Origin of the sequence: Streptomyces sp. NPDC059009 (assembly GCF_042740175.1) — a bacterium.
Lineage (GTDB): Bacteria > Actinomycetota > Actinomycetes > Streptomycetales > Streptomycetaceae > Streptomyces.
The window spans coordinates 57,672-165,491 of sequence record NZ_JBHYJB010000021.1 but is presented as its reverse complement, the minus strand read 5'-3'; the positions used below and the strand labels follow the sequence as shown (position 1 = coordinate 165,491).

Sequence of the window (107,820 nt, the reverse complement as noted above, 5' to 3'; positions counted from 1 at the left end):
AGGCCGAGGCCGCGCCCGCCGCGCGCCCGCGCCGCCGTGCGACCCGCCGCGCCAGCGCGCCCGCCGGGGCGCCGAAGGGGGACGAGACCGCCGCGCCCGCCCAGGAGGAGCCGGCCAAGGCCGCCCCCGTCGAGGCCGAGGCCGAGCAGCCCGCCGCCGAGCCCGCACAGGAGGCCGCGCCCACCGGGCGCACGCGCCGTCGTGCGACCCGTCGTGCCTCCGCGCCCGCCGGGGCGCCGCAGTCCGCGGCGGCCACCGAGGCCACCGCCCCCGCCGAGACCGTGACCGAGCCCGCCGCTGAGGCCGCTCCTGCCGCTGAGGCCGAGCCCGCCGCCGAGCCTGTCGCGGACGCCGCCCCGCGCCGCTCGCGTCGCCGTGCCACCCGTAGCGCGTCCGCGCCCGCCGGGGAGCCCAAGGCCGCCGAGGCCGCGCAGGAGGCGGAGCCCCAGCAGGCCGCAGCCCCCGCCGAGACCAAGGCCGAGGAGCCCGCCGAGGCCGCGCCCGCGCGCACCCGCCGCCGTGCCACCCGTAAGGCCGCCGCCGGGTTCTCCGCGCCCGCCACGCAGAAGGCCCGCGCCGCCAGGGACGAGGACGCCGAGGACTCGGGGCGCGGCCCCAAGCGGCCCGCCGTCGCGGTGTTCCAGGCGCCGGTCTTCACCGAGCCGATGTTCCAGACGCCGGAGCGCGCCGCCGCGGCCGCCGCCGCCGAGGCCGCCGAGGCGCCCGCCGAAGAGGCCCCGGCCGCCGCGGAGGAGGAGCAGGCCCCGCGCCGCTCGCGTCGTCGTCGCCGCGCCGCCGACGAGGAGGCCGCCGCCCCGCAGGAGGCCCCCGCCAAGGCCGCCGACGAGGACACCGAGACCGAGGTCGAGGCCGAGGCCGAGACCGATGAGCAGCAGTCCGCCGAGGACGGCGACGCCGAGGAGACGGGCGAGCGCCAGGGCCGCCGCCGTCGCCGTGGCGGCCGCCGCCGCAGGCGCGGTGAGTCCGCCGAGACGGACGGCGAGGACAGGGACCAGCACGCCGACGGCGACGCCGCCGAGCAGGACGCGGAGGCGGGCGCCGACACCGCCGAGCGTGCCGACGAGGACGCGGAGGACGCCGAGGACGGCGACGCCGAGTCGGAGTCCTCGGGGTCCGGCTCCAGCAGCAGCCGCCGGCGCCGGCGCCGCCGCCGTCGCGCCGGTGACTCGGCCGACGGCGAGCCGGGCGCCGGTGACCCCGAGCGCACGGTCGTGAAGGTGCGTGAGCCGCGCGCCAAGAAGTCCTCGGACGACGCGCCGTCGGACGAGGTGCAGTCCATCAAGGGCTCCACTCGTCTCGAGGCCAAGAAGCAGCGTCGCCGCGAGGGGCGCGAGCAGGGCCGCCGCCGGGTGCCGATCATCACCGAGGCGGAGTTCCTGGCGCGCCGCGAGGCCGTCAACCGCGAGATGATCGTCCGCCAGAACGGCGACCGCACCCAGATCGGCGTCCTCGAGGACAACGTGCTCGTCGAGCACTACGTCAACAAGGAGCAGTCGACCTCGTACGTCGGGAACGTGTACCTCGGCAAGGTGCAGAACGTCCTGCCGTCGATGGAGGCCGCCTTCATCGACATCGGCAAGGGCCGCAACGCCGTCCTGTATGCGGGCGAGGTCAACTTCGAGTCGCTCGGCATGGCCAACGGGCCGCGCCGCATCGAGTCCGCCCTCAAGTCCGGCCAGTCGGTCCTCGTTCAGGTCACCAAGGACCCGATCGGCCACAAGGGCGCCCGCCTGACCAGCCAGGTCTCGCTGCCCGGCCGCTACCTGGTCTACGTCCCCGAGGGGTCGATGACCGGCATCAGCCGCAAGCTGCCCGACACCGAGCGCGCGCGTCTGAAGACCATCCTCAAGAAGATCGTCCCCGAGGACGCGGGCGTCATCGTGCGCACCGCCGCCGAGGGCGCGAGCGAGGACGAGCTGCGCCGTGACGTCGAGCGGCTGCAGCAGCAGTGGGAGGACATCCAGAAGAAGGCGAAGGCGACCTCCACCAGCTCGCCGAGCCTGCTGTACGGCGAGCCGGACATGACCGTCCGCGTCGTCCGCGACATCTTCAACGAGGACTTCTCCAAGGTCATCATCAGCGGCGACGAGGCGTGGCAGACCATCCACGGCTATGTCTCGCACGTCGCCCCCGACCTCGCGGACCGGCTCCAGAAGTGGACGTCCGAGGTCGACGTCTTCGCGACGTACCGGATCGACGAGCAGCTGATGAAGGCGCTCGACCGCAAGGTCTGGCTGCCCAGCGGCGGTTCGCTGGTGATCGACAAGACCGAAGCCATGATCGTGATCGACGTCAACACCGGCAAGTTCACCGGTCAGGGCGGCAATCTCGAAGAGACCGTCACGAGGAACAACCTCGAGGCGGCCGAGGAGATCGTGCGCCAGCTGCGGCTGCGCGACCTCGGTGGCATCGTCGTCATCGACTTCATCGACATGGTCCTGGAGTCCAACCGGGACCTGGTCCTGCGGCGGATGCTGGAGTGCCTGGGCCGGGACCGGACCAAGCACCAGGTCGCCGAGGTGACGTCGCTGGGTCTGGTGCAGATGACGCGCAAGCGCGTCGGCCAGGGTCTGCTCGAGTCCTTCTCCGAGACCTGCGTCCACTGCAACGGCCGCGGCGTGATCGTGCACATGGAGCAGCCCACCTCCCAGGGTGGCGGCGGCAAGCGCAAGAAGCGCGGCGGCCGGGGCGGCTCGGACCACGGTCACGAGCACACGCACGAGGCCGCTGCCACCGAGACGGCCGAGGCCGTCGAGACCGAGGCCGAGGTCGCGGCGGAGGCCGCCGCTCCGGTGGCGCTGCCCGAGCCCGACTTCGTACCGGACGAGGAGCTGTACAGCAGCGCCGCCGAGGCCGAGGCCGCCGCGTCCCGTGGTGGCCGCTCGCGCCGCCGTGCGACCCGCAGGGCGTCGGCTCCGGCCGGGGCCCCCAAGGCCGAGTCCGAGCAGCCGGAGACGGCTGAGAAGCCGGAGAAGGCCGCGAAGGCGGAGAAGAAGTCCGGGAAGAAGGCCGAGCAGAAGGCCGCTTCGAAGGCTGAGGCTCCGAAGGCGGAAGCCCCGAAGGCGGAGGCGCCCGTCGAGCCCGAGCAGCCGGTGGCCGCCGAGGCCCCGGCCGAGGCTCCCGCGGCCGACGACGCCGCGCCCAAGGGGCGTACGCGCCGGCGTGCGACCCGCAAGGCGTCGGCCCCGGCCGGTTCGCCGAAGTCGGCGGAGGCCGCGGAGGTCGTGACCCCCGCCGAGCCCGAGCCGGTCGCCAAGGAGGCCGAGCCCGTCGCCGAGCCGGTGGCGGAGCCCGTCGCCGAGGAGCCCGCCGAGGCCGCGGCCCCGGCCCGTCCGCGGCGTCGCGCGGTCCGCAAGACCGCGGCGCCGACCGCGTCCGAGGACACGGCCGTCGTGGTCGTGGCGTCGGCCGACAAGGACAAGGCCGAGGCCGAGCAGTCCGAGTCCGATGACAAGGCTGAGGTGAAGGCCGAGGCCGAGGAGGCGGCGCCCGCCAAGAAGACGGCGCGCAAGACCGCCAAGAAGGCGACGGCCAAGAAGGCAGCCACCAAGAAGACGGCTGCCAAGAAGACCGCCGCCAAGAAGACGACGACGGCAAAGAAGGCGGCGAAGACCACCAAGTCGGCGTCGAAGAAGACCGCGGCGGCGGAGCAGCCCACGCTCTCCGGCGTCTCGGCCTCGGCCGACGAGGGCTGAGCCGACCGGTAGGCAGTACGGCAGTACCACGGTGCCCCTGGCCGACGGAATGCGTCGGCCAGGGGCACCGGTGCGTGCAGGGCGCACCGGATGACGTGATGCGCCCTGCCCCGGCTGTGGCGAATGGTGTACAACACAGGCAGAACAACACACGGCGCGTACGCGGGGGTTGGGGAGATCACGCGGCCGCGCCAGGGGAGGGAACACCGATGACGCTGCCGCGTCTCAGAGGCACGGGCAGGCACCGTGCGACGAAGCCGACCGCGACCGGGCGCCGGGCCGTGGCCCTGGCCACCGTCCTGTCGGCCGCCGGGATCCAGGCCGTCGGCGCCGTGGGCACCGCCGAGGCCGACATCGCGCAGGACACCGCGCAGGCGTGGCCGGAGGGCCCGGTCTTCAACGACCCGAAGGGCGACGCCGACCACCAGTACGCGATACGCACCCGGCTGCTCCAGCTGACCGACGCCGCCAAGCCGGGCTCGACGATCAAGGTCGCGGTCTACCACGTATGGGAAGCCACGGTCGTCGACGCGCTGGTGAACGCCAAGAACCGTGGCGTGCACGTGCAGATCCTGCTCGACGAGTCCAGCAGGAGCGACCGGCCCACGAACACCTCGTACGCCACGCTCGCCGAGGCCCTCGGCACCGATCCGGCCAAGTCGTCCTTCGTGACGCTCTGCCCGCCGCACAAGTCCTGCCTGGGCGACCCCAAGTACGGCCAGTCGATCATGCACAACAAGTTCTGGCTGTTCTCGGAGGTCGAGGGCGCCAAGGACGTCGTCGTGCAGACCACGTCGAACTCGACGCCCTCGGCACACACGAAGTTCTTCAACGACGCGCTGCTGCTGCCGAACAACCCGACGATGTACGACGCGTACGCGGACTACTTCAGGGAGATGGTCGGCAAGCGCTGGCGGGACTGGGACTACCGCACGGTCAGCAGCGGCCTCTACAAGGCGTACTTCTTCCCGCGCGACGGTTCGGTGAACGAGACCGACACCATGTACTCGGTCCTGAACAACGTGAGCTGCACCTACAAGGACGCGCACGGCGTGAAGCAGCGCACCAAGGTCCGCGCCGCCATCTTCAAGGTCACGCGCAAGCAGATCGCCGACAAGCTGGTCTCCCTGAAGAAGGCCGGCTGCTCCGTGGACCTCGTCTACGCCGAGACCGACAGCAAGAAGAGCCAGGGCACCCCCGGCACCTGGGAGACCCTGCACAAGTCCGGCGGTCCCACGCTGCGCTGCTTCAACGACGACCGGGACCCGCTGCACCCCGGGCAGAAGCTCACGACGCCGTACATCATCCACACGAAGTACCTGCTCATCGACGGCGTGTACGACGGCAAGCGGAACAAGATCTCCTTCACCGGCTCGCAGAACTTCACGGCCCCGGCGCTGCGCGAGAACGACGAGGCGATCGTGAAGGTCGACGACGACGGCGTGCACGACACCTACCGCGCCCACTTCGACCGGGCGAAGGCGGTGGCCTGGCCGGGCAAGGCCGACACCACCGATCTGTGCAAGGGCGTGAAGCCGCTGCCGCCGGACGGCGAGAATCCCAAGACCTGAGCTGGTCAAGGGCCGGTTTGACCCTTCAGGGCGGGCCCCGTAACCTTGACCGTCGGCGTGTCCACATGGACTGCCGCACCCTCGTAAACCTATTTCCTCCCCTGGCTCAGGCCGGGGGAGAGGCCGTCCGCTTTCTCGCGGGCGGCTGGACTGCGGGGATCCGTTCCGAGCGAGAGAGAGTCCCGCGTGTACGCCATCGTGCGCAGCGGTGGTCGCCAGCACAAGGTTGCTGTCGGCGACATCGTTGAGGTTGACAAGATTTCCACCGCCAATGTGGGCGACACGGTCGAGCTCTCGACCCTGCTCGTCGTCGACGGCGACTCCGTGACCAGCGACCCGTGGGTGCTGGCCGGCATCAAGGTCCAGGCCGAGGTCGTGGACCACCACAAGGGCGCGAAGATCGACATCCTTCGCTACAAGAACAAGACCGGCTACCGCCGTCGCCAGGGTCACCGCCAGCAGTACACGGCGATCAAGGTCACCGGCATCCCCACGGCTGCGAAGTAAGGGACTGAGACAAGATGGCACACAAGAAGGGCGCATCGTCCACTCGGAACGGTCGCGATTCCAATGCTCAGCGGCTCGGCGTGAAGCGCTTCGGCGGTCAGGTCGTCAACGCCGGTGAGATCCTGGTCCGCCAGCGCGGCACCCACTTCCACCCGGGCTCGGGCGTCGGCCGCGGCAAGGACGACACCCTGTTCGCGCTGGACGCCGGTGCGGTGGAGTTCGGTACCCACCGTGGCCGCAAGGTCGTGAACATCGTTCCGGTCGCCTGACTCAGGCTTCCGTAGAACAGGTTCTTCGCGAGGGCGGACCTCACTTCCCGTACGGATTCCGTACGGGAAGAGGGTCCGCCCTTCGTGTGTTGTAGTTGAGACATTTCGTACGTACGTAACTTGCGTAACTGGAGGCACCAACCATGACCACCTTCGTGGACCGCGTCGAGCTGCACGCCGCCGCGGGTAACGGAGGCCACGGCTGTGCCTCCGTGCACCGGGAGAAGTTCAAGCCGCTCGGCGGGCCCGACGGCGGGAACGGCGGTCGGGGCGGTGACGTGATCCTCGTCGTCGACCAGGACGTCACCACGCTCCTCGACTACCACCACAGCCCCCACCGCAAGGCCACCAACGGCCAGCCGGGCGCGGGCGACAACCGCGAGGGCAAGAACGGCCAGGACCTGGTCCTGCCGGTCCCGGACGGCACCGTCGTCCTCGACAAGCAGGGCAACGTGCTGGCGGACCTGGTCGGCCAGGGCACCACCTTCGTCGCGGGCCAGGGCGGCCGCGGCGGCCTCGGCAACGCGGCCCTCGCCTCGGCCCGGCGCAAGGCCCCCGGCTTCGCGCTGCTCGGTGAGCCGGGCGAGACGCGGGACGTGGTCCTGGAGCTGAAGACCGTCGCGGACGTGGCGCTCGTCGGCTACCCGAGCGCGGGCAAGTCCTCGCTGATCTCGGTGCTCTCCGCCGCCAAGCCGAAGATCGCGGACTACCCGTTCACGACGCTCGTCCCCAACCTGGGCGTGGTGACGGCCGGTTCGACCGTCTACACCGTGGCCGACGTGCCGGGGCTCATCCCGGGCGCCAGCCAGGGCCGGGGCCTCGGCCTTGAGTTCCTGCGCCACGTCGAGCGGTGCAGCGTCCTCGTGCACGTCCTGGACACCGCCACCCTGGAGTCCGACCGCGACCCCGTCTCCGACCTCGACGTCATCGAGGAGGAGCTGCGGCAGTACGGCGCGGGCCTGGAGAACCGGCCGCGCCTCGTCGTCCTCAACAAGATCGACGTGCCGGACGGACAGGACCTCGCCGACCTGGTCAGGCCCGACCTGGAGGCGCGCGGCTACCGCGTTTTCGAGGTCTCCGCGGTGGCCCACAAGGGCCTCAAGGAGCTGTCGTTCGCGCTCGCCGAGCTGGTCGGCGCGGCCCGTGCGGCCAAGCCGAAGGAGGAGGCGACCCGCATCGTCATCCGCCCCAAGGCCGTCGACGACTCCGGCTTCACGGTCACCCGCGAGGAGATCGGCGGCGAGCCGCTCTTCCGCGTGCGCGGCGAGAAGCCCGAGCGCTGGGTGCGCCAGACCGACTTCAACAACGACGAGGCCGTCGGCTACCTCGCGGACCGGCTCAGCCGCCTCGGCGTCGAGGACGAGCTGATGAAGGCGGGCGCACGCTCCGGCGACGGCGTCGCCATCGGCCCCGAGGAGAACGCGGTCGTCTTCGACTGGGAGCCCACGATGCAGGCCGGCGCCGAGATGCTCGGCCGCCGCGGCGAGGACCACCGCCTGGAGGCCCCGCGCCCGGCCGCGCAGCGCCGCAAGGACCGCGAGGCCGAGCGGGACGAGGCCCAGCGCGAGTACGACGACTTTGAGCCGTTCTAGGAGGGCCGGGAGCCGACGGCTCCGGTAGACCTCCCCCAGGACCCTCCCGCGTACGGGAAAGGCCCCCAGAATCGCTCTGGGGGCCTTTCCCGTACCTACTGGGTGCTACCGCACGACGGGACCGCGCGGGACTACGCGGTGACCGAGTCCTCCGCGCCGTTGTCCGCGCCGCTGTCCATGGCGGCGTCCTGAGCGGCCTCCCGCGCCGCGTCCTCCGCCTCCTCGGCGGTGCGCTGGCCGGGGATGCCGGCGCCGAGGCGGGCCTCCATGCGCAGGCGGCGCTCGTCGGCCTGCTCGCACAGGGCCAGGGCCGCGGCGTTGAAGCGGGCCAGGGACGGCGGGTCCGAGGGGCCGAGGAGGTGCTCCTTGAGCTCGGCCCGGTCCTCCGCGTACGGGTCGGTGGCGGGGTTGCGCACCGACTCCAGGAGCGCCGGGACGCCCTCGGCCGACGGCGACAGGATCGCCGCCGCGCGCACCGTCGGGAAGCCCGCGCGGAACTCGGCCTCCGACATCCCGGAGGTGTTCGCCACCGCGTACGGCTTCTCGCTGCTCAGCCAGTCCGAGACGACCGAGGAGACATCGCTGATCAGCAGGTCGGCGGCGTTGAAGCAGGTGAAGATCGCCGGGCGGGGGCCGGTGACGATCTGGTGCTCCCACTCGGGGAACGAGGCCCAGTACGCGGCCTCCCAGGCGGCGGTCGCCTCGGCCACGGCCCGCTGGCGGTCGCCCTTCGGGCTGCCCTGCAGCAGCATCCGCTCCATCTCGTCGGAGCTCTTGCGGAACGCCGTCCGGGTCAGCTCGTCGAGCTCGGCGGCGCGGCGGGTCAGCTCGGCGGCGGCCTCGGGGCCGGGCCGGGCGCCGGAGCGCTTGGTGTTGGCCTCGGCGATCATCGCCTTGATGCGCTCGTTGGCGGCGCCCGCGCGCGGGTCCTGCGAGCCGGTCATCGGGTGCGGCTTGTACAGGAGGCGGACCTTGGGGTCGGCGAGCAGCGCGCGGACGATGTTCTCGCCCGCGAGGACGACCGAGGTGTTGCCCGGGTTGCCGTCCCAGCCCTCCCAGGTGGGGGCGTACAGGACGGTCGTGTACGGGCTCGTGGGCGCCCCCGTGTACGGGCGGATCGGGGAGAGCTGCGGGCGGCCCACCTCGACGACGTCCTTGTCCTCGACGCCGATGTCGGCGAGCTGGTAGCGGTCGCGCGCGGCGGGGCCCGCGACCCAGACCTGGTCGTACGCCTTCGCGTACGGGTTGCAGGAGGAGAGCTTGTCGCTCTCGCCGTGGTTGATGAAGGCGTGCTTGATCGAGGGGATGCGCAGGACCTGCGAGGTCTTCGCGGCGTTCGCCGGGTGCAGCATCATCTTCAGCGTCGACGTCTCCAGGGAGAACATCGTGGCGACCTTCGGGAAGCAGATGATCGGGACGTCCGTCGCGTCGATCTTCTGCACCATGAAGCGCTCACGCAGCACGATCAGCGGGTTGCCGTCGACCGCGGAGAGCGTGGAGAGCCACATGTTCGCCTGGTACGCGGAGGTCGTGCCGCCGGAGAAGTACATCGCGACGGTCGGCTTGTAGTCGGCGAGCCACTTGTCGAGCCACTGCATGACCTGCTCGGCGTTCTTCGCGCGCTTCTTCGGGAGCAGCCAGGTGGCGAGGTAGAAGGTGCCGCCGGCCAGCAGGGCGATGGAGATGCCGAGGCCGATGCCGCCCCAGTAGGCGTCGGTGGTCGCCGCCGTGATCAGCAGGCCGACGGTCGTGGGGATCGAGAACAGCAGCAGGCGGTGGCCCTGCCGGCGGGACAGGATCCGCGGCGGGGCGGCGCTCAGGCGCAGCGCGGACGCGTCGATGTTGCGCGTGACGATCGGCAGCGAGCGGGTGCGGCGCACCAGGACCGCGGCCGCGTGGCAGCAGAAGTGCAGCACGTAGAAGGCGAGCAGCGCGATCGTCAGCGGGGACTGCTCGGCCAGCGGCTCGATGCCGTCGATGCGCAGCAGGCCGACCAGGACGAGCATGTCGCGCAGGAGCTGCCGCACGGTCACGTCGAAGCGGATCTTGCTGAGGAGCGAGAGCAGTCCCGGCTGCTTGTACTGCAGGTAGACATCGAGTGCGAGGTTCGCTGCGGACGCGGCGATGAACACCGGGACGTACGGCAGCAGCGCGGTCACGAGCTGGGCCGTGAAGAGCGCGAACATCGCGAGCAGCGCGGACAGCTGCACGATGCGACGGGGGGCGAGTCCGGCTGAGGGCACGGGCTGGGCTCCTGGCGGGGGGATGGGCAGGATGGACAGGGGGGAAGTCGACCACTGACCGTATGACGCCCGGTGGCTCCGGAGCAATCTTCCGTGACCACTATCACCGGATACAGGGGCAAAGGTAATGAACCGAAGCGGCCATTTTTACCTCGGGAACGGTCGCCGTCCGCCCCTCGAAATGCGCGGGCGCCCCGTGCGCGCACTCGCGTAGATTGCAGGCCCTAAGCGCAAATGTGAGCAACTGGGGAAGCGTGTGACAGGGGCAAGGCAGTCAGTGGCAGAGGCCCACCGGGTCGTCGTCAAGGTCGGGTCCTCATCCCTGACCACCGCATCGGGGGGCCTGGACGCCGACCGCGTTGACGCCCTGGTCGACGTACTGGCCAAAAGCCGCAGCGGGGGAGAGCGCGAGGTCGTGCTCGTCTCCTCCGGCGCCATCGCCGCCGGGCTCGCCCCGCTCGGCCTGCGCAGGCGCCCCAAGGACCTCGCCCGCCAGCAGGCTGCCGCCAGCGTGGGCCAGGGCCTCCTGGTGGCCCGCTACACCGCCTCCTTCGCGCGCTACGGCGTACGCGTGGGGCAGGTGCTGCTCACCTCCGACGACATGGCGCGCCGGGCGCACCACCAGAACGCCTCGCGCACCCTCGACCAGCTCCTGGCCATGGGCGCGCTCCCGGTGGTGAACGAGAACGACACGGTGGCCACCGACGAGATCCGCTTCGGCGACAACGACCGGCTCGCCGCCCTCGTCGCCCACTTCGTCCGCGCCGACCTCCTCGTCCTCCTCTCCGACGTGGACGGGCTCTACGACGGGGACCCCGCCAAGCCCGGCACCTCCCGCATCGGCGAGGTGCGCGGCCCCGCCGACATAGCGCACGTGAAGATCGGCAGCGCGGGCAGGGCCGGGGTCGGCACCGGCGGCATGGTCACCAAGGTGGAGGCCGCCGGGATCGCCGCCGCCGCCGGGATCCCCGTCGTGCTGACCTCCGCGAGCCAGGCCGCCGACGCCCTCGCGGGCCGCGACACCGGCACGTACTTCCACAGCACGGGCCGCCGCTCCGCCGACCGCCTGCTGTGGCTGCGCTACGCCTCCGAGCCGCGCGGCGCCCTCACGCTCGACGACGGGGCGGTGCGCGCGGTCGTCGAGGGCCGCAAGTCGCTGCTGCCCGCGGGGATCGCCGCCGTGGAGGGCGAGTTCACCGCGGGCGACCCGGTCGAGCTGCGGGACACGTCGGGCCGCGCGGTCGCGCGCGGCCTGGTGAACTTCGACGCGAAGGAGCTCCCGCGGCTGCTCGGGCGCTCCACCCGCGAACTCGCCCGGGAGCTCGGACCGGCGTACGAGCGGGAGGTCGTGCACCGGGACGATCTGGCGCTGCTGCACCCCTGAAGGCGCCTGGCCCGTCCCTGAAGGCCCCTGACCCGTCCCTGAAGATCTCCGGCACTTCCCTGAGGGATCCCTGCGGCACCCCTGGGGCCCTTGGATCCCTCGGCTCCCGGCCGAAAATCGCTGCGAATGCAGGTGTGGGGCGGCCTCTGCGAGGTGAAACTCCCCAAAACTGCCCCGCGAGAGCTCTTGGCCTGCTCAACTTTGTTGCAAGCAGTTCGAGTTCCGCAGCACCGTTGCGTATCGGCACCACCATCGCGTAAAGGAGGCCGTCGTGAGACGAGTACGCCAAGGGGCGGCGTCCCGCGGGCCCGGCGAGCGGGCCGCGCTGACGAGCGTCGCCACGGGGGCGGCGTACGCCGGTGCGCGGGAGAGCTCAGGCAGCAGCACGGAGGAGAGCCAGGAGGGCGACACCGTGGAAGCGCCCCGCCTGTGGCACGTCACCCTGAGCGTCTCGGGCGCCGAGGCCCCGCTGAAGGAGGTCAGGCGCGGCCTCGAACAGCTCGCCCACGACCACCCCTTTCTCCTGACGAGCCGCTACGCCCAGGACCACGCCGAGATCCGCTACTGGGAAGAGGCCCGCGACCTGCACGACGCGGCCGCCGTCGCCCTGCGCCTGTGGGGCGAGCACCGGCAGAGCGCCCAGCTGCCGCCGTGGGAGATCGTCGGCCTCGAGGTCATCGACCGGGACACGTACCACCACCGCATCGCCGAGGGCTACGGTCCGCAGCCGGCCACCCCGGTCGGCGTGCACCCGTTCTGACCCGCTGGCCCCTGTCGGCCACCCCGTCTCGGGGACTGGAAACCCGCTCGGCGCCCGCCCGCGGGCCCATTACCCTGCCCCCATGACCTCGTACGACGACACTCTCTCGCCCGTAGCCCAGGCCGCCCACCGCGCGCGGGACGCCGCCGCGGTGATCGCGCCGCTGCCGCGCGCCGCGAAGGACGCCGCCCTTCTGGCGATCGCCGACGCCCTGGAAGCGCGCACCGCCGAGGTCGTCGAGGCCAACGCCGAGGACACCGCCCGCGCGCGTGCGGCCGGGACCAGCGAGACCGTCATCGACCGGCTCACGCTCACCCCGGAGCGCGTCGCCGCCATCGCCTCGGACGTACGGGACGTCGTCGCGCTGCCCGACCCGGTCGGCGAGGTCGTCCGCGGCTCGACCCTGCCGAACGGCATCGACCTGCGCCAGGTCCGCGTCCCGCTCGGCGTCGTCGGCATCATCTACGAGGCCCGGCCGAACGTGACGGTGGACGCCGCCGCGCTCTGCCTCAAGTCGGGCAACGCGGTGCTGCTGCGCGGCAGTTCGTCGGCGTACGAGTCGAACACCGCACTGGTGAAGGTCCTTCGGGGCGCCGTGGCGGAGGCCGGTCTGCCCGCCGACGCCGTGCAGCTCGTGCCGGGTGAATCCCGGGACTCCGTACGGGAGTTGATGCGCGCCCGCGGGCTCGTGGACGTGCTCATCCCGCGCGGCGGCGCCTCGCTGATCAAGACCGTCGTGGAGGAGTCCACCGTCCCGGTCATCGAGACCGGCACCGGCAACTGCCATGTCTACGTGGACGCGGACGCCGACCTCGACACGGCCGTCGACATCCTCGTGAACTCGAAGGCGCAGCGCCCCAGCGTCTGCAACGCCGCCGAGACCCTCCTGGTGCACCAGGACATCGCCGACGCCTTCGTGCCGCGCGCCCTGGACGCCCTGGCCGAGGCGGGCGTCACCGTCCACGCCGACGCGCGCGTCGGGGCGTACGCCCCCGGCTCGAAGGCCACCGTCGTGCCCGCGACCGAGGAGGACTGGGAGACCGAGTACCTCTCGTACGACATCGCGGCCGCCGTCGTGGACTCCCTGGAGGGCGCCGTGGAGCACATCCGGCGCTGGACCTCCGGGCACACCGAGGCGATCGTCACCACCTCGCAGCAGGCCGCCCGCCGCTTCACCCAGCTCGTGGACTCCACGACGGTCGCGGTGAACGCCTCGACGCGGTTCACGGACGGCGGCCAGTTCGGCTTCGGCGCCGAGATCGGCATCTCCACGCAGAAGCTGCACGCACGCGGCCCGATGGGGCTGCCCGAGCTCACGTCGACGAAGTACATCGTCACCGGCGACGGCCACACCCGCTGATCCTCCGCCGTTGCGTCCGGAACCTCGTAGCAACCCCTGAATTCCCTTACCGTCTGCCCAAATTGCCCCTTCCGGGTCTAGGCTGGAAGGGTGCCGGAGGACGTGGGGGGCACGCCGTCGTTCCCTGACGGCTGGGAGCCCGACGACGAGCGCGACCGCGGGGGTGCGGACGAAGAGTTCGCCTCCGTGGTCTTCGACGAGGACTTCGTGCGGGCCGCCGAGATCCATGAACCCACCGCGGTGGAGCGGCTGTTGGCCGCTGCCCAGGCGCGCGCCGAGGCGTCCGAGGCGGAGGCCCGCCGCGCCCACACACGATCCGGCCACGACCCGGGCGACGACGAGCTGTACGAGGACGGCTACGGCCCGGACGGCACCGGCGAGTTCGGCCGCGACTACGACAGTGCCGACGACTTCTACGAGCGCGACCTGGACCCCGAGGAGTACGCCCGCGCCAAGGGCTATGGCTCCCACATCCGTTGGCAGCGCCCCATAGCGTGGATGCTCGCCCTGCTCATGGGCATCGGCATGGTCGCCCTCGCCTTCACCGCGGTCTACCGGGGAGCCTCGTCCGGCCGCGAGGACCAGGTGCCGCCGCCCGCCTCCGAGCAGCAGGACCGCGTCTCGCCGACCGTCTCGGACAGCCCCTCGGCCTCCGCGGAGTACGGCCCGCCACCGGTCTCCGCGGTGCCCCGCACCCCCTGACCGGCCCGCGTGAAGAGTTGTCGGAACTTGTCGTGTACCAGGGCGTTTACCTGACGGCCCGGAGACCTACCCTGAAGGTATGGGCGGCCCAGGAGAACCACCTGCGGGGACCCCCGAAGGCGCACCCGGCGGTGGTGAGGACGAGTACGGATCCGTCGTCTTCGACGAGTCGTTCGTCCGCGCTGCCCGGCTCCAGGAGTTCTCCGCGCAGGAGCGCATGGGGGACCACGCGCGCGCGGTGCGCCGCCGCCCGGGCCTGCGCAAGAGCCTCTCCCGGCAGGCCGTCATCCTCGTCATCCTGATCGCCGTCGCCTTCGGCACCGCGATCTACATGGGCGTCCGCCACCCCTACCAGTCCCCGGCGGCCCGGCGACCCGAACCGCTGCGGATGACCGTCGTGCCGCTCGCCCCGCGCGGCGCCGTGCCCGGTGCCGCGCAGGCCGCCGAGCTGTACGCGCACAGCCCCGCCAAGGAGTTCCGGGTGGGCGCCAGCGGCATCAACCTCCCGGCGGCCCGGCGCACGGCGCACTTCTCGGACGGCCAGGTCGTGGCCGCCCTGACCACCGCCAAGGACTACCTCGTCGAGTCCTCCCTCGACCCGGACGTGCTCACCGGCGACTCGGTGCGCTCCGCGCGGATCCTGCTCGACCCCGAACTGCTCGACCAGTTCGACGAGAGCTTCCGGCACCCCGCGGCGGACGGGCGGCACGCCCCCACCGGCTGGCTGGTGCGCTTCGACCCGCGGCGGGTGGAGCTCGCCGACCCCGGCATCCGCGTCCAGGGCACCCTGCGCATCGCCGAGACCGACAAGAACACCCTCGAGGTCGTCTCGGACCACACCTTCGTCTACGCCCTGCGGCCCGCGGGCACGCGCACCGGGCCGGTCTCGCTGTTCACCCTCCGCCGCGAGCTGCACTTCCGCTTCGACCGCGACGACCTGCGGCTGCGCCAGACCGAGCTGTTCGGCTCGGCCGCGCAGGCGGGGCCGCTGTCCTGCTCGGCGGACTCGACGGCGCGGCTGCGGCCGCTGCTCGCCGGGGAACACGCGACGGCGGGCGGCCCGGCCGGTACGGACCCGTACGCGACGGGCGCCGCGACCGCGCTCTGCGGTGCGCTCGCGCCCGCCGCCCAGCCTTCGCTGTCGCGGTAGCTCCTTGCGCCCGTCGCGGCTACTTGCCCCCGTCCTCCGGGGAGTTGCCGGAGCCGGGGTCCGAACTGCCCGTGTCCGGACCGGAGTTGCCCGATCCACCGGAGCCACCGGAGTTGGCGGAGCCGCCGGCCGCGCCGCCCGTGAACTTCCCGCGCAGCTTGCCGCCCAGGTCGCCCGCGCCGCCCGCGATGTCGGTGACCAGCTTCATCAGCGGGTCCTTGCTGCTGCGCACGTCGCTCGCGTAACTCGCCGCGGACTGGCGGAAGGAGTCCGAGACCGAGGTGTCCTTGTCCTCGTCGCGGCGCGGGTAGTGGCCGTCCATGATCCGCTGGTAGTCGCGGGTCGCGGCCCACTTCTTCAGCTCGGCGGCGCGCACGGTGGTGAAGGGGTGCGAACGCGGCAGCACGTTCAGGATCTTCAGGACCGAGTCGCGCAGGTCGCCCCCCGCCTCGTACTCCTCGGCCTGCTCCAGGAACGCGTCCACGTTCATCTCGTGCAGGTGGTTGCCGCCCGCGATCTTCATCAGGCCGCGCATCGACGCCTGGAGGTCCTGCCCGACCAGCAGGCCCGCGCGGTCCGCCGACAGCTCGGACTTGCGGAACCACTCGCGCAGCGCCGTCACGATCGCCATGATCGCGACGTTGCCCAGCGGGATCCACGCCACCTTCAGGGCGAGGTTGGTGAGGAACAGCAGGATCGTGCGGTAGACGGAGTGGCCGGACAGGGCGTGGCCCACCTCGTGGCCGACGACCGCGCGCATCTCCTCCTCGTCGAGCAGCTCGACGAGGCCCGTGGTGACGATGATGATCGGCTCGTCCAGGCCGATGCACATCGCGTTCGGCACCGGGTCCTGGTTCACGTACATCGGCGGGACCTTCTCCAGGTCCAGGATGTAACAGGCGTCCCGCAGCATGGTGTTGAGGTGCGCGAACTGCGCGTCCGAGACCCGCACCGAGTCCGAGAGGAACAGCAGCCTGAGGCTCCGCTCGGGCAGCAGCCCGCTGAGCGCCTTGAAGACCGTGTCGAAGCCGCTGAGCTTGCGCAGGGCGACCAGGGCCGAGCGGTCCGCCGGATGCTCGTACGCCCGTGAGGAGATCCCCGGGAAGCGCCTGCGCTGCCTGCTGGGCACGCTCTCGTGGCCGCTGCCCGAGCCGCCGTGGTTGTCGTCGGTCATGCCGCATCCCCCATGTCTGGTCCTCCTCTGGCCCCCGAGGCTGGCCCCAGCCTAGGCGGAGATACCGTGACAGGGCAGCCACAGAAGGAGTCGTCCGTCATGGAGTACACCCCCGCAGCCGCCTGGGTCACCGAGGCCGCCAAGGCGACAGGGCATCAGGGGCCGGGCAACCTGCTCCGCGTCGTGCTGATCGTCATGGTCGTCGGCTGCGTCCTGGTCGGCTGGTTCCTGTTGCGGGGCTACCGCGACGGGGGCACGCAGGGGTCCGCGAACGGAGGCGCGCAGGGGTCCGCGAACGGGGGCGCGCAAGAGCCCGCGGCTTCTGCACAGGGGCCGGACGCCGCACCCGGCAACTCCCCGGGTGACCGCAACAGCTGAGTCGGCGTGAGCCGGAGCACGGCCCCCGCTTACGATGGGCCGCAAGTCTGTAATCCCGATCTCACCGATCCCACAGATCCCACATCCCATCACCCCGGATAGGTCCTGCTGACGATGAGCCTCCACAGCACCGCCGCCCAGCTGGCCACCCTCGCCTCCGAGGGCGGCGAGCACGGCGGCAACCACGAAAGCCTCAGCCCGTATCTCACCGGTGGCGGCGCCCTCGCCGTCCTGCTTCTGCTGCTGTGGATCACCACGCGCTTCAACCGGGACCGCTGAACCGGGTTCACCGTTCAACCGGGCAGAACGAGAGCCCGTCCGCCGGGCCGGTAGGGTCTGCACGCATGGGAGAGCAGGACATGCCTACCGGCCCCGGTGCCGGCCCGGCGAGCAAGGGCAAGCGCCGCCTCGGCGTCATGGGCGGAACGTTTGACCCCATCCACCACGGACACCTGGTGGCGGCCAGCGAGGTCGCCGCGCAGTTCCACCTCGACGAGGTGGTGTTCGTGCCGACCGGGCAGCCGTGGCAGAAGAGCGACAAAGAGGTCTCTCCTGCCGAGGACCGCTATCTGATGACGGTCATCGCGACCGCCGAGAACCCGCAGTTCTCGGTGAGCCGCATCGACATCGACCGCGGCGGCCCCACGTACACCACGGACACCCTGCGCGACCTGCGCACCCTCAACCCCGACACGGACCTCTTCTTCATCACGGGCGCCGACGCGCTCGGCCAGATCCTCACCTGGCGCTACACCGAAGAGCTGTTCTCACTGGCGCACTTCATCGGAGTCACCCGTCCCGGCCATACGCTGGCCGACCCGGGGCTGCCCGAGGGCGGAGTCTCGCTCGTGGAGGTGCCGGCCCTGGCGATCTCGTCCACGGACTGCCGTGCGCGGGTCTCCAAGGGGGATCCCGTCTGGTACCTGGTACCGGACGGTGTGGTGCGTTATATCGACAAGCGCGAGCTGTACCGCGGCGAGTGAGCCGAGAGGGGCACCGGTGAACGACCGACAGTACGACCCGTACGCGGGCGGCGACCCGTATGCGGGGGAGTACGCGGCTGATCAGTACCAGGTCGTCGGGTACGACGAGTACGGGCGGCCGGTGTACCAGCAGGTCCAGCAGCAGCCCCAGCAACACCAGCAGCCCCAGCAGCCGCCCGCGTACGACCCGTACGCCGGGCAGCAGCAGGCACAGCAGCCCCAGCCACAGCAGCAGCCCCAGGGGTACGGCTACGACCCGTACGCCACCGGCACGCAGCCGACGGCCGCCCCCTCGCCGTACGACACGGGCACCCAGCCCGCGTATGACACCGGTACCCAGCCCGCGTACGACACCGGCTCCTACCCGCCGTACGAGCAGCAGCAGACCGGCTGGATCCCGCAGCAGCAGCCGCACGAGCCGCACCAGCATTCGCACCAGCCCCACCAGTCGCCCCCGCAGCAGCCGCACCAGCAGCCGCAGGAGGCCCCTCGGCGCCACGAGCCCGAACCTGAACCCGGGCCCGCGGCCGGTCCGGAGCGCGACTACCGCACCGAGCAGTTCTCCTTCATCGAGGAGCCGGACGACGACTCCGAAGACGTCATCGACTGGCTGAAGTTCACCGAGAGCCGCAGCGAGCGGCGCGAGGAGGCCAAGCGGCGCGGCCGCTCCCGGCTGATCGCGCTGGTCGTGGTCCTCGCCCTGGTCGCGGTCGGCGGCGTCGGCTACCTCTGGTACGCGGGCAAGCTGCCCGGCCAGTCGGACAGCGACTCCGGCGGGGCCGCGGCGGCCGGTCCGCAGAACCGCGACGTCGTCGTGATCCACCTGCACAACACCAAGGGCGGCGGCACCTCCACCGCCCTGCTCGTGAACAACACCACCACCGGGCAGGGCACCACCGTCCTGCTCCCCAACGCGCTGTCCGTGACCGACGACGACGGCGCCGCCACGACGCTCGGCAAGTCCGTGGACGACGACGGCTCCAGCGGCACCCGCGAGTCGATCGACACCCTGCTCGGCACCAAGGTCGAGGGCACCTGGCGGCTGGACACCCCCTACCTCAACAACCTCGTCGACCTCGTCGGCAACATCGACATCAACACGAACGCGGACGTGCCGGACCCGAAGGCGAAGAAGAAGGGCGAGGCCCCCCTCGTCAAGAAGGGCGAGCAGCAGACGCTGAGCGGCCCGATGGCCGTCGCGTACGCCACCTACCGCGCGCCCGGAGAGTCCGAGAACGCGCAGCTGACCCGGTTCGGCCAGGTCCTGCAGGGCGTCCTGCGCAAGCTCTCCTCCGACCAGCAGGCCGCCACGACCACCGTGCAGTCGCTCGCGCAGGTCCTCGACCCCTCGCTGACGGACAAGGACCTCGGCGCCTTCCTCGCCAAGCTCGCCGACCGCGCGAAGGGCGGCGACTACACGACGGCTCTCCTTCCGGTACGCCAGGACGGCACCCTCACGGAGAAGGCCAGCGCGAGCGTGGTCAAGGATGTGCTCGGCGGCGCGGTGAAGAGCCCGGACAAGGGCGCGGCCGTGCGGGTCGGCGTCCAGAACGCGACCGGCGCCAAGGGCGCGGAGGAAGGCGCCCGGGTCTCCCTCGTCAACGGCGGCTACACCTTCGTCGACGCGGGCACGGGCTCCGCCGCCCAGGCCGCCTCGCGGGTGACCTACGCGGACGCGAAGCAGAAGGAGTCGGCCTCCGAGGTCGCCAAGACCCTCGGCCTCCCGGCGAGCGCGGTCCGCAAGGGCAGGACGGCGGCGAACGCGGATGTGTCGGTGGTCCTCGGCCAGGACTACAAGACGCGGTGAGCCCGGCGACGAACGGTGTGCGGGGGCGGTGGCGCGCCCCCGTGCGGGGCCGGTGACGTAATCGCCTGGGGCGCTGTCGGCGGTCCGTGAGACCCTTGGGGAGTATCGACCAGCCGAAGGAAAGCTCACCAGTGACCGTTACGGACCGCTCCACCGAGCTCATCACCGTCGCCGCGCAGGCGGCCGCCGACAAGCTCGCGCACGACATCATCGCGTACGACGTCAGCGACGTCCTCTCGATCACGGACGCCTTCCTGCTCGCCTCCGCGCCCAACGACCGCCAGGTCAAGTCGATCGTGGACGAGATCGAGGAGCAGCTGAACAAGCAGCTCGGCGCCAAGCCGGTCCGCCGCGAGGGCGACCGCGACGCCCGCTGGATCCTGCTGGACTACGTGGACATCGTCGTGCACGTCCAGCACAGCGAGGAGCGTGTGTTCTACGCGCTCGAGCGCCTGTGGAAGGACTGCCCCGAGATCGAGCTGCCCGCGGACGCCAAGGCGACCCGCGGCAAGGCCGCCGCCCACGCCGAGCAGCAGGCCGCGGAGGAGGCAGCCGACCTGGACGGGGAGCTGCGTTGAGCGGCGCCCGCGGCCCCCGCGTCATCCTGTGGCGGCACGGCCAGACGTCCTGGAACCTGGAGCGCCGCTTCCAGGGCTCGACGGACATCGAGCTGACCGAGACGGGCGTCGCCCAGGCCCGCCGGGCCGCCCGCCTCCTCGCCTCCCTGGAGCCGGACGCGATCATCGCCTCCGACCTCAAGCGCGCGGCCGCCACGGCGGGCGAGCTCGCGGCCATCACGGGCCTTGAGGTCACCCACGACGAGGCCCTGCGGGAGACCTACGCCGGCGAGTGGCAGGGCCTCACGCACGACGAGATCATCGCCCGCTTCGGCGAGCAGTACGCCGCGTGGAAGCGCGGTGAGGCGGTGCGCCGCGGCGGCGGCGAGCTGGAGACGGAGGTGGCCGACCGGGCCGCCCCCATCGTCCTGCGGCACGCCGAGAAGCTCCCGCAGGACGGGACGCTGGTCGTCGTCAGCCACGGCGGCACGATCCGCACGACGATCGGCCGCCTTCTCGGCCTGGACTCCCACCACTGGGAGAGCCTCGGCGGCCTCTCCAACTGCTGCTGGTCGGTCCTCGGCCAGGGCGCGCGCGGCTGGCGCCTCCTGGAGCACAACGCGGGCACGCTCCCCGAGCCGGTGCTCGGGGACGACGACTAGGGCCTGGTCAGGCCGGGTGCGGGCGGCCCGCTGAGGGCCCGGGACCCGGATTTCACTTTCTGGCTGGTCGCAGGCTAAAGTTCTTCTTGTTCGCCCCGCCAAGCGGGGGGAACGGAAGAACGCAAGGGGCTATAGCTCAGTTGGTAGAGCGCCTGCATGGCATGCAGGAGGTCAGGAGTTCAATTCTCCTTAGCTCCACGTCTTATGGAATCCCGTCCCCGGCAGGGGGCGGGATTTCTGCTTGTGGTCCCCGGGCGGGGCGCAGCTAGGCGGGCCACAGCGTCTCCCGGAGCGTCCGCAGCTTCGCCATCCGCTCGCGGCTCTCGAAGTCGTCCGGCGTGTACGTCACGATCCGGCACTCCTGCAGTCCGTCGATGGACAGCGAGACCGACGTCATGCGGAGCTCGCCGACGGCCTGATGCCGGAACGTCTTCACTCGGGCGCCCGGCGGTGTGACGTCGCCGCTCTCCCACAGCTCGGCGAAGTACGCGCTGGCCGTGGAGAGTTGCTCGATGAACCGCTCCCAGGCGGGCTCGCCCACATGCCGTCCGTACGCGCTGCGCAGCGTCGCCACCATCATCGGCAGCTCCGCGTCCCGGAAGACCAGGGGGCAGACCGGCTCGGGGACCGTGAACAGGGACCACAGCACATTCGGAACGCCCATCAGCTCGGCCGGCTGGACGGCGAAGAGGTCGCGGTAGGCGGGGTTGGTGGCCAGGACGTCGTAGCGCGTGTTGTACACCACCGCCGGGTGGGGGTCGAGGGCGTCGAGGACGCCCTGGATCTCCGGGCCCACCTTCTGTGTGGGGGCGCCCAGGAGCGGGGCGCAGGGGACCTCGGCCAGGTGGTACAGGTGCTCGCGCTCGGGCTGATCGAGGCGGAGGGTGCGGGCGACCGCGTCCAGGACCTGCGCCGAGGCGTTGATGGGGCGGCCCTGCTCCAGCCAGGTGTACCAGGTCACGCCGACGCCGGAGAGCTGGGCGACCTCCTCGCGGCGCAGCCCCGGGGTGCGGCGCCGCAGGCCCGGCGGCATGCCCACGTCGGCCGGTGTGACCCGCGCCCTGCGGGTGCGCAGAAAGGCGGCGAGCTCCGGCCTGCGTCGCTGTGTCGTGGCCAACGTCGTCACATCCCCCATCGGTCCATCGTCGGTGCCCGTCCCGCGCGCTGCCAGGTGCTGGCAGTACCAGCATCAGCGGGCTCTCGGTACCCGTGTCCGGTCGCCGCCAGGCTCGACGCCATGACAACGACCACCCCTCCGGCATCCGCCGGATCAACTCCCGCACCCAGTAAAGACCCTGGCACTGACAACGGCCCCGGGCGGCGGCCCGGGCGGCTGCTCGCGGTGGTGCTCGGCGCCCAGTTCATGGCGCTGCTCGACGTCTTCATCGTCAATGTCGCGGCGCCCACCATCGGCGCCGAACTGCACGCGTCCGGCGCCGAGTTGCAGCTCGTCATCGCCGGCTACACCATCGCGTACGCGGTGCTCCTGATCACCGGCGCGCGCCTCGGCGACCTCGTCGGGCACCGGCGCATGTACCTCGTCGGGCTCGCCCTGTTCACCGCGGCCTCGCTCGCCTGCGGGCTCAGCCGGGGCACCGGCGAGCTGATCGCGTTCCGCCTTGCGCAGGGCGCCGGTTCGGCGCTGCTGATCCCCCAGGTGCTCAGCCTGATCCAGCGCAACTTCACCGGAGAGGCCCGTGCGAAGGCCCTCGGCGCGTACTCGGCGGTGCTCGCGACCGGGGCCGCCGCCGGGCAGGTCGTCGGCGGAGTCCTCGTCAGCGCCGACCTGTTCGGGGCCGGGTGGCGGCCGGTGTTCCTGGTGAACGTGCCGGTCGGGGTGGCCCTGCTGTTCCTCGGGCGGCGGGTGCTGCCGCGCGACCGTGCGGAGGAGCGAGAGCGGGCGCGCGGGCTCGACCTGCCGGGGCTCGTGCTGCTCGGCGCCGCGGTCTCGCTGTTCACGGTGCCGCTGGTGCTCGGCCAGGAGGAGGGCTGGCCACTGTGGTCGTGGCTCTCGCTGGCCGGGTCCGGGGCCGTCTTCGCCCTGTTCTGCGCGTACGAGTCCCGCCTTGCCCGGCGCGGCGGGGCGCCGCTGGTCGCGCCGCGGGTGCTCCGGGTGCCGGGCATGGGGCTCGCGGTGTTCCGGATCGGCGCCGTGATGGCGGTCAACGGCGGCTTCCTGTTCGTGCTCACGCTGCACCTCCAGAGCGGCCTCGGCTACAGCGCGCTGCGCGCCGGGCTCACCTTCGCGCCGACGGCGGTGGTCTTCGGCGCCGTCGGGCTCACCTGGCGGCACTGGCCGGCCGCGGTCCAACGGGCCCTGATTCCTGGCGGGTTCGTGCTCACCACCGTGTCGGTCGCCGCGATGGGGCTGCTGCTGCGGGACGGCGGCGGCATCGGCCCGGCCGTGTACGCGACCTTCGCCGGTACGGGAGCGGGCCTCGCTCTCGCCTTCAGCCCGGCCCTCACGCGCGCGCTCTCGACGGTGCGCCCCGAAGACGCGGCCGACGCCAGCGGCCTGCTCGCCACGGTCACCCAGCTCGGCCAGCTCATCGGCGTCGCGGTCTTCGGTGCCCTCTTCTTGAACAGGCTTGAGGCGCACGGGGTTCAGGGGGCGTACGGCTCCGCAGATGCGCTCCTGGTGTGCGCGTACGCGCTGGCGGGGGCGGCGGTCCTGGGCGTCGTGTCCGGACTGGTACGACTGCGTCGCTGACCGGGTCGCTCGCGCCGTGGCAGAATCGGACGGCCGGAAGGGGACTGCGATTCACCGAGGGTGGCCCGTCGGGAGGGAGACGTGATGCCTGCGAGCATCCTCGGGGAGGTCGGCAACCTCCCCGGCAAGGCAGTGATACGTCGTGAAGGCACGTTTCTGAACTGCCCGTCCTGCGGCTCCTCCCACGTCGCCCAGGTCCTCGGCGACAACGGCGGTGTCTCCTACGTGTGCACGGCCTGCGGCCACAGCTGGAGCTGATCGATGGGTGCACACAGGCGAAAGTGCGACTGGTGCGGCAGTGGTACGCCGATCGTCCGCGACATGGAACCGGTCAATGCGGACTACCAGTACTGGTGCGAGGAGTGCGCGCGGGCGCTGATCATAAAGGGCGATCCGATCGAGACGTACCGCGAGCTCGAGGGCGAGCCGATCTACGGCCGTCTGCTCGACGAGCACTGCACGCTCAAACGCTTCTATTCGTTCGCCACGGCCTGAGCGCCGCGGCCCCGAGGAAGGTGACGGCGCTCAGCGCGTAGAGCGCGGAGAGCGCCATCTCGCCGTGTTCCTGGGCGAGTTCGAGGCGCCCCGCCCCGTGCGGCACCCACCACAGGGCGTACGAGCAGAAGACCAGGCCGACGGCCCCGGCGACCGTCCAGCGGACCCGCCCGCCCCACCGCAGCGCCTCCCGTCCGAGCAGCAGCGCCATCGGCACGCACCACACCCAGTGGTGTGACCACGACACCGGGCTGACCAGCAGCGCCGTCGCCGCGCACGAGACGGCCGCCCAGTCCCGCTCCCCGCGCAGCGCCGCCGCCACGGCGACCCCGAGCCCCGCGGCTCCGGCGACGGCGGCGCCCGCCGCCCACCACAGGCCGGGCTCGGGCGTGTGCAGGAGCCGCGCGAGCACCCCGCGCAGCGACTGGTTCGCGGTGTCCTCGGGGAACCCGACCCGGCCCGCCTCGAAGACCATCCGGGTCCAGAAGCGGCGCGAGTCGTACGGCAGGACGGCCGCGGCCAGGGCCGTCGCACCGGCGAAGGCCGCGACCCCCACGCACGCGCGGCGCACGGGGGGCCGCCAATGGCCGTTCCGCGCCGCCTCGGCGACCCCGGCGAGGAGCAGGAACACCGCGAACAGCGCGGGCGTGAGCTTGATCGCCGCCGCCAGGCCGATGCCCACGCCCGCCCAGCGGTGACCGGGGCCGCCGGGGCGCCGGGTCAGGTCCCACAGCACCAGGACGGCCAGGAGCAGATTGATCTGCCCGTACCGCAGCGTCGTCCACACCGGCTCCGCCCAGACGGCGAGCGCGGCCACCCACAGGGCGGCCCCCACGCGCGCGTGGGGGGCGATCAGCCGCAAGGAGAGGTGCGCGAAGGCGACGAGGAGCAGCAGGTTGCCGACGGTCGCGAGGGTCCGCATGGCCGCCGTGTCCAGCAGCGTCAGAGGCGTGAACAGGAGCGCAGCGAACGGCGGGTACGTGGTCGGCAGATGGGCCTCGGTGGTGCGCAGTGCGTACAGGTCGCCGCCCGCCCGCACGGTCTCGCCCTCGGCGCGGTAGACCATCAGGTCGATCATGGACACCTCGGCGGCGCGCTGCGCCAGCCAGAAGGCCGCGAAGGAGAGCAGGCAGACCCCGGCGGCGAGGGGCACACGACGGCGGGCGGCGGCGAACGCGATCACGGTCACGACGGCTGACAGTAGTGCCCGAATCGGGCTGTACCGGGCCAGACCGGAAACGATTTGGTGAGGCAGGGGGAGGACCGTGTAATGTTGGCGGAGCCGCCGGGGAAACCGGGCGGAACGAAGCACGGGGCTATAGCTCAGTTGGTAGAGCGCCTGCATGGCATGCAGGAGGTCAGGAGTTCAATTCTCCTTAGCTCCACAGGTTGGGAAGTTCTTGAGTTCGCTCAGGGTGGCTTCCCGAGATCCCGTCCGATCGAGTCGATTGGGCGGGATCTGGCAGTTTTCGGGGGCGTGTTGAGGGCTGGCCGGGGCTGAGCGGCGGTTTCTGGGGTTCTCGGGGGCGCCTTCCGGGGGTGGGCGATGCCGGAGCGCGTGCGGTGGTGTGGCTGCGGGACCGGGGAAGTCTCGTGGCGGCGGTTGGTGTGGCTGTTCACTTCCGGATCATCCCGGTGCCTGTGGCGGAGGCCGTCCGGTCGGTGCGGGGACGGTCTGCTCGGTGGCGGTGGGCTCCGTGTCGTAGCTGGTGGCGGGCAGGTGTTCGCCCCGGGTGGTCTGGCAGAAGACATCGAGGATCATCAGGTTCGCGACGGTGACCATGAGGGCGACCAGGAGGGTCTGGGCGACGCGGCCGTGCGCGAGGCGGTTCTTCGGCTCGGAGATGTCGATCCTGTGGCCCTTCAAGATCCCGTTAATCCCCTCCGTTTGGGCCCTGACGACCGCGAACGTGCTGGACCAGGCGTCGGTGAGGTAAGGCAGGTCCTGACGGAACTTCTCCATGGTGCCGAGATCGCCGGGGCGGATGGTGATCGACTTCTGGCGGCACACGTCGGGGAGAGGCCCGCCGGGGGTGTTGGTGGCGATCACGGTGGGCCGGGCGGCTGGATGATTGCTCCTTTCCCGCGAGTCGGTCAGGTCGATGGTCCGGGGCGGGGGTCGGGTGCTGGTTCTGCGGGGGCAGTTGACGGTCGGCGAGGTGCCGGCGGCCGGGCAGGCGAGCCGGATCATCCCGGTCGGGTCGGGGCCCTGCTTGAGGCGGAGGAAGTACGGCTTCCGGTTGTCGATCCGTGCCTGGGTGGTTGTGTCCGGGCGGCGTGCGTTCTTGTCATCGAGGCGATGGGTGGCGTCTCTCAGGGCGGGTGGGGTGAACGGGCAGGCGAAGACACCGTCGATCATGACGGCGCCGCGGTGGGTGCCCTGGATGCCGCGCTGGTCCTGCTTGTAGTCGAGCGCGAGGCGGTAACCCAGCTCGCGGGCGGGCAGTGCGAAGGTCTCGGGGCGGGCGTCGGTGTAGAGCTTGTCAACCGCCAGCATCCGTGCGGGCAGGCCGAGTTCGGCCAGCGACCCCAGCAGAGTGATCGCGTTGGTGCCGGTGCGGCGCCCGGGATAGTCGACGACCAGGCCGAGAGCGATCTGAGCAATCCGGCCGGTGGCAGGCCGGGCCAGCGCGGCGAGAGCGAGGTGTCCGCTCAGTCCGAAGGTGGGCTCGCTGGATCCGCCGGAGAAGTGCCAGCCCGCGGTCAGGTCGACCGAGGCCAGCTGGAGTTTGTCGTTGGGCGGCTTGTGCCAGGACGGCAGGGCGGTCGCGTCGACGCCGACGTCGCCCTTCCAGCGCTTCAGGGCCCCGCAGCGGCGGGCGATCGTGATGGTCGTGGTGATCAGCGCGGTGACGATTCGCTGCAGCAGAACCTTTCTGCGGACGTGCTCAGCCTCCTCGTCCTCCCAGGCCGCGGCGAAACGCCGGGCCACTTCGAGTGGCAGACGGCGCCGCCGGTCATGGCGGGCCGGGTCGAGCACGGAGGTGACGCGCTCGAAGGTGCGGTAGATGCGGCCCGACAAGGCCGCCGGAGCGATGTGCGCGATGCCAAGCCGCTGCTGAGCGAAGGGCGAGAGGCCGAACGCGAGAATGCGCCAGGCATCCGCCAGAGACGCCTTGCCGGTGTAGTGGACGGACAACAGCAGGCCGGTCAGCACCGACCTCGCCGCGAGCCCCGCCGGTCCCGGCCGCCTCGCCAACTCCTGGCCGAGCACGTCGAGGGCGCCGGAGCCATCCAGCAGGGCGGCCATCTGAAAGACCTTCGAGTCCGGGATCCGGGCCGGGGCATCGGTCACCGGCCGCGGACGGCCTCGCCGGGAGGCGGCCGGATGCCCCGGCGGCGGGCGGTTCACCTCGTTCCCCGCAGTAGCCGGGCCGTCTCCTCCTTGCTGAGCGGGGGCACGAAGTGCTGGTAGCGGGCGAGCGAGGCGGTCGAGGAGAGCCCGGCCGCCGCGGCGATCACTCCCGGATCGATCCGGCGCCGCATCAACGACACGATCCAACTGGCCCGCAGCCGACGGGCATTTACCCTGGGCAGCGGATCATCGGGCCGGTGCTCCCAGGTCCACGAAGCGATCAGGTTGTCCGGCGGCGGGTCCTGGTGACCGGGACGGAACAAGAAGTCGTCCCCGGCCCGCGTCGCCAGTTCGGCGAGGGTCTCCTCCCATTCGGCGCGGGCCACCAGGAGCCGCCCGAGCACATTGCTGTCGAGCACACAGGCCCCGGACCGGGTCCGGCGCAGCTGGCTTCCGCGAAGCCGGGCGATCTCTCCGGGAGCCAGGCCCATGCCGTCTGCGAGCGCGAGCAGGGCCAGCGCATCGAGGCGGGTGCGGGGCCGCAGTTGCCCGGCCCAGGAACGAAGCGTGGCAATCTCGCCTTCCTCGTAAGGCGGGGCAGGAGCGGGCGGAGCCGACAGCCGGATTCCTTCGCCCTCGCCGCCCCCATCCCAGATGAGGACGTCACGGATCCGACGCAGCCATGTGCGGTAGGTCCGCAGGGTGTTCGGTTTCAGTCCCGCGCAGCCGGTCAGCACGAACGCGTCAATGGTTTCGTTGGTGAGCCAGGCCGCCGGCTCGCGGGCGACCCCGCGTCCCTCCGCCCAGATCGCCAGCCGTGCCAGCACGTGCAGCAGGTCCACGGCCTCGTAGGACACCCGCTCGACGGTCGCGGTGACCAGAGCCTTCACCAGCGGAGCGACCTCGTCCCAGACGGGCGCCGGCTCGCGCGGGGCGTACGCGTCGATGACCGAAGACGTCGCCGCATCCAGTGCCATGGACCACGAATACCGGCAGGACAAGCTGCCACTCAAGTCGCGCACGACCTCGACGAACAGGAGCGTGGAAGCATGGTCGGAGGAACTGCGCGCTCCCGCGCGCCCAGGGAAGCCGCCCGCGATCCGGAAGCCTGGCCCGACGCGGTCATCGACGACGTCGCCGCAGCAGTCGTCCAGACCATCGCCCGCCGCCTGGCCGCCGCCCTGACCGAGCATGGCTGGAGCCGGCGGGCGGCCGCCGATCACCTGGGCGTCAACCGGCAGACCATCGGCGACGTCCTCGACGGCCGGACCTGGCCCGACGTCGCCACCATCGCCCGCCTCGAGGCGGGCCTGAACACCCCGCTGTGGCCGCCGCTTGCGCGACGGCAACGGTGCAGCCATCGCTGCCAAAGCCCTTCCGACCCTGGCCAGCACCCGCAATAGTCGCAGGCCAGAGCCCAGTTATGGCCCGGCGAACCCAACACCGTGCAATCGCGCTAGCGTCGAAGACGCGCGAGCCTGTCCGATATCTCACCAGGGCGCTCACGCAACCCGGGTGCCGCCGGGATGGCCGTCCCGGCGGCACCGCCTCACACGCCGTCGGCCGCAGTGCCGTCCACGCCCCCGCTCATCTCGGGTGAATCCCCGACTCCGGGCGCGATCGCGAACAGGCCGACCTCGTCCTCGGTCAACCAGCCCTGCTTGACCAGCCGCTTCAACTTCACCCGCATTCTTTCCACCGCCCGGTGTTCCGTCTTCCAGCCGACGGCCTCGCAGATCGGCTTGGCCCGCAGCGGCCGTCCGGCCGACGCCAGCGCGAGCACCACGTCCTCGTGCGACTCACCCAGCACCTTGCCGTCCGCCCGCGTCACGGGAGCCGACACCACCGTCCGTTCGACCACCGTCGCAGCCACCGAAGCCTCGGGCGGCCGGGCCTCCGCCCCTGCGACGGACGCAGCTTCAGCATCCGTGTTGCCGTCCTCGGCCAGCAGTTCGTCCACGGCCTCCTCGGCCACCGCCCACCGCGATAGCTGTTCTTCCTCAGCGGCAAGCTCGTTCTGAAGCGCGGAGATCTGCGTGCGCAGATCATCCACACGCATCCGAGACTCCGAGGCCCTCGCTCGCAACCTCTCCACCAGCGACGCCATGAGCCGCCCCTCACGCGAGGTCGACAACCGCCAACGCCCCTTGAATCACGGAGCGTTAGCGGACACTCCACCCCACACTGCAGGAGGGGATCACGAAACATCGCCAACAGATCCCAACATCCCGCAAGGGGCATAGCGGCAACACTCGCGGCGCCTAGGATCACGCCCGACGCGCGGGAGCCCGCGGAGGAGCCTTCCTGTCGGGCTGGCCACCAGCGCGGTGGACACGGTGCCCGAGGCGTCCTGCGAGCCCCGCCCCGCCTGTAAAGCAAGCTTGACAGTCGACTAGGGGTGACAAGTAAGCTTTACATGTGCGAAACAGCGTCAGGAAACTGCGGTCGGAACGCGGGCTCTCCCAGGGGCAACTGGGCGCAGACCTTGGGGTCTCACGGCAAACGATCAACGCCATCGAGACCGAGCGGTACACGCCTTCCCTGCCGCTAGCCATGTCCATGGCCAAGTTCTTTGAAGTCAGCGTTGAGGAGATGTTCCATGCCGAAGAGAGCTCAGCAGGTGACCAGTAGCACAGCCCGGCGGTCCGTCCCTGGCTTCTTCCTCGCCGTCGGAGGCGCCTGCCTCGTGGCTGCGACTTTCGGCGGCCGCCTCGCTCTCGGCCTGGTGACGTTCGGGATTCTGGCGGCCTGCAGTCTTGTTTTGGTGCTGCTGGGACGCCGGAGTGAGACCTACCAGGGCTTCACCGAGAAGGAGCCCGACGAGCGCTTCGCCCGGATCTCAGGGCGAGCCTGGGCCGGCACGGGTGTGGTGCTGACCGTGGGGAATCTCTACGCCTTCATCGGTGACCTGGCATCCGGACGAAGCGGCGACCCGTACTTCTGGTTCGTGGCCACCGCCGCCATCGCCTACATCGGGTTCGTCGCCTTCTGGTCTCGGCGCGCCTGAGAAGCCATCGCCTCAAACGCGGCTTCGACGACTGGGGCCTCCACGGTGGCTGACCGCAGCTGACGGGCAACGATCACCCGCCTCACGGGAAAAGTTCTTCAAGCTGACGAGTTGTGCCTGATCAGATCCACTCGTGAACACCCCACAGATGATGAAGGCGGCAAGATCCAAAAGGATCTTGCCGCCTTCGTCGTGCTGCGGGTCGCGCGGCTCTCAAGTCGCGCTGGTGACGGCCTCGTTGAGGGCGCTGAGGGCGTCGGAGGCGTCAGGGGCGCCCGGATCCGAGGGCACGGCGGCCGCGGCCTGGCGGGAGCGCCGGGGGCGGGGCAGGGCGCGGGGGAGGTGCCGCCGGGTCTTCTTCCAGACGCAGGGCGAGGGCCGGGCAGCGGCGCACGGCGCGCGAGGCACGCGCTTCGGAGTACTGCGGTACGGGCGCTTCCGCGACCGAGGGGAAGCCGTCGGGGCCCAGCTGGATCAGCTCGGGGACGATGTCCGCGCACAGGCCGTGGCCCTGGCACAGCGTCCAGTCGACGGCGATGCGGCGCCCGCTCGGGGCCTCTCCTTGCGGCACTTCTTGCTGGAGTGGCAGCACGCCCACTACAGGGCGGCCGCATCCGCCGCTCAGGACGTGCGCCGCGAGGTCGTCCGTGAACGCCGAGAGCGCCGACTCCAGGAAGGCCGCCGAGCCGTCCGGGTGCTTGCAGGCGCCCCGTCGCTGCACCGCCCGCGTCACCTCGCGCAGCGCCTCCAGAGAGGTCGGCCCGCCCCCCTCCAGGACGTCCGCCAGGCCCCGCGCGGCCGCGGGCAGGCCGAGGTAGCAGGGGCCGCACTGTCCGGAGCTCTCGGCGGCCAGCCAGTTCGCGACGCGCAGGGACTCCCCGAGGGGGCAGGTGTCCGCGCCGAGCGGCAGGACCGCACCCGCGCCGAGCGCACCTCCGCGCGCTTCCAGAGCGGCCCGTGAGACGACCGCGTCGTGCGCCGTGGCGGCATCCAGCCACCTGCCGTGATACCCGCCCGTCAGGACGCCCTGGGGGAGCGTCGGGGCCCCGGCCAGCTCGAGGACGTACCGCAGCGGCACCCCGGTGGGAGCCTCCACGACCATGGGGCGGGCGACGGCTCCGGAGAGGGTGATCAGGACCGTGCCCGGCTCGTCCTGGAGGCCGGTGCGCGCATAGCGGTCGGCGCCGATGCGGGCGGCTACGGCGAGTTGGGCGAAGGTCTCCGCATTGGAGAGCAGGGTGGGGGCGCCGCCCACTCCGGAGTCGGCGGTACGGGCCTTGCGTCCAGGAGGCAGCGGGGGGCCGCCGTCGGCCGAGCGCACCAGGGCCGAGGACTCCCCGGTGACCATGCGCACCGGGTTGCGCTGCACGCGCGCGCGTAGTGCCGCTCCGCGCCGGTCCCGCAGTCCGCGCTCGGCGAGGGCGGTCCGCATCGACGACTCCGTGGACTCGCGGGTCACGCCGATGACGAGGGTGCGCGCGCCGAGGGCTTCTGCCGCGAGGAGGGCGCCGTCCAGGATGAGGTGCGGGGCGCGGTTGAGCAGGACGGTGTCCTTGCGGCAGGCCGGCTCGTCCTCGCTTCCGTTGACGACGACCACGGGCCGGACCCCGCGCCGTATCGCCGCGTCGGCGACCGCCCGCAGCTTCCGGGCGAAGGGGAAGCCCGCGCCGCCGCGGCCGCGCAGCACGATCTGCTCGGCGAGGGCGGCGAGCGGCTCGCCCGCCATCGGCCGCAGCGGCCCGTGGACCTTCAGGTGCAGGTCGAGGCCGAGCCGTTCGACCAGGTCGAAGCCCGCGGTCAGCAGGGGGAGTCCGACGACGCGGACCTCCGGGACGTCGGGCAGCGCGGCGTTCACTGGGGACCTCCGGTGGACGCGTTCCAGGGTTCACCCGGGCCCGGCGCCGACAGGCCCGTACCGGAGGCGTGGCGGGGGCCGTGGGTGCGGTCGGGTTCGTGGCTGGTGTCGTGGCCGGGGCCGTGGTGGGCCGGGGGTGCTTCTGCGGGTGGTGGGGGCGAGGGGGCGGGCCAGCGGGGCGTGCGGGCGGTGTGGTGGGACGGGGGTGGCGGGGCGGCGGCGAGGGCGCGGTAGGCGGCGGCAAGTCCGTGTGGCGGGGGGTCGGCCGTGTCTGCCGTGTCTGCCGTGGTGTCCGCCTGGGGCGGGGCAGGGGTTGGGGCGGCGTTGGGGGCGGTGCTGCGGGCGGCAGGGGCGCTTGCCGGGTAGCGGGTGCCCGGTTCCAGGAGGGCCAGGACGCGGGCGGCCACCTTCCGCTTCACCGGCAGCGGGGCCCCGCGCAGCACGACGGCCCCGGCGACGCCGGCCAGGCACAGGCAGTACAGGGCGATCACCCAGGGCTTCGGCGGGCGTCCCGCGTACAGGCCGTGGACCAGGGCCGCGCACCAGGCGGGGTAGGCCAGCATGTGCAGCGACCGCCAGCGGGAGGCGACCCCGGCGGGTGCGGCGAAGGCGCTGCGCAGGGCGCCGGTGATCCCGGTGAGGACCATGAGCAGGCCCGCGAGGGCGCCGAGGCCGATGAGCCCGGCGCTGCCGGTGACGCCGAGCCCGAAGGGCACGAGGGCGCCGACCAGGGACACATGGCCGAGCGCGAGCTTCACGGTGCCGTGCAGCAGCAGGAAGCCGATGGCGGCGACGGCGGTGGCGCGGTGCACGGCCTGGGCGAGTAATCGCTGGCGTGAGCGCAGGAAGAGCCGGTCCGTGGCGACCAGGCCCCAGGCCACCGAAGCGGTCAGGGAGACGAGCGAGAGGACCCCGGTGGTGAAGTCGAGCGCGGCCCGGAAGGCGTCGCCACCGGCGAGGACCACGACGGGTATCAGCACCGGCACCGCCACCGCGGCGGCGCGGCGGAGCGGTCTGCCAGGGCCGGCGGGGGTGCGGAACGAGGCGCTCCGGCGGCGGGGATACCCGGACTGCGGAGAATTCAGGGGGTGCGGAGAGTTCATGGGGGCGGCTCCGAAAGAAGTTCGGTCCCGCCGCATGCTAAGTCGCTCCATACCGGTGGGTACGGGGTTTGAGTTATTGCGTTGTTATCAAAGCGCGATGGGATCTTGGTGTTGTCCCGGTAAGAGGCGGTACGCCGAGTAATCCTTGGCCATGAGTCGTCTCCGGAGGCGGCCGCCCGAAAGCTCGTCGCGGGCCGCGCGAGGGCTGCGGTACCCTGACGCCATGCGTGCCGTACGCCTTCTGCTTAGCGAGCCGCGCTGATCAGTCCCGACCGCCGCGGAATCGCGGTCGGAATCGGCGCGGCGTCCCCTCCTGTGTGAGGGGCATTTTTATTTGGCCAGCTGCGACCAGCGCGGCCAATGCGCAGGCAGAGACGATCGATGGAGCTTTGAGGATCATGAGCGAGACGAATTCTGCTGCCGCCTCCGAGGTGGCCGCGCCGCACCGCTACACGGCCGCCCTGGCCGCCGAGATCGAGGCACGCTGGCAGGACTTCTGGGACGCCGACGGGACGTACGAGGCGCCGAACCCGAGCGGCGACCTGGCGGGCGACCCGGCGGTCGTCGCGCGCCCCAAGAAGTTCATCATGGACATGTTCCCGTACCCTTCGGGCGCGGGCCTGCACGTCGGCCACCCGCTGGGCTACATCGCCACGGACGTCTTCGCCCGCTTCCAGCGCATGACCGGCCACAACGTCCTGCACACCCTGGGCTTCGACGCCTTCGGCCTGCCCGCCGAGCAGTACGCGGTGCAGACGGGCACCCACCCGCGGGTCTCCACCGAGGCCAACATCGAGAACATGAAGGCGCAGCTGCGCGGCCTGGGCCTGGGCCACGACAAGCGCCGCTCCTTCGCGACGATCGACCCGGACTACTACAAGTGGACCCAGTGGATCTTCGTCCAGATCTTCAACTCCTGGTACGACACCGAGGCGAAGAAGGCCCGCCCGATCGCGGACCTGGTGGCCCAGTTCGAGAGCGGCGAGCGCGCCGTACCGGACTCCACGCGCGCGTGGAGCGAACTGAACGCTTCGGAGCGCGCTGACGTCCTGAGCGGCTACCGCCTGGCCTACGCCTCGGACGCGCCCGTCAACTGGTGCCCCGGCCTGGGCACCGTGCTGGCGAACGAGGAGGTCACCGCCGACGGCCGCTCCGAGCGCGGCAACTTCCCCGTCTTCAAGGCGAAGCTGCGCCAGTGGAACATGCGCATCACCGCGTACGCGGACCGCCTGCTGGACGACCTGGACGCGCTGGACTGGCCCGAGGCCATCAAGCTGCAGCAGCGCAACTGGATCGGCCGCTCCGAAGGCGCCCGCGTCGACTTCGCGGTCGGCTCCGAGGGCGACGCCATCACCGTCTTCACCACCCGCCAGGACACCCTGTTCGGCGCCACCTACATGGTGCTGGCCCCCGAGCACGACCTGGTCGACAAGATCGTCCCGGCCGCCTGGCCCGAGGGCACGCACGACGTGTGGACCGGTGGGCACGCGACCCCGGCCGAGGCCGTCGCCAAGTACCGCGCGTTCGCCGCCTCCAAGTCGGACGTGGAGCGGCAGGCCGACGCCAAGGAGAAGACCGGTGTCTTCACGGGCGCGTTCGCGACCAACCCGGTCAGCGGTGAGCAGGTCCCGGTCTTCATCGCCGACTACGTACTGATGGGCTACGGCACCGGCGCGATCATGGCCGTCCCGGCGCACGACACCCGCGACTTCGCCTTCGCGCGCGCCTTCGAGCTGCCGATGCGCTGCGTCGTGGAGCCCTCGGACGACCGTGGCACGGACCCCGCCGCCTGGGACGACGCCTTCGCTTCGTACGAGGCGAAGCTGGTGAACTCCGCCAACGACGAGATCTCCCTGGACGGCCTGGGCGTCGTCGACGCCAAGGAGCGGATCACGGAGTGGCTGTCCGCGCGCGGGATCGGCGAGGGCACCGTCAACTTCCGCCTGCGCGACTGGCTGTTCAGCCGCCAGCGCTACTGGGGCGAGCCCTTCCCGATCGTCTACGACGAGGACGGCATCGCGCACTCCCTGCCCGAGTCGATGCTGCCCCTGGAGCTGCCCGAGGTCGACGACTACAGCCCGCGCACCTTCGACCCGGACGACGCCGACACCCAGCCCGAGACCCCGCTGTCCCGCAACGAGGACTGGGTCAACGTCACGCTGGACCTGGGCGACGGGCCCAAGAAGTACCGCCGCGAGACCAACACCATGCCCAACTGGGCCGGTTCGTGCTGGTACGAGCTGCGCTACCTGGACCCGCACAACAGCGAGCAGCTGGTGGACCCGGCCGTCGAGGAGTACTGGATGGGCCCGCGCGCGGGGCAGCCGACCGGCGGCGTCGACCTGTACGTGGGCGGCGCCGAGCACGCCGTGCTGCACCTGCTGTACGCCCGCTTCTGGTCGAAGATGCTGTTCGACCTGGGGCACATCTCGTCCGCCGAGCCGTTCCACAAGCTGTTCAACCAGGGCATGATCCAGGCGTACGTGTACCGGGACAGCCGTGGCTTCCCGGTGCCCGCCGCCGAGGTCGAGGAGCGCGACGGCACGTACTTCTTCGAGGGCGAGCCGGTCAAGCGCGAGCTGGGCAAGATGGGCAAGTCCCTGAAGAACGCGGTCACTCCGGACGAGATCTGTGCCGAGTACGGCGCGGACACCCTGCGCCTGTACGAGATGGCGATGGGTCCCCTGGACGTGTCGCGGCCGTGGGACACGCGCGCGGTGGTCGGCCAGTACCGGCTGCTGCAGCGGCTGTGGCGTCTGGTCGTCGACGAGTCGACGGGCGAGGTCACCGTCGTGGACCTGGCCGAGGGCGACGTCCCCGAGGAGACCCTGCGGGCCCTGCACAAGGCGATCGACGGCGTCCGTCAGGACCTGGAGGGCATGCGCTTCAACACGGCCATCGCCAAGATCACCGAGCTGAACAACCACCTGACCAAGGCGGGCGGCGACCTGCCCCGGTCCGTCGCCGAGCGCCTGGTGCTGCTGATCGCGCCGCTGGCCCCGCACATCGGCGAGGAGCTGTGGCGCAAGCTGGGCCACACCGACTCGGTCGTCCACCAGGACTTCCCGGTCGCCGACCCGACGTACGTGGTGGACGAGGCCGTGACCTGCGTCGTGCAGATCAAGGGCAAGGTCAAGGCGCGCCTGGACGTGCCGCCCACCATCTCGGACGAGGAGCTGGAGAAGGCCGCCCTGGCCGATGAGCGGGTGGTGGCCGCGCTGGGCGGGGCGGGCATCCGCAAGGTCATCGTGCGCGCGCCGAAGCTGGTGAACATCGTTCCGGCGTAAGGCTCGGGCCCCTCGGCCACCGGCCGCGGGCGGCGCATAAGGGTAGTCCCCTACGGGCAGGTTGGGGGTTCCGCTGGAACCCACGGCCTGCCCGTTGCGTTTACCGTGGAGAAGTGGGCGAGGGCCGCTCGCAGCGGCAGGAGGAGGAGCTTCGTGGATGCCGTGTTCGCTGTGTTCGCGCTGATCTTCGTGCTGTTCGTGGCGCTGGGTGCCTATATGACGGTGAAGGTGGTCAAGGCCGCCAAGCGCGGAGTGGACCGCACCATCACGCAGGCCCGCCGCTCCGTGGAGGACACGACGCTGCGGGCGAAGACCTTCTACCAGCCCGGCTCGGCGGGAGAGCTCGCCGAGCTCCGCCTCTCGCTGCGCACGTCGATGCGGGCCACGCAGGACGCGCTGCACGCGGGCGTCGCCGAAGACCCTTCGCTGCAGGAGTCCCTCGACCTCTTCAAGCGCCTCAGCGCCCACGGCCACGAGCTGGACGCCGAGCTCAGGCGCCTGGAGCGCGATCCGGACAAGGCCGGCCTCGGCGAGCGCCTGCCCGTCCTGCGGGAGCGCACGGCACAGATCACCAAGTCCGCCGACTCCCTGCGCTGGGCGGCCCGCGACCGCAGCCGCCGCTTCGCCGACGACGACCTGGAATCACTGAGCACTCAGATCGACATCGAGGCGGGCGCCCTGCGGCACTGGACGAAGGACACCCCGGAGACCGCCCCGCCCGCAGGAACCCCCACCGCGTCCCCACAGCCGACCCCGTCCACCCCGACCGCCGCATCCGCACAGGAACCGACTCAGCCCGCGATCACCCCGCCCACCCCGCAGCCCACATACCCCTGGGAGAAGCAGGCGAGGCCGGAGAGCACGACCTGATCCACCTGATCCGGCGAAATGGGACCGGGCTGCCGCGCCCGGGCCCCGGAAGGTAATCTCCAGCTCATGTCCCGCCATGTCGCGATCGTCACGGATTCCACGGCCTACTTGCCGCAGCGGACGATGGAGCGGCACGGCATCACAGCGGTGCCGCTGACCGTGGTCCTGGGAGACCAGGCACTGGAAGAGGGCACGGAGATCTCCGCCCGCTCGCTCGCGCTCGCACTCCAGAAGCGGCGGCCGGTGACCACGTCCCGGCCCAGCCCGGAGGTCTTCGCCACGACCTACCGAGAGCTCGCCGAGGCGGGCGCCACGGCCATCGTCTCGCTGCACCTGTCCTCGGAGTTCTCCGGGACGTACGACGCCGCGGTCCTCGCCGCCCGCGAGGCACCGGTGCCGGTGCGGGTGGTGGACACGGGCATGGTCGCGATGGCGCTCGGCTTCTGCGCGCTCGCCGCCGCACAGACGACCCAGGCGGGCGGCTCGGTGGACGAGGCGGTGGCGGCGGCGGAGAAGCGGGCCGCGAGCACCTCCGCCTATTTCTACGTCGACACCCTCGACTATCTGCGCCGGGGCGGCCGCATCGGCGCCGCCCAGGCCCTGCTCGGCTCCGCGCTCGCGGTGAAGCCGCTGCTCGAACTGGACGGCGGCCGGATCGAGTTGCTGGAGAAGGTACGTACGGCGTCGAAGGCGATCGCCCGGCTCGAGGAGCTTGTGGTGGAGCGGGCCGGGGGCAGCGAGGTCGACATCGCGGTGCACCATCTCGCGGCGCCGGACCGGGCGTCGGCCCTCGCGGACCGGCTCCGGGACCGGGTGCCCTGCATGGCCGAGCTGCATGTGAGCGAGGTGGGCGCGGTGATCGGGGCGCACACGGGGCCGGGGTTGCTGGGGGCTGTGGTCTCGCCGCGGTGAGGTCTTGCTCGTGTGTCGTTTCTGGTGTGGCGGGTGGGGGCGCGAGGGCGCGTGTGGGTGACGGAGTTGTCCACAACTGCTGGGTAGTCCCCGGGAATTGAGCAAGATCAACAAAAGGATCGGCGGGTGCCTAGCGTCATTCGCATGGCACTTCGATCACTTTCCAGGACGACGGGCGCGACGAGCGGACCGGGGCGCGGGCCCGGGTCGGACGGGCGCGCATCCACAGCGGGACGGCGTCGGGCGCGCCGACGCATGCGGCGCACCCATGCGTCGGAGCGGGCGGCTCGGGTGGTGCGGGAGCGGGCGGAGACGCTCTTTCCCGAACGGGGGAGAGGGCCGCGGGAGTTGGGAGCGCGGGCGCCGGCTGCGGCTGGGGGCGACTCTCTGAGTGAGAGCGGGGGCGGGGGCGGCGGCGAGGCGCCGAATACGGACCCGGAGCCGACCTCGACCCCGCTTCCGGCCTCGACCGCTGCGCGTGTTCCTGCCCCTCCACCTGCCTCGGCCCCAGACCCAGACCCAGCCCCGCTTCCGGCTTCGGCTCCGGTTTCGGTTCCGGCTCCATGGCGCGTGCGCGCCGGGCTCGCGGTGCGTGAACGGCTACCGGTGTGGCTGCAGTTGCGGTGTGGCCTGGAGCGGCGCAGCCTCGTCGCGCTCTCCGCGGTCCTGGTTCTCGCCGCCGCCTTCGCGGGCCAGTACTTCTGGTCCGGCAGGACCCAGCCGGTGCGGGCGCCGGAGGTGGTGCGGAGCGGGGGCGAGGCGGTGTCCGAGCGGGAGGCCGAGCCCGCCCCGGCGCCCGGTGCGGCGCCGAGGCCGGACGGGGCGGGAGCATCGGCGGGCCAGGACGGACGGGGCTCCTCGGGCGGCGCCGGGATTGTCGTGGACGTCAGCGGAAAGGTCCGCAGGCCCGGCATCCACCGGCTGCCACCGGGCTCCCGCGTGGCTGATGCGCTGCGCGCCGCAGGTGGGCTCCGCCCCGGGGCCGACGTCGAAGGGCTCAACCGGGCACGGCTGTTGGTGGACGGGGAGCTGGTGGCGGTGGGTGTCCCCGGTGCGGGGGCGGGGGCCGGACCGTCGGGAGGGAGCGGGGCAGGCGCGACGGGAGGAGCAGGAACAGAAGGGGCGGGAGGGACAGGAGGAGCAGGAGGAGCAGGAGGCGCGGCGGCGCCCTCCACCCCCGTGGGGCTCAACACGGCCACCGCCGAACAGCTCGACGAACTGCCGGGCGTCGGCCCCGTCCTCGCGCAGCACATCATCGACTACCGGACCGAGCACGGCGGGTTCCGCTCCGTGGACGAGCTGCGCGAGGTCAACGGCATCGGTGACCGCCGCTTCGCGGACCTCCAGAATCTCGTACGGCCATGACCTCTCGAACGCGAACGGCCATGACGTCTCGTCCGGCCGTGACATCCCGTACGGCCATGACGCGCGCGGACGTTCACGCCTCGTCCGGGAGCCGACTCGGGGCCGCCCACCCACGCCAGGAGGGCCCGGCGGACCTCCGCCTCGTCCCGCCCGCCCTGGCGGCCTGGGGCGCGGCGGCCCTGGCCCTCGACGCACCCGCAGAGTGGGTGGCGGTCGCGGCGGGCGCCTGCGTCGCGGTGGCGGGCGGGCTGCTCGTGGTGGGCGGACGATGTGGGGTGGGCGGGCGATCTGGGGCGGGGCTGCGTGGTTCGGGGCGGATGCCGGGCCGGGTTCCTGGCCGGGCGCGGGTCGTGGTCCGGGCGCTCGCGGGCCGGGGCGCCGTGGCCCTGGTGGCCGTTCTGCTGTGCGCCGCGGCCGCCGCGACCTCGGCGTCCCTGCACGGGGCGGATCTGCGCCGGGGCCCGGTCCCCTCGCTGGCCCGGCACTACGCGGAGGTGACGGCGGAGTTGGAGATCACGTCGGATCCCCGGCGCACGCGGCCCCGCGTCACCGGCGACCACCAGGCACCGCCCGCGGTGGTCGTGGAGGCGGACTTGGTCGGCGTCACGACGGAGCCCGCGAGGAAACCCGCCGCCCTGACCCGCACCCGCGCGCCCGTCCTGGTCATCACGCCGACGACCCGCCCGGGAACCTCGACCGCACCCCCCGACTCCAGCCGGGACCCTGACTCCGGCCCGATCCTCAACCCCCGCCTCAACTCCGACCCCAGCCTCAACCCCCGTACCAACCCCCGCCCCAACTCCACCACCGACCCCACCCCCAACTCCCCCTGGCTCAACCTCCTCCCCTCGACCCGCATCCAAGTCCGAGCGAGGCTCGCACCCCCCTTGGAGGAAGGCGTTCAATACGCCGCGGTGGCACGGGTGACCGGCAAGCCCGTCGGTCCCACCGTGCTGAGCGGTCCCTCCCGCCCTCAACGTCTCGCGGGCACGCTCCGGTCCGGTCTGCGGAAGGCCACCGAAGGGCTCCCGGCGGACGGGCGGGCCCTGGTGCCGGGCCTGGTCATCGGGGACACCTCTCGGGTGCCGCCGGAGCTGACGGACGCGTTCCGGGCGACCGATCTCACCCATCTCCTCGCCGTCAGCGGCGCCAACCTCACGATCGTCCTGGCCCTGCTCATCGGGCCACCGGGCAGAGCCCAGCTGGCCGAACGGCGGGGGCTCGCCCCGAGGCTGGGCATCCCGTTGCGGGCGACGGCGCTGCTGGGCGGCGGGCTCACCCTCAGCTTCGTCGTGGTGTGCAGACCGGACCCGAGTGTGCTGCGGGCCGCGGCGTGCGGGGTGATCGTGCTGCTCGCCCTCGCCACCGGGCGGCGCCGTTCGCTGATCCCGGCGCTCGCGGCCGCCGTCCTTGCGCTGGTCCTGTACGACCCCTGGCTGTCCCGGAGTTACGGGTTCCTGCTCTCCGTCCTCGCGACCGGCGCCCTGCTCACCGTCGCCCCCAAGTGGAGCGACGCGCTCGAGCACCGTCGGGTGCCCCCGAGACTCGCGGCGGCCCTCGCGGCGGCGGCCGCGGCACAGGCGGTGTGCGCCCCGGTGGTCGTGGTGCTCGCCGCGCGGGTGAGCCTGGTGGCGGTGCCGTGCAACCTCCTCGCCGAGTTCGCCGTCGCGCCCGCCACGGTCCTCGGGTTCGCCGCCCTCGCGGCCGCCCCGGTGGCGATGCCCGTCGCCAAGGCCCTCGCCTGGGGCGCCGGTTGGCCCGCCGGGTGGATCGCGGACATCGCCCGCACCGGCGCCGCCCTGCCCGGCGGCGGGGTCGACTGGCCGGGCGGCTGGACCGGGGGCCTGCTGCTCGTCCTTGTCACGGGGGCGGTCGTGCTGTTCGGCCGGAGGCTGCCGCGCCACCCCTGGATCGCCGTGGCGTGCGCCCTGCTGCTCGTCCTGATCGTGGTGCAACCCGCGCCGCTCACCCGGGTGTTCACGGGCTGGCCGCCGCCCGGCTGGCGCTACGCGCTGTGCGACGTGGGGCAGGGCGACGCCATGGTGCTCGCCGCGGGCGCGGGGACCGGGGTCGTGGTCGACGCCGGTCCCGACCCGGTGCCGGTGGACCGCTGTCTGCGGTCGCTCGGTGTCACGCGCGTACCGCTGGTCCTGCTCACGCACTTTCACGCGGATCATGTCGCGGGCCTCGAGGGCGTGCTGCGGGGGCGGTCCGTAGGGGCGATCCAGACGACGGGGTACGAGGAACCGCCGGGCCAGGCCGCGTTCGTGCGGGAGCGGGCCGCCGCGCACCATGTTCCGGTGATCCGTGCGGTGGCGGGCGAGCGGCGCCGTGCGGGCACCCTCGACTGGCGGGTGCTGTGGCCGCAGCCCCCGCCGGGACCACCCCCGGACGGTCCGAACGACGCCAGCGTCACCCTCCTCGTGCGTACTGCGGGGCTCACCCTGCTGCTGCTCGGCGACCTCGAACCACCGGCGCAGCGAGCCCTGTTGCGCACCCCCGCACTCGCCTCGCTGCCACCGGTCGACGTGCTCAAGGTTGCCCACCACGGCTCCGCGTACCAGGACCCGCTGCTGCTGCGCCGGGTGGCCCCGCGACTGGCCCTGATCTCGTGCGGCGCGGACAACCCGTACGGCCATCCCTCGCGCCGGACGGTGGCCGCGCTGGCCGCCGGGGGAGCGCGGGTGCTGCGCACGGACCGGGACGGCTCGATCGCGGTGGCCGGGCGGGCCGGAGAGGGAGGCGCGGCGCAGGAGTGGGGGGTGGCCACCCGGTGAAATCCGGTAACAGCCGGTAACCCCGGGCCCACCAGGGAAGGAGGTTGAATCGGAGTGATCAATTCGGGCGTCTGGCCATAGTCGAGGCAGTTCGGCGTGATTGCTGCGATGTAAGTTCGTGTTGCATCGAATGCCGCAACGGTGATCGAATGCCTCTTCGTTGCAGGTGGTGTCAAGTCGCTCAGGGGGGCGTCGCAGATGTTCGGCCGTTGGCTGGGAAACCGTACGAATCGGGGCGGGGGAGCGGGACCCCTGTCGGCGATGCCGGTTCCGCCCAGCGCGGGCGTGCTCAGCTGCCGGGTCCTGGATCCGGTCAACGAGCCGGTGCGGCATGCGGAGTTCGCGGTGAGCGACGCGATGGGGCGCAAGGTCGTGAGCGGTGGCACCGACCCGTTCGGGTCCTTCGTGGCGACGGTCCCGGCGGGCGACTACCGCCTCGCGGTCTCGGCGGAGGGCTTCACGCCGTACCGGGCGAGCGCCACGGTCGGGGAGAGCGCGCACGCCTCCATGGGCGACGTCATGCTCCAGGTCGCCGCGCCGCCCGCGCTGCCCGAGCCGGGCGACTGGGAGATCGACCCGATGCACTCCTCCGTCGCGTTCAGCGCCCGCCACATCGGCCTCGCCCGCATCCACGGCCGCTTCAACAGCTTCGCGGGCGCGATACGGATGGCGGACCGCATGGAGGACTCGGCGATGCACGTCGTCATCGACGCGGCCTCCATCGACACCGCCGTGAAGATGCGCGACGACCACTTGAAGTCCGGCGACTTCCTGGACGTGGAGCGGTTCCCGACGCTGGAGTTCTACAGCGACCGCTTCACGCACAAGGGCGGCAGCCGCTGGGCGATCACGGGTGCCCTGTCGCTGCACGGCGTCACGCGCACGGTCACCCTCGACGCCGAGTACCTCGGTGTCGGCCAGGGCCTCCAGGGCGAGACCCGCGCCGCCTGCCGGGCCACCACCGAGCTGCACCGCGACGACTTCACGATGACGTGGCAGACGATGCTCGCCCGGGGCATCGCGGCGGTCGGCGCCAGCATCGCCATCGAGCTCGACATCCAGGTCGTGCCGAAGACGCAGCAGGCTCAGCCGGAGACTCGGCAGCCGTAACCGGTCGCTGGGCTACAGCCGTAACCGGTCGCTGGGTTACGGGGCCTCCAGCCAGCCCTCGTGCTCCGCGGCGAGCTCATCGAGCGCCGCCTTGTCCAGGCGCTGCTCCGGGTCCTCCACGACGACCAGCCACTGGGCGTCCTCGGCGTCGTCCTCGCCGGCCAGGGCGTCGCGGACGAGCTGGGGTTCCTCGGCGACCCCGAAGCGGTCGGGGAGTTCTTCGGCTACTTCCTCCGCGGCGTCGCGGTCGGGCAGCACCAGCACATGTCGTACATCGGTCACCGGCCCATTCTCCGCTACGGGACGGGCTGTCAGTGCCGCGTGGGATGCTTGACCGCGATGGCCAGGAAGACTGATTCAGCCGACAATCCCCTCGCTCCCGTCACGATCGCCGTGGGCCAGGAGGATCTGCTCCTCGACCGCGCCGTGCAGCAGGTCGTCGCGGCGGCCCGCGCGGCCGACGCCGACACGGACGTGCGCGACCTCACCCCCGACCAGCTGCAGCCCGGCACGCTCGCCGAGCTGACCAGCCCCTCCCTGTTCGCCGAGCGCAAGGTCGTGGTCGTGCGCTCCGCGCAGGACCTGTCGGCGGACACGATCAAGGACGTGAAGGCGTATTTCGGCGCCACGGTCGAGGAGATCACCCTCGTCCTGCTGCACGCGGGCGGCGCCAAGGGCAAGGGCCTGCTGGACGCCGCCCGCAAGGCGGGCGCCCGCGAGGTTGCCTGTCCGAAGATGACCAAGCCTGCGGACCGGCTGTCGTTCGTGCGCGGCGAGTTCCGCGCCCTCGGCCGCTCGGCGACCCCGGAGGCGTGCCAGGCCCTGGTGGACGCGATCGGCAGTGACCTGCGCGAGCTCGCCTCCGCGGTGTCCCAGCTGGTCGCGGACGTCGAGGGCACGATCGACGAGGCGGTCATCGGCCGCTACTACACGGGCCGGGCGGAGGCATCCAGCTTCACCGTGGCGGACCGGGCCGTGGAGGGCCGGGCGGCCGAGGCCCTCGAGGCGCTGCGCTGGTCCCTGTCGACGGGCGTCGCCCCCGTCATGATCACCAGCGCCCTGGCCCAGGGCGTGCGCGCCATCGGCAAGCTCTCCTCCGCGCGCGGCGGACGCCCCGCGGACCTCGCCCGCGAGCTGGGCATGCCGCCGTGGAAGATCGACCGGGTGCGCCAGCAGATGCGCGGCTGGACTCCCGACGGGGTGGCGACGGCTCTGCGTGCCTGTGCCGAGGCGGACGCGGGCGTCAAGGGCGGCGGGGACGATCCTGAGTACGCCCTGGAGAAGGCCGTCGTCGTGATCGCCCGTGCGGCCCGTTCACGCCGCGGCTAGGTAGGGCCTGATCCGCCGGACGGATCCGGACGTACCCGCACACACGCCGAAGGCCCCGCCCGTCGTCCTGGGGAAGGACGAGGGGCGGGGCCTTCGGTTCAAGCTCGGTGGATCCGTACCCGCGTGGCGAACGCAGTCGTGTACGGATCCGGGGTGCCGTCCGGGAGCGGGAGAGAGGGCCCGCGGGGTCCCGTGACGGCGTCACATCACGTGAGCGCCGCCGTCCGAAGGATCAGAGGCGCTCAGCAGAGGTTCAGCCCTTGAGGGAAGCAGCCTTCGAAGCAAGCGCCGACTTCTTGTTGGCGGCCTGGTTCTTGTGGATGACACCCTTGGAGACGGCCTTGTCGAGCTGGCGCGAAGCCTCGCGCGTGAGCTCGGCGGCCTTCTGGGTGTCGCCGGCGGCAACGGCCTCGCGAGCCTTGCGGATCGCGGTCTTCAGGGAGGACTTGACGGCCTTGTTGCGCAGCCGAGCCTTCTCGTTGGTCTTGATCCGCTTGATCTGGGACTTGATGTTCGCCACGAAAGAGCCTTTTCAGGTTCAGGTACTGATGAATTGGGTGGTGCTGCGCCGGGAGGACCCGGCTCACCGGGAGATCCCGGCCCGCGCCTCGCGCTGAGAGGGCTACGAGACACAGCTGCCCAGGCTACCAGCCGTCCTCCGACCGGCCCAAACCCAGCACAGTCCCCCGCCCATGGGACGATGGAACCTACGTATAGATCCGACCCGAGGCGACAGGCGCCTCAAGAGACAGGACCCTGCGTGCCCGCGACCCCTAAGAATGTGCCCGAGCCGAGCCGTACCGACCCGGCTCTGATCCGCAATTTCTGCATCATCGCGCACATCGACCACGGCAAGTCCACGCTCGCCGACCGCATGCTCCAGCTGACCGGAGTGGTCGAGCAGCGGCAGATGCGCGCCCAGTACCTCGACCGCATGGACATCGAGCGCGAGCGCGGCATCACGATCAAGTCCCAGGCGGTGCGTCTGCCCTGGGCCCCCACCGAGGGGCCCGACCAGGGCAGCACCCACATCCTCAACATGATCGACACCCCGGGCCACGTGGACTTCACGTATGAGGTCTCGCGCTCGCTCGCGGCCTGCGAGGGGACCATCCTCCTCGTCGACGCGGCCCAGGGCATCGAGGCCCAGACCCTCGCCAACCTCTACCTGGCGATGGAGAACGACCTCAAGATCATCCCGGTGCTCAACAAGATCGACCTGCCGGCCGCCCAGCCGGAGAAGTTCTCCGAGGAGCTCGCCAACCTCATCGGCTGCGAGCCCGAGGACGTCCTGAAGGTCTCCGCCAAGACCGGCATGGGCGTCGAGGCGCTGCTCGACAAGGTCGTCGCCGAGATCCCCGGCCCGGTCGGCGTCAAGGACGCCCCCGCGCGCGCGATGATCTTCGACTCGGTCTATGACTCGTACCGGGGCGTCGTCACGTACGTACGAGTCGTCGACGGACAGCTCAACAAGCGCGAGCGGATCCGGATGATGTCCACCGGCGCCACGCACGAGCTCCTGGAGATCGGCACCAACTCCCCGGAGATGCTGGCCGCCGACGGTCTCGGCGTGGGTGAGGTCGGCTACCTCATCACCGGCGTGAAGGACGTCCGGCAGTCCAAGGTCGGCGACACGATCACGTCCCTGCACAAGGGTGCGACCGAGGCGCTCGGCGGCTACAAGGACCCGAAGCCGATGGTCTTCTCGGGCCTGTATCCGCTGGACGGCTCGGAGTACCCGGACCTGCGTGAGGCCCTGGACAAGCTGCAGCTCAACGACGCCGCGCTGGTCTACGAGCCGGAGACCTCGGCCGCGCTCGGCTTCGGCTTCCGCGTCGGCTTCCTGGGGCTTCTGCACCTCGACGTGATCCGTGAGCGGCTCGAGCGCGAGTTCGGGCTCGACCTGATCGCCACCGCTCCGAACGTGGTCTACCGCGTGATCATGGAGGACGGCACCGAGCACACGGTCACCAACCCGAGTGAGTTCCCCGAGGGCAAGATCGACGAGGTCTACGAGCCCGTCGTGCGCGCCACGATCCTCGCGCCCAGCGAGTTCATCGGCTCGATCATGGAGCTGTGTCAGAACCGGCGCGGCGTCATGCTCGGCATGGACTACCTGTCCGAGGACCGCGTCGAGATCCGCTACACGCTGCCGCTCGCCGAGATCGTCTTCGACTTCTTCGACCAGCTGAAGTCGAAGACGCGCGGCTACGCATCCCTGGACTACGAGCCCACGGGCGAGCAGTCCGCCCAGCTCGTCAAGGTCGACATCCTGCTGCACGGCGACAAGGTCGACGCCTTCTCCGCGGTCACGCACAAGGACGCGGCGTACGCGTACGGCGTGCGGCTCGTGGCCAAGCTGCGCGAGCTGATCCCGCGGCAGGCGTTCGAGGTGCCGGTGCAGGCCGCGATCGGCTCCCGGGTCATCGCCCGCGAGACCATCCGCGCCATCCGCAAGGACGTCCTCGCCAAGTGCTACGGCGGTGACATCTCCCGTAAGCGGAAGCTCCTGGAGAAGCAGAAGGAAGGCAAGAAGCGGATGAAGATGGTGGGCTCCGTCGAGGTGCCCCAGGAAGCCTTCATCGCGGTGCTCTCCAGCGACGACAGCGCCGGGGGCAAGGTCAAGAAGTAGGGCCGCACAGCACGCCGGAAGGCGCCCGTCCATGGACCGGATGGGCGCCTTTTGGGTTGATCTGAGTGTTAGTTAAGCGTCTGCGTCATTGGAGTGGGATGCGAAAAAGGCGGCGATGAGGGGGTTTCTGTCCGTGGTGATGTCCCGTTACCGGGGATGGAAGCGGCGTTCCGAGCGGCCAGCAAGACGCTCGGGCGGCACGACGGTCGTGACCGTGATGATGGGCGCCTCTCCGGAAAGGGACTGAAGTGAAGTACACGAAGGCCGCTGCGGTCGTCGCCGGAACCATGCTCGCCGTGGGTGCCGGTGCGCCCGCCTTCGCCGATGACGTCGACAACGCCCCGGCGGCTCAGAAGGCCGGCAACGAGCAGCTCGTGGACAGCAGCACGGTCTCGAAGAACGAGGTCAAGAACCCGGTCAAGGACGTCAACATCGAGGTCGTGGCGGACGCCGTCAGCAAGGCGGCCGACAAGCTGGCCACCAACAACGACCTGGCCTCGAAGACCAAGGCGCTGGGCAGTGGCGCCAAGGGTGCTGCCGGGAGCCTCCCGGGCTCCGGCCTGATGGGCGGCCTGCCGGTCGGCGGCTGACCTCTCCGAGGCTGTTCCTGCGTTCACGCGTCAAAGGCGTCTGTCCGTCCACCGGACAGACGCCTTTTTGGTTGATGTGAGAATTGGAAAAGCGCCTGCGACATTTGGGTGATTGCCAAAAAAGCCGGAGTTCAAGAGTTTCCGCAGCCGGTGGCCTCCCGTTACGAAGGGTGGAAGCGGCGTTCCGAGCGGCCAGCAAGACGCTCGGGCGGCACGACGGTCGTGACCGTGAAGGACGCCTCTTCAGAAAGGGATTGACGTGAAGTACACGAAGGCTGCTGCGGTTGTTGCCGGAACCATGATGGCCCTCGGGGCTGGCGCTCCTGCCTTCGCCGACGACGTCGACAACGCCCCGGTGGTGTCGAAGGGCGACGACCAGCTCGTGGACAGCAGCACCGTCTCGAAGAACGAGGTCAAGAACCCGCTGAAGGACATCAACGCCGACGTCGTGGTCAACGGTGTCAGCAAGGTGGCCGACAAGCTGGCCACCAACAACGACCTGGCTTCGAAGACCAAGGCGCTCCAGGGTGCCTCCGCCCGCGCCGCCGAGGGCACCCCGCTCATGGGCGGCCTGCCGGTCGGCGGCTGAATTCCCCCCGATGTGAAGTCGTGTCGTTTCCTCGAGCAATGACACGGTGATACATCCCGCGGGCCCGGCGCATTGCGCCGGGCCCGCATTTGTATTCCTAATACTCTCTACGGGGTGCACTGTCCCGGCAGACGAATTACCTGTGTTACGTTCGCTGAATTCTGGTTACCGTTCCCCTTTGAAGGAGGAGAGACCATGAATAAGAACGTAATTGCACGCGCTGCGGGCGGTGTCCTCGCGGCCTTCCTGCTCGTAGGGGCCATGAGCTCGACGGCGGCCGCCGCCGACGCCAAGCCCAAGCCGCCGCAGCAGAGCGCGACTCAGCCGCTGGTGCAGAGCAAGGCCAACACCGGCATCAGCGTCGGCGGTCTGCTCGACATCGGTGCCAGCAACACGGTGAACGGCACCAGCGCCGACTCCGGGGTGAAGGTCCACGGCCCGGCCGGGGTGTCGACCAACATCTCGAACGACACCAATGTCGGGATCGACGTCCTGACCGATCTGGCCGCCACCGTCACCGCCGCCATCGGCTGAGGTGTCGGAAGCGGTCGTCTGAGACGGCAGCACACACGGGCCCGTCGCGCTTCGGCGCGGCGGGCCCGTGTGCGTGAGCGGCGGGTTTCGTTCTGTAGAAAGTGACAGGCAGCAGGCCCTTACGCACCGGGCGTCGGCGCTCTACTCTGATCACTGCTCGAGGTTACTCGCAAGTTAAACAAGTAGCCGCCAGGGACCAACAAGCAGCCGCCAAGCCAGTCGCCGCACTGTCGCGGGCCCGGAGGATGTCGTGAGCGACACACAGACCTTGATCGAGAACCGTCCGCCTTCGGTGGCGCATCTCTTCCTGGAGCGGGTGGCGGCCACGCCCGATGCCGAGGCCTATCGCTATCCGGTCCCGCCGGCCTCCGGTGAGGGCCCCGACGCCTGGAAGTCGCTGAGCTGGGCGCAGGCATCCGAGCGTGTGTACGCCATCGCGGCCGGACTGATCGAGCTCGGTCTGCAGCCCGAGGACCGGGTGGCCCTCGCCTCGTCGACGCGGGTCGAGTGGATCCTCGCCGATCTCGGCATCCTCTGTGCGGGCGCGGCCACCACGACGGTGTATCCGCAGACCAACGCCGAAGAGTCCGCGTTCATCGTGTCCGACTCCGGCAGCCTGGTCCTGATCGCGGAGAACCTGGAGCAGCTCGACAAGGCGCGGGAGCGGCGGGCCGATCTGCCCGAGCTGCGCCATGTCGTGGTCATCGACGGTGCGGGTGTCGCGGCGGTGGAGGGCGACCCCGACGGGTGGGTCCTCACGCTCGCCGAGCTCGAGGCGCGCGGCGCCGCTCGGTTGGAGAAGGACGCGGACCTCATCAAGGAGCGGGTCGCGGCGATCACTTCCGAGCAGCTCGCGACGCTCATCTACACCTCGGGCACCACCGGGCGGCCCAAGGGCGTGCGCCTGCCGCACGACAACTGGTCGTACATGGCGAAGGCCATCGCCGCGACGGGGCTGCTCGGGCCGGACGACGTGCAGTACCTGTGGCTGCCCCTCGCGCATGTCTTCGGCAAGGTGCTCACCTCCGGGCAGATCGAGCTCGGGCACGTCACCGCCGTCGACGGGCGCGTCGACAAGATCATCGAGAATCTGCCGGTGGTCCAGCCCACCTACATGGCCGCCGTGCCGCGGATCTTCGAGAAGGTCTACAACGGCGTGGCCGCGAAGGCGCGGGCCGGGGGCGGGGCCAAGTACAAGATCTTCCTGTGGGCGGCCGAGGTCGCGCGCGAGTACGCGAAGGTCAGCCAGGACAACTTCCGCAGGACCGGGACCGCTTCGGTGCCGTTCGGGCTCAGCGCCAAGCACAAGGTCGCCGACGCGCTCGTCTACTCCAAGCTGCGCGAGGCGTTCGGCGGGCGGCTGCGGGCCGCGGTCTCCGGGTCGGCGGCGCTCGCGCCGGAGATCGGGTTCTTCTTCTCCGGGGCCGGGATCCACATTCTTGAGGGGTACGGGCTCACGGAGTCCAGCGCCGCTTCCTTCGTCAATCCCGGTGAGGCGTACCGGACGGGCACGGTGGGCAAGCCGCTGCCCGGCACCGAGGTGCGGATCGCGGACGACGGTGAGGTGCTGCTGCGCGGGCCCGGGATCATGCAGGGCTACCACGGGCTCGATGAGAAGACCGCCGAAGTCCTGGAGAGTGATGGGTGGTTCCACACGGGCGATATCGGTGAGCTGTCCGCCGATGGGTATCTGCGGATCACCGACCGGAAGAAGGACCTGATCAAGACCTCCGGCGGGAAGTACATCGCGCCGGCCGAGGTCGAGGGCCAGTTCAAGGCCGTGTGCCCGTATGTCTCGAACATTCTCGTGCACGGCGCCGACCGGAACTTCTGCACCGCCCTGATCGCCCTCGACGAGCCCGCGATCCTCGACTGGGCCAAGGAGCACGGTCTGGAGGGCAAGTCGTACGCGGAGGTGGTCGCGGCGCCCGCGACCGTCGAACTCGTCGACGGCTATGTGAAGCAGCTCAACGAGGGGCTGCAGCGCTGGCAGACCATCAAGAAGTTCCAGCTGCTGCCCCGTGATCTCGACGTGGAGCACGGCGAGTTGACGCCCAGCCTCAAGCTGAAGCGGCCCGTCGTCGAGCGGGAGTACAAGCACCTCATCGAGGACATGTACGCGGGCTCGCGGGAGGCGTGAGGCGTCGCGTGCGAGCGGGGTGGCCCGGCGTCAGGCGCCCCGCTCGCGCCGCATGTCCTGGAGCATCTGCTCCATGTGTGTGACGTGGTGGCGCAGTTCGAGCACGTCCTTGAGGCTGCTCGCCGCCATGTGCGTCTCGATCGCCGAGAGCCGGGCCGCCAGGTCGTCGAACTGCTGCTGCTCGCGCAGCAGCAGCCGCTCCAACTGCCGGTTCTTGCGGTGCAGTTCGAGGAAGACCGTGACCTTGGCGCGCAGCACCCAGGGGTCGAACGGCTTGGTGAGGTAGTCCGCGGCGCCCGTCGCGTAGCCGCGGAAGGCGTAGCCCGCGTCGTTGTCGGTGCCCGTCAGGAAGATGATGGGCACGTCCTTCGTCTGGTCGAGGCGTTTGATGTTCGTCGCCGTCTCGAAGCCGTCCATGCCGGGCATCCGCACGTCCAGGAGGATCACGGCGAATCGTTGCCGCAGAATTGCCTTCATGGCCTCTTCGCCTGAACGAGCCCGTACCAGAGGTTCGTTGAGGGATCCCAGGACCGCTTCGAGAGCCATCAGGTTGTCCTCCATGTCGTCGACAAGGAGGATGCTCGCGCGATTGTCGGTCTTGACCTCAGTGCTCATGATCGTGGTGCCTCACTCGGTCTCGTTCGGTACTGCGCTCTCCGCCGGTGATCCGGAAGGCGCCTCGGGCTGTTCGGCGGCATCGGTTCCCTCCGGGGCGAGGAGGGCGCAGACGACGGTGAGCAGCTGGTCCACATCCACGGGCTTGGGCACATAGCCGGTGGCGCCCTGGGAGATGGCCTTCTCGCGGTCGCCCGGCATGGCCTTGGCGGTCAGGGCGATGATCGGCAGGCCGCTCCAGCGCTGGGTGCGGCGGATGGCGGCGATCGTCTCGTAGCCGTCCATCTCCGGCATCATGATGTCCATCAGGATGATGTCGATGTCGGGGTTGCGGTCCAGGGTCTCGATGCCCTCGCGCCCGTTCTCCGCGTACAGGACCGGCATGCCGACGCGGCTGAGGACGTGGGTGAGGGCGAAGACGTTGCGGATGTCGTCGTCCACGATGAGGACGCGGCGACCCGACAGGACCTGGCCGGGCCGCCCCGACTTCCACTCCTCCAGCTTGGCGGGGGCCGGCCAGTTGTCGTCCTGGCCGTAGGGGGTGGGGTGTATCGAGACGGGTGCCTCCGACTCCCTTGCCGACTGCGGCAGTTCCTGTTCCTGGAGCTCCGGCGCCGGGACGAGCCGGGCCGCGTACGCCGCCGCTGCCGCCCCGTGCCCCGGGTGCACCACGGGCACGTACAGCGTGAAGGTCGAGCCCTCGCCCGGCTGGCTCCTGGCGGTGATGCGGCCGCCGAGGAGCCCCGCGATCTCGCGGCTGATGGAGAGGCCGAGGCCGGTGCCGCCGTACTTGCGGTTGGTGGCGCCCTCGGCCTGCTGGAACGCCTCGAAGATGCCCGGGAGTTGCTCCTCGGGGATGCCGATGCCGGTGTCCGTGACGGCGAAGCTGATCTGGTCGCCGGGGTCGGGTGTCAGCGCGCTCGCGGCGGCGTCCGCGGCGTGCACGAGGGTGACGCGCAGCTCGATGCGGCCCGCCGAGGTGAACTTGACCGCGTTCGACAGGAGGTTGCGCAGGATCTGCTGCAGGCGCTGCTCGTCCGAGAACATCTCGCGCGGCACGTCCTTGCCCACCGCCACGTCGAAGGCAAGCCCCCGGTCGAGGGTGAGCGGCCGGAACGTGGCGTGCACATAGTCCAGGACCTTGATCAGCGGGAGGCTCTTGGGGCGTACGTCCATGCGGCCCGCCTCGATCTTCGACAGGTCCAGGATGTCGTTGATCAGCTGGAGCAGGTCGGAGCCGGAGCGGTGGATGGTCGTCGCGAACTGGACCTCCTGGTCGGAGAGGTGGTTGTCGGGGTTGTCGGAGAGGAGCCGGGCCAGGATCAGCAGCGAGTTGAGCGGGGTGCGCAGCTCGTGCGACATGTTGGCGAGGAACTCCGACTTGTACTGGGAGCTGGTGGCCAGCAGGGCGGCCTTCTCCTCCAGTTCCGCGTTCGAGCGGCGCAACTCGGCCTGCTGGCGCTGGAGTTCGTCGCCGCGCTCACGCAGCTGGGTGGCCAGGCGCTGGGACTCGCCGAGCAGCGACTCCGTACGGGAGTTGGCGATGATGGTGTTGATCGCCACGCCGATGGTGGAGACGAACTGGTCGAAGAAGGCCAGGTGGACGTCCGAGAACCGGGAGAACGTGGCCAGCTCGATCACGCCGAGCACCTGGTCCTCGAAGAGGATGGGGATGATCACGACGCTGGCCGGGGACGCGTCCCCGAGGCCGGAGTTGATCTTGATGTAGTCGGTCGGCACCTCGTCGAGGAGGATCCGCTTCTTCTCCAGGACCGCCTGGCGCACCAGTCCGTGCGTGGGCATCCCGGTCGTGTCGATGACCGTGCCCTGCGCGGAGGCGTACCCGGCGATGAAGGCGAGGCCCTTGGCGGGGACCGCCTGCAGCGGGGTGGCGTCGTCGGCGTCCGAACCCGCCAGGAAGAAGGCGCCGTACTGCGCGTTCACCAGCGGGGTCAGCTCGCGCAGGATCAGGTCCGCGACCTCCATCAGGTCGCGGTGGCCCTGCATCAGGCCCGCCAGGCGCGCCAGGTTCGACTCCAGCCAGTCCTTGGCGCGGGTGGTCTCACGGAGGTTGGACACCATCACGTTGATGTTGTCCTTGAGCTCGGCGACCTCGCCCTGGGCCTCGACCGTGATGGAGCGGGTCATGTCGCCCTGGGCCACCGCGGAGGCGACCTCGGCGATCGCGCGGACCTGGGTGGTGAGGTTCAGGGCCAGCTCGTTCACGCTCGTCGTCAGGCGCTTCCACGTGCCGTACACGCCCTCCACCCGGGCCTGGCCGCCCAGTTGGCCCTCCGAGCCGACCTCGCGGGCCACGCGGGTGACCTCGGACGAGAAGGACGACAGCGTGTCCACCATGGTGTTGATGGTGGTCTTCAGCTCCAGGATCTCGCCGCGCGCGTCCACGTCGATCTTCTTTGACAGGTCACCCTGGGCCACCGCCGTCGCGACCTGCGCGATGTTGCGGACCTGGCCGGTGAGGTTGTCCGCCATGTAGTTGACGTTGTCGGTGAGGTCCTTCCAGACGCCGGAGACGCCGCGGACCTGGGCGCGGCCGCCCAGCCTGCCGTCCGTGCCGACCTCGCGGGCGACGCGGGTGACCTCGTCGGCGAAGGCGCGCAGCTGCTCCACCATCGTGTTGACGGTGTCCTTGAGCTCCAGGATCTCGCCGCGCGCCGTGACCGTGATCATCTTGGACAGGTCGCCGTTGGCGACGGCCGTGGTGACCTGGGCGATGTTGCGGACCTGCGAGGTCAGGTTCGATGCCATGAAGTTGACGTTGTCCGTCAGGTCCTTCCACACGCCGGAGGCCCCGCGCACCTGCGCCTGGCCGCCGAGGTTGCCCTCCGTGCCCACCTCGCGCGCCACGCGGGTCACTTCGTCGGCGAAGGCGGAGAGCTGGTCGACCATCGTGTTGATCGTCGACTTCAGCTCCAGGATCTCGCCCTTCGCCTCGACGGTGATCTTCTTGCCCAGGTCGCCCTGGGCCACCGCCGTGGAGACCAGAGCGATGTTGCGGACCTGCGAAGTGAGGTTGTCCGCCATGTAGTTGACGTTGTCGGTGAGGTCCTTCCAGACGCCGGAGACGCCGCGGACCTGGGCGCGGCCGCCGAGCCGGCCCTCGGTGCCGACCTCGCGGGCGACGCGGGTGACCTCGTCGGCGAAGGCGGAGAGCTGGTCCACCATCGTGTTGACGGTGTCCTTGAGCTCCAGGATCTCGCCCTGCGCGGCCACGGTGATCTTCTGGCTCAGGTCGCCGTCGGCCACGGCCGTGGTGACCTGGGCGATGTTGCGGACCTGCGAGGTCAGGTTCGACGCCATGAAGTTGACGTTGTCGGTGAGGTCCTTCCACACGCCGGAGACGCCGCGGACCTGGGCGCGGCCGCCCAACTGCCCCTCGGTGCCGACCTCGCGGGCGACGCGGGTGACCTCGTCGGCGAAGGCGGAGAGCTGGTCCACCATCGTGTTCACGGTGAGCTTCAGCTCCAGGAGCTCACCGGTCGCCTCCACCGTGACCGTGCGCGTCAGGTCGCCCTGCGCCACCGCCGTGGTCACCGCCGCGATGTCGCGGACCTGCGCGGTGAGCCGGGCCGCCATCGTGTTGACGGCCTCCGTGACATCCCGCCAACTGCCGGACAGGCCGCGGACGTTGGCCCGGCCGCCGAGCCGCCCCTCGGTGCCCACCTCACGGGCCACCCGGGTCACCTCGCCGGTGAACAGGGACAGCTGGTCGACCATCGTGTTGACGGCCCGGCCGAGCCGCCGCATGTCGCCGCGCAGCTCCCGGGTGCCGTCGTGCAGGGCGACGCGCTGGGTCAGATCGCCGCCCGCCACCGCGTTCAGGACGCGGGTCGCGTTGGCCGCGGGCGTCGCGAGGGCGTCCAGAAGCGAGTTGACCTCGAAGATACGGTTGGCCCAACTGCCCTGCCCGGGACTGGCGGTGAACCGCTCGTCCAGCCGGCCGTGGCGGACGATCTCCCGTCGTACGCGGCTCAGCTCGGCGTCGAAGTGCAGGGAGCGGTCCACCATCTCGTTGAACACCGAGGTGAGTTCGCTGGCCAGGCCCGAGTTCGCGACGCCCGGCGGGATTCTTGCGAACTTGCCGTCCCGGGCGGACCGCATAGCGGCCAGCAGGATGCGCAGCTCGGCGGCCTCGGGAGTGACGGTGTCCGCGTCCGGAGGCGGCATGGGTGCGGGGACGGTGGCGCGGGTGGCCGTGACGGCGGGGGCCGACGTGGCCGCGGGGGCGGCACCCTTGGGCGCCGTGGGGTCAGGGTCGCGGTCGGGCACAGTGTGGTCCGATGCCGGAATCTGACCGGGTCCGAGCGCGGGCATAGCGCTGTTCTCACTCATGATGGCCCACTTCAGTAACTCGGTGCTTATGGGCGTGGCCAGTCTGTCACTCTGTTCCTGTCGCCTGAGGCGTATTTGCCCTAACTGCTCAGGAGCCGAACCGTGGGGTCCATTCCGATGCAACGGGAGACCGCTTTCCGCGCCTCCGCCACGACCGCGCGCCTCCCCGGCCCGCCCGCGGTGGTGCGCACCTCGCTGCCCGGAAACCCCCTGGCGCCCGCCGCCGCGCGCCGGTTCCTGCGCGCGGCGCTCGCCGACTGGGCCGAGCTCGCCGTGCCCGCCGCGGCCGGGATCACCGACCGGCTCGCCGACGACGCGGTGCTCCTGGTCAGCGAGCTGGTCACCAACGCCGTGGTGCACGCGGGCACTTCGGTGGAGCTGCTCTGCCGCCTGGACGAGGCGGGCCCCGGCGAGAGCGAGGACGCGCTGCTCATCGAGGTCTCCGACCACCACCCCGCCCGCGCCGTCCGCAGCGACGCCCCGGGCCCGCCCGGCACCCCCGAGTACGGCAGGGGCCTCCGGCTCGTCGCCACCCTCTCCGAGTCCTGGGGCATCACCTACCGCACCGGCACCAAGACTGTCTGGGCCCGCCTGCCCGTCGAGGGCGTCCAGGCCGTGCAGGAGATCGAGTCGTACGCCGGTGAGCAGGCCCTCCAACGCGGCCTGCGCGCCGCCGAGATCCTCGCCCCGCTGCCCAAGCGCGTCACCCACGACACGGAGTGGGTCAACCGCGGCGCGCTCACCTTCCTCGCCGAGGCGTCCGACCTGCTCGCCGGGCAGTTCGACGAGGACCTGGTCGCCGCGCTCGCCGGCCAGCTCCTCGTGCCACGGCTCGCGGACTGGTGCGCGATCTGGCTGGAGGACGAGTCGGAGTCCGGCCGGGCCACGGCGGGCGGGGCGGTGGGGACGCGGCTCGCCCGGGTCTGGCACACCAGCGAGCACCGCATGGAGGACCTGCGCGGCGCCCTGGAGAAGGACCCGCCGCGGCTGCCCGAGTCGGTCGGCACCGGCGCGGTGCCGGTGCCGTGGCCCGGCGAGGTGCTCGGCACCGACGAGTCCGGCACGGCCCTCGCGTACCGGCTCTCCGCGGGCGGCCGGTCGGTCGGCGCGCTCGTCATCGGGCGTGCGGGGCTGCTCCGCTTCCCCGACGAAGTCACCGGCCTCATCGAGGACTTCAGCCGCCGGGTGGCCCTGTCGATCGGGGCCGCCCGCCGCTTTCAGCGCCAGGCCACCATCAGCCGTGTCCTGCAGCGCGGGCTGCTGCCCAACGCCGTCGCCGAGATCCCCGGCGTGCAGAGCGGCCTGGTGTACGAGCCCCGGGACCAGGGCGGCCCCGGCGGCGACTTCTACGACGTGTTCCAGGCCGGGCCCGGCCGCTGGTGCTTCGCGCTCGGCGACGTCCAGGGCAAGGGCCCGGAGGCCGCGGTCGTCATCGGCCTCGCCCGGCCCTGGCTGCGGCTGCTCGCCCGCGAGGGCTACCAGGTCGCGGAGGTCCTCGACCGCCTCAACCAGCTGCTGCTCGACGACGCCTCGGAGGCGGCGGACGCGGCGGCGGCGGTGGTCGCGGTGGCGGGCGGCCAGCCGGCGCCGCCGGACGGGACGACGGCGCGGTTCCTGTCGCTGCTGTACGGAGAGCTGGTGCCGCTCGAAGGGGGCGCGGTGCGGTGCACCGTGGCGTGTGCGGGGCATCCGCTGCCGCTGGTGCTCTCGGCGGACGGCGAGGTGCGGGCGATGGGGTCCTCGCAGATGCTGCTGGGGGTCGTGGACGACGAGACGTATGTGAGCGAGACGTACGAGCTGGGTGTGGGGGACACCTTGCTGTGTGTGACGGACGGGGTGACGGAGCGGAGGCGGGGGCGGGCGCAGTTCGATGACGGGGACGGGCTCGCGGTGGCGCTCGCGGGGTGTGCGGGGCTGGATGCGGGGCTGGTGGCCGAGCGGATTCGGCGGCTTGTGCATGAGTTTTCTGAGCGGCCGCCGGATGATGATTTGGCTGTGCTGGTGTTGCAGGCGCGGTGAGTTTTTCCTTTCCCCGATCCCGCCCCTTCCCGAATCCGGCGACTCCGTCGCCCCTGGGGCCGCCTTTCTGGGGCTTCGCCCCTAGGTTCTGTCCGGCGGATCATGTGACTGTCGGCTTGCCGTCTCGTTGTTCTCGACGTGGGGCGAGGTGATCTGACGAACGCGGAGTGGGTGCGGCTCGAGCCTCATCTGCCTATGCCCGGGCAGCGTGGCGGCCGCTGGAACGACCACCGCCGGGTGATCAACGGGATCCTGTTCCGGGTCCGCACCGGCATACCGTGGCGCGACCTGCCCGAGCGTTTTGGCAGTTGGAAGACCGTCTATGAACGCCACCGCCGGTGGTCGGCGGACGGCACCTGGGACCGGATCCTCACGGCCGTCCAGACGGACGCCGATCTGGCCGGCCGGATCGACTGGAGCATGGTCGGCGTGGACTCGACGTCCTGCCGGGCGCATCAGCACGCGGCGGGCGCCCGCAAGAAGAAGCCGCACGTCCCGAAAAAAGGTCGACGCCCCGAAACCATCGCCCCGACGAGGGACTTGGACGGTCCCGGGGCGGCCTGACCAGCAAAATCCACCTTGCTGGTGAAGGCGGATGCCGCCCCATGGCCTTCCTGCTCACGCCCGGCCAGTTCGGTGACGCCCCACAGATGATCGAGATCCTCAGCCGTGTCCGTGTTCCCCGCCCGCACGGTGGACATCCACGAACACGGCCGGACCGCCTCAGCTGCGATAAGGCATACAGCTCCCGTCGAAACCGCAGCTACCTGCGAAGGCGCCAGATCAAGCACACCATCCCGGAGCCGGAAGACCAGCGGGCACACCGCAAACGACGCGGCAACAAAGGCGGCCGACCCACCGGCTTCGACAGCACGATCTACAAACGCCGCAACGAGATCGAGCGGACCATCAACCGGCTCAAGAACTCCCGGGCCGTCGCCACTCGTTACGACAAGAGGGCCTACGTCTTCCACGGCACCGTCACCACCGCAGCCATCAGGCTATGGCTCCGGCAATGATCCGCCGGACAGAACCTAGGGCCGGTTGGGAAAGTGCCGGTCACAACCACTCGTTGAGGACTGAGACCAGCACGGTCGCCTCGTAGCGGACGGCGAGCTTGTCGTACCTAGTGGCCACAGCCCGGTGGCGCTTGAGGCGATCAATCCCGCATTCGACCAATCCCGCATTCGACCGCGTGGCGCTCGCGGTAGTCGGTCCTGTCGAACTTCGATGGCCGGCCTCGTCCGCCGGGATGTCCGTGGCGGTGAACGTCCCGAATGCATCGACCTGGGCGCCGAGTTCGGCCATCAGCGGCCGGTCCAACACCAGAGCCCGGTCGACCCGCTGGAGCAGGTGGTGTTCACCTGGACGGCGCGGTGGCCGGTGAAGTCGGCGCCACTGCCGAAAGGCCGGTTGGAGGTCGTTGGGCGGGCAGTGCCTCGTCAACGGTGCGGCGCCAGGCGTGAAGCGACTTGGTCACGGTCGGCTCCGCCCGGCCCCGGCCCGTGCTGACTTCGGGCCTACCGGACGGAGTTCGCCCTGGTGTGCCTCGACAACTGGTGTGCGAACGGCACCGCGCGTCCGCCCTGGCCGGGCCGGAGCGTGGCCGACGATCACAGACGCTCGGTGCGCAGATCAGGGACGGAACCGACTTCCATCCACCTGCCCCCTTTTGGTCGATATGCACTGGCTTGAAGTGCGTCCCGACAGGCGCCCCGACAGCCTCGAACGGTTCACCGCATCGTCGATCACGCACTCGAAGTGCGACAACTCGATTGATTCTGCCTATAGTTGGATGTTTGGTAGCGAGGTCACCATTTGGCCAGGTGATGCTCACCATGAGTGTCTGGACGTTTCCCCTCGGTTGTAGTTCCGGTGCCACGTTGGGCAAGACTGCGCCTCGTCGGCATGATCAACGACAAGGGAGTCCTTCATGCGCACCATGGCCAAGAGAACGGCATTCGCATCCTCGCTGGGTGCGAGCTTGCTGATAGTCACCGCGGGCACGGCTGCGGCCGCCGCCCCGGAACCCCAGTCCCGGCTCGTGATCGGCGTCGGCCACGGGGAGAACGCCCAGAGCATGCACGCGGAGCGCACGGTGAGCCTGGGCTGTGCGCCGTCGGTGACCGGCGATCACCCGCATGCGGTGAAGGCATGCGACGACCTGATGCGTGTCGACGGCGCGTTCGACAGTCTGGCCGGCCTGAACCAGCACAAGGCATGCACCCTGGAGTACCGTCCGGTCACGGTGACCGTGGACGGCTACTGGAAGGGCAAGCGCGTCAGCTACGAGCACACATTCGCGAACACGTGCGTCAAGAACCTCAACGCGTCATACCTGTTCCAGGTCTGACCGTGCGCCCCGGATGAGCAGGCCAGCTCATCCCGTCAGGCCATCGAGCAGCAGATGCTCGAGGGCCTGACTGTCGCGCGCCGCCCTCGGCGGAGCAGGCGCAGCCGTGGGGGCCGCCAGGGGAATCGGAGCCCGTATCGCGTGTTCGCGGCACTTGAGGTCACGTTCTCCCGGTCCACACGGTGCGATGAGGTGCGGTGCTCTGAGCGTTGCGGTCGGGGCCGTATCGCTCTGTTGGGCTGCCTGCGTTGTGACGGTCAGTCAGAAGGGCCACCCGCAGCGGAAGTTGCCTGGAATCGATAGAGAATCGCGTTCCGACCATGGGGCCTTCAACCCTGCCGGGTGACCTGTGACCTGCCTTCCTTTCCATGGCCAGAGGGGGAGTCTTACCCGGCCTTATCCCCCCCTGCCTCAACACAAGGAGCCTGTCTTGCGCGTCAACTCACCGATGCACCGCCCCGTCCTGCACGGATGCGCACTGGGCATCGCCGCCGTCCTCACCCTTGCCGCACCGGCCGCAGCCGACGACGAACCCGCCGTGTTAACCGCCGGCACCACCGTCACCCCCAGCGGCCACCGGTTCTCGGCGACGGCAGAAGGAGACGTCGTCCTCGACGCCGGTCCGGTGAAGATCACCTGCGCCCGGTCCACGACAACATCGCCCACGGGCAAGCTCAACCGGATCCCCAACCGGCCCGCCAACACAAGTCTCGACGGCGGTCCGGTCACCCTCGACATCGCGCCACCGACGTTCAAGGAGTGCACCACCAACGCCCCCGGCCTCAAGGCAGACATCACCACCAACTCCGACCACGGCACCTGGCAGCTCGCCCTGCACAACGGCGCTCCCGCCGAACTGACCATTCCTGCCCAAGGGTTCACGCTGAAGACCAGCGGGCTACTGAGCTGCGCCGTGACGGCCGCACCCGATGCCGCCGCGCATGCGCTGGCAGCCTGGACCAACGGCGCACCTTCCGCACTGGGTTTCGCCGGTGCGCCCATCCCGGTCAAGATCGAGGGCGGCTTCTTCTGCCCCACCTCGATCACCTCCGCCGCCATCACCGCCACCTACAAGGTCACTGATGTGACGGACCCGGCCCAGCACATCACCGTCGGGCCTGCGCAGCAGGGCTGACCGAACGCGGCCCGGTCAGCCGGCCCGCGCGCTCGGCGCCCACCGGGTCAACTGGCCCTGGACACCGCCGCAGGCGCCTGCCTGCGGCTCGCGGACGAGTGGCGAAAGCGGCAAACGCAGCGGCCTTAAAATCCGCCGCCCTCTGGGGCATGTGGGTTCGAATCCCACCTCGTCCATTTCTTCATCCCGCATATTCCACATACCGCGTGCATCGCGCGCATCACACACATCACGTACCAACCAGCTCACCCACGTACCGGGGAATCGCCATGTCTCAACTCACCCGCCGTCATGCCCTCGGCCTGGCCGCCGGCGCCGCCGTCAGCCTCACCGCCGCGGCCCTCACCGCCGCCGAGGCCCACGCCGCCGCTCCCCTCACCGGCAAGGCCGCGCCCGAAGCCTTCGACGAGGTGTTCCAGGGCCGCCACATACAAGGCTTGCCCACGGCCGACGGCCCCCATCACGGCGGTGGCTACGCCGTGTTCATCGACGGCCGGGAGCTGCATGTGATGCGGAACGCCGACGGCACGTGGATCAGCGTGGTGAACCACTACGCGCCGATGCACAGTCCCCGCCTGCTCACCCGGGCGGCCGTCGTCGACCTCCAGGGGGCCGATCTGGTCCCGTTCGCCACCCGCTGACCCCGACCGGAGGAGCATCGTGTCCTTACGGAAGAACCAGGCCGACCTGACCGCCGGCGAGAAGCGGCGCTTCGTCGACGCCCTGCTGGAACTCAAACGCCGCGGCAGGTACGACGCCTATGTCACCACGCACAATGCGTTCATCATGAGCGACACCGATTTCGGGGACCGTGTCGGTCACCGGTCGCCGTCGTTCCTGCCCTGGCACCGCCGGTTCCTCATCCAGTTCGAGCAGGACCTGCAGGCCATCGACGCGTCGGTGACACTGCCTTACTGGGACTGGACCGCCGACCGCGCCCCCGGCTCTTCCCTGTGGGCGCCCGACTTCCTCGGTGGCACCGGACGGGCCCGCGACGGTCAGGTCATGGACGGGCCCTTCAGCGCCGCCGGGAAGGGGTGGCCCATCAACGTCAGCGTCGACGGGCGCCGCTATCTGCGCCGCGCCCTGGGCGCCCAAGGACTGCAGCTGCCCACCCGGGCCGAGGTCGACAGCGTCCTTTCCCTCTCCACCTACGACACCGCCCCCTGGAACAGCGCCTCCCAGGGCTTCCGCAACCACCTCGAGGGCTGGAGGGGCGTCAACCTCCACAATCGGGTCCATGTCTGGGTCGGCGGCCAGATGGCCACCGGTGTCTCCCCCAACGACCCGGTCTTCTGGCTCCATCACGCCTTCGTCGACAAGCTCTGGGCCCAATGGCAGCAACGCCACCCCCACTCCCCCTATCTGCCGACCGCCGACACCGCCGACGTCGTCGACCTGAACGACACCATGCGGCCGTGGAACGACGTGACCCCGGCCGACCTGCTCGACCACACTCCCTACTACACCTTCGACACCCTGGTCTGATCCCCGCACCTTGCAGGCTGGTGCGGCGCGTCGGGCCGGCCACACCGCCGGCGTGACACCTGCGCACCCGTCCCACCGCGTCCCGATGCGGATGCACACCCTGCGCGTCAAGCGGGAAGCCGACGGCGAGGAACGGCTGCAGAACCCCTGCGAGCTCGACATCGGGTTCAGTGGCTGCACGGTGACGTTCACCCTGACGTTCAACCCCGACGTCAGTCTCTGCCTGTGCACCAACCCGGACGCCTCGCCTCGGAGTCCGGCTGCCCGAAGAGCGACACGAGCTGACGGATCCGTCGAGGCGGCCGTCTGATATACACCGCATGGGGGCCGGGCATGCGCTCGTGCAGCGTGATGCCGTACGAGCTCGTCGGAGCCCTCATTGCGAAAGGATGGCGGTGCCACGTGTGGTGGAAGCGACGCCGACCGGAGAGCTCAACGGCACCGGTGCCTGCGGAGTGGCCGGCCGCCTGGGACATTCCCAGCGCACTCACAGCGGCGCAGCGGGTCCGCGTTGTCGTCGGCATGATCACTGATGGCATCACGGCCCGCCCGGATCAGCTTCAGGGCCTGTCGGATGAGGCCGTGCTGGACATCGAGCGTGATCAGCAGGCTCCGATGGCAGACGCCTACCGTGCGTTCCTCTCACACATCGGTGGTGGAGCCGGGCGGTTCATGCGTGGTGAAGACGTCTACTACTCGGATGTCCTTGGCCTGGGAGAAGCTGCCCGAGAGCTCCTGGAAGAGAACAACTCCCCCTTCCACTTCGGACCAACCGACCGTGTCTTCACCATGCACCAGGGATACCAGTTCGACTTCATGCGAGGTGGCGGCCCCGACCCCGAAGTGTGGTCGTACTCCGAGGGTATGAACGGCGATGTTCCCGTCCGCAGCCACGATTCGTTCACTGACTGGCTTCGCGCGACTGCCGAGATGGAGATACCGGCCTGGCGAAGGTACGCCGCGACGGTGCGTGAAGAGACCAACCCTGACGGCAGCATTACGGCGTATTGGTAGACGAGCGCGCCGCGGCGGTTCCATATCCCAGGTAGCAGTGGGTGGAGGAAGGTGATGTCGACGTGGTGGGCCGGGTCACCGGTAATGGGCCGGACCTCGTAGTACGCGTACTCCTTCCCCCGCCGTGACCGTGCACCCCGATTCCGCAGTGCGTCTACCTCCACCTGCACACCACGAGGCATTCCCACGACGGGAGTTCGCCCGTAGAGGCCAGCTGGCACAGACAGTAAGGAGACCGCGTCCGTGACGCTCGTCCTGTTTCTGCCCGATGCGGGCGCCGTGCCGCGCTGGTTGCAGATCACGGCCATCGTCGTACTCCTCGGCCTGGCCGCTGCCCGCATCTGGCTGTACCTCCGCCGCCGGAAGTGACCGTCTTCCCCCCGTACTCACTACAACCTCGGCTGGGCCAGCCGCTTGCGGGCGCCACCCCCGCCACCCGTACGTGGCCGTGTGGGTCGCCGTGGTTCACAGCCAGATAGCCCGGCATCCCGGTCCACGAAGGCGGAGCCAGCTGCGAGGCAGGTGACGCGACCACGTTCAAGCCCTCAGGCGATCCTGCCACCTCGAGATCTGCGGGCGGGTCAGCCGAACCGGGGAGGGTCCGGTTCCTCTGAAGGTTTGAAGGGATGATCGGTTCGATCTCGAGTGCTGCGATCTCCGTGGCGAGCGGCACGGCGTAGTCGAGCCAGGGTGCGGGCACGCAGCCGTACCTCGCTCCCATCAGCCAAGCGAGCGTCAAACCCTCGCCCCTGCCGTCGGCCCATGGCTGCGAGCTCCTCCCGTACCGGCAGGCAGCGGTGAACTGCGCCCCGTCCACGGCGGCTTCGGGGTGGGGGCGCCGACGTGCTGGTGGGGGACGTGTCTTCTAATGGGGCACGACGGTTCGTCGGCGGACGCCGACGAGGAGAGGAACGTTCATGCGCGCCCGGAGCATCGGTGCGGCCGCCGCAACAGCGTTGGCGCTGGTGGCTGCCCGTGACCTCGTCCAGAAGAAGCATGCCCTGTTGCGGAACTTCCCTGTGATCGGGCATGCCCGGTATCTGCTGGAGACGATCGGGCCCGAGCTGCGGCAGTACGTCGTGACCTCCAATGAAGAGGAGCGCCCCTTCAGCCGCGACCAGCGCACATGGATCTATGCGTCGGCGAAGGAGGAGAACAACTACTTCGGCTTCGGGACCGACGTCGACGTCGAGCATGTGCAGGGCCACGCCTATGTGAAGCAGCGGACGTTCGCCGGTGCGCTGCCCGATCTGGACGACCCGCAGGCCCCGCTGCCCTCGGCCAAGGTCCTCGGCGGACCGCGCGGGCGTGCCAAGGCGTTCCGTCCCGCGAGCGTGGTCAACATATCGGCGATGAGCTTCGGTTCGCTCTCCGGCGCGGCGATCACTGCCCTCAACAAGGGCGCCGCGCTGGCCGGCACGATGCACAACACGGGTGAGGGCGGTCTCTCGCCGTACCACCGCGGTGGCGGTGACCTCGTCCTCCAGATCGGCACCTCCTACTTCGGCTGCCGCAACGACGACGGCACCTTCAACCTCGACAAGCTCAAGCAGGTCGTCTCGAGCGCCCCGGTCAAGGCGATCGAGATCAAGCTGTCCCAGGGCGCCAAGCCGGGCCTCGGCGGGATGCTGCCCGGCTCGAAGGTGACGCCGGAGATCGCTGCGATCCGCGGCATCCCGGTCGGCAAGGACTGCGCCTCTCCCTCCCGGCACACCGCCTTCCACGACGTCGACTCGATGCTCGACTTCGTCGAACTGCTCGCCGCTGAGACCGGATTGCCGGTCGGCATCAAGAGCGCGGTGGGAGAGATGGGCTTCTGGGAGGAGCTGGCCACGCTGATGGCACGGGGCGACCGCGGGGTCGACTTCGTGACCATCGACGGCGGTGAGGGCGGCACCGGAGCGGCCCCTCTCATCTTCACCGACTCGGTGTCGCTGCCGTTCCGGATGGGCTTCTCCCGCGTCTACGGGGCCTTCGCCGAACGGGGCCTGACCGACGACGTCACCTTCATCGGCTCCGGCAAGCTCGGCCTGCCGGAGAACGCCGCCGTCGCCTTCGCTCTCGGCGTCGACATGATCAACGTGGCCCGCGAGGCCATGCTGTCCATCGGCTGCATCCAGGCGCAGAAATGCCACACCGACAAGTGCCCCACCGGCATCGCGACCCAGGACCCGTGGCTGGTGCGGGGCGTCGACCCGGCCTCGAAGGCGACCCGAGCCGGGGTCTATCTGCGGACTCTGCGCAAGGAGTTGCTGAAGGTCTCGTCGGCCGTCGGCGTCGCCCACCCCTCGCTCATCACCGCCGACGACATCGAGATCATGAACGGCGACTATGACGCCCGCACCCTGGCGAGCGTCTACGGCTACAAGGACGGCTGGGGCCAACTCGGCCCTCACCTCGCCGACGAGATCACGGCCCTGCTCACCGGCGAGCGGCCGCCCCATCAGGAGCCGACCGGTTGAGCAGGCTCCTTGAGGCATGGCGGAGTCCGAGGGGACTCCGCCATGTCGTCCCCCTTTCAGCCCCCGATCGATCGCGCGCTCGGTGATCAGCCGCTTCTCCGGGATCTGGTTCGGACACGCGCGACGTGGGGCACCGCCGAAGTCTCTGCCGTCGACTGCGACTTGGCGTTTCAGTTGGCCATTCAGCTGTTCATTTGGCCCCTGTTGCGCTCGATGCCGGGTCCGGCTGCCTGACGAGCCGCCCGAACACGTCGGGTCTTGATCTCGCGGTAGCAGAATGCTGCGACGGTCAGAACCGCTGTCAGATAGAAGAGCGTCGGGGCGGTGAGACCGTCTATGAAGTTGCTCAGGCTCACGGTGCCGATGGCGGTGAACACAGCGGTCACGTACCCGGTCCCGCGTATCAGGCCCCCGGAGTGCGGCATGAGTACCGCTGTCAGCAGCAAAGTGGCCGCCAGGATGACGAGATACAGGCCGAAGGGGATGTCGTCCTGACTCCATGGCTGATCTCGCGCAACGAGTTCCAGGGCGAAAATCAGGGACAGGAGCGCTGGAGGACCGAACCGCTCCAGTGCCGCGCGGTCCGTGGCCCTCGGCAGGCCGTCCGGGTGTGCTGGGGCGGGCACCGGTGCTGCCCCCGGCTGCGCGGTCCCGCCGGGTGCGTATGTGGGCGCCGGTGCGGGTTCACGCAGCAGGGCGTGGCATTCGGCGGCGGTGGGCCGGTCACCCGGCTCCAGGGCGGTCATCCGGTCGAGCAGGCCCAGTAGGTGCGGTGCGACGGTGCTGCGGTCAGGAGCGGAGAGCTGTGCGGCGGGGCCGCGCTTTCCGGTGAGTTTCTCGATCAGGACCAGGCCGAGCCCGTACACATCGGAGGCGGGGGTGGCAGGATGCCCGGCGAGCTGCTCGGGAGCCATATAGGCAGGGGTACCGGGGAAGTTCCCGGCGGTGATCGTGGTCGCCGTGAAAAAGTCCCGGGCCAACCCGAGATCCATCAGTACGACGCTCCTGTCCGCGCAGATCATGATGTTCGCGGGTTTGATGTCCCGGTGCACGATCCCCTTCTCGTGGAGGTGCGCGAGCGCCTCGGCCAGGTGTGTCCCCGTCTGCACGACTGAGTCCACCGGTGCGGTCTGCCACGTGGAGCCGATGAGGAGCTCCATCACGAGGTAGGGCACAGGGTGGCCGGCGGCGTCGACCGTTCCGGCATCGTGGACGGTGACGATGCCTCGATGTGCAGCCGGGCGAGTTGCCGAGCTTCGGCCGTGAAACGGTTGGCTGCCTGCGGGTCCTGCGCCATCACAGTGGCGAATTTGATGGCGACCTCGCGATCCAGGGTCCGGTCCCGCGCCTTCCAGACTTGCCCGAAGCCTCCTTCGCCAAGGAGGTGCTACAGGTGGTAGCGGTCCTGGACGGTCATGCCAGCGCGCACAGTGGCCCCCTGAAACCCTGAGTCCGTTGAGTTCTTCAGATCATGTCGCCCTTGCCGTCCGCAGCGCACGGATTCAGGTCCAAAAGGCGTTGGACGCAGCCCACTTGCCCCAAAGGCGTTCGCCCGCCACAGCCCGGCCGGTCCTGCCCACCAGCATGAGCTCGCTTCACCGCATCGGGCCGCCCCGCCCCGGCGGCACCGAGGGCAGTAGGGAACCGAGGGCAGTAGGGATCGGCGACAGGTCCACGGCCATCGCGACGGCGTCCGCCTGAACCGGCAGCGCCCTCGACCTCGCCCTGCGACGAGATCCGTGGCTCGGCTTGTCGTTCCACCTCTGGGCCCGTCAGTTCGACAGGGCAGTCGTGAACTCCTCGTGGTGAGCCGCGAGCCACTCCTGGATGCGGTCCCAACGCCGCCAGCCACCTTGCTCGGACAGTGCACGGATGTAGACGGGGTCACCGTCGGCCACGCGGTCGGCGACGAAGGCCCGGCAGGATGCGGTGGCCTGTTCGATGACGCCGGGCAGTTCAGCGCGCTCCTGCGGGGAGAGGCCGTAGCCGTCGGCGAGGGTCCGCAGTCGCGTCGGGGCGTCCAGCCCCATGGGATGGAGAGCTGCCGCGGAGGTGGGATCGAGCATGGGAATCCAGTAGCGGGCGGTCATGGCAACGTCCCATACGGCTCTGCCGGGGGCCGCGAGGTCGAAGTCGATCAGGGCTGCGGCACGGCCGTCGCGGAAGACGACGTTCTCCGGGCACACATCGTTGTGGCACAGCATCGTTCCTCCCGCGGGGTCGCCCATGGACCGGGGCCAGTCGACGCGGGCGTCGACCGCGATGCCCGAGCTGGCGTCGTGCAGGCGCCGCAGCAGGCTGCCCACCGATCTCAACGCGGTGTCGGTCATCACCCAGTGCGGAAACGGCGGTAGAGCGACGTCGCCCGGGATGAAGGTCAGCTGCTCGCGGCCGTCCGCGGTGAGACGGATGGGCCTCGGAGCCGCGTCGAACCCGTGCCCTTCAAGCGCGAGGAGATGGGCGTGGAGGGCGCGCGCGGTGCGCGGCGCCGGGCGTTCCACCAAGCCGCCGTGGCGGAAGACCGCGCCCGTGTTCACCATGCCGCCGACCAGGGCTTCGCCCCCTGCCGTCTCGCCTTCAGCCGTCATGTCGATCACGCTACCGTCAGGTCGGCCGTGAGCGGGAGGGTCGCGAAATACGCTTCGGGCTGGGCCATTTCGGCCTCAGGCCCTGGAGGACGAGCTCAGGCCGAGGTGCTGGTCAGCACCGGTCCTGGCGCGCGCGGTCGAGCCATCAGGACGGGTGGGCGGCAGGCCGCCGCCCCGGATTCGGGGTGACCGCCTGCCGCGAAGGGCGCGGTTGTGGCCCCGCCGTAGGTGCGGTGCCACTCAGATGGCGCCCGCCGGTGCCGCCGTCACCGGGTCGTCAGCCATGCCGTCAGCGCGGATCCTCCGCACGTGGCAAGGACGGTCAGGAAACGCGCCGGAATGCGCTGCACCGTCATACGGAAACCGCCAATGCGGATGTCCAGAGCGGGAGCGCTCGCCTCTCGTGGAGCCATCTGATTCTCCGTCATACGTCGCTAGGTGGGCCTTAGTTGGCCAGGAGGTCTTCAGCGTGCACGGCGAAAATCAAGATCGCCAGCAATGAAGGCCGTACTTACTTACCTGTCCGGATCAGCCCGAGACCCAAGCGTGCCGGTCGGGCCTACGGACCACGGCGCCGCACTTTGGCGGTGCTCCTCGCGTACGGGTCCGGGTCGACTGTTGCTCTCTTGCGCAGGGCCGCTGCCGCCCCCGGCTCGCCTGTCGAGATTGATTCGCACGACTTGGTCGAACGAACACGACCTGTCTACCGTAGCCACGAGAAGCCGGTCGCCCGCCCCACCGGGACAGGGCCGGCCAGAGCCGCGGAGACAGGTGGTCGTCATGCGGAACGAGCAGGGCATCGAGAACGCGCAGGACATGCAGCACAGGCAGAGCACACGGGGCAGACAGGGCGCCCAGGACGCGCTGGACACCCGGCGCCCGGTTGTCTCGGTGCGCCACGCCGAAAGAGCCGACCTCGACTTCCTCGTCCAGGTCATGGAGACGGCCGCCACGTCCCACCTGGACCGCTGTTGCTGGGAGCCGCTCCTGGGAGAAGGAACCGAGGTCACCCGCGAGATCCTGCGCACGCTCGCACTCTCCGCCGGCCCGCACTGGTGCCATCTGTCCCGCTTCTGGGTGGCCGAGGTCGAGGGCCGGACCGGGCCGCGCCGCGTCGGGGCCCTCACCGCCTATGACCCCGTGGCCGAGGGGCACGCGGCGGTCGGCGAACAGTGCGCCGACCTGGCCGCGTCCGGCGGCTGGCCCGGCACGGTCCCGTTCGAGAACGTGCGTGAGCGTCAGCGGATCTTCCAGTCCTGCCTGCCCGCGGACTACGCCGATTCCTGGGGGATCGAGAACGTCGCCGTCGTCCCCGAGTTCCGGGGCGCCGGCGTCGTGGACGCCCTGCTCGGGCATGCCCTCGAACTGGGCCGCCGGCAGGGTTACGCCTGCGCGCAGATCCTCTGCCTCGACGGCAACGCGCGGGCCCAACGCACGTGGGAGCGCGCCGGATTCGAGGTGCGCGCCAGCTATCGGGGACGGGAGTTCGAGGCGCTGATCGGGGCGCCCGGGCTCAAGCTCCTGGTGCGGGAGTACCCGCCCGTGTGAGGTTCAGTGTCGCTTCGAGCAGGCGCTCCAGGTCTGCCGCCGACTCCTGGTCCGCCGCCGACTCGGGCTTCCCGTCGCCCATGACCAGGTGTCGCAACGACAGGCCGTCGAAGCCCTGGAGGAAGAAGCGGGCCACGACGAGGGGGTCGGCGGCGTGGGCGCCGTCCGCCCGGGCGAGGACGCCCGCGATCAGGTCCGCGGCCGTCTCCTCCAGGTCGCGCTGGTGGCGGCGGAGCAGGTCGTGGAGGTCGGGGCTGCGCACCGCGTACGTCGTCAGCTCGACGTAGAGCCGGAAGCGGCCGGGCTGTTCGAGCAGCGCATGCCAGAGCGCCTCGGCCATCCGGCGCATGGACCGCTCGAAGTCCGCGGGGCCGTCCTGTTCGACGGGGACGGCACCGCGCACCAGCTCGACCAGTTCGACGGTCATCTGCTCGATGACGGCACGGTAGAGGTCGCGCTTGGTGCCGAACGTGTAGTGCACCGTTGCCTGCGCCACACCCAGCTCGGCGGCGATGGCGCGGGTGGATCCGGCGTCGACGCCCTCACGGGCCATCAGCTCGATGGCGGCTTGGACGAGTTGCGGACGCCGCTCGGCGGCGGGGATGTGAGCCATGGCCCCAGAGTATCGGCGTGAGCGACTCAATCGGTCGACCCTGACGAACGACTTCGTCAGACGACTTTGTCAGTTGAACAAGTTGTGCGTATGGTGGTCGGCACAGGCAGGCGATGGGGGTTGTTCCCTCGGCCCCCAGCGCCCGGTTCGCACGTGATGGAGGCACCTCCCATGGCCTTGTTCCTCTACCGACTGGCCGGGCTGTGCTACCGGCGCCGCCATGCCGTGGTCGCCGTCTGGCTCGTCCTGTTACTCGCGGTCGGCGGGCTCGCGGTGGCGTTCTCCGGCAAGACCACGGACGAGTTCCGGGTGCCGGGCACCGAGGCGCAGTCCACCGTCGACCGCATCGCGGACCGGCTCCCCGAGTACACGAACGCCTCGGCGCAGGTCGTGTTCGCCGCCCCCGCGGGCGAGTCGCTCACCACGCCGCAACGACGTGAAGCGGTCTCCGCCGCCGCGGCCGCCATCGGCAAGGCGGACGGCGTGGCCCGCGTGGTCGAGCCGTTCGCCGCGCAGGCGGTCTCCCGGGACGGCCGGATCGCCCTCACCCAAGTCGTCTTCGACACCCGCCTCCATGACCTCGGCGACGGGCCGCGCGACGCGGTGCGCGCGGCTGCCGAGAGCGCCGAACGAGCCGGAGTGCAGGTCGAGTTCGGGGGTGACGCCTACACCCCGACCGTGGCCGTGGAGGGCGGCGAGGCCATCGGGGTCGGCGTCGCGGTGCTCGTCCTGCTCCTCACCTTCGGCTCGCTGCTCGCCGCCGGACTGCCCCTGCTCAGCGCCCTGGTCGGGGTGGGGCTCGGCATGGCCGGACTGCTCGCGCTGACCGGCTCGTACGACATCATCTCCACCGCGCCTGTGCTGGCCCTGATGATCGGCATGGCGGTCGGCATCGACTACGCGCTGTTCATCGTGGACCGGCACCGGCAGAACCTGGCCGAAGGGATGGAGCCGCAGGAGGCGGCGTCGCGGGCGGGCGGCACGGCGGGCAGCGCCGTTCTCTTCGCCGGGGCGACCGTGGTCGTGGCGCTGGCCGGGCTCGCCGTGGCCGGGGTGCCGTTCCTGACCGTGATGGGCCTGTCCGCGGCCGGGGCCGTGATCATCGCCATGCTGGTCGCCGTCACGCTGCTGCCCGCGCTCTTCGGGTATGCGGGCCGCTCGGTCGATCGGCTGCGGCTGCCGGGGCTCGGCGGAGGCAGGAAGGCGCCGGGCGGCGGGAAGCCCTCGGCGGGCGAGCGCTGGGTGCGCGGTGTCGGGCGGCGCCCGGCCCTCGTCCTCATCGCCTGTCTGCTCGGCATCGGGGCGGTGGCGGTGCCGGCGAAGGATCTGCGGCTCGGGCTTCCCGGCAACGGGTCCTATCCCGGGAGCACTTCGGCACGACAGGCGTACGACCTGGTCAGTGAGGGTTTCGGGCAGGGGTTCAACGGGCCGCTCATCGCGGTCGCCGAGGCCAAGGGCGAGGGCACGGCCCTCTCGGATCGGGATGTCAGGCAACTCGCGGGCCAACTGGGGCAGTTGCCCGGTGTGGAGACCCTGCTTCCGCCCTCCGTCGACAAGTCCGGCCGGCTCGCGGCGATCCCCGTGATCCCCAAGGGCGGACCGGACTCCCGGGCGACCGAGGACCTGGTCACCGACATCAGGGACGAGAAGGTGAGCACCGCGACCGGCGCGGGGATGAAGCTCACGGTCACCGGGACCACCGCGGCCAACATCGATGTGTCCAAGAAGCTGAGTGAGGCTCTGCCGCCGTTCCTCGCGGTGATCGTCGGGATCTCGCTCATCCTGCTCGCGCTGGCCTTCCGCTCCCTGCTCGTCCCGCTCAAGGCCGTCGTGGGCTTCCTGCTGAGCATCGCGGGGGCCGCGGGCGCGGTGGTGGCGGTCTATCAGTGGGGCTGGCTGAGCGACCTCGTCGCGGTGCCGAAGGTGGGGCCGGTGGTGAGCTTCCTGCCGATCCTGCTGATCGGAGTCCTTTTCGGTCTCGCCATGGACTACGAGTTGTTCCTGGTCTCCCGCATGAAGGAGGAGAGTTCACGCGGGGCGGCGGCGCGGGACGCGGTGATCACCGGTTTCCGGAACGGCTCGCGGGTGGTGGTGGCCGCCGCGCTGATCATGATCTCGGTCTTCGCCGGGTTCGTCGTCGGTCACGATCCGATCGTCCAGCCGATCGGATTCGCCCTCGCTGTCGGCGTGTTCATCGACGCCTTCGTGGTGCGGATGACGCTGGTGCCCGCCGTCATGACCCTCCTCGGGAAAGCCGCCTGGTGGTTCCCGCGCTTCCTGGAGCGGACCGTGCCCCATGTCGACATGGAGGGCGAGCGGCTGTCCGCACGGCTGGCGGGCGGCACGTCGGCCGAGGCGGAGCCGGCCGCCGCGGACGCGGCCAGCGACGGCGACGGCGACGGCGACGGCGACGGCGACGGCGACGGCGACCTGGTCGACAGTCACACGGGCGGCGACGAGCGCGCCCTCACAGAACGGCGCGGGGCCGGCGAATGATCCGTCCCCCCGCGCCTGATCCGGCTCCGGGCCACCCCATTCCCCCGTCACCCCGGAGCCGGCCGGGCTTGGGCCGGCTACGCCCCCGTGTCGCCGGCCCAAGCCGTCAGGCCGTGCGCGGCCAGCGCCTCGGGCACATCCGCGAGAGCCGCCACCTCCTCGATGTGGTGGACACCGGCAGGCAGCCCGCCCTCGTACACCCGCGCCGCGACCTCCGCCGCGGTGAGCCCGGTGAAGCGGGACTGCGATGTGGCGGTCAGGGCCCGCGTCACCCGGCGCCCGCCCCGGTGCGCGTCGACCCGCACCGCGAACCGGTCGCCGCCCAGGTGGATCCGGGTGAGCGAAGCGGTGAGCAGCCCGTCGAGCCGGGCCCGGCGTGCGGCCCGGAAGACGCCCGCTCTGCGCAACCCGAAGAGCAGGCCGGTCAGCGCCCCGGAGTCCAGGCCCAGCCGGGTGGTGACGTCCGGGACGCCAAGAGTGCGGCGCAGCGTGTGCTGATCGGAGAACGGGAACGGGTGGTGGGTGCGCTCCGCCCGGCCCGGTGGCCAGGTCGCGACCTTCAGCGGTCGCGCCCCGCCCGTGTCCCCTTCCATGAGCTGAGCGACGGTCCAGCGCACGGCGTCCTTGCCGTGGGCCTCGCCCGCCCCGAGGACGACGGAGATGTCGAGGCGTTCGGCGCCTCCGACGGCCTCGGCGGCCCGGCGGGCCAGCAGGTTGGTCAGGCCGGGGGCGACGCCGACGCTGAGCAGGGCGGTCGCCTCTCCGGTACGGGCGAGCGTGCCGTGCCGCTCGACCTCCGTGATCAGAGAGTGTGTGGCGGTGACGTCGACCAGGCCGATGCCCCGCTCGAAGAGACGTCGCGCGGGATGCACGGCCGGGGTGCGGGGCTCCACGGAGAGGACCACGAGGCAGACCCCCTCCAGTGCCTGCTCGAGTGAGGCGGGATCGGCAAGGTCGACCTGCGCGGGGAGCAGGGTGCCGCCACTGCCCGCGGCGAGTTCGGCGGCGCGGGCCCGGTCACGGCCGGCGACGATCACTTGTCCCGGCAGCCGCCGCGCGAGGTCGAGCGCGGTGACCCGCCCCACTGCTCCGTAGCCGCCGAGCACCAGAATATTCCCGTCAAGCTTCTTCGATTTCGTTAAATTCTGCATGACCCCATGAAATCAATTCTCGCCACCTCCGAGCAAGCGGTAGCGGCAATTCCAGGTTACTAGATCGCAAACAAGTTTCACCTTGCATGCACCTCAGGGAATTGAGTGACCCGCCTCACATGGCACGCCCCTTGATTCCCTTGACCCGGGCAAGCGCGCTGTTGAATGATGACTCTTGAACAAGAGAACCGGGCAACGACGCCTGGATACGTTCAACATCGGGGGCTCCATATGTGTCACTTCACCGTCGAGTCATAGGCCAACGCCTCCTCGACTCCCCTCAAGGGTCCTGTATACGCGCAGGTCAAGCACGCTCTTGACCTGGTTCGCGATGCCTCGATTCAGGATTGACGCTTTCCTGACGCCACTCTCGCGCGAGGTCTTCACATGTACAACTGAAGACTTTGCGATGCCCTTTCCTTTACCCTCCTGGGAGCAGCAAAGGTGTCATCGAGCACATCAAAAGATCCATCGCGCCATTTAGACAGTCGCAATCGATTTCTCGTCCTCTCCATCAGCAAGAGAGCGAGCTTCCACGAGCGTGTCGCCACCGGCTTGAACGACCTTATGGGCGCGGCCACCGCGCCCTCCATGGACATCCCGGCCTACCGGGAAACTCTGGCCAGATCTCGACGTTTCCTGGACCGGGCAATTCCCGGCCTGGAAATACGGATCATCACGGCGGACAGCACCGTGACCGCCGCCGAAGCTGTCCGGGAATCGCCGCTCGACGCGGCCCTCTCGCTGGTCCTGGTCGACGCCGACGGGTCGGGGCTGAACACCGACCCCTTCGACGGCTCGCTGCCCGAGGCTCTCGATCAGCTGGCCGACGGTCTGCCCGCAGCGCTGCGCGCCACGTTCTCCGCGCACAGCACCTACGTCTACGGAATCACCGCCACCGCCGAGAGCCTCGCCGCCGCCCAGGTCGCCCGCCCCTTCACGCTGCGCGCCCTGCCCGCCGACGCATGGGTCCTCGCGGCCGACGTCATCTGCGCCTTCACGGACCACGTCCAGCTGCGGCACACCGGCTCCGCCCTGCGCGCAGCCACCAAGAAGGGTCCGTCCGCCCTGGCCGCCGCCCTGCACGACTTCCTCGGCCGGCAGCCCCGCGACGCGGCCGACGGACCCTGGGGCCTGCACTACTACACCGGCTCCGTGGTCTCCGGCACCATCGCCGACCTGGACCGGCTGGCTGCCGCCACCGGCAACCCGGTGCTGCGCGGCCCGAGCGAACACAGCCTGGCCAGCGGGGCGTTGGCCCGCTGGCAGCTGGACCGGGCACCGTTCGTGATCGTGGTGACCAGCGGCATGGTGGATGAGTTCCGTGGCACCCTGGCCAATCTGCGTGACGCCCGCGCGCGCGGATTCATCGTGTGCGCCGACACCCCGCCCGAGGCGTGGTTCCCCTTCCAGGGGACCGTGCACGCGGCCGAGGACTCCCGTGCCGTACTCGCCGCGAAGGGAATCCCGTACGTCCATCTCGACGACCCGGAGCACATCGCGGAGGGCCTGGCCGATGCCTACGCCCAGTACCACGCGTATCGCGGCCCGGTCTTCCTGCTGGCCACGCCCGCCGTGCTCGACGCTACGGGCACCGCCGACGAACTGAACCGGCCGGGAGCCGTCGAGCCGCCCGCGAGGGCCGCCCTCCAGGTCAAGGAGAACGACCTCGATCCGGTGCTCCGCATGGTCAACTCCGAGCCCTCCAGGCTCCTTTGGCAGTGCGGAACACTCGACGCGGAAGAGTCCTGGCTGGTCCACGACATCGCCTCACGGGCCGGCGTCGGCCTCGCCGACTCCCTCACCCGGCCGGGCAGTGTGCGCCGTCACCGCGACGGGACCGTGGTCGAGGAGTATCTGGACACCCTCGGCCTGTACGCCTTCTCCGCGCGCGTCCACGCCTATCTGCACGCGGACGGCAGGCTGCGCCCACGCGACGAACAGGCGCTGTTCTTCCTCAAGAGCAGGATCGGCGAGGCGGCCACGCCCTTCTCGCCGCGCACCCTCAGCCGCCAGCTGCGCATCGTCCAGGTCAGCCACGAGGCGGCGCACCTCGCGCCGTACGCCGACCATCCCGTGCACGCCGACGCGCGCGCCTTCCTCAAGGCCGTACGCGAAGGTCTCGACGTCGCGCCGGAAGTCCTCGACGCACGCAAGGAAGCCATCGCACGCACCCGAGACAGCGCGTCCGACGTCATCCACGAGCTGCCCGTGCTCCCGATGAGCGCCAACTACTTCTTCCAGCACCTCCGCACCGTGCTGGAAGAGCTCATCACCCGGCACGGCTACACCTACACCGGCGTCTTCGACGTGGGGCGCGGCGGCATCTCCGCCGTCCGCAACCTGCCGCGGACCGGGCCCGGCTTCTCCGGGTGGTACGGCAGGGCGCTCATGGGGGACGCGCTGCAGGCCGTGCCCGCCGTCGCCCTGACCCGCGACGACAACGTCCTCGCCTTCATCGGTGACGGCGCCGCGTCCCTCGTACCGGACATCACGCCGACCCTGGTGCAGCAATCGGCGCTCTACGGGCGGCGGTTGCGGCAGAACGTCACCGTCTTCCGGCTGATCGACGGCGGCCACTCCGTCATCCGCACCTACCACGAGGGACGCACCGGCGCCGAGGCCAGCCGCCAGACGCAGGTGCTCTCCCTCCTCGAACCGGAGTGGACCCGCCGCTACGGCGAACTCACCGTCAGACACCAGCACATCACCGACGCGGCCCAGACGGATCTGCACGGCCTGCTCCAGCAGCGCGCCACCGTCACCTTCGCCTCGGTGCTGCTCGCCCACAACAACGAGGGCGACGGACTGAGCCTGCTCTCCTCGCTCGGCTGGCAGCGCGACGAACTGCCCGAGCTGACCTTCGCCATGGCCCGCGCCGCCCGCTGAGCACGTCGCTGGGCACGTCTCACCCGAACGAATCGGAGCTATCTCCTATGCCGGCCACCTTCGGCTTTCTCGCTCATCCCATCAGTTCCGGGCACCGCAACCAGGTCCGCGCCATGGATCTGCTCGGCCGCCTTCTCGACGACCACCGCGGCACACCCGAGCCACGCGGCACCAGGCGCCACCACGTGCCCGTGCCGCTCCTGACCTCCGTGACCTCCGCCACCGGCGCCACCGCGACCGGCGAGGTCCGCCATCTGCCCTACACCGCACAGCAGTTGCTGGCCCGCCCGACCACCGCACGGGACCTCGTCGTCGCGGAGGTCACCGCGCTGCGCGACGAGGCGGGCGCGCAGCTCGTCGGCCTCGGCGGCGCGACGTCCATCGTGGGCGACCGCGGCCTGTGGACCGCCGAGCAGGTCGGCATCCCGGTCACCAGCGGCAACTCCCTGACCGTGTACGCCGCCCACGCCGAACTCAGGCACGTCGTCGAGCTGCTGGGACTCACCCCGGACCGGACCCGGGTGGCCGTCGTCGGCTACCCCGGCTCCATCGGCCTGGCCGTCGCCAAGCTGCTCCTCGACGACGGCTTCCCGCTCGACCTGGTCGCCCGCATCGGCACCCAGTCCCCCGAACGGCTCCTGCGCCATCTGGACCCGGTCCACCACGACCGGGTGCGGCTCGTCGACGACGTCGCGCAGTGCACCGCCGAGACCCTCCTGTACGTCACCGCCTCCTCGGTCGGCGGCCTCGTCGACCCCGCCGCGCTGCGCCCCGGCTCGATCGTGGTCGACGTGGCACTGCCCCGCGACGTGGCCGCGCCGGCCGCTGCGGGCAGCGATGTCCTGGTCATCGACGGCGGTCTGGTCAGCGCGTCCGACGACGTCCAGGTCGGCGACGGGTCGCTGCCCGCCCCCGCGCAGCAGCTCAACGGCTGCCTCGCCGAGACCATCGTGCTCGCCCTCGAAGGCCGCGCCGAATCCTTCTCACTCGGCCGCGAACTGGGCCTGGAGGGGGTGCGCACCATCGGGGCTCTCGCCGCCCGGCACGGTTTCCGGCCGACGCCGCTCGCCTCCTTCGGCCGCACCGTCCACGACGACGACGTGGCCCGCCTGGCCCGTCACCACCGTCCGGCCCGTACGTCCGCCCCCGCGCCGGACGCGGCCGACGCCACCGAGACACCGCGCCGCTTCGCACAGCACGTCAACCCGCCCATGGCCCGCCTCTTCGCCGCGCACGGACTCGACCGGGTCTTCACCAGCGGCGACGGCGCCACGCTGACAACGGCCGACGGCACCGACTACCTCGACTTCATCGCCGGTTACGGCTGCCTCAACCTCGGCCACAACCATCCCGAAGTCACGGGCAGGCTGCGGCAGTTCCTCGACCGGTCGGCGCCGACGTTCGTGCAGTACGTCTCCATGCCCACACACTCCGCGGAACTAGCCGAGCGGCTCAGTGCCGTGTCTCCCGGGCGTCTGGAGAGGGTCTTCTTCAGCAACTCCGGTACGGAGGCGGTCGAGGCCGCACTGAAACTGGCACGGGCCGGCACCGGCCGCACCCGCCTCGTCCACGCGGACAACAGCTACCACGGCAAGACCCTCGGCGCCCTGTCCGTCACCGGACGCGACGGCCACCGGGCGCCCTTCGCACCTCTGCTGCCGGATACGGTCCAGGTGCCCTACGGGGACCTCCAAGCCCTGGAGCAGGCCATCGACGGGGCGGCCGGATTCATCGTCGAACCGGTACAGGGCGAGGGCGGTGTCGTGCTGCCGCCGCCCGGATACCTGCGCGCCGCACGGGAGTTGTGCCGCAAGGCGGGGGCGGCGTTCATCCTCGACGAGATCCAGACCGGGCTCGGCCGCACCGGAGCACTGTTCGCGGCCGATCACGACGCGCTCGAACCCGACATCCTGTGCCTGGCCAAATCCCTCTCCGGCGGCCTGGTCCCGATCGGCGCGACCCTGTGCTCGGCCGACCTGTGGGACGCCGCGTACGGCACCACCAACCGCTCCATGCTGCACTCGTCGACGTTCGGTGGCGGCAACTTCGCGGCAGCCGCGGGACTCGCCACTCTGGACGTCCTGACCGGCGACGACCTGCCCGCCCACGCCCGCAAGGTCGGTGAGCACCTGCGCGGCAGGCTCCGCGACGTCACCGCTCCGTACGGCTTCGTCAAGGACGTGCGCGGCGTCGGCATGATGACCGCCATCGAGTTCGACGGGGACTTCACCGGCGCCGTGCGCGCGCTCACGGACGAGGCCCTCACCCGCTTCCCCGGCGATCTGCACACCCTCGTGGACTGGCTGCCCGACGATCTCCTCGACGCCCTGTCCGGCGTCGGACGTGCCGTGGAGTCCACCCTCGGCGACCTGTTGTGCCTGCGGTTCGTGGGAACCCTGGCGCGCGACCACCGGATGCTGACGTTCGTCACCGCCAACCGCACCGGCGTCCTGCGCATCCAGCCGCCGCTCGTCCTCGACACGGCACAGGCCGACCGGTTCGTGGACGCGGTCGCCGAGGTGTGCCAGGGGCTCGCCCTCCACGCCGACCTGGACGCCTGGCAGCGCCCCGCCGTCGCCTCCTCCTGAACTCTCCTCAACCTTCTCCCCCACGTGGCCCTTGAAAGGACCGGACCGTCATGAGCAACACGCTTCAGCAGCAGATGACCGACTACCTCGTCGACCGCCTCGGCCTGCTCCCCGAGGAGATCGGCCCGCAGGCCCGGTTCAAGGAGGACATGGGCCTCGACTCCCTGGACATGGTGGAGCTCGTCTCCCTCCTGGAGTCCCACCTGGGCGCCGCCGTCGCCGACACCGCGCTCGAGCACCTCACCACCCTCCAGGACGTCGTCGCGTACCTGGAGGAGCACGGCAACGCCGCCACCTCCCAGGCGTCGGCATGAGCACGGCCCAGGGCGGCCGTCGCGTCGTCGTCACCGGCATCGGCCCGGTCACCCCCCTGTCGACCGGAGCCAAGCGCTTCCAGGTGGCGCAGATGGAGGGGCGCAGCGCGATACGGGCCCTGACCCGCTTCGACGCTTCGGCCTTACCGGTCCGCATCGCCGGCGAGGTGGACCTGCCCGAGGACCTCGCCCCGGACCGGCGCACCGCGAGGATCACCGACCGGGCGACGCATCTCGCTCTCGCCGCGGCCGAGTTGGCCCTGCGCGACAGCGCCCTCGACCTCACGGCCGAGGACACCGACCGTATCGGCGTGGTCATCGGCTCCGGCGTCGGAGGCGGCGCGAGCACGGAGGACAACCTCCGCGCCTCCTTCACCAAGGGCGACTACCGCGGCCTGTCCGCACGGTTCATCCCCGCGACGATGATCAACAGCTCCTCCTCCTGGGTCGGCATCACGTACGGCCTGACGGGACCGAGCAGCGCCTCGGTGACCGCCTGCGCCTCCGCGGCCGACTCGCTGGTCGCCGCCCACCAGATGATCACCAGCGGCGAGGCCGACGTCGTCCTCGCCGGCGGCGCCGAAGCCCCGGTGGTCCACTCGATGCTCGGCGGCTTCGCCAAGATGCGGGCCCTGTCGACGCGCAACGACGAACCCGAGCGGGCCAGCCGCCCGTTCAGCGCCGACCGCGACGGCTTCGTCCTCGCCGAGGGCGCCGCCGTCCTCGTCCTGGAGGAGGCGGGGCACGCGGCGGCGCGCGGAGCCCTCCCGCTCGCGGAGTTCAGCGGCTACGGGCGATCGTCGGACGCCTACCACATCACCGCCCCGCGCCCGGACGGTTCAGGAGCCGCCAAGGCGATCACCACGGCGCTCCGGTCCACCGGCCTGTCCCCGCAGGACGTCGACCTCGTCAACGCCCATGGCACCGCGACGTCCTTCAACGACGCCGGGGAGGCGGCCGCGCTCCACCTGGCGCTCGGCGACGCGGCCCGGCGGATCCCGGTGACGGCCACCAAGTCGCTCACCGGGCACACCTTGGGCGCGTCCGGCGCCATCGAGGCGGTCTCCGCCGTACAGAGCATCGTGCACCGGGCGATCCCGCCCACGGCCAACCTCGACACACCGGACGAGACGCTCGGCCTCGACGTGGTGGGCGCGGGCGGCAGGGAGGCGGACATCGACACCGTGCTGTCCAACTCGTTCGCGTTCGGCGGCCACAACGTGGTGCTGGTGTTCCGGCGGCACATCCGCTGAACAGCCACTGAATTCCCGACCGCGAGACCGGCTCACGACGACGGTCGCCCCAGGGCCATCCTTGGGGCGGCCGTCGCACCGTGACCACCAGCGCCCAACCCCGAGAAGGAGACGAGCGACCACGACGACCGGCAGTCCAGCAGTCCAGCAGTCCAGCAGTCCAGCAGCCATCTGACCCAATTGGTCCAGTGCCAGCCAAACATCACGGTTATCACTGATCCCGACACGAGCCTTGCCGGCATGGATCAGACTCTTGCCTGCTGCGTCAACTTCCGCCCGGGGGGATCATGAGCCGCTTCGCCAGCGCGTTCGCGTTCGCGTTCGCCGCAGTCTGCTGTCTGAGTCTTGCAGCCTGTTCCGACAGCGCCGACCACAGTGACCCGCAGCCAAGGCCGAAGCCGAAGCCACGCACTGCACTCAAGTTCGGGCAGACCGCTACAGTGGCCGGCGCACTCAAGGGCACCGTGCAGATCACCGCGGAGACCATCGTCTACGCCGAGAAGGCCGAGAGCTCCGTCCCGGAACACGACGTCTTCGCCATCGTCCGCTATGAAACCGGGAACCGGTCCACGAGCTCCGTCACCCAACTCGGCGAGACTGCGTTCCAGTGGAAGACACCCAATGGGAAGAAAATCCAGGCAGGCAACACTTCGGCGGCACAAGGAATCGCACCTATTGGATTCAGTGAGGGCAGTCGCCGAGTGTCACCCAAGACATCCCAAGCCGACACGGTTGCGTTCGACCTCACCGAGGCCGACAAGGGCGGAACCCTCGTCTATGTCGACGGCGACAAAGTCACTTTCACATGGAAGATGCCTTCCGCGGACTCGGGGTCCAGCGCCAAGGCGCTCAAGATCGCACTGGACTGAATCCGGCGGCAGCTTCACCCGCTTCTACGAGTCGCTCGGCTACCCCGTTGACCTCAACTCCGACTGCCTCTCCCCGCCTGGCCCGACGGTCCGACACTCCCCCCTCAGGCCCCTCGGAACCGAACATCTAGGCTGACGCCGTGACTGATGAGCAGGAGCGGGTGCAGCCATCGGGCGTGTGGGCCACGGCGGTGGGCGTGGCCCGGGTGCGGGCGCTGGAGACCCAGCGCGAGAACGCGCTCTTCCGTGACCCACTGGCGCAGGCGTTCGCCACCGCAGGCGGCCTGTGGCCCTCCTCGCCACCGCCCCATGACGAGGCCGCGCGACGCCGTCGGCTGGCCGTGTCGCACTCCATCGTCATCAGGACGAAGTTCCTCGACGACCTGTTGCAGCAGGCATCCGCGTCCGGTGTCCGGCAGGTCGTGCTGCTCGGCGCCGGCATGGACAGCCGGGCCTTCCGGATCGACTGGCCCGAAGGCACCCGGCTGTTCGAGGTCGACACCGCCGCACCACTCGACTTCAAGGCGTCGGTACTGCGCCAGGAGCGGGCCGTCGCACGCTGCGAGCGGACCACCGTCGCGGTGGATCTGCGTGCGGACTGGCCGGCCGCGCTGGCCGCCGCAGGGCACGACCCGGCCCTGCCGACCGCGTGGATCGCCGAAGGACTGCTGATCTATCTGCCTGAGGACGCGGTCGAGTTGCTGCTGGCCCGGATCAGCGCGCAGTCGGCGCCCGGCAGCCGGATGGGGCTGACCTTGGGCTCGCGCGGCGTGATCGAGCACTTCGGCGCGGACGCCGCGCCGGGATCGGCGGCGTCCATGTGGGTCTCGGAGATGCCCGACGACCCGGTGGGCTGGCTGGCCGGGCACGGCTGGGAGGCCGACAGCCACACCCTGCGTGAGCGCGCTGCCGCCTACGGCCGCCCGTTCAACACCCCGCCGCAGCGCCAGGAGCGGCCAGGTGGACTGATCTCGGCGGTTCGTCGGTAGAGCGTCTCCCCCACCGCCTTGTTCTTGGTGGGGGTGTCCGTCATGGGCGTGGTCTCTGTCGAGAGGGGCTTCCGTTGCCTTCGTTCTCGGCGAGCGTTCGACCCACGGCCGTTCATGATCTCCGTTGGCTGTTGTTCCTTCCGATGCCACGGCCCGCTGTTCCTTCCGATGCCACGGCCCGCGAGGCAGCCGGCCCCCTCCTTGTGCGCTCGCGCCGGGCGGGCCGCTGGACCGAGGGCGAGTCGGCGCAAGGGTTCGCGGTGACTGCGCGAAGATCCTCGGGAGGTGGCGCGTCCGCGGCCTCTGTCGTCCCCGCCCGCCGTCGTGGGCGCTGCTCCGGAGGGGGTTGACCACGGATGCTCGGGCAGGAACTCGTCGTGCTGCTCGGCCTGGCCGTGCTGGTGTGCGGCGGGCTGGCCGGGAAGGTACGCGTCAGCGAACCCGTACTGCAACTGACCGCCGGCGTATTGCTGGGGGCCCTGCCCGCACTGCGGGCCGTGGAGTTCCCTCCCGAGGTCGTGCTCCTGCTCTTCCTCCCGGCCCTGCTGTTCTGGGAGAGCCTCAACACCTCGGTGCGGGAGATCCGCCGTTCCCTGCGCGGCATTGTCTTGTCCAGCACGCTCCTCGTCGTGGCCACCGCCGCCGTGGTCGCCGCCGTGGCCCACGCCTTCGGCTTGCCGTGGGGCCCGGCGTGGGTGCTGGGCGCGGCCCTCGCTCCCACCGACGCCACCGCCCTGGCCGCCGTCGAACGGCTCCTGCCCGCGCGTAACCTGACGGTCCTCAAGGCCGAGAGCCTGGTGAACGACGGGACCGCGCTGGTCGTGTACGGCGTGGCGGTCGGTGTCACGGTCGGCGAGATCGACTTCGACCCGGGCGACGTGACGGGGCGGTTCCTGCTCGCCTATGCGGGCGGCGCGGCGACGGGCGCGCTCGTCGCCTACCTGATCACCCGTCCCGCCGTCACCCGGTGGACGGCGGAACCGCGGCTGTCCAACGTACTGGGACTGCTGACCCCCTTCACCGCCTATCTGCTCGCCGAGTCCTTCGACGCATCGGGCGTCCTCGCCGTCGTCACGTGCGGGCTGATCTACACCCGGTTCGGGCCCCGGCTGACCACCGCCACCACCCGCCGTCTGGGCCAGGGCTTCTGGGACCTGCTCACCTACCTCCTCAACGGCACGCTCTTCGTGCTCGTGGGACTGGAACTCCAGGCGGCGGTGCGGGGCTTGACCAGTGTCGACATCGCACAGGGCCTGCTGACCGTCGCCGTGCTGACCGCGGTGCTCGTGGCGGTGCGCATCGCGTTCCTGTTCACCACCACCTACGCGATCCGCGCGCTCGACCGCCGTCCCTCGCAGCAGCTGCGGCGGGTGGGGCACCGCAGCCGGATGGTCCACGGCCTGGCCGGCTTCCGCGGGGCGGTGTCCCTGGCCGTCGCGCTGTCCGTGCCTTCCACCCTCGATTCGGGTGCGCCGTTCCCGGAGCGGGACACCATCGTCTTCGTCACCACCGGCGTCATCATCACCACCCTCGTCGTCCAGGGGCTGCTGTTGCCCGGGGTGGTGCGCTGGGCACGGCTGCCCCGAGACACGTCACTGCACGCCGAGCGCAGAGCCGCGAAGATCACCGCCCATGAGAGCGCGCTGGCGGTGCTGGACGAAGCCGCGCAGGAACTGGGCAGCGACCCCGAGGTGGTCGAGGAGTTGCGCGCAGAGTACGAGCGGGCGCTGCGCGTCCTGTCCGCCCAGGCCGACGAGGACCGGGCCGAGGATCCCGCCTCGGACGCCGCCCGGACCTTGCGCCACTTCATCCAGCTCAGCGAACTCCGCCTGGCCCTGTTGGTCCATACCCGCACCACGGTCATCCAACTGCGCGACGAGAACCGGATCGACGACACGGTGCTGCGCCAGATCCTGCACTACCTCGACGACCAGGAGGCCCAGCTGGTCCGCCCGGGGGCCGGAAACTGAAGGACAAGGAGAGGGTGCCTCTCAGCCACAACCGCGGAGCAGCCCGGCATGACCGGCCGGGCAAGTCCTGGACGGTGTTCCAGAAGCACCACCAGAGCTGACAAAAGCAGCTGCTACCGTCCGGACTTGTGAACGACAGCGTGTACGTGGGCAACGCGGGCAAGGACGCGGCACTGGACCGAGGATGGCTCCTCGGGCACTTCAAAGACGTGGACGATCCGCGCCACAGCGATGCCCTGGAGATCAAATGGGGCGTCCATCCTCGCGGTGACCAGCGATCGCAGTGGGTGAAGGGCGAGGAACGCACGGCCCTTCTGGTCCTCATCAGCGGCCGCTTCCGCGTGGAACTGCCCGGCCGCAGCGTTCTGTTGGAGGAGCGGGGTGACTACGTCGTGTGGGGGCGCGGAGTCGATCACTCATGGTTCGCGGAGGAAGAGTCGGTGGTGCTGACTGTGAGGTGGCCGTCCGTGCCCGGCTACGCCTAGGAACTGAACTGCTTGTTGAGCGTGCGCCAGTTGCCCACCCTTCCCCGGGTCTGTTTGTTGTCAACGCACGCCGCCTGCAGGCTCATTCAGGCGACGCAGTCGTCCCAGTCAGCCGTCGCGCCAGCGTGTGCACGGTGCCCGCCGCCGCAGGGAGCAGGGCGAGGCTGAGGGCTCGGGAAGCGGGCGGGAGGCCGGCGCGGCGCAGGTGGGACAGTGCCCACACGCTGTAGGGGATGACCACGGTCGGGGAGGTCGCGACGCCTGGGGTCAGGCCACGACAGGCGGCTGATTGGGCGAGGTGCATCACGCCGTGGAGGCCGAAGCCGGTCAGGACGGTGCGGAAGAAGGCGCTGTGGCCGCGGGTCCGGGCACCGTCTGCCGCGGCGGCTGCCATGAGCAGGCCCATCAGACCGATCGCGGTGTTCACCTGGGGCTGGGTGACTTCCATCCGCTTCCATATCGCGTCCGGGACGCGGGGGAAGCGAGCTTTCAGACGCGGTCCGGCGGCGCGGGACCAGGGGGCCATGGTGAGCAGTTCCTCCAGGTCGTTGGCTGCCCAGGCGGCGAACAGCCCCCAGTAGACGGCGCTCGGCACGACGTGGGGCTCAACGGGCGCCGCCGGATGGGCTGTTGTCCTGTGCCGTGCACGAGCCATGGTTCCTCCCCAAGAAGCACAACGCAACGTTGCGTTGTGTTTTACCCTAGCGCCATGCACGAATCCAGCACGAACGACACCACCGGCGCGAACGACACCATCGGCGCGACCGGCACGACCAGCCCTCGGCGGCGAACGGCAGGCACCGGCCCGCGCGCCGCCGAACGCATCCACGAGGCCACGTTGGAGCTCCTCATCGAACGCGGCTACCAGCGGCTGACCGTCGAGGCCGTCGCGCAGCGGGCGGGGGTGAACAAGACGACGATCTACCGGTGGTGGCCGTCCAAGGGGCCGCTGCTGCGGGCCGCACTGCTCCACTCGCAGGTGCTCGACATCGACATCCCCGATACCGGGACCCTCCGGGGCGACCTGATCGCACTCGCGGGGCAGCTGGCCCGCCTGGTGGGCGGAGAGCGCACCGGCCCCGTAGCCCGCGCCATGCTCAGCGGCGGCGGTCAGGACGAACTCGCCTTCCTCGCCCGGGACTTCTTCGCCGACCGCCTCGAACGGGAACGGCCACTGTTCGCCCGTGCCGTCGCCCGCGGCGAGCTGTCCGCGGACACGGACCCCGCCCTTCTCGTCGACCTCATCGCAGGCGCCGTGTGGATGCGGATCCTGCTGCGACAGATCCCGGCCGGAGAAGAGTTCGCGGAGTCCGTGGTCGACGCGGTATTGGAGCCCGTCGGCGTCCGGTTCAGCTCCGCCAAGAATCCACGCCGACAGTGAAGTCGGGCCTCGCGGAGCGTCGCTGCCACCGAGTTCCTTGCCGGCGGTCCTCTATACGACTCCCGGCTCGAAGTCTTCCTCGAAGTAGCTGTCGTGCCGCACGCGGAACTCCTTGAGCTCCTCGCCGCCTCGCTGCGACATCTCCGCGACCCTCTCGAAGAACTCCTCGCGCGGGGCGCCCGGGGAGAACAGCATGAGCATCGACATGGGCTCGTCGGTCACGTTCTTGAAGGCGTGCAGGCCGCCGGGCGGAACGTACAGGAAATCACCGGACCCGCCGGTCACCCACTTGTCGCCGTTGTAGAGCTCCAGCTTCCCGGAGAGGACGTAGAAGGACTCCGACATCGCCCTGTGGAAGTGGGTCTTGGCGCCGGCGGCCCCCGCCGCCAGGTCGACCTGGTACAGGCCGTACTCGCCGCCGGTCGACTCGTGCGTGGCGAGGTAGCGATAGACGTCACCGCGGGACGTGGTGAGGTCCGGCGGGGAGTCGGCGCTGCGGAAGGACGCGTTCACCTCGCCCCTGTCGCCGTGATAGCGGGGCTCGGGGTACTGGAGGTGCTCCGGGTGCGACATCGTGCGCTCCTGTCGTTCAGACTCGACAATCTCAACGTTGAGATAAAAGCATCGGAGTCTCTCAGCGTCAAGTGTCTCGGATCTAAGAGACTCAAGATTGATAAGGTCTCTGGCGAGAGAGCCAATGTCGAGAGGGTGGCAGCAGTGAGCGATGCCGTGGACGCGATCATCAGCCAGTGGGTCGAGGAGCGCGCCGAGGTGGAGGACGACCTCTGGCCGGTGCAGCTCTTCGGGCGCATCCAGCGGCTGGCCGTCATCGTCGAGAAGACAGTGAAGGCGACCGCCGCCCAACACGGCCTGGACGTGGGCGAGTTCGACGTCCTCACCACGCTGCAGCGCTCAGGTCCCCCCTATGCGCTCACTGCCGGCACCTTCCTCAAGGCGTCCATGGTGTCCTCCGGCACGATCACCAATCGCATCGACAAGATGGAGGCCAAGGGCCTGGTGCAACGCGTGCGCGACGGAAAGGACCGGCGCACCGTCAAGATTCATCTCACCGAGCACGGGCACGAAGTCACCCGGGCCCTCTTCACCGACCATCTGGCGAACTACGCACGGCTGCTCGGCGATGTGGACCGCGATCTGGTCGAGAAGTCCGCCGATGCGCTCCGGCCGGTGCTGGAGGCCCTCGGCGACACCTCCATCAAGTAGCGGCCGGCCCGCCCGCGCGCTGCTCCACCGCCCTCAACGCCCCATCAGCGGGCGGTGCTTCGCGGAGGTGTGCAACGCAACGGTGGGCATCTTCGTCAGCGGAACGGGGTTTCGAACGCGGCCTTCTCGTCGAGCGCTCTGAAATGATCGCAGCGTGAGACCGAACTCCCCCGAACCTCCTGTCGCGCGACCTCGCGCCGTCCGCATCCCTGCTCCCGGAGGTGGCCAACTGTGGGCCGAGCGCGGCGGAACCGGAAGCCCGGTGGTGCTCCTGCACGGCGCGGGCATGGACTCCCGCCTGTGGGACGCCGTCGTTCCCGGGCTGTCCCGCCGCCACGACGTGATCCGCTACGACGCCCGCGGGCTGGGCCGCTCCACGCCACCAGAAGGGCCGTTCAGCGACGTTGACGACCGGAGCATCCACTGCCATCGCCAAACCCGACCCCAAGGAGCGTGAATGTCGGTCTGGGAGTGGCAGAACCTGGGAGTGGAAGAACGGCATGAGCCCGTACGACGAGGCCCTGGCCAGGGTGGCCGAGAGCGCCAGCAGCGGGCGGGAGGACCTGCTCGGCACCGGCCCGGAGGGGATGATCGACACGATGCGCACCCGGATCTGCACCGACGACCGGGAGAAGTTCCTGGACGAACGGTGCGGGCTGCGCTCGCTGTGCTGCGCGGGCTCTGCTGATCCGCGCGTCCGCACCGACCTCGTCAGGCGCTGCCGCTCAACTCATCGACCTGCGCAACAAGTGCCCCCGCGCGGCCGCGTCCCGCCGCCCGTCGCGTGCCGAGAGATGCGCGGCGACCGCCGTGCGGTGCGCTTCGTCCACGTTGCCCCCGAACTTGAATTTCCCGGTGACCTCGCCAACGGCCAGGCGCAGCCCACGGATCTGGCGCAGTCGATGCTCGTGCACGGCAGGGTCGGCGATCCCGCTGTCCGGCTCCAGCTCCTGGATCTGCTGCCGCAACACGTCGAGCTTCTCCTCTGGGGCTTCAACTACCTCGGCTGTGCAGCGCAGTTGCACGGACGCGTAATACACGGTGGGAATTCCCCTCGAGGGATCCTCGCCCCCGATCGCCTTCCATGCGCCGGGAATGTACGCCCAGTCGTCGACCACGCTCAGGAGAACAGCTGCATTTTCGCGCACCGCTTCGAAGACCGGATTGGCCGAGGCCAGATGCAGCAACACCGTTTCGTCGTCGGCCAGAACGAACTGCGTAGGGACCACGACGGGAAAGACTCGTTCGCTCCCGGGCGCAATGAGCTGCCCGAATCCGTGACTGCGCACGAATTCCAGCGACTCCTCCCGACTGCCACGGTCATGGGGGCGTATCAGCATGTAACGGGACCCTACACGGAACGGATTTCCTACGAGAAACCGGCGATCGCACGAGGCGTGTACCCCGACTCCAGGTCCTCCACTTCGCCGTCGGTGAGCGTCAACTCCAGCGAGGCGACGGCCTCTTGGAGGTGGCGCAGCTTCGTCGCGCCGACGATCGGGGCGGAGACCACCGGATTGCGGGAGACCCAGGCCAGGGCGATCTGCGCGGGTGAGACCTCGCGCTTGGCGGCGAGTTCAGCGACCCGGTCGACGATCGCGGCGTCGCTGTCCGGGTAGAAGTTCAGGAGGGACTCGTCCCTCTCCGAGCGCGCGGTGGACTCGCTCCAGGGGCGAGTGAGACGGCCCCGGGCGAGCGGGCTCCACGGGATCACGCCGACACCCTGGTCCGCGCAGAACGGGAGCATCTCCCGCTCCTCCTCCCGGTAGAGGAGGTTGTACTGGTTCTGCATCGACACGAATCGCGTCCAGCCGTTCGCCTGGGCGGTGAACTGGGCCTTGGCGAACTGCCAGGCGTACATGGAGGAAGCGCCGATGTAGCGGGCCTTCCCTGCCTTCACCACGTCGTGGAGCGCCTCCATCGTCTCCTCGATCGGGGTCACGCGATCCCAGCGATGGATCTGATAGAGGTCCACGTAGTCGGTGCCGAGCCGTCGCAGGCTGTGGTCGATCTCGGTGAGGATCGCCTTGCGGGAGAGACCGGCGCCGTTGGGGCCCGGCCGCATCCGGCCGGTCACCTTGGTCGCGATGACCACCTCGTCGCGCGTGCTGAAGTCCCGCAGCGCCCGACCGACGATCTCCTCGCTCGTCCCCGCGGAGTACACGTTGGCGGTGTCGAAGAAGTTGATCCCCGCATCGAGGGCGGCACGGATGATCTCCCGGCTCGGCTCCTCCTCCATCGACCAGGGATGACCGCCCTGCGCGGGCTGCCCGAAACTCATGCATCCCAGACAGACCGCCGAGACCTCGAGTCCGGTGCTCCCCAGCCGCGTGTAGTGCATCGTGCCCTCCTGACAGACAGTCGCGTGACAAGGCCACCGCATCACATGGTGCGCACTCGAAGCCAACCCGGACCCGTGTTGGTCCGGTTGCGGAAGAGGGCGGGCGCGCGGCTTGTGCACGTCCTGCACGACGGCCGGCGGATGAACAAGCCGCGCCCGGCGCTGCGGCGAGGGGCTATCGCGGGGCGCGGAGTACCAGCAGGGTGATCTCGCTGGGGGCGAAGACGCGGAACGGCGGGCCCCAGAAGCCGGTGCCGCGGCTGGTGTAGAGGAGGGTGCGGGTGCCGTGGCGGCTGAGGCCGGCGAGGGCGGGCTGGTCGATGCGGACCAGGTGGTGGAAGGGCCAGATCTGGCCGCCGTGGGTGTGGCCGGAGAGTTGGAGGTCGACGCCGCCGGCTGCCGCCTGGTCGACGAACTTGGGCTGGTGGGCCAGGAGCAGCACGGGGTGGTCGGGGTCGGCCCCGTCCAGGGCTCCGGTGAGGTGCGCGCGGTGGCCGGCGAGGCCGGAGGACTCGGCGGTGACGTCGTCCACGCCGGCGACCACGAGGGTGTCGCCGCCGCGTTCGAGCAGCAGGTGGCGGTTGCGCAGGGGCTCCCAGCCCAGCTCGTCCATCAGGTCGACCCAGCCCTGGGCCTCGCTGTAGTACTCGTGGTTGCCGGTGACGTAGACCCGGGCGCGGGTGGCCTGGACGGTGCCGAGCGGGGCGGCCTGGGCGCGGCGGCGTGCGGCCGTGCCGTCCGCGATGTCTCCGGTGTGGCAGACCAGGTCGGCCTGCAGTGTGTTCACCGTCGCACAGACCCGTTCCGACCAGCGGGTGCGGTTGAGCGGGCCGTAGTGCGTGTCGGTGATGAGGGCGACGCGGGTGCCGTCCAACCCGGCTCCCAGGCGCGGGAGTTGCACGTCGAGGCGGCGTACGCGTGGGACCCGGCGCGCCTCGGCGTACCCCCAGGCGAGCAGCAGGGCGGCTGTGCCGAGGACTGCCCAGGTGACGATCCGGGCCCGATCCTGGCCGTCGCCGACGCCGGTCACGGCCAGGGCGAGCCGCAGCAGGACGCCGAGCAGGACGGACCAGGTGAACAGGATCCAGATGCCGCCCAGCAGGGCGTCCCCGATGATTGCCGCCCCGTCCTGCTGCCGTCGGCCGTGGCCGCGCATCATCGCGAACGGCATGCCGATCAGGCCGAGGGCGAACAGGGCGGTGCCGGCCAGCGTGACAGGGAGCGGCCAGTGCTGGCCTGCGTACAGAAGCAGCCAGCAGGGCACGGTCCACAGCAGGACGGGGGCGATCATGGGGAGGTAGCGCATCAGGCGGTGCAGTCGGCTCGGCCGAGTCGCGGGTGCTTCGCTGTCGGCGGATCGCGCTTCGCTGGTGCCGGTCACGCTCCCCCCCTCCTTCAGTTGTCCAGGCTGCCGTCGCGCGCACTGTAGCCGGTCGCCTTCGGGCCGGTCGGACGGGGTGCTCATGGTGGCGAGTGGGCTGGTCCCCGCACGCCTTCGGTGCGGTGGGGCCTCCAGACCCTCAGCGCGACCGAACCCGGCGATCCGGTACGAGCGCCCGGCGCATGCCGCTCAGGCCGTACTCGAAGGCGCTGTCGATGTCTCCTTCGAACCGGAAGGCGCCGTTGAGCTCCATCTCGATGAAGCCGGTGGCCCAAGAGGTCAGCAGGCGCGCGGCGTTGAGTGCGTCCTGCTCGCCGACCAGTTCCCGGGAGACGCGCAGTATCGGGCCCGCCGCGCGGGCGAGGGCTTCGGGTGGTGCGTGCGCGGAGTGCATCAGCCGGAACCCCTCGGGCCGTGCCTGGGCGCGTTGCCGGTAGCAGCGTGCGAGTTCTTCAAGGGTGCCGTCGGTCGCCTCCAGGCTGGTGGTCAGGTCGTCGACGGTGGCCTCGGCCACGGCGGCCAGCAAGGCGGCGCGGTTGGCGACGTGCTTGTACAGCGACGGCGCCCGTACCCCCACCCGCTCGGCGACGCTCTGCATCGTCAATCCCTGCTGGCCACCTGCCTCCAGCAGGTCGCGGCCCGCGGCGACGATGTGAGGGAGCGAGGTCTTCTCCGGGGTCGGCATGGTCCACCCTTCCGGATTCAAGGCTATTGACGTTAGCCATCATAGCTAAGTAGCTTAGCCATCTCGGTTCCCCGTCCTTCTCCCCGGGAGAGGCCCCATGAAACTCGCACCTCATCTGCACCGCCTCGGCAATGATGTGGTGGCGTGCTACCTCGTCGACACCTCCGAGGGCATCACGCTCATCGACGCGGGCCTGCCGGGCCACTGGCACGATCTGCAGCGCGAACTGAACTCCCTGGGCAAGTCCGCCGACGACATCCGCGGACTCGTCCTGACCCACGGCGACTCCGACCACATCGGCTTCGCCGAACGCCTGCGCAGCGAGCACGGCGTGCCCGTGTTCATCCATGCCGCCGATGCCGTGCGCGCCCGCACGGGAGAAAAGCCCAAGACCGCGCTCGGCCCCCTGCGGCCGGGGCCCACGCTCCGCTTCTTCGGCTACTCCCTGCGCAAGAACGGGCTGCGCACGCGCTACGTCAGCGAGGTGACCGAGATCCATGACGGCGACGTCCTGGACCTGCCCGGCAAGCCCGCGATCGTGGGCATGCCGGGGCACTCCCCGGGAAGCGTGGCCGTGCATGTCCCGCTCGCCGACGCGGTCTTCGTCGGTGACGCACTGACCACCCGGCACGTCCTCACCGGCCGCACCGGACCGCAGCCGGCACCGTTCACGGACGACCCGGCCGAAGCCCTCGCCTCCCTCGACAGGATCGCCGACCTCAAGGCGTCCTGGGTGCTTCCAGGCCACGGCGCCCCCTGGCGCACCTCACCGGCGCAGGTCGGCGAGACGATCCGCAACAGCTGAGGCGCTCTCCGGGGCTCGGGAGCGAGCCCCCGTTACGGCTCCTGATACGGCCCCGCTGCGGCACCGGGGCCGTATCGGGCCGCACGGCTCAGCCGTCCCCGCGCCCCGACTACGTGACGGGCTCCGGTCTGTGCTCCGATGCCCGACCCGCCCACTCCAGGGGCGAGTTGGCCAGCCATTCCCCGTAGACCGAGGACCGCTGGGCCGCCTCCCAGTACGCCGCCGCCAGCGCCGCGAACACCCAGCCCATGTCCGCCTCCCGCTCCGGTCGTGACACAAGGAGCAGTCGGGCCGCCACCGGATCGCCGTGCACCGGCCGGACCACGACGCCGGGTTGCTGGCGGGACAGCGGCTGGCAGAACGTGATCACCTGGCCGGCCGCGACGAGCATCCCCGTCGTGTGGTAGTCCCCGAGGAGCACGTCGTCGTCCGGGCCCGGCGGGCCGAACAGCCGCCGCAGCACGTCCCACTCACCGTCCGCCGCCGGGTCCACCATCCACTGTTCACCGGCGAGTTCGGCCATGTGCAGGGTCGGCCTCGCGGCCGCCGGATGGTCCTTGGCGAGGACCACGAACTGCGGCTCCCGCTGGACGAGGACCCGCAGCCGCAGCCCCGCCCGGCCGGGCGGCAGATGGAGCGGGAAGCCCTCGATCTCGTGCACGAAGGCGACGTCGAGCTGGTCGGCGGCGACCATGCGGAGCAGCGCGTTGGAGGACACGTCCGTCTGGAGCCGGATCCGCCCGGCGGGACGGTGCGCCCGCAGTCGGCGCAGCCAGCCCGGCAGCGCGACGCTCGCGGTCGAACCCAGGCGCAGGGGCGCGGTGTTGGCGCGCGCGGCCGCCGTCCTGCCGTCGGTGACGAGGGCCCGCATCTCCTCGACCATGGAGCGGGACCTGTCGAGGATGAGATGGCCGAGGGGCGTGGGCCGGCAGCCCTCCCGCTCACGGTGGAAGAGGAGCCCGCCGAGCAGCCGCTCGATGCGCTGCACCTGAGCCGTCAACGCGGGCTGGCTGACGCCGAGTTGGCGGGCCGCCTTGTGCAGACTGCCGGTCTCGGCGATGGCGCAGAGGGCACGCAGATGTCTCACCTCGAGCTCCATTCCCGGGAGATTACGGCCGGCTCAGACAGCTGCCAAGGGAAGGGAGCGGGCGAGCAGTCGAGCGGGCGCGGGACGGGACAGCAGGCTCCGGCGGAGGGGGATAAGGCGCTCTTATCCCCGACTGTGATCGTTCCGGTTCGGTCGGCCCCACGGAGAGACTCGCCTCGTCCGGTCCCCCGCCGGACGCAACGGTTCCTCACCGCAGGGACCGATCCCCCACTGGACAAGCAGGAGTTCCTCCATGAGAGCACTCAAGGCAGCCGTGGCCGCCGCCCTCTCCCTCGGCCTGGCCTCCGCGGGCGCCACCCTCGCCCCAGCCGCAGCCGCGCAGAGCACACCCGCATCCGCGGCCAGATCCACCGATGCGACGGCGTTACGTTACGAGGCTTCCGGCGAGAACGCCGCGGCCAACAAGGCGTTCTTCGACGCCGTCATGGCATCGGTCGCCAAGAAGAGGGCCGCGAACCCCGGCGCCGCCGCCGTCACCGTCACCTACAACGCGTCCGGGGCGCCCACCTTCCGCCAGCAGATAGCGAGCAGCACGAGCATCTGGAACAGCTCGGTGCGCAACGTGAAGCTCCAAGAGGCCGCCGGCACCGCTGACTTCCGCTACCGGGAGGGCAACGACCCGCGCGGTTCCTACGCCAGCACGGACGGCCGAGGGCACGGCTACATCTTCCTCGACTACCGGCAGAACCAGCAGTACTACTCCCTGCGCGTCGTCGCCCACGAGACCGGGCACGTCCTCGGCCTGCCGGACCACTACTCGGGCCCCTGCAGCGAGTTGATGTCGGGCGGCGGCCCCGGCACCTCGTGCCGCAACACCCAGCCCAACCAGGCGGAGCGCAGCCGCGTCGACCAGATCTGGGCGCGCGGCCTCGCCTCCGCGCTCAAGCCCACGGGCTGACCCCGCCCGGCTCGGGCGGGTGGGCCACCGCCCGAGCCACGTCCCCCTCGTGTACGGGCGAGGGGGGCACCCCACCGGGTTCGCGTCAGCGGGAGGGGCCGATTCCCCAGGTGACAGCGCGGGCGGCGGCCGCCGCGCGGTTGGGGACGTCGAGTTTGGTGAGGATGTGCTCGATGTGCGTTCCCACGGTGCGCGGCGTGATGTACAGGCGCTCGGCGATCTCCCGGTTGGTGCGGCCTGCCGTCAGTTCGGCCAGGACCTCGAGCTCCCGGGGTGAGAGCCCGCCGGGCCGCTCTCGCGGTGAGAGCCCGCCGGGCCGGTGTGCGCCCGCCTCCTGCGGAGACGTTGCCGAGCGGAGGTCGACGGCCGCGGTCAGCGCTTCGGTGAGGAGCGTGACCACGGCGCGCGCCGGATCAGGTGTGCGCCGCGGTCGACGCGTACTGACGTTCAGCATGCCGACGTAGCGGCCGTCGGCGGCGAACAGGCACTGGGCCACGCCGTCCTCGATGCCGAGCGGGGAGAGCACCTGCTGGAAGCCCGGGGACGACGCCAGGAGGTGTTCGGGCACGTCCCCCAGCCAGAGGCCGCCTCGGGCCGGGTGGTGGAGCACGGGGAACACCGGGTCGTGGTGGAGGCGGGTCTCGATATAGGCGGTGGCCTCGTCCGGGTAGCTCCCGGCCGCGGTGGTGTGACGTCGGCGCAGCGGGTCCCATCGGGCCAGCGAGGCGTGGTCGTACTCCATGACCTCGGACAGCGCGGACAGGACCGTGTCGAGTCCGGTCGCGCCGCTCATGGCTCGTCTGGCGGTGTCCCGTACGTGGACGGCCGCGTCCAGGATCTCCGCCGTGCTCGGCTCCGCTGTCATCCCCCAAGGATGATCTTGGGGTCAGAACGCGTCAACCGCGCCGACCATGGCGACCGCGGCGACCGCGTCAATGGCTGCAATTCCGCAGAGTGTTGTGAACGATCTTGCCGTCCATGACGGTGAGGACGACGGGCATCCGCGGGATGTCGTGCGGGTCGGCGGTGAGCAGGTCGCCGTCGAGCACACAGAGGTCTGCGGCCTTGCCCGGCTCCAGGGAGCCCTTCCAGTCGTCGGCGAAGTCCTGCCAGGCCGCGTCGATCGTGTACGTACGGATCGCCTCGGCCAGGCCGATGCGCTGTCCGGGGCCGCTGACCCGCCCGGTGGCCTTCGACTCGCGCAGCACCATGGTGGCGATGCCCTGGCGCCAGTCGGGGAAGGTGACGGGGGCGTCCGAGCCGCTCGCGACCCGCACCCCGGCATCGAGGGCGTCGCGGTAGGGCCATGCGTAGGCGGCGCGTTCGGTGCCGACGAACTCCTCCTCCATGTCGGCGACGGTCCACTTGATGGTCGGGTTCATGTTGACGCCGTAGCCGTGCTCGGCCAGCACCTTCATGCTGCGTGCGGTGAGGAAGTCGCCGTGGATGACGTAGTGGCGGGCGTCGCGCCGCGGGTGCTCGGCCTGGGCCGCGGCCAAGGCGTCCACGACGGTGTCGCAGGCCCGGTCGCCGGTGACGTGGATGCCCAGTTGGTGTCCGGCTGCGTGGGCGTGCGCGACGATGGCGTCGATCTCGGCGATCCGCTCGGTGTCGCTCTCTCCTCCGACGCACAGGCTGCCGCAGCCCCCGCCGATGTACGGCTCGTGCATCCAGGCGGTCTTGTTGGGGACGATGCCGTCGGCGAAGATCTTGACTCCGTGGATCGCGAGGCGGCGCGGATCCGCGTCGGCGCACTGGCCGAGGGCGCTGAGAGTGCTGAGAGTGCGGGCGAACTCCTCGGCGGTGCTCGCCATTCCGGCCGGCAGGAGCAGCACGCCGAGACGGGCGGTCAGTTCGCCTTCGGCCAGCAGTCGGCGGTAGACCTCGAGGGTCTCGGCGCCGAGCGCGCCCCGCATGATGCCGTCGCCGCCGGGGCCGAGTCCGGGCTCGGTGTAGCTGGTGATGCCGAGCCGGGCGAACGTGGCGAGGGCCGATCTGATGGCGTCGGTCCGCTCCTGCCTGCTGAGCGGTGGCAGGGCGTTCTGGACGAGGGCCTGGGCCCCTTCGTGGAGCAGCCCGGTCGGCTCGCCGCTCTCGTCCACGACGATGGCGCCGCCGGGCGGTGCGACGGTGTGCCGATCGATGCCGATGAGCTCCAGCGCCTTGGAGTTGACCCATGTGGCGTGCCCGGAGAAGGAGTACAGGACGACGGCGTGGTCCGGGCTGACGGCGTCGAGGTCGTGGCGTGAGGGCTGTCGCGAAGGGTCGGACACGCACTCGTCGAGGTATCCGCTGTCCCAGCCGTGGCCCACGATCCACTGTCCTGCCGGTGCCTGCCCGACGGCCTCCCGTACCGCCTCGGCGACATCGGTGAGACGGGACACGGCGGAATGGCCGAGGTCGAGCGCGAGCGGCGGTGCCGCCATGCCGAAGGCGCAGCCGTGCAGATGGGAGTCGTTGATGCCGGGGAGCAGCGTCGCTCCCCGGAGGTCGATGGTGCGGGTGCCGGGCCCGATGAAGGGCGCCACGTCGTCGCGCCCGCCGACCGCGCTGATGATCCCGCCGGTCACCGCCAGGGCCGACGCGACGGAGAACTCCGCGTCGACCGTGACCACATGCCCGCCGAGAAACACCAGATCCGCGTACCTGTCCACAAGGGGGTCCTTTCGAAGCCGGGCACCCCAATGACGTGCCCGCGAACGATCTCCCGAGGACTATGTCCACGCGCCCCCTGCTCGCGCATCGGTCATCCCACCGATGCGTCCCCTCGCCGCCGCCAGGCCCACGGCTCAGTCGCCGAAGGCACCGAAGGCACCGAAGGCACCGAAGGCACCGGGCCGCGCCTACAACTGCTCGGCGTGTGCGTGCAGTTCAGCTGCTGTCGCGCCCAGGACCTCGCCGTTCATGACGGTGCCGTCCTGCGCCGCGTCGCCGAAGCTGTTCACCGACACGAGCTTTCCCCGGCCCGACTTCGTGTCGAGATCGGCCAGCCAGGGGCCTCCGCTCGCCCCGCCCTCCATCGGGCAGCGCACGGTCTGCTTGCCGCCGGGCGCAGCCGTCGTGGTGCCCGTGCAGTACATGAGCTTCTCGCCGCGCTGCTCGCGGCTGTCGGGGTAGCCGAGGACGGTCACCGAGGTGCCGGGCTTGCGGTCGACGGCCAGGGTCTGGCCGCCGACCGCGTCGGTCAGTGATGTGCCGTCCTGCTGGTCCGTCACGACGGCGGCGATGTCGTTCTCAGCGTCGTCCTGCCAGCTGCGCGGCATCACGACGGCCCGCACCGCGAAGGTCCCGTGCGGGTGCTTGCCTTCGTCGTAGCCCGGCACGAAGACCATGTTGCTGTAGTGGTTGTCCGGGGAGGCAGGCAGTTGTACACAGTGCCCGGCGGTCATCACCGTGGACTGGTTGTGACTGCGGACCGCGGTGGCGGTGCAGTACGAGTCCTGCCCCTTCTCGTTGGTGAAGAAGAGCCGCCCCACACTCGTGAGGGCCGGGCCGCGCCAGGGTTTGACGGAGGCCGCGTCGTGTCCGAGTGCGGCGCCGCCGGTGACGTCCCGCATGCGGTCCGCCGTCCAGTAGGTGAGGGTCTCGCGGCGCTCGGCCTCGGTGAATGTGACGGTGCTCAGCGGCGCCGCACCGCCCGGTGAGGCGGCGAGCGCGCCCCCTGCTGCGACGGTCACGAGGGACGCCAGGGCAAGCCCGGTGGCCACGGTCCGATGCATGGTCCGCACCTCCTCGCCTGTGCGCGGGGCAGCGGGACTGCGTCAGTGCCCCACCTATCCACGTTAGGCGAGGGCGGGGAGACCTGCCCCTCGAACCCCTCGGACCCCTCAAGAGGCCCGCACCGTACGCGGGTCACGCGGCCTTGTGCTCACATCATGCGCTCCAACAAGGCTGCTGCCCCGCGCACTTCTGCGGTCACCGCGCTAGCGACGGTGGTTCTCCCCGTACTCGCGCCACTTCTGGCCCGTCTCCCGGCCCTTGCGCTCGGCTTCGCGCCCCGCTTCCCGAGCCTTCTCCTCGGCCTCGCGGCCCAGCTCGCGCCCCTTCTTCTCCGCCTCGCGAGCCTTCTCGCGCGCCTTCTGCCCCGCCGACTTCGGGGACTCGGACGGCGCATGAGAAGTGGGCGGGGTGGAGGTCTCCCCCTTGTCGCCGTTGCACGCGGTCAGGGTGAGGGCGCTCGCGGCGAGCAGACCTCCGGCGAGGGCGAAGCGGAACTTCATCGTGCGGGACTCCCGAAGACAGGGGAAACAAGAGAGCCGTCCACGCGGGGGCGCGGAACGGCACTGCACCACCCTCACCCAAGATCCACACTGGCCGGTGCGGCAGAGGACCTGGATCACCGGGACCTTCGTCACTCTCCCCCTCGGCACCCTCCCTCCGTCACCCTCCCTCCGTCACCCTCCCTCCTCGTCACCGTCCCGCCGTCGCCACGGCCCGCTCGTACAGCTTTCGGGTCGAGGCGGTGAGCGCCGGGCTGTACGAGACTGCGGCCGTGTCCCCTCCGCCCTCGTGGCCGCCGATGAGCCCGACGACGCGGCCGTCGGCGTCCACCCACGGGCTGCCGCTGGTTCCAGTGGTGAAGTCGCCGCAGGCGATGCGCAGTTGGCTCGCTCCGTACGCGGTGGGGATGTTGAGGCAGGTCAGCGGAGTCTCCGAGGTGCCGGGGTAGCCCGTGACCCGGGCCGGGCCGCTGGTGGCCGCGGCGTCCGTGGCCAGCGGGTGGGCGCCGACCACGTCCTGCACCTGGCGGGCGTCGCGCGCCGCGACGACGGCGAAGGCCACGTCGTGGTCCTCGTCCTGCTCCGCGCTCCAGCGGTCGTCGACGGCCACAGAGGTGAGCTTCCAGATGCCGTGGGGCGCCGTTCCCTCGTGGTAGCCGGGGACGAACACCAGGTCGTCGGTCTCCCCGTCCAGGCAGTGCGCCGCGGTCATGATGACGTTGCCGTCCGGGCTGTCCACGACGCTCGCGGTGCAGAAGTGCCCGCCGTCGACGTCCTCACGGACGAGCACACCCACCGCGGCGGTGGCGGTCGTGTCGCGGACGGGCCGGGACGTCCCGTACGTCGATGGGTCCTGCCCGGCCGCGAAGGCCGCGCCCGTGCCGAGTCCGGCCAGGGCCAGTGCGGAGAGAGTCACGGCAGTGCCGCGGTAAAGGTGACGGGTCGTGCGGGTGAGGGGAGTCGCGGGCATGGACACAGCTCCTTACTGCCAAAAGACCGGTGGCTGGCGGCAGGAGAACCACTTGCTTCATCAGCAAGATCACCTCCCTTTCCTGAGAACGAGATAAGAGTTTGCTGATGGGCCCCTGTGAAACCCTGCGCCGCTATCTGCGGCGCGCCGCCAGGGCGAGGGTGTCGAGCAGCGGGGCGGTGCGGTGCCAGCCGAGGCAGGCGTCGGTGACGCTGAGGTCGGGGCGCAGTGGTGCGGCCGAGGGGTCCTGTCTGCCGTCGGACAGGAAGGACTCGATCATGACGCCGGCCAGGGCGGGGGCTCCGTCGCGGAGCTGCTGGGCCAGGTCGGCGACGACGGCGGGCTGCCGGTTGTGGTCCTTGCCGCTGTTGCCGTGCGAGGCGTCGACGACGAGGCGCTCGGGGAGGCCGGCCGCCGCGAGGGCCGCGCGGGCCTGCGCCACGCTCGCCCGGTCGTAGTTGGGGGTGGGGCCGCCGCGCAGCACCAGGTGGGTGTCGGGGTTGCCGGTGCTGTGGAGGGTGGTGAGGCGGCCGTCGGTGGAGATGGCGGGGAGGGTGTGGGGGTGGGCGGCGGCCTGGATGGCGGCGATGGCGGTGTCGGTGCTGCCGGACACGCAGTTCTTCATGCCGACCGGCATGGGGAGCCAGGAGGCCAGGTGGCGGTGGGGTGGGCTGGCGACGGTGCGCGCGCCGACGGCGGCCCAGGACACCGTGTCGGCCACGTACGGGGCGAGGGCCGGGTCGACGAACTCGTAGGCCAGGGGCAGGCCCGTGGCGGCGGCCTCGGTCAGGAAGGAACGGCCGAGGCGCAGTCCGGTGGCCAGGTCGGCCTTGCCGTCGAGCGCGGGGGTGGTGAGCAGGCCGGTCCAGCCGGTGACCGTGCGGGGCTTCTCCAAGTACGCGCGCAGGACGATGACCAGGTCGTCGGCGAGGCGTTCGGCGGCCGCCGCGAGCAGGGCGGCGTACTCGAGTGCGGCCGCGGTGTCGTGGACCGAGCAGGGGCCGACGACCACGAGCAGGCGGGGGTCGCGGCCCGCGAGGGCGGCGGCGACGGTGTCGCGGTGGCGGGCCACGGCCTCGGCGGTGGCCGGGGGCAGGGGGTGGGCCGTGGCGAGCTCGGCGGGGGTGGGCAGCGGATAGTTCATGGCGTACGGCGGGTGGTTCATGGCGTGCGGGGGGTGGTTCATGGCGTCCTGACGTGAGTTCTGGGGAGCCTCGTGGCTCCGGCGGCGGCGAGCAAGCAGAAGACGAGCACCCACCAGAAGGTGTCGGCGAAGGCGGCGGAGATGTCGGGGCCGGAGATGTCCGGGCCGCGGGCGGCCAGCCGGTTCTGCAGGACCACGGCGAGAGCCGCGGTGCCCAGCGAACCGCCCACGGTGTTGAGGAGGTTGAGCGCTCCGGCCGCGCGGGGGATCTCGGCGGGCGCGATGCGGCTGTAGACGATGTTCATGACGGGTGCGCCGATCATGGCCATGCCGATGCCCCGGACGGCGAGCGCCACGGCGATGGCGAGGTCCGGCAGCTGGTGGCCGAGTTGGGTGAACGGGACCGTGCCCACGAAGATCAGCGCGATGCCGGTGACCACCAGCGTGCGGGGCGCGACCTTGTCGATGGTGCGGTTCACCAGGACCGAACCGGCCGCCGCGCCGAGCCCCTGCGGTGCGAGCAGCAGGCCGGACTCCCACGCCGAGAGGCCGCGCCCCGTCTGGAGGTACAGCGGCAGCAGGAACATCGTGCCGAACACCGAAGCGCCCAGGACCAGCAGCGCGAGGGCGGCCGCGCCGAAGGGCGGCCGGGCGAAGAGGCGCGGGTCGACCAGCGGGGTGTGGCGTGTGCGCAGGCCGTGCACGGTGAACGCGGCCAGCATCCCCAGGCCCCCCGCGATGCCGACCGCCGCCGGGAGGGGGCGGCCGTGGGAGACCTCGGTCAGGCCGAAGACCAGCACGGCCAGGCCGGGTGAGAGCAGCGCGGCGCCGCGTCGGTCGAAGGGCGTGCGCTGCGGCGCCGACGGCACGGCGGGCACGTAGCGGCGGGCGAGCAGGATCGCGGCCGCGCCGATCGGCAGGTTGACCAGGAACAGCCACGGCCAGGGCGCCGCACCGAGGATGGCGCCGCCGACCAGCGGGCCGAGCACCGGTGACAGGAGTGGGACGACCGAGACGACGCTGATGACCCGTCCGGTGCGTTCGCGTCCCGCGATGCGGGCCAGCAGCGCCTGCCCGGTCGCGGGGAGCAGCCCGCCGCCGAGGCCCTGCAGCACCCGGAACACGATGAGGCTGGTCGCCGACCAGGCCAGGGCGCACAGCAGCGAGCCGAGCAGGAACACGCCGACGGCGACGAGCCAGGTGCGGCGGCCGCCGAAGCGGTCGGCCAGCCAGCCGGACGCGGGTACGGCGGTCACGACGGCCAGCAGGTAGGCGGTGGACACCCATTGGATCTCGGTGACGGAGGCGCCGAAATCCTGGGACAGGGTGTCGATGCCGACGCTGACGATGGTGGCGTCCACCGTGGCCATGAAGGTGCCGAGCACGAGGATGAAGGCGATCCGCAGCAGCGGCAGGTCCACTCGTGCATCCGCCCCTTCGTCCGCCCGTTCGTCCGGCGGCGCGGCTTTGTCGCTCACGGGTGCTCCAGGAGGTCGCGGACGTCGTCGTCGAGGTGGCTGCCCAGCGTGCGGAGCAGGTCGTGCAGTTCGGCGGCGAGTCCGTCGACGTCGGCTCCGGGCCGGTGGGCGAGCACGCCGGTCCAGCCGTCGCCGTCCGGCATGACCGTCAGGGTCACCGGGTGGTGGGTGGCTTCGCGGAAGCGGGTGCCGACGACCGTGAGGCCGGGGGCGGGTTCACGCAGCCGGTCCGGGTCGACCGGGTAGTTCTCGAACACCACGAGGCTGTCGAACAGCCGTCGGCGGCCGGTGAGTTGCTCCAGGTCGGTGAGGGCGACGTGGTGGTGTTCGACCAGCTTGCGCTGGCGGGCCTGCAGGTCGGCGAGGGTCTCGGCGAGGGTGCCGTCCAGCCGCACTCGTACGGGAACGGTGTTGGCCAGCAGGCCGATGATCTCCTCGACGCCCGCCAGCTCCGGCGGGCGGCAGGCGACCATCGCGCCGAAGCAGACGTCGGCGCGGCCGGAGCGCCGGGCGAGCAGCACCGACCAGGCGCCCTGTACCAGCGTGTTGAGGGTCAGGCCGCGCCGTGCGGCGAGGTCGGTCAGTCCGGTCACGAGGTCCGCGTCGAAGGTGATGAGCTCGGGCTGCTGCCAGGCCGGGCCCAGCTCGGCGGCGCCCGCCAGGTGGTCGCCCTCGGGCAGGCCGTCCAATTCGGCGGCCCAGTCCCCCAGTTCGGGCTCGTGCTCGGCGCGCCAGGTCAGGTAGTCGGCGAACGGCACCGGTGCGGGGAGGTCCGGCTCCTCGCCCTGGAGGCGTGCGGTGTAGAGGGTGAACAGCTCGCTGAGGATGCGCGGGGCCGACCAGCCGTCGGAGAGCACGTGGTGCGTGGTGAGGACCAGGTCGGCGAGGTCGTCGCCGCGGCGGATGACGGTCAGCCGTACGAGCGGGCCCTCGGCGAGGTCGAACGGCTCGGCCAGGTCCGCCGCGAGGACCTCTTCGGCGGGGCGGTCGGACACCCGGAAGTCCGGCCGGGGCGAGGCGGGGATCACCGCCAGGCCGGCGGGGAACACGGCGCCCAGGTTCGGGTGGCGGGCCAGCAGGTCGGCGCCCGCGGCGCGCAGGGCGTCCACGTCCAGCGGACCGGCGAGGGAGAACGTCGACTGCACGGTGTACGGGTCGGGGCGTTCGGTGCGCGAGTGGCGCAGCATCACTTCCTGGAGCGGGGTGAGTGGCTGCACGTCGACGACCGGGCGGCCGCCTTGGAGCGCGCTGATCTCGGGGGCGGCGGCCGTGTGCAGCAGCGCGGTCCGCAGATGCCCGGCGAGCTCCTCGATCTCGGCGGTGGTGAACAGCGCCGACGGCCAGGTGATCCGGATCCCGAGCGTGTCGTCACGCACCAGGGCGTTGACCATCAGGCTGTGCGGGAGCGGCAGTTGGCCGGTGCCGCCGGAGCCGAGCGGGTCGGCGTCCGGGGGTGCCTGCCACGGCGTCTCCTCGGCCGGGGCGCCGGGGAACTGGCCCAGGTAGTTCCAGGCGACTTCGGGCCGTACGGCATCCAGCAGGCCCGCCGTGGTGAGGATGCCGTGGCCGAGTCCGTCGCCATGGGCGCGCAGCCGCTGCCCCACCGCCTTCACGTCGTCGCGCGCGTCGAGGCGTACGGGGTGGACGGCGGTGAACCAGCCGACGGTCTGGGACAGGTCGACGTGGCTCGGGCGGCCGTGGCTCTCCAGCGCGACCAGGAGCTCCGGTGTGCCGCGCCAGTCCCGTACCGCCCGGGAGAGCGCCGTGAGCAGCACGGCGTCGGGCGTGGTGCGGTGGGCGGCGGGCAGGGTCGTGATCAGGGCGCGGGTCGTGTCGGCGTCGAGCCGGATCTCGTGATGGGCGGCGGTGGCCGCGGTGTCCCGGGTGGGGTCGAGGGGCCTGGTGAGCCCCGGGGTGGCGGTCATCCGCTGCCAGTGCGGCAGTTCCGCCCGCCGGTCGGCGTCGCGCAGGGACCGCGCCCAGCCGAGGAACGACTGACCGTGCCGGGCCAGGGCCCCACCGGAGTGGGCGTGCTCCACGTCGTCGAGGAGGACGCGCCAGGACACTCCGTCGACGACCAGGTGGTGTGCGATCAGGACGAGTCTGCCGGGCCGGCCGGGTCCTGCGTCCACCCAGATGGCGCGCAGCAGCGGACCGGTGCGCGGGTCCATCGACGCTCGGGCGGCGGCGACGTGGTGGTCGACCAGGGCGCGTAGGCCATCCGTCCCCGGCTCGGCGGGCTCAGCCATCTCCCGCGCAACGGGATCAGCCACCTCCCGTACGCCAGGCTCAGCCGTCCCCCGCACACCGGGCTCGACCGTCTCCCACACGCCGGGTTCAGCAGCCGCTCGTACGCAGATGAGGACGTCGGCACCGGTCACGGCGCCGACCGGCGGGACGCGCAGCGCATCACCGACCAGGCGGGCCCGCAGCACGTCGTGCCGGGCCAGGACCGCGTCCAACACGCCTTGCCAGCCTGCCTCGTCGCCGCCGGGCGGCACGCAGATCTCCACCCACTGGCAGAATCCGTCCGCGGCCGTGCCGGCGCGGCGCAGGAGGTCCCGCATGATCGGTGTGAGCGGCGCGTCGCCGACCGCGGGAGCGTCGTCGGCGTCCAGGGCGCGGGCGCGCGCCGCGATCCCGGCGACCGTCTCGCCCTCGAACACGTCGCGCGCGGTCAGGCCGAGCCCTTGGCGCCGGGCCCGCGACACGACCTGGAGCGACACGATGCTGTCGCCGCCGATCGTGAAGAAGGCGTCGTCGGGGCCGATCTCGTCGGTGCCGAGGACGTCCCGGAACACACCGAGCAGCACGGCTTCGGCGTCGGTCGCGGGCGCACGGCGTGCGGCGGCCGCGGTCTCCGGGGCGGGCAGGGCGGCGGCGTCGAGCTTGCCGCTGGGGCTCAGCGGCAGCCGGTCGATCGGCACGAGGGCCGTCGGCACCATGTGGTCGGGCAGTTCCCCGGCTGCGTACGCCCGGAGCGCCGCGGTGTCCAGGTCGGCGCCGTCGGTGGGGATGACGTAGCCGACGAGCCTGCCGTCGCGCACGAGGACGGCGGCGGCGCGGACGGCGGGGTGGCGGGTGAGGGTGGATTCGATCTCACCGAGCTCGACCCGGAAGCCGCGGACCTTGACCTGGTGGTCGACGCGACCCAGGAACACCAGCTGGCCGTCGGGCCGCCAGCGCACCAAGTCGCCCGTGCGGTACATGCGTTCGCCCGGCGCGCCGTACGGGTCGGCGACGAAGCGCTCGGCCGTCAGGGCGGGGCGGCCGAGGTAGCCGCGGGCCAGGCTGGGACCGCCGAGGTACAGCTCTCCCGTGACACCGGCGCCGACGGGCTGCAACCCGCCGTCCAGGACGTAGACGCGGACGTTCGGGTCGGGGCGGCCGATCGGCAGCGGCCCCTGGTCGTCCGGGTCGTAGCGCCAGGTCAGGGAGTTGATGGTGACCTCGGTGGGGCCGTAGGCGTTGAAGAGCGCCGTGCGGCCCCGCCCCCAGCGGTGCGCCAGTTCGGGGTCGAGGCGCTCGGCGCCGACGACGAAGAACACGTCGGAGGGAACCGTGCGGTCGTCCGGCAT

The 107,820-nt window shown here is 70.9% G+C and carries 92 protein-coding genes and 3 tRNA genes (1 of these 95 cut by a window edge); 62 read left to right on the top strand and 33 right to left on the bottom strand.

Annotated features, from left to right (window positions below; genetic code table 11):
- The 5 genes from ACFWYM_RS21995 to obgE all read left to right on the top strand — a co-directional run.
- On the top strand, positions 1-3,716 hold a 3,716-nt coding region (locus ACFWYM_RS21995), incomplete at its 5' end, for an Rne/Rng family ribonuclease (protein WP_384839587.1).
- Between the two features lie 209 nt (positions 3,717-3,925).
- Positions 3,926-5,287: a phospholipase D-like domain-containing protein gene (locus ACFWYM_RS21990; protein WP_384839584.1), complete on the top strand. Its 1,362-nt coding sequence runs from the start codon at positions 3,926-3,928 to the stop codon at positions 5,285-5,287.
- A 186-nt stretch (positions 5,288-5,473) separates the two neighbouring features.
- Positions 5,474-5,794 (top strand): 50S ribosomal protein L21, encoded by a 321-nt coding sequence (rplU, locus tag ACFWYM_RS21985; RefSeq protein WP_384839581.1) that lies wholly within the window; start codon positions 5,474-5,476, stop codon positions 5,792-5,794.
- A 14-nt stretch (positions 5,795-5,808) separates the two neighbouring features.
- Complete coding sequence (rpmA, locus tag ACFWYM_RS21980) at positions 5,809-6,063, top strand: 50S ribosomal protein L27 (RefSeq protein ID WP_010986870.1); 255 nt, start codon at positions 5,809-5,811, stop codon at positions 6,061-6,063.
- A gap of 143 nt (positions 6,064-6,206) precedes the next feature.
- Positions 6,207-7,655: a GTPase ObgE gene (obgE, locus tag ACFWYM_RS21975; RefSeq protein ID WP_384839578.1), complete on the top strand. Its 1,449-nt coding sequence runs from the start codon at positions 6,207-6,209 to the stop codon at positions 7,653-7,655.
- A gap of 131 nt (positions 7,656-7,786) precedes the next feature.
- Here obgE and ACFWYM_RS21970 read toward each other — a convergent pair whose 3' ends face one another.
- The gene (locus ACFWYM_RS21970) at positions 7,787-9,898 is read right to left on the bottom strand and encodes a hypothetical protein (protein ID WP_384839575.1); all 2,112 of its coding nucleotides are present in this window, start codon (positions 9,896-9,898) and stop codon (positions 7,787-7,789) included.
- A gap of 256 nt (positions 9,899-10,154) precedes the next feature.
- Between ACFWYM_RS21970 and proB the strand changes: the two genes are divergently transcribed.
- The 5 genes from proB (at position 10,155) to ACFWYM_RS21945 (ending at position 15,254) form a co-directional block, all read left to right on the top strand.
- On the top strand, positions 10,155-11,282 hold the full coding sequence (gene proB / locus ACFWYM_RS21965; protein ID WP_384839573.1) for a glutamate 5-kinase: 1,128 nt from the start codon (positions 10,155-10,157) through the stop codon (positions 11,280-11,282).
- A gap of 271 nt (positions 11,283-11,553) precedes the next feature.
- Entirely contained in the window at positions 11,554-12,042 is a 489-nt protein-coding gene (locus tag ACFWYM_RS21960; RefSeq protein ID WP_384839570.1) for a hypothetical protein, read from the top strand.
- A gap of 82 nt (positions 12,043-12,124) precedes the next feature.
- Entirely contained in the window at positions 12,125-13,402 is a 1,278-nt protein-coding gene (locus tag ACFWYM_RS21955) for a glutamate-5-semialdehyde dehydrogenase (RefSeq protein ID WP_384839567.1), read from the top strand.
- A gap of 90 nt (positions 13,403-13,492) precedes the next feature.
- On the top strand, positions 13,493-14,104 hold the full coding sequence (locus tag ACFWYM_RS21950) for a hypothetical protein (protein WP_384839564.1): 612 nt from the start codon (positions 13,493-13,495) through the stop codon (positions 14,102-14,104).
- Between the two features lie 79 nt (positions 14,105-14,183).
- The gene (locus tag ACFWYM_RS21945; RefSeq protein ID WP_384839561.1) at positions 14,184-15,254 is read left to right on the top strand and encodes a hypothetical protein; all 1,071 of its coding nucleotides are present in this window, start codon (positions 14,184-14,186) and stop codon (positions 15,252-15,254) included.
- A gap of 19 nt (positions 15,255-15,273) precedes the next feature.
- Here the strand turns inward: ACFWYM_RS21945 and ACFWYM_RS21940 are convergent, their stop codons facing one another.
- The gene (locus tag ACFWYM_RS21940) at positions 15,274-16,428 is read right to left on the bottom strand and encodes a M48 family metallopeptidase (protein WP_384839559.1); all 1,155 of its coding nucleotides are present in this window, start codon (positions 16,426-16,428) and stop codon (positions 15,274-15,276) included.
- Positions 16,429-16,527: 99 nt separating this feature from the next.
- Here ACFWYM_RS21940 and ACFWYM_RS21935 point away from each other — a divergent pair, with 99 nt between their 5' ends.
- The 7 genes from ACFWYM_RS21935 (at position 16,528) to ACFWYM_RS21905 (ending at position 21,013) form a co-directional block, all read left to right on the top strand.
- Positions 16,528-16,806, top strand: a complete 279-nt coding sequence (locus ACFWYM_RS21935; RefSeq protein ID WP_384839608.1) for a hypothetical protein — start codon at positions 16,528-16,530, stop codon at positions 16,804-16,806.
- A 114-nt stretch (positions 16,807-16,920) separates the two neighbouring features.
- Complete coding sequence (locus tag ACFWYM_RS21930; protein ID WP_384839556.1) at positions 16,921-17,085, top strand: hypothetical protein; 165 nt, start codon at positions 16,921-16,923, stop codon at positions 17,083-17,085.
- 65 nt (positions 17,086-17,150) lie between these two features.
- On the top strand, positions 17,151-17,789 hold the full coding sequence (gene nadD, locus ACFWYM_RS21925; RefSeq protein WP_384839553.1) for a nicotinate-nucleotide adenylyltransferase: 639 nt from the start codon (positions 17,151-17,153) through the stop codon (positions 17,787-17,789).
- Between the two features lie 16 nt (positions 17,790-17,805).
- Complete coding sequence (locus ACFWYM_RS21920; RefSeq protein ID WP_384839550.1) at positions 17,806-19,596, top strand: LCP family protein; 1,791 nt, start codon at positions 17,806-17,808, stop codon at positions 19,594-19,596.
- A 131-nt stretch (positions 19,597-19,727) separates the two neighbouring features.
- Positions 19,728-20,174 (top strand): ribosome silencing factor, encoded by a 447-nt coding sequence (gene rsfS, locus ACFWYM_RS21915; RefSeq protein ID WP_384839547.1) that lies wholly within the window; start codon positions 19,728-19,730, stop codon positions 20,172-20,174.
- Positions 20,171-20,815 carry a histidine phosphatase family protein gene (locus tag ACFWYM_RS21910; RefSeq protein WP_384839545.1) on the top strand — a complete coding sequence of 215 codons (645 nt, stop codon included), beginning with the start codon at positions 20,171-20,173 and terminating at the stop codon, positions 20,813-20,815. Before rsfS ends, ACFWYM_RS21910 begins: the two co-directional genes overlap by 4 nt.
- A gap of 125 nt (positions 20,816-20,940) precedes the next feature.
- Positions 20,941-21,013, top strand: a tRNA-Ala gene (locus ACFWYM_RS21905).
- A 67-nt stretch (positions 21,014-21,080) separates the two neighbouring features.
- Here the strand turns inward: ACFWYM_RS21905 and ACFWYM_RS21900 are convergent.
- Positions 21,081-21,950: a helix-turn-helix transcriptional regulator gene (locus ACFWYM_RS21900; protein ID WP_384839541.1), complete on the bottom strand. Its 870-nt coding sequence runs from the start codon at positions 21,948-21,950 to the stop codon at positions 21,081-21,083.
- A 102-nt stretch (positions 21,951-22,052) separates the two neighbouring features.
- Between ACFWYM_RS21900 and ACFWYM_RS21895 the strand changes: the two genes are divergently transcribed.
- The 3 genes from ACFWYM_RS21895 (at position 22,053) to ACFWYM_RS21885 (ending at position 24,020) form a co-directional block, all read left to right on the top strand.
- Positions 22,053-23,525, top strand: coding sequence for an MFS transporter (locus ACFWYM_RS21895; RefSeq protein WP_384839539.1), 1,473 nt, complete (start codon positions 22,053-22,055; stop codon positions 23,523-23,525).
- An 84-nt stretch (positions 23,526-23,609) separates the two neighbouring features.
- Complete coding sequence (locus ACFWYM_RS21890; RefSeq protein WP_384839536.1) at positions 23,610-23,783, top strand: hypothetical protein; 174 nt, start codon at positions 23,610-23,612, stop codon at positions 23,781-23,783.
- Between the two features lie 3 nt (positions 23,784-23,786).
- Positions 23,787-24,020, top strand: a complete 234-nt coding sequence (locus ACFWYM_RS21885) for a hypothetical protein (RefSeq protein WP_028813478.1) — start codon at positions 23,787-23,789, stop codon at positions 24,018-24,020.
- Here ACFWYM_RS21885 and ACFWYM_RS21880 read toward each other — a convergent pair.
- Positions 23,989-25,209 carry a glycosyltransferase 87 family protein gene (locus tag ACFWYM_RS21880; protein ID WP_384839532.1) on the bottom strand — a complete coding sequence of 407 codons (1,221 nt, stop codon included), beginning with the start codon at positions 25,207-25,209 and terminating at the stop codon, positions 23,989-23,991. The genes ACFWYM_RS21885 and ACFWYM_RS21880 overlap by 32 nt on opposite strands.
- A 123-nt stretch (positions 25,210-25,332) precedes the next feature.
- Here ACFWYM_RS21880 and ACFWYM_RS21875 point away from each other — a divergent pair.
- Positions 25,333-25,405: transfer RNA gene (locus tag ACFWYM_RS21875), tRNA-Ala, on the top strand.
- A gap of 242 nt (positions 25,406-25,647) precedes the next feature.
- On the opposite strand, the gene ACFWYM_RS21870 is transcribed toward ACFWYM_RS21875, so the two are convergent.
- Both ACFWYM_RS21870 and ACFWYM_RS21865 read right to left on the bottom strand, forming a co-directional pair.
- Entirely contained in the window at positions 25,648-27,270 is a 1,623-nt protein-coding gene (locus ACFWYM_RS21870) for a hypothetical protein (RefSeq protein ID WP_384839529.1), read from the bottom strand.
- A gap of 98 nt (positions 27,271-27,368) precedes the next feature.
- A complete protein-coding gene (locus ACFWYM_RS21865) occupies positions 27,369-28,292 on the bottom strand; it encodes a hypothetical protein (RefSeq protein WP_384839527.1) in 924 nt (307 codons plus the stop codon).
- A 72-nt stretch (positions 28,293-28,364) separates the two neighbouring features.
- Between ACFWYM_RS21865 and ACFWYM_RS21860 the strand changes: the two genes are divergently transcribed.
- Complete coding sequence (locus ACFWYM_RS21860) at positions 28,365-28,718, top strand: helix-turn-helix transcriptional regulator (protein WP_384839524.1); 354 nt, start codon at positions 28,365-28,367, stop codon at positions 28,716-28,718.
- 146 nt (positions 28,719-28,864) lie between these two features.
- Here the strand turns inward: ACFWYM_RS21860 and ACFWYM_RS21855 are convergent, their stop codons facing one another.
- Entirely contained in the window at positions 28,865-29,422 is a 558-nt protein-coding gene (locus tag ACFWYM_RS21855; protein WP_384839521.1) for a hypothetical protein, read from the bottom strand.
- Positions 29,423-29,733: 311 nt separating this feature from the next.
- Between ACFWYM_RS21855 and ACFWYM_RS21850 the strand changes: the two genes are divergently transcribed.
- Both ACFWYM_RS21850 and ACFWYM_RS21845 read left to right on the top strand, forming a co-directional pair.
- Entirely contained in the window at positions 29,734-29,946 is a 213-nt protein-coding gene (locus tag ACFWYM_RS21850) for a helix-turn-helix transcriptional regulator (protein ID WP_384839518.1), read from the top strand.
- A 55-nt stretch (positions 29,947-30,001) separates the two neighbouring features.
- On the top strand, positions 30,002-30,322 hold the full coding sequence (locus tag ACFWYM_RS21845) for a hypothetical protein (RefSeq protein WP_384839515.1): 321 nt from the start codon (positions 30,002-30,004) through the stop codon (positions 30,320-30,322).
- A gap of 265 nt (positions 30,323-30,587) precedes the next feature.
- Here the strand turns inward: ACFWYM_RS21845 and ACFWYM_RS21840 are convergent, their stop codons facing one another.
- Together ACFWYM_RS21840 and ACFWYM_RS21835 are read right to left on the bottom strand one after the other, a co-directional pair.
- Entirely contained in the window at positions 30,588-32,177 is a 1,590-nt protein-coding gene (locus tag ACFWYM_RS21840; protein WP_384839512.1) for a ferredoxin, read from the bottom strand.
- Positions 32,174-33,280: a cytochrome b/b6 domain-containing protein gene (locus tag ACFWYM_RS21835; RefSeq protein ID WP_384839509.1), complete on the bottom strand. Its 1,107-nt coding sequence runs from the start codon at positions 33,278-33,280 to the stop codon at positions 32,174-32,176. Before ACFWYM_RS21835 ends, ACFWYM_RS21840 begins: the two co-directional genes overlap by 4 nt.
- Positions 33,281-33,678: 398 nt before the next feature.
- Here ACFWYM_RS21835 and leuS point away from each other — a divergent pair, with 398 nt between their 5' ends.
- From leuS to ACFWYM_RS21805, 6 genes are all read left to right on the top strand, one after another.
- Positions 33,679-36,567 (top strand): leucine--tRNA ligase, encoded by a 2,889-nt coding sequence (gene leuS, locus ACFWYM_RS21830; protein WP_384839506.1) that lies wholly within the window; start codon positions 33,679-33,681, stop codon positions 36,565-36,567.
- A gap of 153 nt (positions 36,568-36,720) precedes the next feature.
- Positions 36,721-37,437 carry a hypothetical protein gene (locus ACFWYM_RS21825; protein WP_384839503.1) on the top strand — a complete coding sequence of 239 codons (717 nt, stop codon included), beginning with the start codon at positions 36,721-36,723 and terminating at the stop codon, positions 37,435-37,437.
- A 66-nt stretch (positions 37,438-37,503) separates the two neighbouring features.
- Positions 37,504-38,349 carry a DegV family protein gene (locus ACFWYM_RS21820; RefSeq protein ID WP_384839500.1) on the top strand — a complete coding sequence of 282 codons (846 nt, stop codon included), beginning with the start codon at positions 37,504-37,506 and terminating at the stop codon, positions 38,347-38,349.
- A gap of 570 nt (positions 38,350-38,919) precedes the next feature.
- Entirely contained in the window at positions 38,920-39,714 is a 795-nt protein-coding gene (locus tag ACFWYM_RS21815) for a helix-hairpin-helix domain-containing protein (RefSeq protein WP_384839497.1), read from the top strand.
- A 56-nt stretch (positions 39,715-39,770) separates the two neighbouring features.
- Positions 39,771-42,491: a ComEC/Rec2 family competence protein gene (locus ACFWYM_RS21810; RefSeq protein ID WP_384839495.1), complete on the top strand. Its 2,721-nt coding sequence runs from the start codon at positions 39,771-39,773 to the stop codon at positions 42,489-42,491.
- A 198-nt stretch (positions 42,492-42,689) separates the two neighbouring features.
- Positions 42,690-43,601: a YceI family protein gene (locus ACFWYM_RS21805; RefSeq protein WP_384839492.1), complete on the top strand. Its 912-nt coding sequence runs from the start codon at positions 42,690-42,692 to the stop codon at positions 43,599-43,601.
- Between the two features lie 36 nt (positions 43,602-43,637).
- On the opposite strand, the gene ACFWYM_RS21800 is transcribed toward ACFWYM_RS21805, so the two are convergent.
- Complete coding sequence (locus tag ACFWYM_RS21800; protein ID WP_384839489.1) at positions 43,638-43,883, bottom strand: hypothetical protein; 246 nt, start codon at positions 43,881-43,883, stop codon at positions 43,638-43,640.
- A 57-nt stretch (positions 43,884-43,940) separates the two neighbouring features.
- On the opposite strand from ACFWYM_RS21800, the gene holA reads away from it, so the two are divergent.
- Positions 43,941-44,930: a DNA polymerase III subunit delta gene (holA, locus tag ACFWYM_RS21795; protein WP_384839487.1), complete on the top strand. Its 990-nt coding sequence runs from the start codon at positions 43,941-43,943 to the stop codon at positions 44,928-44,930.
- 253 nt (positions 44,931-45,183) lie between these two features.
- Here holA and rpsT read toward each other — a convergent pair whose 3' ends face one another.
- The gene (rpsT, locus tag ACFWYM_RS21790) at positions 45,184-45,450 is read right to left on the bottom strand and encodes a 30S ribosomal protein S20 (RefSeq protein ID WP_384839484.1); all 267 of its coding nucleotides are present in this window, start codon (positions 45,448-45,450) and stop codon (positions 45,184-45,186) included.
- A gap of 240 nt (positions 45,451-45,690) precedes the next feature.
- On the opposite strand from rpsT, the gene lepA reads away from it, so the two are divergent.
- From lepA to ACFWYM_RS21765, 5 genes are all read left to right on the top strand, one after another.
- Positions 45,691-47,562 carry a translation elongation factor 4 gene (gene lepA, locus ACFWYM_RS21785; RefSeq protein ID WP_384839480.1) on the top strand — a complete coding sequence of 624 codons (1,872 nt, stop codon included), beginning with the start codon at positions 45,691-45,693 and terminating at the stop codon, positions 47,560-47,562.
- Positions 47,563-47,810: 248 nt separating this feature from the next.
- The gene (locus ACFWYM_RS21780; RefSeq protein ID WP_384839477.1) at positions 47,811-48,152 is read left to right on the top strand and encodes a hypothetical protein; all 342 of its coding nucleotides are present in this window, start codon (positions 47,811-47,813) and stop codon (positions 48,150-48,152) included.
- A 259-nt stretch (positions 48,153-48,411) separates the two neighbouring features.
- Positions 48,412-48,741 carry a hypothetical protein gene (locus tag ACFWYM_RS21775; protein WP_384839474.1) on the top strand — a complete coding sequence of 110 codons (330 nt, stop codon included), beginning with the start codon at positions 48,412-48,414 and terminating at the stop codon, positions 48,739-48,741.
- A gap of 195 nt (positions 48,742-48,936) precedes the next feature.
- Entirely contained in the window at positions 48,937-49,275 is a 339-nt protein-coding gene (locus ACFWYM_RS21770) for a hypothetical protein (RefSeq protein WP_384839471.1), read from the top strand.
- Positions 49,276-49,525: 250 nt separating this feature from the next.
- Positions 49,526-51,415, top strand: coding sequence for an AMP-dependent synthetase/ligase (locus ACFWYM_RS21765; RefSeq protein WP_384839468.1), 1,890 nt, complete (start codon positions 49,526-49,528; stop codon positions 51,413-51,415).
- 30 nt (positions 51,416-51,445) lie between these two features.
- Here ACFWYM_RS21765 and ACFWYM_RS21760 read toward each other — a convergent pair whose 3' ends face one another.
- A complete protein-coding gene (locus ACFWYM_RS21760) occupies positions 51,446-52,030 on the bottom strand; it encodes a two-component system response regulator (protein ID WP_384839465.1) in 585 nt (194 codons plus the stop codon).
- Between the two features lie 12 nt (positions 52,031-52,042).
- A complete protein-coding gene (locus ACFWYM_RS21755; protein ID WP_384839605.1) occupies positions 52,043-56,152 on the bottom strand; it encodes a HAMP domain-containing protein in 4,110 nt (1,369 codons plus the stop codon).
- Between the two features lie 333 nt (positions 56,153-56,485).
- On the opposite strand from ACFWYM_RS21755, the gene ACFWYM_RS21750 reads away from it, so the two are divergent.
- Both ACFWYM_RS21750 and ACFWYM_RS21745 read left to right on the top strand, forming a co-directional pair.
- A complete protein-coding gene (locus ACFWYM_RS21750; protein ID WP_384839462.1) occupies positions 56,486-58,402 on the top strand; it encodes a SpoIIE family protein phosphatase in 1,917 nt (638 codons plus the stop codon).
- A gap of 138 nt (positions 58,403-58,540) precedes the next feature.
- Positions 58,541-59,421 (top strand): IS5 family transposase gene (locus tag ACFWYM_RS21745; protein WP_384839460.1). Its coding sequence is split into 2 segments (ribosomal slippage): positions 58,541-58,901 and positions 58,901-59,421, totalling 882 coding nucleotides; the frame shifts between segments, so codons are not numbered across the junction.
- A gap of 40 nt (positions 59,422-59,461) precedes the next feature.
- Here the strand turns inward: ACFWYM_RS21745 and ACFWYM_RS21740 are convergent.
- On the bottom strand, positions 59,462-59,710 hold the full coding sequence (locus tag ACFWYM_RS21740; RefSeq protein ID WP_384839457.1) for a hypothetical protein: 249 nt from the start codon (positions 59,708-59,710) through the stop codon (positions 59,462-59,464).
- Positions 59,711-60,335: 625 nt separating this feature from the next.
- Between ACFWYM_RS21740 and ACFWYM_RS21735 the strand changes: the two genes are divergently transcribed.
- The 9 genes from ACFWYM_RS21735 (at position 60,336) to ACFWYM_RS21695 (ending at position 66,854) form a co-directional block, all read left to right on the top strand.
- The gene (locus tag ACFWYM_RS21735) at positions 60,336-60,755 is read left to right on the top strand and encodes a subtilase-type protease inhibitor (protein ID WP_384839454.1); all 420 of its coding nucleotides are present in this window, start codon (positions 60,336-60,338) and stop codon (positions 60,753-60,755) included.
- Between the two features lie 430 nt (positions 60,756-61,185).
- The gene (locus ACFWYM_RS21730) at positions 61,186-61,890 is read left to right on the top strand and encodes a hypothetical protein (RefSeq protein ID WP_384839451.1); all 705 of its coding nucleotides are present in this window, start codon (positions 61,186-61,188) and stop codon (positions 61,888-61,890) included.
- A gap of 92 nt (positions 61,891-61,982) precedes the next feature.
- A tRNA-Leu gene (locus tag ACFWYM_RS21725) sits at positions 61,983-62,066 on the top strand.
- A 93-nt stretch (positions 62,067-62,159) separates the two neighbouring features.
- Entirely contained in the window at positions 62,160-62,531 is a 372-nt protein-coding gene (locus ACFWYM_RS21720) for a tyrosinase cofactor (protein ID WP_384839448.1), read from the top strand.
- Between the two features lie 19 nt (positions 62,532-62,550).
- Entirely contained in the window at positions 62,551-63,378 is an 828-nt protein-coding gene (locus ACFWYM_RS21715; RefSeq protein ID WP_384839445.1) for a tyrosinase family protein, read from the top strand.
- A gap of 52 nt (positions 63,379-63,430) precedes the next feature.
- Positions 63,431-63,688: a hypothetical protein gene (locus ACFWYM_RS21710; RefSeq protein WP_384839442.1), complete on the top strand. Its 258-nt coding sequence runs from the start codon at positions 63,431-63,433 to the stop codon at positions 63,686-63,688.
- A gap of 212 nt (positions 63,689-63,900) precedes the next feature.
- On the top strand, positions 63,901-64,392 hold the full coding sequence (locus ACFWYM_RS21705) for an SMI1/KNR4 family protein (protein WP_384839439.1): 492 nt from the start codon (positions 63,901-63,903) through the stop codon (positions 64,390-64,392).
- A gap of 243 nt (positions 64,393-64,635) precedes the next feature.
- Positions 64,636-64,761 (top strand): hypothetical protein, encoded by a 126-nt coding sequence (locus tag ACFWYM_RS21700; protein WP_384839436.1) that lies wholly within the window; start codon positions 64,636-64,638, stop codon positions 64,759-64,761.
- A 548-nt stretch (positions 64,762-65,309) separates the two neighbouring features.
- On the top strand, positions 65,310-66,854 hold the full coding sequence (locus ACFWYM_RS21695; protein ID WP_384839433.1) for an FMN-binding glutamate synthase family protein: 1,545 nt from the start codon (positions 65,310-65,312) through the stop codon (positions 66,852-66,854).
- A gap of 182 nt (positions 66,855-67,036) precedes the next feature.
- On the opposite strand, the gene ACFWYM_RS21690 is transcribed toward ACFWYM_RS21695, so the two are convergent.
- Positions 67,037-68,014, bottom strand: a complete 978-nt coding sequence (locus ACFWYM_RS21690) for a serine/threonine-protein kinase (RefSeq protein ID WP_384839430.1) — start codon at positions 68,012-68,014, stop codon at positions 67,037-67,039.
- A gap of 612 nt (positions 68,015-68,626) precedes the next feature.
- Positions 68,627-69,442: a phosphotransferase gene (locus ACFWYM_RS21685; RefSeq protein WP_384839428.1), complete on the bottom strand. Its 816-nt coding sequence runs from the start codon at positions 69,440-69,442 to the stop codon at positions 68,627-68,629.
- Between the two features lie 780 nt (positions 69,443-70,222).
- Between ACFWYM_RS21685 and ACFWYM_RS21680 the strand changes: the two genes are divergently transcribed.
- A complete protein-coding gene (locus ACFWYM_RS21680; RefSeq protein WP_384839425.1) occupies positions 70,223-70,990 on the top strand; it encodes a GNAT family N-acetyltransferase in 768 nt (255 codons plus the stop codon).
- On the opposite strand, the gene ACFWYM_RS21675 is transcribed toward ACFWYM_RS21680, so the two are convergent.
- Positions 70,956-71,603: a TetR/AcrR family transcriptional regulator gene (locus ACFWYM_RS21675; protein ID WP_384839422.1), complete on the bottom strand. Its 648-nt coding sequence runs from the start codon at positions 71,601-71,603 to the stop codon at positions 70,956-70,958. The two genes, ACFWYM_RS21680 and ACFWYM_RS21675, sit on opposite strands and share 35 nt — an antisense overlap.
- Before the next feature lie 171 nt (positions 71,604-71,774).
- Here ACFWYM_RS21675 and ACFWYM_RS21670 point away from each other — a divergent pair, with 171 nt between their 5' ends.
- Positions 71,775-74,099, top strand: a complete 2,325-nt coding sequence (locus ACFWYM_RS21670; protein ID WP_384839419.1) for an MMPL family transporter — start codon at positions 71,775-71,777, stop codon at positions 74,097-74,099.
- Positions 74,100-74,176: 77 nt separating this feature from the next.
- Here the strand turns inward: ACFWYM_RS21670 and ACFWYM_RS21665 are convergent, their stop codons facing one another.
- Entirely contained in the window at positions 74,177-75,250 is a 1,074-nt protein-coding gene (locus ACFWYM_RS21665; RefSeq protein ID WP_384839417.1) for a saccharopine dehydrogenase family protein, read from the bottom strand.
- 555 nt (positions 75,251-75,805) lie between these two features.
- Here ACFWYM_RS21665 and ACFWYM_RS21660 point away from each other — a divergent pair.
- The 8 genes from ACFWYM_RS21660 (at position 75,806) to ACFWYM_RS21625 (ending at position 86,607) form a co-directional block, all read left to right on the top strand.
- Positions 75,806-78,139 carry a hypothetical protein gene (locus ACFWYM_RS21660; RefSeq protein ID WP_384839414.1) on the top strand — a complete coding sequence of 778 codons (2,334 nt, stop codon included), beginning with the start codon at positions 75,806-75,808 and terminating at the stop codon, positions 78,137-78,139.
- Between the two features lie 47 nt (positions 78,140-78,186).
- Positions 78,187-80,727, top strand: a complete 2,541-nt coding sequence (locus tag ACFWYM_RS21655) for an aminotransferase class III-fold pyridoxal phosphate-dependent enzyme (protein WP_384839411.1) — start codon at positions 78,187-78,189, stop codon at positions 80,725-80,727.
- 50 nt (positions 80,728-80,777) lie between these two features.
- Positions 80,778-81,041 carry an acyl carrier protein gene (locus ACFWYM_RS21650; protein WP_384839409.1) on the top strand — a complete coding sequence of 88 codons (264 nt, stop codon included), beginning with the start codon at positions 80,778-80,780 and terminating at the stop codon, positions 81,039-81,041.
- Positions 81,038-82,294, top strand: a complete 1,257-nt coding sequence (locus ACFWYM_RS21645; protein ID WP_384839406.1) for a beta-ketoacyl-[acyl-carrier-protein] synthase family protein — start codon at positions 81,038-81,040, stop codon at positions 82,292-82,294. The genes ACFWYM_RS21650 and ACFWYM_RS21645 overlap by 4 nt, the downstream gene beginning before the upstream one ends.
- Positions 82,295-82,581: 287 nt before the next feature.
- A complete protein-coding gene (locus ACFWYM_RS21640) occupies positions 82,582-83,163 on the top strand; it encodes a hypothetical protein (protein ID WP_384839403.1) in 582 nt (193 codons plus the stop codon).
- Positions 83,164-83,303: 140 nt separating this feature from the next.
- Positions 83,304-84,152: a class I SAM-dependent methyltransferase gene (locus ACFWYM_RS21635; RefSeq protein WP_384839400.1), complete on the top strand. Its 849-nt coding sequence runs from the start codon at positions 83,304-83,306 to the stop codon at positions 84,150-84,152.
- Positions 84,153-84,508: 356 nt separating this feature from the next.
- Positions 84,509-86,122 carry a Na+/H+ antiporter gene (locus ACFWYM_RS21630; protein WP_384839397.1) on the top strand — a complete coding sequence of 538 codons (1,614 nt, stop codon included), beginning with the start codon at positions 84,509-84,511 and terminating at the stop codon, positions 86,120-86,122.
- 128 nt (positions 86,123-86,250) lie between these two features.
- Positions 86,251-86,607 (top strand): signal peptidase I, encoded by a 357-nt coding sequence (locus tag ACFWYM_RS21625; RefSeq protein ID WP_384839394.1) that lies wholly within the window; start codon positions 86,251-86,253, stop codon positions 86,605-86,607.
- A gap of 82 nt (positions 86,608-86,689) precedes the next feature.
- On the opposite strand, the gene ACFWYM_RS21620 is transcribed toward ACFWYM_RS21625, so the two are convergent.
- A complete protein-coding gene (locus ACFWYM_RS21620; protein ID WP_384839391.1) occupies positions 86,690-87,262 on the bottom strand; it encodes an HXXEE domain-containing protein in 573 nt (190 codons plus the stop codon).
- A 54-nt stretch (positions 87,263-87,316) separates the two neighbouring features.
- Between ACFWYM_RS21620 and ACFWYM_RS21615 the strand changes: the two genes are divergently transcribed.
- Positions 87,317-87,988, top strand: coding sequence for a TetR/AcrR family transcriptional regulator (locus ACFWYM_RS21615; protein WP_384839388.1), 672 nt, complete (start codon positions 87,317-87,319; stop codon positions 87,986-87,988).
- A 51-nt stretch (positions 87,989-88,039) separates the two neighbouring features.
- On the opposite strand, the gene ACFWYM_RS21610 is transcribed toward ACFWYM_RS21615, so the two are convergent.
- Positions 88,040-88,561 (bottom strand): cupin domain-containing protein, encoded by a 522-nt coding sequence (locus ACFWYM_RS21610; RefSeq protein WP_384839385.1) that lies wholly within the window; start codon positions 88,559-88,561, stop codon positions 88,040-88,042.
- A gap of 144 nt (positions 88,562-88,705) precedes the next feature.
- Here ACFWYM_RS21610 and ACFWYM_RS21605 point away from each other — a divergent pair, with 144 nt between their 5' ends.
- Entirely contained in the window at positions 88,706-89,212 is a 507-nt protein-coding gene (locus ACFWYM_RS21605) for a MarR family winged helix-turn-helix transcriptional regulator (RefSeq protein ID WP_384839382.1), read from the top strand.
- A gap of 154 nt (positions 89,213-89,366) precedes the next feature.
- Positions 89,367-89,669, top strand: coding sequence for an alpha/beta fold hydrolase (locus ACFWYM_RS21600; RefSeq protein ID WP_384839379.1), 303 nt, complete (start codon positions 89,367-89,369; stop codon positions 89,667-89,669).
- 268 nt (positions 89,670-89,937) lie between these two features.
- Here ACFWYM_RS21600 and ACFWYM_RS21595 read toward each other — a convergent pair whose 3' ends face one another.
- The 4 genes from ACFWYM_RS21595 to ACFWYM_RS21580 form a co-directional block, all read right to left on the bottom strand.
- Positions 89,938-90,552, bottom strand: a complete 615-nt coding sequence (locus ACFWYM_RS21595) for an FMN-binding negative transcriptional regulator (RefSeq protein ID WP_384839377.1) — start codon at positions 90,550-90,552, stop codon at positions 89,938-89,940.
- A 29-nt stretch (positions 90,553-90,581) separates the two neighbouring features.
- Positions 90,582-91,553, bottom strand: a complete 972-nt coding sequence (locus tag ACFWYM_RS21590; protein ID WP_384839374.1) for an aldo/keto reductase — start codon at positions 91,551-91,553, stop codon at positions 90,582-90,584.
- A 175-nt stretch (positions 91,554-91,728) separates the two neighbouring features.
- Positions 91,729-92,934 carry a metallophosphoesterase gene (locus ACFWYM_RS21585; protein ID WP_384839372.1) on the bottom strand — a complete coding sequence of 402 codons (1,206 nt, stop codon included), beginning with the start codon at positions 92,932-92,934 and terminating at the stop codon, positions 91,729-91,731.
- A gap of 139 nt (positions 92,935-93,073) precedes the next feature.
- Positions 93,074-93,619, bottom strand: coding sequence for a TetR/AcrR family transcriptional regulator (locus tag ACFWYM_RS21580; RefSeq protein WP_384839369.1), 546 nt, complete (start codon positions 93,617-93,619; stop codon positions 93,074-93,076).
- A gap of 97 nt (positions 93,620-93,716) precedes the next feature.
- Here ACFWYM_RS21580 and ACFWYM_RS21575 point away from each other — a divergent pair, with 97 nt between their 5' ends.
- Complete coding sequence (locus ACFWYM_RS21575; protein WP_384839366.1) at positions 93,717-94,424, top strand: MBL fold metallo-hydrolase; 708 nt, start codon at positions 93,717-93,719, stop codon at positions 94,422-94,424.
- 109 nt (positions 94,425-94,533) lie between these two features.
- Here ACFWYM_RS21575 and ACFWYM_RS21570 read toward each other — a convergent pair whose 3' ends face one another.
- Positions 94,534-95,523 (bottom strand): LysR family transcriptional regulator, encoded by a 990-nt coding sequence (locus ACFWYM_RS21570; protein WP_384839363.1) that lies wholly within the window; start codon positions 95,521-95,523, stop codon positions 94,534-94,536.
- A 241-nt stretch (positions 95,524-95,764) separates the two neighbouring features.
- Between ACFWYM_RS21570 and snpA the strand changes: the two genes are divergently transcribed.
- Complete coding sequence (gene snpA, locus ACFWYM_RS21565) at positions 95,765-96,430, top strand: snapalysin (protein WP_384839360.1); 666 nt, start codon at positions 95,765-95,767, stop codon at positions 96,428-96,430.
- Positions 96,431-96,515: 85 nt separating this feature from the next.
- Here the strand turns inward: snpA and ACFWYM_RS21560 are convergent, their stop codons facing one another.
- The 8 genes from ACFWYM_RS21560 to ACFWYM_RS21525 all read right to left on the bottom strand — a co-directional run.
- Entirely contained in the window at positions 96,516-97,295 is a 780-nt protein-coding gene (locus tag ACFWYM_RS21560) for a response regulator transcription factor (RefSeq protein ID WP_384839356.1), read from the bottom strand.
- Positions 97,296-97,362: 67 nt separating this feature from the next.
- Positions 97,363-99,084, bottom strand: coding sequence for an amidohydrolase (locus ACFWYM_RS21555; RefSeq protein ID WP_384839353.1), 1,722 nt, complete (start codon positions 99,082-99,084; stop codon positions 97,363-97,365).
- Positions 99,085-99,273: 189 nt separating this feature from the next.
- The gene (locus ACFWYM_RS21550; protein ID WP_384839350.1) at positions 99,274-100,149 is read right to left on the bottom strand and encodes a trypsin-like serine peptidase; all 876 of its coding nucleotides are present in this window, start codon (positions 100,147-100,149) and stop codon (positions 99,274-99,276) included.
- Positions 100,150-100,353: 204 nt separating this feature from the next.
- Positions 100,354-100,650, bottom strand: coding sequence for a hypothetical protein (locus ACFWYM_RS21545; protein WP_384839347.1), 297 nt, complete (start codon positions 100,648-100,650; stop codon positions 100,354-100,356).
- A 190-nt stretch (positions 100,651-100,840) separates the two neighbouring features.
- A complete protein-coding gene (locus tag ACFWYM_RS21540) occupies positions 100,841-101,620 on the bottom strand; it encodes a trypsin-like serine peptidase (protein ID WP_384839344.1) in 780 nt (259 codons plus the stop codon).
- 133 nt (positions 101,621-101,753) lie between these two features.
- A complete protein-coding gene (locus tag ACFWYM_RS21535; RefSeq protein ID WP_384839342.1) occupies positions 101,754-102,806 on the bottom strand; it encodes a 3-deoxy-7-phosphoheptulonate synthase in 1,053 nt (350 codons plus the stop codon).
- Positions 102,803-104,242, bottom strand: coding sequence for an MDR family MFS transporter (locus tag ACFWYM_RS21530; RefSeq protein ID WP_384839339.1), 1,440 nt, complete (start codon positions 104,240-104,242; stop codon positions 102,803-102,805). Before ACFWYM_RS21530 ends, ACFWYM_RS21535 begins: the two co-directional genes overlap by 4 nt.
- Positions 104,239-107,820, bottom strand: the 3' end of a protein-coding gene (locus ACFWYM_RS21525) for an amino acid adenylation domain-containing protein (RefSeq protein WP_384839336.1). It continues 6,705 nt past the right edge of the window; only the last 3,582 of its 10,287 coding nucleotides appear in the window; the start codon falls outside the window, past its right edge — the gene reads right to left on this strand; the stop codon is at positions 104,239-104,241. Before ACFWYM_RS21525 ends, ACFWYM_RS21530 begins: the two co-directional genes overlap by 4 nt.

Excerpts from the sequence above, each read along its gene's own strand:
- ACFWYM_RS21990 (WP_384839584.1), top strand. The coding sequence starts at position 3,926 with ATGACGCTGCCGCGTCTCAGAGGCACGGGCAGGCACCGTGCGACGAAG.
- rpmA (WP_010986870.1), top strand. The coding sequence starts at position 5,809 with ATGGCACACAAGAAGGGCGCATCGTCCACTCGGAACGGTCGCGATTCC.
- obgE (WP_384839578.1), top strand. The coding sequence starts at position 6,207 with ATGACCACCTTCGTGGACCGCGTCGAGCTGCACGCCGCCGCGGGTAAC.
- ACFWYM_RS21955 (WP_384839567.1), top strand. The coding sequence starts at position 12,125 with ATGACCTCGTACGACGACACTCTCTCGCCCGTAGCCCAGGCCGCCCAC.
- ACFWYM_RS21945 (WP_384839561.1), top strand. The coding sequence starts at position 14,184 with ATGGGCGGCCCAGGAGAACCACCTGCGGGGACCCCCGAAGGCGCACCC.
- ACFWYM_RS21940 (WP_384839559.1), bottom strand. The coding sequence starts at position 16,428 with ATGACCGACGACAACCACGGCGGCTCGGGCAGCGGCCACGAGAGCGTG.
- ACFWYM_RS21935 (WP_384839608.1), top strand. The coding sequence starts at position 16,528 with ATGGAGTACACCCCCGCAGCCGCCTGGGTCACCGAGGCCGCCAAGGCG.
- ACFWYM_RS21930 (WP_384839556.1), top strand. The coding sequence starts at position 16,921 with ATGAGCCTCCACAGCACCGCCGCCCAGCTGGCCACCCTCGCCTCCGAG.
- nadD (WP_384839553.1), top strand. The coding sequence starts at position 17,151 with ATGGGAGAGCAGGACATGCCTACCGGCCCCGGTGCCGGCCCGGCGAGC.
- ACFWYM_RS21900 (WP_384839541.1), bottom strand. The coding sequence starts at position 21,950 with ATGGGGGATGTGACGACGTTGGCCACGACACAGCGACGCAGGCCGGAG.
- ACFWYM_RS21895 (WP_384839539.1), top strand. The coding sequence starts at position 22,053 with ATGACAACGACCACCCCTCCGGCATCCGCCGGATCAACTCCCGCACCC.
- ACFWYM_RS21890 (WP_384839536.1), top strand. The coding sequence starts at position 23,610 with ATGCCTGCGAGCATCCTCGGGGAGGTCGGCAACCTCCCCGGCAAGGCA.
- ACFWYM_RS21885 (WP_028813478.1), top strand. The coding sequence starts at position 23,787 with ATGGGTGCACACAGGCGAAAGTGCGACTGGTGCGGCAGTGGTACGCCG.
- ACFWYM_RS21870 (WP_384839529.1), bottom strand. The coding sequence starts at position 27,270 with ATGGCCGCCCTGCTGGATGGCTCCGGCGCCCTCGACGTGCTCGGCCAG.
- ACFWYM_RS21865 (WP_384839527.1), bottom strand. The coding sequence starts at position 28,292 with ATGGCACTGGATGCGGCGACGTCTTCGGTCATCGACGCGTACGCCCCG.
- ACFWYM_RS21860 (WP_384839524.1), top strand. The coding sequence starts at position 28,365 with ATGGTCGGAGGAACTGCGCGCTCCCGCGCGCCCAGGGAAGCCGCCCGC.
- ACFWYM_RS21855 (WP_384839521.1), bottom strand. The coding sequence starts at position 29,422 with ATGGCGTCGCTGGTGGAGAGGTTGCGAGCGAGGGCCTCGGAGTCTCGG.
- ACFWYM_RS21835 (WP_384839509.1), bottom strand. The coding sequence starts at position 33,280 with ATGAACTCTCCGCACCCCCTGAATTCTCCGCAGTCCGGGTATCCCCGC.
- leuS (WP_384839506.1), top strand. The coding sequence starts at position 33,679 with ATGAGCGAGACGAATTCTGCTGCCGCCTCCGAGGTGGCCGCGCCGCAC.
- ACFWYM_RS21820 (WP_384839500.1), top strand. The coding sequence starts at position 37,504 with ATGTCCCGCCATGTCGCGATCGTCACGGATTCCACGGCCTACTTGCCG.
- ACFWYM_RS21810 (WP_384839495.1), top strand. The coding sequence starts at position 39,771 with ATGACGCGCGCGGACGTTCACGCCTCGTCCGGGAGCCGACTCGGGGCC.
- ACFWYM_RS21805 (WP_384839492.1), top strand. The coding sequence starts at position 42,690 with ATGTTCGGCCGTTGGCTGGGAAACCGTACGAATCGGGGCGGGGGAGCG.
- holA (WP_384839487.1), top strand. The coding sequence starts at position 43,941 with ATGGCCAGGAAGACTGATTCAGCCGACAATCCCCTCGCTCCCGTCACG.
- ACFWYM_RS21770 (WP_384839471.1), top strand. The coding sequence starts at position 48,937 with ATGAATAAGAACGTAATTGCACGCGCTGCGGGCGGTGTCCTCGCGGCC.
- ACFWYM_RS21760 (WP_384839465.1), bottom strand. The coding sequence starts at position 52,030 with ATGAGCACTGAGGTCAAGACCGACAATCGCGCGAGCATCCTCCTTGTC.
- ACFWYM_RS21755 (WP_384839605.1), bottom strand. The coding sequence starts at position 56,152 with ATGCGGTCCGCCCGGGACGGCAAGTTCGCAAGAATCCCGCCGGGCGTC.
- ACFWYM_RS21740 (WP_384839457.1), bottom strand. The coding sequence starts at position 59,710 with ATGGCCGAACTCGGCGCCCAGGTCGATGCATTCGGGACGTTCACCGCC.
- ACFWYM_RS21735 (WP_384839454.1), top strand. The coding sequence starts at position 60,336 with ATGCGCACCATGGCCAAGAGAACGGCATTCGCATCCTCGCTGGGTGCG.
- ACFWYM_RS21720 (WP_384839448.1), top strand. The coding sequence starts at position 62,160 with ATGTCTCAACTCACCCGCCGTCATGCCCTCGGCCTGGCCGCCGGCGCC.
- ACFWYM_RS21705 (WP_384839439.1), top strand. The coding sequence starts at position 63,901 with ATGATCACTGATGGCATCACGGCCCGCCCGGATCAGCTTCAGGGCCTG.
- ACFWYM_RS21695 (WP_384839433.1), top strand. The coding sequence starts at position 65,310 with ATGCGCGCCCGGAGCATCGGTGCGGCCGCCGCAACAGCGTTGGCGCTG.
- ACFWYM_RS21690 (WP_384839430.1), bottom strand. The coding sequence starts at position 68,014 with ATGGAGCTCCTCATCGGCTCCACGTGGCAGACCGCACCGGTGGACTCA.
- ACFWYM_RS21685 (WP_384839428.1), bottom strand. The coding sequence starts at position 69,442 with ATGACGGCTGAAGGCGAGACGGCAGGGGGCGAAGCCCTGGTCGGCGGC.
- ACFWYM_RS21680 (WP_384839425.1), top strand. The coding sequence starts at position 70,223 with ATGCGGAACGAGCAGGGCATCGAGAACGCGCAGGACATGCAGCACAGG.
- ACFWYM_RS21675 (WP_384839422.1), bottom strand. The coding sequence starts at position 71,603 with ATGGCTCACATCCCCGCCGCCGAGCGGCGTCCGCAACTCGTCCAAGCC.
- ACFWYM_RS21670 (WP_384839419.1), top strand. The coding sequence starts at position 71,775 with ATGGCCTTGTTCCTCTACCGACTGGCCGGGCTGTGCTACCGGCGCCGC.
- ACFWYM_RS21665 (WP_384839417.1), bottom strand. The coding sequence starts at position 75,250 with ATGCAGAATTTAACGAAATCGAAGAAGCTTGACGGGAATATTCTGGTG.
- ACFWYM_RS21655 (WP_384839411.1), top strand. The coding sequence starts at position 78,187 with ATGCCGGCCACCTTCGGCTTTCTCGCTCATCCCATCAGTTCCGGGCAC.
- ACFWYM_RS21650 (WP_384839409.1), top strand. The coding sequence starts at position 80,778 with ATGAGCAACACGCTTCAGCAGCAGATGACCGACTACCTCGTCGACCGC.
- ACFWYM_RS21645 (WP_384839406.1), top strand. The coding sequence starts at position 81,038 with ATGAGCACGGCCCAGGGCGGCCGTCGCGTCGTCGTCACCGGCATCGGC.
- ACFWYM_RS21640 (WP_384839403.1), top strand. The coding sequence starts at position 82,582 with ATGAGCCGCTTCGCCAGCGCGTTCGCGTTCGCGTTCGCCGCAGTCTGC.
- ACFWYM_RS21630 (WP_384839397.1), top strand. The coding sequence starts at position 84,509 with ATGCTCGGGCAGGAACTCGTCGTGCTGCTCGGCCTGGCCGTGCTGGTG.
- ACFWYM_RS21620 (WP_384839391.1), bottom strand. The coding sequence starts at position 87,262 with ATGGCTCGTGCACGGCACAGGACAACAGCCCATCCGGCGGCGCCCGTT.
- ACFWYM_RS21615 (WP_384839388.1), top strand. The coding sequence starts at position 87,317 with ATGCACGAATCCAGCACGAACGACACCACCGGCGCGAACGACACCATC.
- ACFWYM_RS21610 (WP_384839385.1), bottom strand. The coding sequence starts at position 88,561 with ATGTCGCACCCGGAGCACCTCCAGTACCCCGAGCCCCGCTATCACGGC.
- ACFWYM_RS21595 (WP_384839377.1), bottom strand. The coding sequence starts at position 90,552 with ATGCTGATACGCCCCCATGACCGTGGCAGTCGGGAGGAGTCGCTGGAA.
- ACFWYM_RS21590 (WP_384839374.1), bottom strand. The coding sequence starts at position 91,553 with ATGCACTACACGCGGCTGGGGAGCACCGGACTCGAGGTCTCGGCGGTC.
- ACFWYM_RS21580 (WP_384839369.1), bottom strand. The coding sequence starts at position 93,619 with ATGCCGACCCCGGAGAAGACCTCGCTCCCTCACATCGTCGCCGCGGGC.
- ACFWYM_RS21575 (WP_384839366.1), top strand. The coding sequence starts at position 93,717 with ATGAAACTCGCACCTCATCTGCACCGCCTCGGCAATGATGTGGTGGCG.
- ACFWYM_RS21570 (WP_384839363.1), bottom strand. The coding sequence starts at position 95,523 with ATGGAGCTCGAGGTGAGACATCTGCGTGCCCTCTGCGCCATCGCCGAG.
- snpA (WP_384839360.1), top strand. The coding sequence starts at position 95,765 with ATGAGAGCACTCAAGGCAGCCGTGGCCGCCGCCCTCTCCCTCGGCCTG.
- ACFWYM_RS21560 (WP_384839356.1), bottom strand. The coding sequence starts at position 97,295 with ATGACAGCGGAGCCGAGCACGGCGGAGATCCTGGACGCGGCCGTCCAC.
- ACFWYM_RS21550 (WP_384839350.1), bottom strand. The coding sequence starts at position 100,149 with ATGCATCGGACCGTGGCCACCGGGCTTGCCCTGGCGTCCCTCGTGACC.
- ACFWYM_RS21545 (WP_384839347.1), bottom strand. The coding sequence starts at position 100,650 with ATGAAGTTCCGCTTCGCCCTCGCCGGAGGTCTGCTCGCCGCGAGCGCC.
- ACFWYM_RS21540 (WP_384839344.1), bottom strand. The coding sequence starts at position 101,620 with ATGCCCGCGACTCCCCTCACCCGCACGACCCGTCACCTTTACCGCGGC.
- ACFWYM_RS21535 (WP_384839342.1), bottom strand. The coding sequence starts at position 102,806 with ATGAACCACCCCCCGCACGCCATGAACCACCCGCCGTACGCCATGAAC.